Raw genomic sequence first — 113,405 nt, 5'->3', positions numbered from 1 at the left:
AAGTTGGTAAATCAGCGAGGTTGCGATCCCCGCCGATGGGTGACAGGCTGCCCGCCGGGTTCGTTCGATTGCGAAAGGCTGTTGCCCATGCGGATGCGAGTTTTTGCCGCCCTTTTCCCCTTGATCCTCGCTTCGTGCGGCGGCGGCGGAGGGGGCGGAGGCGGCAGCACGCCGCCACCCGCCAGCAACTCTCCGCCCAGCTTCACCTCGGCACAGACTGCAAGCATCGTCGAAAACACCACCAGCGCCTATCAGGCCACCGCAAGCGATCCCGACGGCGATGCGCTGACATTCAGCATCGACGGCGGCGCCGATGCGGGGGTTTTCTCGATTACGTCCGCGGGTGCACTCCGGTTCAACACCGCGCCGAACTATTCCGCGCCGACCGATGCCGATCGCAACAATGTCTACAACGTCCAACTCCGCGTCAGCGACGGCCGCGCGAGTGCGACGCTGACGGTCAACATCACCGTGACCAACAGCGCCGACGGAATCTCGGTCGGGCGCGTGGCGCCCGTCGGATCGACCAGCTTCAGCCGGCCCGTCTATCTTGCGCCGATCCCCGGCGACAGCAACAACGTCTATGTCGTGGAGAATGGTGGCGGGGTCTATCGGTTCAATCCGACGACCGGCAGCAGCACGCGCGTTCTCAACATCACCGATCTTTCGTCGGGCGGCGAACGCGGACTGCTGGGGCTCGCCGTCAATCCAAACAATGTGAACCAGTTGATGGTCGTCGCCACCGGGCCCGACGGCTCGGTGCAGGTCCGCCGCTACACGCTGGGCACCGCGTCGCCTGAGACGACCTATATAACCGCTCTATCGGTTCCGCACGCCGACTCCTCCAATCACAATGGCGGCTGGATCGGCTATGGTCCCGATGGCAACATCTATGTCGCTATTGGCGACGGCGCCACGGGCGGCGACCCCGCGCAGGACACGAATTCGCGCCTCGGCAAGATACTGCGGCTCGCGGTCGATCCGGCGAACGCCAATCGCTTCGTTCCGGCGCCGGGCAATCCCTATATTTCCGGTGGCGGAGACCCCTATGTCTTCGCACGCGGCCTCCGCAATCCGTTCCGGGCGTCCTTCCAGGGATCGACCTTGGTGATCGGCGACGTGGGGGAGAGCAATATGGAAGAAATCAGCATGTTGCCAATCGGTACGCCGGGACTCAATTTCGGCTGGCCCTTCATGGAGGGAACACGCGTCAACCGTGGCACGCCGCCCTCAGGTCTCACGCCACCGGTCGCAGAATATGCGCCCGCCCTCGGCCGCAGCGTGATCGGCGGCTATGTCTATCGCGGACCGATCGCATCGCTGCGCGGACAATATGTCTTTGGCGACTTCATCTCGGCCAATGTGTGGACGCTGCCGTTCGCCGACTTCGCGCAAGGACAGACATTGCCATCGTCGCGTTTCGCCAACCGCAACGACGACTTCAGGCCCGATGTCGACACGCTCCGGCAACTCGCGTCTTTCGGAGAGGACAGCGCGGGCAACCTCTATATCGTCAGCGTGTCGGGCAACATCTTCATGGTGCGTCCGCGAAACTGACGTCGCGGAGCGACTGTCCGGCTGAACGCTTGCCGCGAACGGAAAGGCACGGCACAAGGGCGCCTCCATAGGAGGCCTCCCCATGAAATCATTGCCCTTTGCCGCTATCGTCGCCCTTCAACTCGCGCTGATCCCGGCAGCGCAAGCAAAGCTGTCGAAGGCCGAAAGCGGCATGGCGAAAACGGTCGACGCCGAACAGGCGCGCTCGCTGGCCCTGCTCGAAAAGCTCGTCAACCAGAACAGCGGCTCGCAGAATCTGGAAGGCGTCGAAAAGGTCGGAGCGATGATGCGCGCCGAACTCGAGCCGCTAGGCTTCAAGGTCGAATGGAAACCGATGCGCGATACCGGCCGCGCCGGCCACCTGATCGCGACGCATACAGGCAAGCCCGATGCCAAGCGCCTGCTCCTCATCGCGCATCTCGACACGGTGTTCGAACCCGACTCGCCGTTCCAGAAGTTCACACGCAAGGGCGATATGGGCGAAGGACCCGGCGCGGGCGACGACAAGGGCGGCATGGTCGTGATCGTCGCGGCCCTACGCGCGATGAAGGCCGCCGGCACGCTCAAGGACGCGAATATCGAAATCCACATGACCGGCGACGAAGAGGATTCGGGCAGCCCGATCGAAAAGGCGCGCGCCGACCTGATCGATGCAGGCAAGCGCAGCGACGTTGCGCTCGATTTCGAAGGGCTCGTCCGCGACAATGGCGCGGACATGGGGTCCGTCGCACGGCGCTCGTCGGATAGCTGGACCGTCACCGCCACGGGCAAGAGCGCGCACAGCTCCGGCATTTTCAGCGCCGCGGCGGGCGACGGCGCAATCTATGAGCTGACGCGGATCGTCTACCGTTTCCGCACCGAACTCCCCGAACCGAACCTCACCTTCAACGTCGGGCTGATCGCGGGCGGGCAGCAGGCCGAACTCGACGCGGGCGGCATACGCGCGACGGTGAACGGCAAGACAAACATCATCGCGCCGATCGCAATCGCGCGCGGCGACCTCCGCGCGCTGTCGCCCGAACAAATCGAACGGGTGAAAGCGAAGATGGCCGCGATCGTCGCCGAGCATGCGCCGGGTACCGACGCCAAGCTGAGCTTCGATCCGGGCGGCTATCCGTCGATGGCGCCGACCGATGGAAACCGTGCGCTGCTCGCAAAACTCAATGGCGTGAACCGCGACCTCGGCCTTGCCGAAATGGCGCCGCTCGATCCGCTGAAGCGCGGCGCGGGCGATATCAGCTTCGTCGCCGCCGACGTCGACGGGCTCGCGGGACTCGGGCCGTACAGTACCGGCGACCATGCGCCGGGCGAAGCGGTCGATATCCCCAGCATCAGCCGGCAGGCGACGCGCGCTGCCATCCTGATGTCACGCCTTTCTGCTGAAAAGCGCTAAACTGCCGTCTTTCACAGTTGGCCGCGCTTGATTCATCAGGCACAGTGATTAGGTAGCAATCCGAGACGGAATTGACCGCCGATGGGAGAAGAATGATGAGCACCGAAACGCATCTCAAGCAAAATTACATCGGCGGCCGCTGGGTCGACAGCAAGGGCGGCAAGCTCCACGACGTCATCAACCCCGCGACCGAAGAAGCGGCCTCGACCGTCGTGCTCGGCACTCCGGCCGACGTCGACGATGCTGTCGCCGCCGCAAAGGAAGCCTTCAAGAGCTTCTCGCAGACGACGCGCGAAGAGCGTCTCGACCTGCTGAACCGCATTGTCGAAGAGTATAAGAAGCGCGCGCCCGACCTCGCAAAGTCGATGGCATCCGAAATGGGCGCCCCGGTCAGCTTCGCGGGCACCGCGCAGGTCGGCGCCGGCATCGGCGGCTTCATCGGCACGATCGCCGCGCTGAAAGACTTCAGCTTCACCGAAAAATATGCCGCGGGCATGATCGCCTATGAACCGATCGGCGTCGTCGGCATGATCACGCCATGGAACTGGCCGCTCAACCAGATTGCGCTGAAGGTCGCCCCCGCGCTCGCCGCTGGCAACACGATGGTGCTCAAGCCGTCGGAAGAATGCCCCGGCAACGCGGTCATCTTCGCCGAAATCCTCGACGCCGCGGGCGTGCCGCCGGGCGTCTTCAACCTCGTGCAGGGCGACGGCCCGACGGTCGGCAACGCGATCAGCGCGCACCCCGGCATCGAAATGGTGAGCTTCACCGGATCGACCCGCGCCGGCATCCTCGTCGCCAAGGCGGCGGCCGACACCGTTAAGCGCGTCCATCAGGAACTCGGTGGCAAGTCGCCGAACATCGTCCTGCCCGACGCCGATTTTGCCGCTGTGTTGCCGCCGACGGTCCAGGGCGTCCTGGTCAACACCGGTCAGAGCTGCATCGCCCCGACGCGCATTCTCGTCCAGAAGGACCGCGAAGCCGAAGCCGTTGGCGTGATCAAGGCAATGTTCGACGGCACCTCGGTCGGCGATCCGCAGGCCGAGGGTGGCCACATCGGCCCCGTCGTCAACAAGGCGCAGTTCGACAAGATCCAGGGCCTGATCCAGTCAGCGATCGACGAAGGCGCGACGCTCGAAACCGGTGGCACAGGCCTGCCCTCGAACGTCAACCGCGGCTATTATATCAAGCCGACGGTCTTCTCGGGCGTCACGCGCGACATGCGCATCGCCAATGAGGAAATCTTTGGCCCCGTCGCGACGATCATGGCCTATGGCGACCTCGACGAAGCCGTCGATATCGCCAACGACACCGAATATGGCCTGTCAGCGGTCATCTCGGGCGATCCCGCGAAGGCGGCCGGCCTGGCGCCGAAGCTGCGCGCCGGCATGGTCGCGGTCAACGCATGGGGCCCCGGTCCGGGCGCGGCATTCGGCGGTTACAAGGCGTCGGGCAACGGCCGTGAAGGCGGCGTGTTCGGCCTCAAGGACTTCATGGAAGTGAAGTCGATCAGCGGCATTCCCGCCTGATCTCAATATCCTCCCTGCGGCGCAGCCGTGGGGAGGATCAAGCCCCCTCCTCTGAAGAGGAGGGGTTTTGCGTTGGGGGAAGAGCGGCTATGCGCGGGTCCATCATGACGACCCGCTCACCGCTCGCCCCCGAATCTTTTCCCGCCCTCCCCGACATCGCCGGGGTTACGCGCCGCGTCGCGCGCGCGCAGTACAAGAATTGGGACCGCTGCGACCTCACCTATGTCGAGCTTGCGCCCGGCACCGCAGTCGCGGGCGTATTCACGCGCAACGTCTGCTGCTCGTCGGAAGTCGAGCTCGGCCGCGAACAGGTCAAGGGCGGCAAAGGCCGTGCGCTGATCGTCAACGCTGGCAATAGCAATGCCTTCACCGGTTATCGCGGCCGCGAGGCGGTCGAGCAGATCATGGCTCAGGTCGCCGGGCATCTCGGCTGCGACGCAAACGAAGTCTTTGTAAGCTCGACCGGCGTGATCGGCGTACCGTTGCCCAAGGACAAGGCGCGCGCCGGCGTCGAGGCCGCACTGACCGCCGCCGTCTGCTCGTGGGAAGCCGTCGCCGAAACCATCGGCACCACCGACACCTTTGCCAAGGGATCGGGCGCCAGCGCAATTGTCGGCGGCACGACCGTGCAGGTTGCTGGCGTGGTCAAGGGATCGGGCATGATCGCCCCCGACATGGCGACGATGCTCGGCTATATCTTTACCGACGCCGCAGTTGCGCCTGCACTGTTGCAGGAGATGCTGAGCGAGGCGACCGGGGGCAGCTTCAACAGCATCACCGTCGACAGCGACACCTCGACCAGCGACACGGTGCTGCTGTTTGCGACGGGACAGGCCGGCAATGCGCCGCTCAATACCCGCGACGATCCGGGCGCCGATGCGCTTTACGCCGCGATCCGCGCCGTCGCACTCGACCTCGCGCATCAGGTCGTGCGCGACGGCGAAGGCGCATCGAAGTTCATCGAAATACAGGTGACGGGCGCCACCACCGACGACAGCGCCAAGCGCGTTGCGCTCGCCATCGCCAACTCACCGCTGGTCAAGACTGCGATCGCGGGCGAGGATGCCAACTGGGGCCGCGTCGTGATGGCGGTGGGCAAGGCGGGCGAACCCGCCGACCGCGACAAGCTTGCGATCCGCTTCGGCGATCATTGGGTCGCAAAGGACGGCCTGCCGGTCGACGGCTATGACGAGGCGCCGGTGGCCGCGCATCTGAAAAGCCAGGACATCCGCGTCGGCGCAGATCTCGGTCTCGGCGAAGGCCGCGCGACCGTTTGGACCTGCGACCTGACGCACGGCTACATCAGCATCAACGCCGACTATCGGAGCTGAGCCGATGCTCACCATCTGGGGCCGCCTCAACTCGCACAATGTCAAAAAGGTCGCATGGTTCGCCGTCGAACTCGGCCTGCCCTTCGAACGCCACGACGTCGGCGGACAGTTCGGAATGGATGCCGCCTATCTGGCGAAGAACCCCAACGCACTGATCCCGACGATCGAGGACGACGGCGTCATCCTGTGGGAATCGAACGCGATCCTGCGCTATCTCGCCGCAAAACATGGCGGCGAGCGATTTTGGGCTGCCGACCCGGCGGCCCGCGCAGTCGCCGACAAATGGATGGACTGGCAGATCGATTATGCCGAAGGGCAGCGCGACGCGTTCGTGAATCTGGTTCGCAAGACAGCCGAACAGCGCGATCCGGCGGCGATTGCCGCGTCAGCCGAACGTTGTGCCAAGCGAATGACTGTCCTCGACGCCGCGCTGGGACAGTGGCCCTGGCTTTCGGGCGCGGATTTCGGCATCGGCGATATCCCGATGGGCGTTTACGTCCATACTTGGCTCTCGCTCGAAATCGAGCGGCCCGCACTCCCTCATCTCGAGGCGTGGTACGCGCGGCTCAGATCACGGCCAGGCTATGCCGAACAGGTCATGATTCCGCTGACCTGAAAACAAAAAGGCCCCGGTTTTCGCCGGGGCCCTTGCATCAGTTACAGCGCGCCTTCGAGCCAGCCCTTGAGCGCGCTCTTCGGTGCCGCACCGACCTTGGTGTCGGCGATCTCGCCATTTTTGAACAGGATCATCGTCGGAATGCCGCGCACGCCATATTTGGCGGGGGCGTTCGGATGATCGTCGATGTTCAGCTTTGCGATCACGACCTTTTCGCCCAGTTCGTCGGCGATTTCCTCGAGCGACGGGCCGATCATCTTGCACGGGCCGCACCATTCGGCCCAGAAATCGACGAGCACGGGGGTGTCGCTGTCGAGGACGTCTGCCTGGAAGCTGTCGTCGCTGATTGCCTTGGTACCCATATGTTGGACTCCTGAAATATCGTTGCCCCCAAACTAGGGCGTCGGTGCGTCCGGCTCAAGGGCTGAGCCCGGCAAATTCGCCTTGGTTGCCGTCAAGCCCGGCTTGTGTGCATCGAGCAACGCGTCGTCCAGCCGGATCAGCCGGGCAGCCGCCGTATAGAGCAACGCCGCCTCGACTCGCCGGCCCGGAAAAATGGCGGCAAGCGCATCGCGATACGCGGCCATCTGGCGAAGATAGGCGGGCTGAACGTCGGCAGCGCTCGCCGGCACATGTCGCCCCGTCTTGTAATCGACCACCGTCACGGTCCCATCGGCGACGAGCAGCCGGTCGACGATGCCGGCGACGACGACGCCGTCCACCACCGCCGACAGGGGCACTTCGGCGAGCGAATCAGGTCCGAACAGCCCCGCATGCGCGGGATCGTCCAGAACGCCCAATACCTCGTCCACCATTGCCCCCCGCGCGCTGTCGTCCAGCGCCGCCGCCTGCATCTTGAGCCAATGTTCCGCCGCGATACGTCGACGCGCGGGCGCCACCGGCGGCAACCGTTCGAACAGTGCATGAAGCAGCAGGCCACGCTCGACTGCAACCGACCGTTCGCCGCCCTGCGGCGGCGATGCGACATCGTCCTCGCCCAGCGCGGACGGCGCAAGCGGGCGCGGCGGGCGTGCCTCTTCTGGGGCGGGCTTCGTCGCCCAATCGGGGATAACCACTCCAGGCGTCCCGGCAACCGGCTTGTCCCGCCGCCGCGCCCACGCCTTTTCATTCACGGCATGGACGCGCTTTTGCCCCCAGCGCGGTCCGGCATCCTGCCAATCGCACCCCATGCCTTCCATTACCCGGTCGACCGCCGCATGCCAGCACAGTTCGGGCAGCGAACGATCCTCCTTCTTCGTGACGCCGGTAACTATGAGCAATTCCTCGGCCCGCGTCATCGCGACATAGAGCAGCCGCCAATGTTCCTCGATCTCGGCGCGCGCCTTGGCATCATGGGCGGCGGCGATCGCGCCGTATCGTTCGTCGCGCCCCATGCCGAACACGGGCAGCCTGTCCCAGCCTTCGAACGACAGGTCGAACCCGCGCTGGCGCTGCTCCGGGTCGTCGGTTGCATCGGCAAGGATGACGATCGGCGCCTGCAACCCCTTCGACCCGTGCACGGTCATCACGCGCACGACATCGCTGCGGGCTTCAGTCTGGCGCTTGATATCGACACGACTCGCCTCGACGTCGCTCAGAAAGGCGAGCAGCGAGGGGATATGCAATCGCTCGAACGCAAGCGCCTGGTTCAGCAATTCGTCGATCGGATCGCGCGCCTCGCGCCCCAGCCGCGCATAAAGCCTCCGACGCCCCTGCATCGGTCCCGACAGCACGTGATCGAGGAAACGATAGGGCGTCGTGAAATCGGCCATGCCGAGCAATCCGCGCAGCGCCGTCATCGTCGAGGCGGGCACTTCGGCTTCGCGCGCGCGAAGCTGCTCCCACAAGGCGCGCTTGCCGCGGCCGTGGGCAAAGCCGAACAGATCATCCTGCGACCAGCCGATCAACGGCGACACCAGCAGCGCAGCAAGATTGAGATCGTCGAGCGGCTGGATCGCAAAACGCATCGCCGACAACAGGTCCTGCACGCCAAGCGGCTGCGTCAGCGCAAAGCGGTCGACCCCCGCGACGGGCACGCCAAGCGACTGCAACCGTGCAACTATCCGTGCCGCCAGGTCGCGGCGCCGACGGACGAGGATCAAAATATCGCCGGGCGCGACGCTGCGCCCGTCCTTGCCATGCTCGATCCAGCCCTGGACCTCGTCGGCAAGCGCTCGCGATAACCTGAGGCTCGCGGGATCGTTCGCGGGGGCGAGCGGATCGCCGCCGCCCTCCTCGGGCATATCCTCGTCCGCGCCTTCTTCGCTCTCGCCCTCGGCCGCTATCGCCTTGCCCACGGGCAGCGGCTGCCACAATTCCACACGTCCTGGATGCGCGCTGCGGAACGGCAGATGCGGCGGTTCATCGCTCGCGAGCCCCATCAGCCCGGTCCCGCCGCCCGCGACCCATTCGTCGACGACATCGAGCACCGCTGGGCTTGAACGATAATTTGTGACCAGGTCGACCTCAGCGAAGGGCTGACCACCGTCAGCCGCCCATTCGCCGAAGCGGATGCGTGCCGCCTCGAACGCGGCGGGCTCAGTTCCCTGAAAACCGAAGATCGCCTGCTTTCGGTCACCGACGGTGAACATCGTGCGGACGCGCCCGTCCTTTGCGCCCTCGCCCGCGAAAAACTCGTCAGCCAGCGCAGCGACGATCGCCCACTGCCGCGTATTCGTATCCTGTGCCTCGTCGACCAATATATGGTCGGTGCGCTGGTCGAGCTTGAAGCGTACCCATTCGCCGAACTGGCCGAGCCGCAGCAGCGACCCGGCGATCGCAATTAGATCGTCGAAATCGGCGAGCCCGCCCTCGCGCTTCGCCAGTGCATAGGCCTCGGCAAAGCGGCTCCCCAGATCCCACGCCGCAGCCAGTTCGTCGGCAACCCGCATCGCGGTCGCCGAAGCAAGCAGGCTTTGCGCCGCCTCGACGACGCGCACTGCGCTATCCAGACAATCGGTCATCCGCCCCTTGTCGCCCGCGAAATCGGCGCGCAGCTCGCCCTTGCCGGTGAGGAAACAGCCAAGCAGGTCGCGGAGCGTCGCTGCACGGGCCGGCGCATCGGCGGCCAGCCAGCGCGCCATCGCGTCCGCACAGCCGAGCCCCGTCTTCGTCCCCCAATTCGCGCCGCTCGCCGCGACCATGCCGATATGCGCGTCGCTGATAGCTCCGTCCGCGATCCTCCCCGCCAGCCAGGCGTCGGGATCGCCATCGGGCAGCCGCAGCGCCGCGCGCAGATCATGTGCACGCGGCGGCAGGACGCGCGTCTGGAACGGCGCGGCAAAGGCGTGTGCGCAACGGACAAGGAACGCCATCGCGGCATCCTGCCCCATCCGCCGCGACAGCATCGCAGCCTGCCCCCGCATTGCGTCGCCGTCGGCGCCGGCCTCGGCGAGCAGCTTTCCCATCACTTGCCGCTGCAACTCCGCCGCCTCACCCTCTTCGAGCGCGCGAAAGCCCGGCATGATCTTCGCCTCGAGCGGGAAGCTCGCGAGCAGCGTCTGGCAGAAGCTGTGGATCGTCTGGACGCGGATCGCGCCCGGGGCGCTGTCGATCACGGTGGCAAAGAGTGAGCGAGCACGATCGAGGACGCCCGGTTGCTGCCAATCGGCGCCGAGCGCATTGAGGTCGACCCGCAAGTCGGCGTCGCCCATCCGTACCCACAGGGCCAGCCGCTCGTGGATGCGGTGCGCCATCTCTGCGGCGCCCGCCTTGGTGAAGGTGATGCAAAGGATCGCGTCGGGCGCGACCCCCGCTAGCATCAACCGCAGCACCCGTGCCGACAGCACCTGCGTCTTGCCCGTCCCCGCCGAAGCGCCGAGCCAGACATGCTCGCCCGGCTCGGCCGCTGCCTGTTGGCCGGGATCGAGATCGTGGAGCCGCGTCATGGCAGTTCGCCGCCCAAATCTCTGCCACGCCCGAACCATTCATCACGGCGCATCAACTGGTCGTAATCGGTAAAGCGCTTTGCATTGTCGCCCGGCGCGAACGCGCCGTCGCCGAGCAAATAGGAGGCAGTCAGTTCGGCGAACGCGTCATAGGCCCGCGCAACCGCCTCTTCGGCAGTTTTGAGCTTGCGCCGCGACCCATGCGTGGCCGCGATGCTGCCGTCGACAGCTTTGGCGCGGTCGGCCTTCAGGCTCCAATATTCGAGCGCGTTGATCGGTCCTGCGGCCACGCCGTCAACCTTGCCCATTTCGGCGAGCAGCCCGAGCAGACCCAATTGATTATCGAGCCCACCCGCCGCCGCGCTGCCGCTCGGCGCCGCCCCTGTCTTGTAATCGACGATGGCAAGACTGCCGTCGGACAGCCGGTCGATGCGATCGGCCTTGCCTGACAGGCGAATGCCGTCGAGTTCGTGCATGCCGCTAGCCTCTGTCGCGATCGGCTCGCGCCCCTCGATGCGGGCTTCCCACACGCGCCCTGCCGCCCAGCGCAGCGCCGGCTCGATCCGCGGGAACCAGAATGCGCGCGCGAGCGCATCGAGCGCTGGGTCGTCCAGCAGGCGGCCGAGTTCGACCTCGAGCGCGTCGGGCGTCGCCCCGGCGCGCTGCCAATCCTCCATGAACGCATGGACGCGCGTGCCGAGCCACCGCGGATCGGGGCCGGCGCGCAGCGGATCGAGCACCGACAGCCGCAGGATGCGTCCCGCGTAAAAGGCGTAAGGATCCTTCGCAAGCAGGTCGACGCCGGTGACGCTGATATGGTCGGGCCGCGCGTCGACGGGCGGCCGCGGCTCCGGCATCCGCGCTGGCGCGATTGGCCCCGCCGGCACATCGAGCGCCGCCGCCAGTGCCGTGACACTGTCGCCGCCCACACGCGCTTCGGGCAATTCGCCCGCAAGCGCCGCGAGCCGCAGCCAGAAGCGCGATGCCACCGCCGGGTCGCCGCCGCTGCGCATCGCGCGCGTCACCACCACCTTGCGCGCCGCAAAAGCGCCCGCGAAATCATGCGCTGCCGCGCCCTGCTGGCGTTCGGGCGCGGCAAGCCCCAGCATTCGCCGGATGCCCGGTGCAAGCCACGGGTCGGGGCTTTGCTGCTGCGGCCAGCGACCTTCGTCGAGCCCGCCGAGGATCATCACATCGGCGCGCTGCAACCGCGCTTCGAGCAGCCCCCAGATGAACAATCGCGGATGCCCGCCATAGGGCGGCCGCACGCTTTCTCCCGACAGGAGATCGGTCAGCATCGCTGGGAAATCGTCGGGCGCTACGAGCGCCGGTCCGTCGCCCTTCGCGAGCGCCCAGCGATCGAAGATTTCGGACAGCGCGCGGCCCGCGTGCCCTGACCACACGCCGTCGCCGGTCAACCAGCCGAGCGCCGACTGCAATGCGCCGAGCAAAACCGATGGCGGTGCGGAGGCGCCCGCTTCAAACGGCGCGAGCGCCGCTCCGAGCCCTGCGACGACATCGTCCCACCATGGTTCGATCGCCTGCGCTGCCGAATGACCGCGCGCCTTCGGATCGGCGGCGAGCGCCGCGATACGCGCCGTAACCCCGCCCCAGCCCGGCACCAGTCCGGGGCCGCGCAGCACCAGATCGAGCCGCCGCACCTGATCGAGCCAACCGAGCCTTGTATCGCCCGCACGCACGAGCGGATGGCCGAGCAGCGCGATCAGGCGCACCGGGTCGAACGCCGCGGCGAATTCGGCGAGCGCGAGCAGCAGCGCGCCTGGCGGTGTCTGTCCCAGCGGTTGCCCCGCGCTGTCGTCGACCGATATGTCCCAACGTGCGAGCGCCGCCGCGACACGCGTCGCCAGTCCCCGGTCGGGTGTCACCAACGCCGCCGTGCGCGCAGGCGTTTCGAGCGCCGCGCGCATCATCAGCGCAATTCCCTGCGCTTCCTGCCCGTCATCGCCGAACACTGCGGCAGTCACCCCGGCAATGCCCTCGCCCAGATCGCGCGCCTGCTGCCAGCGGGCGGTGTAATCGGCGGGCGCGAACAGCAGCGAGGTGAAGGACGCACGTGCATCGGGGCCGTCAAAGGGAGAGGCTGCGTCCCACGACTGCACCTCGTCCCGCGACACGCCCATGCGACCAAGCAGCAACTTCAGATGATATTGCGGATGCGTTTCAAGCGGCCGGTCGCCGGGTTTTTCGGGATCCGTTTTCACCGGCCCCAGCGCTTCCCATTCCTCGCCCGCCATGCCGATGTCGAGCCCCGGCAGCACGACCATCCCCTGTGGCAGATCCGCAACGGTGCGCAGCAGGCGCGCTATCGCAGGCGCCGCTGTCGTCACGCCCGCCGCGACGACGAAGCGTGCGGGCGGTGCCACGCGCCATCCGCGGCTCACCCGTTCAAGCAAACGGTTGCGGCGGTCGGCGCGATCGATATGGCCGGTTGTCGCGAGCAGCTTTGGCCATTGATCGACGAGCAGCGACAGCCGCCGCCACGACGCCTGCCAATGCCCCGCCAGATCGCCGAGCGCGCTTTCGATATCGGCCAGCCGCGCGGGCGCGACCTCCTCATAATGCAGTTGGTCGATCACGCGCCCCAGCCCCTCGGCAAGCTGGAAGGCGGCAGCGCCGGTGATCGGGTCTTCACCCGCCGGAACATGTTTCTCTATCAGCCCCGCAAGCATCAACCTCCGCTTCAGCGCGTCGATCGCGGGCGGGATTGCGTCGCTCTCATCGATGGGGTCGAGCGCGAGGGCAACGCTCTCATCAAGGTCGGCGTCGCCGATCACCGCGAGCCTGGGCATCAGCAGCCCCGAACCGCTCGCGCGCACGAACGCCGCCTGCACCGCGCTCCGCGCGCGATTGCTCGGCAGGATGATCAACCCGTTCGCCAGCCCGAGCGCGCCGTCGGCATATCGCGCGATCAGCCCCGCCGCGAGCGCATCCGCAAAGGCCCGTTGGACCGGAATGGAAAAGATGGTGGGTTTGGCGTCAGCCATCCGTCAGTGCGGCTTCGGTCGGCGCAATGCTCGCCGGAGTGCCGACATCGAACCATTGCCCCATATGCGACAGGCCGTAAAGCCGCCCCGCCGCAATCGCGCGGTCCCACAAGATGTTCGTCGAAAACGCTCCCTCAGGCGCGTCATCGAGCAGCCGCGGCGAGATGAGCTGGATGCCCGTATAGACGAAGGGCGCGATCCGTCCCGGCTTGCGACGCGACAGCTTGCCGTCGCCGTCCATATGGAAATCGCCGCGCCCGCCATGCCCCGTCGCGCTCGCCTGCCGGATCAGCAGCAACAGCGCGTCCATCTTGTCGCCATCCCAGTGGCGCGCGAGATGGCGGATGCTGTCCTGCGGCCCGTCGGTCCAGATATTGTCGCTGTTGACGATCAGGATCGGATCGCCGGTAAGCTGCGGCAGCGCTTTGACCATCCCGCCGCCGGTTTCCAGCAGCAGGTCGCGCTCGTCGGAAATCGCGATCGTGAACTTGCGCTTCTGCGCCGCCAGATGCGCCTCCAATGCGTCCGCCAGATAATGGACATTGACCACGACATGCTCGACACCCGCCGCCTCGATCCGGTCGAGGCTGTGGTCGATCAGCGCCTTGCCCGCAACCCGCACCAGCGGCTTTGGCCGCGTCGCGGTCAGCGGGCGCATGCGCTTGCCGATGCCCGCCGCCATCACCATCGCACTTTCGATCTTCACGCTCACAGCCAAGCCTCCGCCCGTTTCGAAGCGGGGACATTGGCGTCGAACCATTGCCGAACGGGGACAAGCGCCGGATGCGCGAGATCGCGTTCGAGCAGCCCCCACATGCGCGGCTGGAAGCTTTTATAATGCGGCTTGTTGTCGCGTTTCCACAGGCGGACAAAAACGCCGAGAATGCGCGTGTTGCGCTGCGCCGCGAGCGCCCAATAGGCACGCTCGATATCCTGCCCGGTCGCCGTCTGGTAACGCGCCAGCATTGCGGTCTCGACCGCCGGACTCACGTCGCGCCGCGCATCTTCGAGCACCGAGGCGAGGTCATAGGCGGGATGCCCAACGAGCGCGTCCTGAAAATCGAGCAGGCCATAGTGCGCGATGCCGTCCTTGCCCGGTACGAGCATGATATTTTCGGCATGATAGTCGCGCAGCACGGTTACCCTGGGCAAACCGTCCTGTTCGACCGGCGTCAGCACCTCGGCCCAGGCAGCGCGAAACGCATCGCGATCGACCTCGATATCCAGTGCCGGACAATACCAGTCGCTGAACAGCATCACCTCGTCGAGCCATTGCTCCAACCCATGTACCGGCAGTCCGTCCATCGGCGGCCGCGCATGCAGATGCACGAGCAGGTCGGTAACGCCCGCATAATAGTCAGCCTCGGTGTGCGGCGCCTCGTCGACCGTCTCACGCAGCCGCACATCGCCGAAATCGTCGATCAGCAGCAGGCCCTGCTCCAGATCGCGCGCGAGAATCGTCGGCGCGGTCAGTCCCTGTTCGCACAGAAATTCGGCAACCGCGATGAACGGGCGCGGGTCTTCATGCGGCGGCGGCGCATCCATCAGCACTGCCTGCCGCCCCTTATCGACGACACGGAAATAGCGGCGGAAGGACGCATCGCCGGCGAGCGGCAAAATCTGGGCATCGCCCCAGCCATGCGCGGCAAGAAAGGCGGGCGCGTGGGCGGGCGGAATCATGGGAGCGGCCATCTTGCTCCCCAAGCCGCAGGCACATCGGCTGTCAAGACGCGCGCGTCACCTTCACCCGAAATCCGGAGCAGCAGCGCCCCGGGCCAGCCGTCTTCGCCCAGTCGCTCGGGCCATTCGATCAGCAGCGCTCCGTCATAAAGATAATCGTCGAGGCCAAGTTCGATCAGTTCATGCGCATCCTCGATCCGGTACAAATCGACATGCGCGATGGGCAGGTCGACTTCGGGCGGCGCATAGGGTTGGACGATCGCAAAAGTCGGACTTGGCGCCTCACCGGCCAACCCCCGCTCCTTCAGCATCGCACGCGCCAGCGTCGTCTTGCCCGCGCCGAGATCGCCCGATAGCAAAATGACATCGCCGGGCCGCAACGCCGCACCGATCGCCGCGCCGATCCGCTCGGCCTCGCCCAGGTCATATTGCGTGGAGAAGTTCGTCATGCGCCGCGCGGCAGACTGATGCGCACGAGCGTGCCCTGCCCCTGCTCGCTCACCACTTCCATCGTCCCGCCATGCGCCGCAACGAGCTGCCGCGCAAGCGCGAGGCCGATGCCGCCCGTCGCGGTGCCCCCCTGTTGCCCCTTGGCGACCGCAACGGCCGTCTCGGGCATCCCGGGGCCATTGTCGGACACGATGATGTCGATCCCCCGCGCATCGCCATCGGCATGCAGCAGCACGCGTCCGCCGGATTTACGCGACGGCGCGGTAAAGCGAACCGCGTTGTCGAGCAATCCTGCGACGAGGCGCGACAGGCGCGGCGCATCGCCGTCGATCTGGCCGAGGTTTGCGGAGATGTTACCCACCAGCTCGACCTTCTCGCTATCGGCAAAGGCTTTGGCGTCGGCCAGCGCATCTTGCAGCAGCCCACGGATATCGACCGGCATACGCTCGACCGCAAGCGTCCCCGCCTCACCCTGTGCCAGGTCCAGCACATTGTCGATCTGGCGCCCGAGCACGCCGACCGAATCCATGATCGCATCGATATAGGCGCGCTGCTGGTCGCCGAGTTTGCCGGCATAGCCCGCCTGCAACATCTCGCCGAAGCCGCCGATCGAGGTCAGCGGCGTCCGCAGTTCGTAACTCATCCGCGACAGGAAAGCGGTCTTCGACTTGTCGGCCGCTTCAAGCGCCTCGTTGCGTTCGCGCAGCGCGCCTTCCATTTTCCGGCTCGCGGTGATGTCGAGCATGATGAGCAGCGCATTGCCGTCTGGCAGCGGGATCGATGCAAAATCGAAATGGCGCCCGTCGGCGAACCGGACTTCTCCGACGCGTTGCTGCCGTTCGAGCGTCGCGGCGCGGATGACCTCCTGCACGATGCTGATCTGGTTCGGTTTCGCGAGCCGGTCGGCCAGCCCGCCCATCAACGCGTCGACTCTCGGGTGCGCCGCAAGCGTCGGCTCGTCGATGCCCCAAAGGCGGCGGAACCGCTGGTTCCACAGATGCAGCCGCCCGTCGGGCGCGAACACGGCGACCGCCTCGAACAGATTGTCGAAGGTCGCAGTACGAACTCGCAGCAATGTATCGCGCGCGCCCGCAAGCTGCACCTGCTCGGTCTTGTCCTCGGCGATCAGCAGCAGGCCGCCATCGGGGGTAGGTTGCGCAACGACGTGAAGGTGCGTGCCGTCGCGCAGCAACCAATCCTCTTCGCTCGCCTCGGCCTGCGCGAACCAGTCGACATGCGCCTGGCGCCATTCGGGATAGTTGCGCACCTCGGGCGTCCGCCCGCCCTCGCGCCAGGCGTCGAGCAGCCGCGCGAACGGAAGCGCTTCCGCGACATCGTCGGCTTCCAGCGCGAACAACCGGCGGAACGGCAGATTGGCAAAGCTCAGGCCCTGATCGGGACCGAATTGCGCGACCGCCGCTGACAAACGGTCGAGCAATTCACGCTGCGTATCGACAAAGCGGCGATGCGCACCGCGTTCGGTTTCGAGTTCCTGAATGTCGATCGCATAGCCCGCAACACCGATCACGCGCCCGCCCTCGGGCGCCAGCGGCACATCGACGACGCGCATGATGCGGCGCTCGCCCTGGATCGTTACCGGGATCGTACGCATTTGCGCCGAACCCGCCACGCGCGCTTCGTCGGCGGCTTCGGCGGCGCTGATCCCCGCGACGGTCTCGCACAGCTCGATTCCGCCGTCGATCACCGCGGTCGCGCTCTTCGCTTCGACCGCGCGGACATAGGCATTATTCACCAATGCGAGATTGAGGTCGGTGTCGCGGAACCACATCGGAAAGGGCGCGGCCTCGATCAGTCCCGACAGTGCCTCGAAGGCCGCCATCGCTTCGCCGCGCTCGCGGCGTGCGTGCGCAAGCGCCTGCTGCCCATCGGTCGCATCGCTCAGCCACAGCAATACGCCGCCCGGTCCGCCGACCGCCTGCGGTGCAGCGGCCCCATGAACGATAATCGTGCGGCTGCTGCCGTCGGGCTTCAGGCTCAGCGAGAACGGCTTGGCGCCCCGTTGCGCTCCCAGGATCGCCTGGCGCAGCGCGTCGTGAGCAGCGGCATCGAGCCCGCTTCCCAATCCGCGCAGTTCATCAAAATTTCGCGGCCCACGGTCCAGCCCGAGCCAGCGTCCAAGCCGCTCGCTAGCCTCGATCCGCCAGTCGGCCCGCACAATCACGGGAAGCTGGGGTGACGCCTCGACGAGGCTCGCCAGGCGCTCGGCCTGCCCGGCGACGAATGCCGAGCGGCGCTGCATCGCGATCCCACGCACCGTAGCCCACACGCCGGCGATGAACCACAGCGCCGCGAACAGGCCGAGGGCGAACAAAAGCTCCGGGGAAAGCGATCCGCTCATCCCGCTTCAAATCCACCTTTGTCCGAATATCCCGCGCGCATGATCGCCTGCCCTAAAGACGATGGAGTCATGTTTCAATCGCATGTCATACGGATCGGCGCGCCGCATCGTCCGATGGGCGCGCCGTCCACAGTTTTCTATCGGTCGAAAGAGGGGCCAGCCCTCGTCCGATCAATAACGATAATGGTCGGGCTTGAACGGGCCTTCGACCGGCACGCCGATATAATCGGCCTGCTTCTGGCTCAGTTGGCTAAGCTTCACGCCCAGCTTTTCGAGGTGAAGCGCCGCGACCTTTTCGTCGAGATGCTTGGGCAGGACGTACACGTCATTCTTGTACTGCTCGCTACGCGTCCAAAGCTCGATCTGCGCAAGCGTCTGGTTGGTGAAGCTCGCCGACATCACGAAGCTCGGGTGGCCCGTCGCGTTGCCCAGATTGACCAGGCGGCCCTTCGACAGGATGATGATCTGCTTGCCGTCGGGGAACTCGACCAGGTCGACCTGCGGCTTCACTTCGGTCCACTTGTAATTGGCGAGCGCCGCAATCTGGATCTCGCTGTCGAAGTGGCCGATGTTGCAGACGATCGCCATATTCTTCATCGCCGCCATATGTTCGGCAGTGATGACGTCGGCGTTGCCGGTCGCGGTGACGAAAATGTCCGAACGCTTGACCGCTTCGTCCATCGTCACGACCTCGAAACCTTCCATCGCCGCCTGCAGCGCGCAGATCGGATCGATTTCGGTGACGAGGACGCGGGCACCGCCGTTACGCAGCGACTGCGCCGAGCCCTTGCCGACGTCGCCGAAGCCCGCGACGGTCGCAACCTTGCCCGCGAGCATCACGTCGGTGCCGCGGCGGATCGCGTCGACCAGCGATTCCTTGCAACCATAAAGATTGTCGAACTTCGACTTGGTGACGCTGTCATTGACGTTGATCGCGGGGAAAGGCAGCTCGCCCTTCTTCGCAATGTGGTACAGGCGGTGGACACCGGTCGTCGTTTCTTCCGACACGCCCTTGATCGCCTTGACCGTCTTGGTCAGATAGCCGGGGTGCGCGGCAACGAACGCCTTCAGCGCGCGCTGCATCTCGATCTCTTCTTCATTCTCGGGCGCCGGCATGGTTTCGCCGGCTTCGAGCTTCGCACCCCACAGCGCGAACATCGTGGCGTCGCCGCCGTCGTCGAGGATCAGGTTGCAGGTCGTGCCGTCTTCCACACCCCAGTCAAAGATGCGGCCGACATAGTCCCAATAATCGGCAAGGCTTTCGCCCTTAACCGCGAACACCGGCACGCCCGACGCGGCGATCGCGGCGGCGGCATGGTCCTGGGTCGAGAAGATGTTGCACGTCGCCCAGCGAACTTCGGCGCCGAGCGCGGTCAGCGTCTCGATCAGCACTGCGGTCTGGATCGTCATGTGCAGCGATCCGGTAATGCGCGCGCCCTTCAGCGGCTGCGCCGCGCCGAACTCGCTGCGCAGCGCCATCAGGCCCGGCATCTCGGTTTCGGCGATGTTGATTTCCTTGCGCCCGAAGTCGGCGAGACCGATGTCGGCGATCACATAATCATGGGTGTCGGCGGCGAGAGTAGCCACGGGGGATTCTCCATATTGCTATTCGACCGCAGGCGAGCGGCCACGAAATTATCGTGCGCGCCCTAGCCGAAACACCGCCGCCGATCAAATATAAACTTTTCTTTATATCGCATATGGGAACCGCCTCGACGCCCGACTGCCGACACGCGAATCGGCGCGCAAAATGCACGCACCCCCAGAAAAAAATTTTGCCGGCCGCAATTGTGACAATCCGTGCCGCCCAATTGTGACACGGAGTCGCGGAGCCCAAGATTCTGAAAATCCTGACTTATAATGCGCCTTGCGTTTAGCTTAATTCGATATTGTGACAACAGTGTTACAAACCCCCGAAAATATTGACTTTTCCTGCGCTGCGCGAGAAAATCGGTGAAAGTTTTCGGGGAGATACGAAAGATGAAAAAAATTCTGCTGCCGCTCTTTGCCCTGGCTTTCGCAAGCCCTGTCGCGGCGCAATCGATCGTCGTCGTGACCGCTGCGCAGCCCGATTCGGACGCGCTGCCGGTCGCCTTTGCCGAGTTGAAGGCAGGCGAAAACCGCGCCGCGGTCGACAAGCTTATCGGGGAAACGACGCTCGACGCGCGCGACCCGTCACGCCTCATCAATCTGGGTACCGCTTACGCTCGTCTGGGTCGCACCGTCGAAGCCGCCGCAGCCTATGACACCGCGATCGGCAGTCCGATCCGCTACGACGTCGAACTCGCGAACGGCGACTATGTCGACTCGCGCTGGGCCGCGCGCACGGCACTCGCAAACCTCAATCAGGGCAAACCGCTGCTCGCATTGGCTCGATAAAAGAAACAAGGAAGCGTCGCCCCCGCGGAGGCGGGAGCCGCGGGAGGCCTTAACGCTACACCGATAACGACCCCCGCCTTCGCGGGGGCGACGGCTAGCTGGAGCTTAGGCCTCGCCGCCTTCTGTCGTCAGCAAGCGGGCGTCCACTCCCGCTTCGGCAAACGCCGCCTGCCACCGTTCGGCGGGCGGCGTTTCGAATAGCAGGCCGTCGCTGCCCGGCGTTACGTGCCAGCCATGGCGAACGAGCTCGCTTTCGAGTTGCCCCGGCGACCATCCCGCATAGCCCAGCGCCACCAGCCAGCGCGACGGGCCACGCCCCTCGCCGATCGCGCGCAATATGTCATGCGAACTCGATACCATCCAGCGATCGCCAACCTGTACGGCCTCCTGCCCACCCCAATCGCGGCTGTGCAGCACAAAACCGCGCGACGGCTCGACGGGTCCGCCAAGGAAAACCGGCTGGTCGAGCGGAACCTCATGTTCGATTTCGAGCTGGTCGAGCACCGCGCCGACGGTCATCCCGTCGATCGGCTCGCCGATGCCGATCCCCATCGCGCCCTCTTCGTCATGGCTGATCATCGCGATCACCGAATGCTCGAAACGGGGATCGCCGATGCCCGGCAGCGCAAGCAGCAGCTGGCCGGTGAACCAGGTGGGGTCTGTGCTCATGACGTCACCATGCCTTCTTGCGGCGACATGGTCCAGCTTTTCGATCAATTCGCGCCGCGCGCTTGACTCGCCGTCCGGCACATCCAATGTCACCGCCACCAAAATCCCCTCGATGAAAGGATGCCGACCAATGACGATCCAGACCGGAGACAAGCTTCCCGACGCGACCTTCGTAAAGGTCACCGAAAGCGGCCCCGAACAAGTCACGACCGCCGATTATTTTAAGGGCCGCAAGGTCGCGCTCTTTTCGGTTCCCGGTGCCTTCACCCCGACCTGCTCCGCGAAACACCTGCCGGGCTTCGTCGACAAGGCCGATGAGCTGAAGGCCAAGGGCGTCGACGAGATCGTCTGCACCGCGGTCAACGACGCTTTTGTGATGGGCGCGTGGGGCAAGAGCGCCAGCGCGGGCGACAGCGTCACGATGCTCGCCGACGGCAATGGCGCGTTCGCCGAAGCCGTGGGCCTCACCATGGACGGCACCGCCTTCGGCATGGGCAAGCGCGGCCAGCGTTTCTCGATGATCGTCAACGACGGCGTGGTCGAACAGCTCAACGTCGAAGCGCCGGGCGAATTCAAGGTGTCGAGCGCCGACCATATGCTCGAACAGCTCTGATTTGTGGGAGGGGCGGCGCGGTCGACGCGCCGCCTTCTCCTTCTTCGACACCCGGACTTGATCCGGGGTCCCGCTTCTGCAACGTCGCTCAGCGGGACCCCAGGTCAAGCCCGGCGCGACGCAATTGGGGGAGGCCGCCCCTCTTCCCTTTTGTCATAATTTCGTGCAACAGCGTCGCGATGACAGCCAACTCATCGCAAGACAGCACCGATCCCACCGCCCTCGTTGAAGGGATCATCACCGAGCTGCAGGACCGCTTCCGCGCTTCGGTTTCCAATCTCAAATCTGCCATCGCCGCCTATGTGCACGATCGCACCCTGCCGCCGGCCGACGCCGCCGCGAAGGGTCTGTTCGACTATCCGGCGATCCGCCTGACGACAACGGGCGAGCAGCGCGAGGGCCAGAAGGGCCACAATCTCGCTTTCGGCCGCTTCGAGCGTGCAGGCGAGTTCGTCACCACCGTAACGCGCCCCGACCTGTTTGCCGACTATCTGCGCGAACAGCTCATGCTCCTCGCGCGTCACTATGACATCACGCTCGAGGTGACGCGCACGGGGCAGCAGATCCCCTTCCCCTACGTGCTCGACGCCAGCGATGGGTCGGACATGGGCGGGGTCACGCCGCTCGAATTGGCCCGCCATTTTCCGACCACGGAACTGGCCGACATCGGCGACGAGCTTGCCGACGGCCTGTTCGGACAGGACCCCGCGGCATCGCAGCCGCTCGCGCTGTTCGATGCGCTGCGCACTGACTTCAGCCTGGCGCGCCTCCGCCACTATACCGGCACTGCGCCCGAGCATTTTCAGCGCTACATTCTCTTCACCAACTACCACCGCTATGTCGACGAGTTCGTCGCCTGGGCAGGGTCGCAGGTGGGGCAGGGTCGCTATACCGCGCTCGCGGGCGCTGCGGGCCTCTATGTCGACCAACCCGGCGTCAACGCCAGCGCGCTCGTCGCCGACAGCGCCTGGCGCCGGCACCAGATGCCCGCCTATCACCTCATCGCGCCCGACGGCGGCGGCATCACGCTGGTCAACATCGGCGTCGGCCCGTCGAACGCAAAGACGATCTGCGACCATCTCGCGGTGCTCCGTCCGGAGGCCTGGCTGATGATCGGCCACTGCGGCGGCCTTCGTCCCAGCCAGCGTATCGGCGACTATGTTCTCGCCCACGCATATCTGCGCGACGACCATATCCTCGACGCGGTGCTGCCGGTTGCCATCCCGATCCCGCCGATTGCCGAAGTGCAGGTCGCGCTCGCGACCGCCGCCGAAACGGTGTCCGGCGCCACCGGCGCCGACCTCAAGAAGCGCATGCGTACCGGCACCGTCGTCACCACCGACGACCGCAACTGGGAGCTGCGCTACACCGACAGCGCGCTGCGCTTCTCACAATCGCGCGCGATCGGCATCGACATGGAATCGGCAACGATCGCCGCGCAAGGCTATCGCTTCCGTGTCCCCTACGGCACCCTGCTCTGCGTCAGTGACAAGCCGCTCCACGGCGAACTCAAGCTGCCTGGACAGGCAAACCGCTTCTACGAAGAAGCAATCGCCGCGCATCTTCAGATCGGCATCCGCGCGTGCGAGACGATGCGCGACGAAGGGGCCAAGCTCCACAGCCGCAAACTGCGCGCTTTCAACGAGCCGCCGTTCCGGTGAGCGGGGCGCCGCTGTCGCGCTCGGTCGCAGGCCGCGTCGCCATCGTCACCGGTGCGGCGAGCGGCATGGGCCGCGCGACCGCGCTGCTGCTGGCGAGCGAAGGCGCGAAGGTCGCAGTGACGGATCTCGACCTCGCCGCATGCGAGGCCGTCGCCGCCGAAGCCGGCCCGAACGCCAAGGCCTTCGCACTGGACGTCGCCGAAGGCGAGGCGATCAAGGCGACCGTCGCCGCCATCGCCGCGCATTTTGGTGGCATCGACATCCTCATCAACAACGCCGGCGTCTCCAGCTTCGCCCCGCTTGACGCGGAGGATGACTATGAGGCGATCTGGCACCGCGCCCTCGCGGTGATGCTGACCGCGCATCAGCGCATGGTCCGCTCCGCGCTGCCATTCCTCCGCAAAAGCGACGCTGCGCGCATCGTCAACATTGCCTCGACCGAAGGCCTGGGTGCAACGCCGGGCGACACACCATATGTCGCGGCAAAGTCGGGTGTCGTCGGCCTCACCCGCGGCCTCGCGGTCGATCTTGGCAAGGACGGGATCACGGTCAACTGCATCTGCCCCGGCCCGATCCGCACCGGCATGACCGACAAGGTCCCGGAAGAAGACAAGGCCGTTTTCGCAAGACGCCGCACCGCGCTCCGCCGCTATGGCGAACCTGAAGAAGTAGCGCATATGACACTCAGCCTCGTGCTGCCCGCCGCAAGCTATATCACCGGCGCGGTAATCCCCGTCGACGGCGGGCTGATGGCGCGGAACGCCTGAGGGACTGCTTTGGGGTGGCGAGCGGACATCCCGTCCCCCACTTCCGTCATCCCGGGCTTGACCCGGGATCCCGCTTTTTGACGCATTCACTGGCTTCAGCCTCAAGCGGGACCCCGGATCAAGTCCGGGGTGACGAGGATGTGGAGGGCAGCAACTGGTCGATTGCGCCTCATCCGCAAGATGGCCTATGGCCACCGGCGGTGAACGAAAAGGGAAAACAATGGCCGCGTCATTTTCAGCAGACGAGCGACGCGAGCATCTTGCTTATTGCGTCCAACTGTTTGGCGGGACCACCGCATTCTCGCGGCGCCTTGGCATAGACGAGCGGGCCATCCGCCGTTTTATCAATGGCGAGCGGCCCCTTGGTGACGGGCTTTTGGAAGACACCGCAAAGGCATTGCGCCTGCTCATCGATGAAGCAACCGCGGCCGAAGCACAGATCGCTGCCACGTTGCGCTTTCCGCCGGCCGATCCATCATAGCTGAAATCGGGCGTTTCCTGCTATTCAGTCGCCCACTCGCGTCATCTCGGGCTTGACCCGGGATCCAGCTTTTTTTCGCTCACTGACCCTGGCATCAAGCGGGACCCCGGGTCAAGCCCGGGTGACGATATGAAAAGGCCCGCAACCAGTCGTTACCCGCCGTTGCTACGAATCCACTTTTCAACAACCGGCGCAATCTCCTCGCGCCATTTGCGGCCGTTGAAGATGCCGTAATGGCCGACGCTCTTCGCCATCAGATATTTCTTCTTTTCGGCCGGTAGCGCCTTGGCGATGGTCAGCGCCGCCTTGGTCTGGCCGATCCCCGAAATATCGTCGCGCTCGCCCTCGATCGCCAGGATCGCGATATCCTCGATCGCGCCGACGTCGACCGGCTGACCGCGATGCGTCATCTCGCCCTTCGGCAACAGGTGGCGCTGGAACACGATGTCGACCGTCTGCAGATAGAATTCGGACGTCATGTCGCACACGGCGCGATACTCGTCGTAGAATTCCTTGGTCTTGTCCGCGCTCTCGCCGTCGCCGTCGACCAGATGTTTGAACATCTCCCAATGGCTCATCATATGATTGCCAAGGTTCATCGACATAAAGCCCGCAAGCTGCAGGAAGCCCGGATAGACGCGGCGGCCCGCGCCCGCATACCAGGCGGGCACGGTCGCGATCACATTTTCCTGGAACCAGGCATAGGGCCGCGTCGTCGCATGCTCGTTGACCGCGGTCGGTGCCTTGCGCGTGTCGATCGGCCCGCCCATCATCGTCAACGTCTTCGGCCGGCACTTATTCTTGTTCGCCGCCATGATCGCCGCGGCGGCAAGGCTCGGCACCGACGGCTGGCATACCGCCAGGACATGCGCGCCGGGGCCGATATGTTCCAGCCAGGAAATGAGATAATCGACATAGTCGTCGAGGTCGAACTTGCCGGCTTCCAGCGGCACGTTGCGCGCGTCGCGCCAGTCGGTGATCCACACGTCATGGCCCGGCAGCATGCGTTCGACCGTGCCGCGCAGCAGCGTCGCATAATGGCCCGACATCGGCGCGACGATCAGCAGCTTGGGCGCGTCCTTGGTGCCCTTATGCTTGAAATGCTTGAGCTGGCCGAACGGCTTGCGCGCCTCGATCGCTTCGGCGACGCGCACCGTCTCGCCATCGACGACGGTCTCATACAGTTCGAACCCGGGCTTGCCGCGCGGCGCCGCGGCATGCGCGAACACTTCGAGCGCCGAGGCGAACATCGGGCTGCCGCTGAAATAGCCGAGCGGATTCGCCGGATGCTGCATCGCCTGCGCGCCCGCCGTCGCGAGCGCACTCGCCCCGGCAAGCCAATTCTTCTGCATGTCAAACGCGTGATACAGCATATTCAGATCGTTCCTTGCGTAGCCCGGCGGCGCTCTTCGGCGCCTGCTCATTGATTAGCAGTCTAGGGGCTCGATCTCATTGTGCAATGCATCAAAATCATTGCGGGACGTTCCGAATGCGAATATTCGGTGCAAAGCGGCGCATGATGCGCCGATGGAGTGAATATGTCTGAGATTGCGGGCAACCGCTAACATCCCGGCGAAAACGGGATGTGCGCTGCGTGCCGACCCCCGGTCGGTGCGCTGTTGTTGCATGCAAAATCCGGACATATCCCATGAATATCTCGAAAGCGGAGCAGCGTATGCTCCATGTGCTGGCGCAGGGTGGCATGATCCGCCATCGCCGCGACGAAAGCGGCCATATCATCGAGGCGCTCTGCTTCACCCGCGACGGGCATGTGCTCGCCAATACCGGCCTGTCGCTGTTCAGCCGCTTGCGGCGGCGCGGCTTCATCGGCTCGCAGGGCGGCGCACCGTACCGCATCACACAGGCGGGGCTTCGCGCCGTGCGCGCGCAGCTTGATAACCGCTGACAAAGGGGGAGCGCGGCGCCGGTCGCCGCGCTCCCTTGCTGCGCTCCCTTAGCGCTCCCATGCAGCGCTGCTTCAAACCGCTTGAAGCAGGGGCGCATTCTGCGTCGTTGAGCCCGGTCCCCGGCGCTGCTAGGGCCGATGCGATGGCCAGCCAACCCGACCTGCCCGCTGCAAAAGCGACCGCCGAACCCCGCCGCAAACTCGGCAGCCTGCGCATGGTGTGGCACTATGCCAGCAACTATCCGCTCCAACTGGTCATCGCGGCGATCGCGCTCGGGATTGCGGCGCTCGCGACGCTCGCCATTCCCTATCAATTCAAGGCAATGATCGACAGCGGCTTCATCGCCGGCGGCGGCGATGTCGCGCCGCATTTCCGGCTCTTCTATGCCATTTGCGTCGCCCTCGCCCTCGCCACCGCGCTCCGTTTCTATTTCGTGAGCTGGCTCGGCGAACGCACCGTCGCCGACATCCGCCAGGCCGTGCAGCAGAACCTGCTGCGCCTTGCGCCCGGCTTCTTCGAGGAAAACCGCCCGTCCGAAATCGCCTCGCGCATGACGTCGGATACCGCGATCATCGAACAGGTCGTCGGCACCACCGTCTCGGTCGCCTTGCGCAACACGGTGATGGGCATCGGCGGCATCATCTATCTGTTCAGCCTGTCGCCGAAACTCACCGCGGGCATTTTGCTCGGAATTCCGGTCATCATCCTGCCGATCGTCCTTCTCGGCCGCCGGCTCCAGAATGTCTCGCGGACCAGTCAGGACCGCGTCGCCGACATCGGTGCGACGACCGCCGAGCAGATGGGGGCGATGAAGATCGTCCAGGCTTTCGGACAGGAAGCGCGAGAGGCCGACCGCTTCTCGGTGGCGGTGGAGGCGAATTTCGCGACCGCGAAGCGCCGCATCCGCCTCCGCGCGATCATCACCGCGACGGTGATCGGCCTCTTGTTCGGCGCGATCACCACCTTGCTCTGGTACGGTGCCGAGGGCGTCGCCGCCGGCACGATCACCGGCGGCACGATCGCCGCCTTCGTCCTCACGGGCGGTCTCGTCGCGGGTGCGTTCGGCGCGCTCACCGAAGTCTATGGCGACCTGCTTCGCGCCGCGGGCGCTGCCGAGCGATTGAGCGAATTGCTCAACGCCGAGGCGAGCATCGCCCCGCCCGCGAACCCCAGCCGCTTCCCCGAACCGCCTGTCGGCACGCTCGAATTCGCGAATGTCGAATTCCACTATCCGACCCGGCCCGACGCCCCTGCCCTCCATGATTTCAGCCTCGCGATCCGCCCGCGTGAGACGGTTGCGATCGTGGGCCCCTCGGGCGCCGGAAAGTCGACGCTCTTCCAGCTCGCCGAGCGTTTCTACGATCCGCAGCGCGGCCAGATCCTGCTCGACGGCGTCCCGCTCGTCGACGCCGACCCCGCCGATATCCGCGCCCGCATCGCGATGGTGCCGCAGGAAACGGTCATCTTCGCCGCCTCGGCGCGCGACAATCTGCGTTACGGCAATTGGGCCGCGAGCGAAGACGACCTCTGGGATGCCGCGCGTGCCGCCAATGCTGAGGATTTTCTGCGCAAGCTTCCGCAAGGTCTCGACACCTTCATGGGCGAAGGCGGCGCCCGCCTCTCGGGCGGCCAGCGCCAGCGCGTCGCGATCGCGCGCGCGCTCCTCCGCCGCGCGCCGCTCCTTCTCCTCGACGAAGCGACCTCGGCACTCGACGCCGAATCCGAAAAGCTCGTGCAGGATGCGCTCGAAACGCTGATGGCGGACCGCACGACGATCGTGATCGCGCACCGTCTCGCCACCGTGCGCGCCGCCGACCGCATCATCGTGATGGATGACGGCCGTATCGTCGAAGAGGGCAAGCACGACGAACTCGTCGCCGCCGACGGCCTCTACGCGCGCCTTGCCCGGCTCCAGTTCCAGGACAATCTCGCCGCCGCCTGACACAGATTCGATCGATCGAAGGAAATGACGATGCTCTACGACCTGACCGTACCGGCGTTCCAGAATGGCCTCAGGGCCTTGTCGGGCGAGCTGTCCAAGGCAAGCACCTGGAGCGCCGACAACGCTATCGGCGAATTGCAGTTCGCGGTCGCGCGTCTCGCCCCCGACATGTTCCCGCTCGCCTCGCAGGTGCGCTTCACCTGTACCCAGGCGCTGCAACCGCTCAGTCGGCTCGGCGGGATCGCGATCCCGGAATTTCCGGACGACGCGCCCGACTTCGCCGGCATGCAGGATCAGATCGCCGCGACGCTCGCCATTCTCGATGCCGTCGACCGCACCGCGCTCGGACAGGATGCCGACCGGCCGGTCAGCTTCGACCTGCCGAACGGCATGACCTTCGACATGACCGCGTTTGAATATGTCCGCGACTGGGCGGCGCCCCAATTCGCTTTCCACCGCGTCGCCGCCTACGCCGTCCTGCGCCACATGGGGGTGCCGCTCGGCAAGGCCGATTATGTCGGCTATATGATGCGTTATCTGAGGCCCGGGACGGCACCCACCGTTTGATAGGCGACCCGATACACTTGATGCCTGTGGCGGCTAGGGTCGGGATTTGCTTATTGCACGATCGAGGTTTGAAGCGATTTTGTTCGGTGCGAGGAAGCAAGGCGCAGGAATATGTCGATATTTCCAGACTTGCCCACGACGCAATGGACAAAATCGGTCAAATCCCGAAGGGACGCCGAAATGACTTCGATCTCTGGCCCGCGCGGCCCCCTCGACGCCGCCTGCGGCGTCGAGGGGGACAGGCTTACGGGCAGCGATGCTACCCGCCGCCGCCACCCGAACCCGATATCTTCGCCATTTCGACGCCTCGATCGTGCAATAAGCAGGGCCTGACCCTGGTAAGGGCTGGTCGCGCCGACGGGCGCGATGAGCGTGGCAAGGCGATGAAAAGGACAGAAGTCCCGGATCGGCCCCTAAGCGGGCTAGGTTGGGCTGAAATACCGCCTTCCTGAGTAGTCATCCCGGCGAAGGCCGGGATGACGAAAAGGGTTGGGATCGGTGCTTCAGATCAGTCCCGCATAATTTTGGATGCCCGGAAAGGCGAGCTTGGCCCCCCCATTGCGCCGGATTGCCCCGATGGCTTCATCGACACGCAGGTATCGCGCCCGCGCCTCAGGTTCGAGCATGATCGCAGCCGGTTCCGGCCGGTCTGCGGCTTCTTTGACCAGCATCCCCAACTGCGCCAGATCGACCGCCTCGTCATTCCAGCGGATCACGTCGGCCGTGTCGATCGTCACGCGATTTTCGTCGAGTATCTGCGTATGCGGCGGAGCCTCTCCCGGCAGCGTGACGTCGACACTGTGCGTCGGTGGCGGGATGGTGATGATGAACATCACCAGCATCACCAGCATCACGTCGATCAGCGGCGTTGTGTTGATATCGGGATCCCCATTGGGGTCGGCGCGAAAAATGCTTCGATGGAACATGCTGCGGCGTTTGCGCATCGTCTCTCTCCCGCTCGGGGGACATGCTCCGCGATGACGAGCGCCTGCCCCGCATCCTGGGCCCAAGATCACCTCGCGCCCATGTGTGACGGTATATCATAAAATTGAACTGGCAAGAAGAAACTGGAATTGACGCCGAACAATAGTCCCCAAGCAAAGCGCGCATAAAGAAAGGGCGGCACCTTTCGGTACCGCCCTTCTTTTTCGTTCCGTCCCTGTCGGGAGCGGAAACCGGTCTTACATGCCCGAGTTCGGACCGTAAGTGATTTCCACGCGACGGTTCTGGTCGTTGCGGACGCCATCGGCGGTTGCAACGGCCGGACGGGTTTCGCCGAACGCCTGCGCGCTGATCGAGCCATCCGAGATACCGCGAGCGGTGAGATAGCTGCGAACCGCGGTGTTGCGGCGTTCCGACAGGCCGACGTTGTACTTGGCCGAACCCGAACGGTCAGCGTGACCGGCGAGCATGACCTGCGTACCCGTGCAACCACGGTTGTAGGCGCTGATCGCGTTGTCGAGCGTCGAAGCCGCTTCCGGCGTGATGTTCGACTGATCCCAGTCGAAGTACACGATGTACGGTCCCGGTGCGCATTCCACGACCGGCGGCGGCGGCGGAGGCGGCGGGGGCGGCGGGGGCGGCGGCGGCGGCGGCGGCGGAGCCGGTTCCACCGGAGCCGGAGCACCACCGAAGTTGAACGTCAGCGTGCCGAGAAGCGAGTGCGAACGGAAGCGCGTCGAAACGTCGCGGCCGAGCTGGTCAACCAGACCAACCTTGTCGGCGTTGAAGAAGCGATACTTCAGGCCAACGTCGATGCTGTCGGTCAGCGGAGCGCGGACGCCCGCAATCGCCTGCCAGGCAAAGCCCGTGTCCGAATCGTCAAGGAAGTTACCGGCGAAAACCGGCTCGACCGAAACGCGAGCAACACCGGCACCACCGCCGACAAAGCCCTGAAGGCCGTCGTCGTCACCGAAGTCGAGCAGGCCGTTGACCATGAAGCTCAGGACGTTCGTGTCGCCGGCCAGATCGGCCGTGCCCGTGAAAGGCACTCCGGTGCCGCCCGCGGTCTGCGGAATACCGGGAGCCGTGAAACGACCCGACTTGATGTCGGCTTCGCGATAGCCGACTTCGACTTCCGCACGGAAACCGCCGAAGTCATAACCGACGGTGCCTTCGACATCATAGCCAGCGCGATGATCGAGCGAACCTGCGTTGTTGGCAGTACCAATATCGAGATCCAGGTCCTCGATGAGCATTGCGCCAGCACCAACACCAACATACCAGGAGTTGTCGCGCGCCAGAACGGGCGACGCCAGGGTGGTGGAGGCCAACGCCAGAGCGACGGCAAGCTTCCTCATAGTAATTCCCCTTTCAAATTGAGATATACGTCTCGGCAGACGTCCTACCCGCCGCTTTGGTTCCGTGCAAGCTAACAAATCGTCAATATGTTGCCAAAAAGTCGCACTGACGATGCCAATTAGCACAAATTCAGCCTGAAATCAGAAGACCCTGCGCGGCGAGGTGAAGGATCAATGTAGAGATCGCCCTACGCGCTTCGGCATCGATTGTCACGCCGCCGGATGGCGTTCCCATCGTCCCAGGCGGAGCCCACGCGCCGCCATCGAAACGAAGCATCACGCCATCGGCAAGGCGCGTCGCCCGCATCCCTTCGCGGGGCGGCGCAAATCGCCATCCGCCGCCCGTGTAGATCGCGATCGCATCTTCCTGACCCGTCCAGGCGCCGGCCGGATCCGTCCCGACGATCCAGCATTGCCCTTCGGCGGGATTCGCGGGTGGCGCGTCAACCGGCCCCGCCTCGACGGCTGCATGAAGCAGGGCGTCGATCAGGGTCAGCGCCTCGTTGTGCGTTACCTCTTTTTGCGCCTGCGCCACCGCAAGTAACGGTAACGCGAGGCGCGGCGTAGCCGGCATGGCGGTCATGGCATTATCCTTTCAGGTCAACGGCAAAGACAAAGGGGGCGACAGCGCGAAGTCCCCCGCCTGCCGAATCTCGATCATGTGGCGCGGGGGCACCGCCGCCAGTTCGGCGGCATCGATAGCCCAGGCCGACGTCGCACTTTCCCACGGCCCGATCCCCGGAACGGGCGGTGACAATGTGATGCGCCACGCCTCGCGGCTTTCGCCGAGCGGCAGGTCGATATGGTCGCGCCAGCCCGTGTCGACGCGGCTGCGCCGAACCCAGCTGATCGTCACGCCGCCGATGCCATCCGGGCGGACCTGACCGTGCACTGGGGCCAGCGGCCGCAGCGCCCGGCCGGCGGCCGGCACGCCAACCTCGGTCAGCCTGGCCCCGCCACGCGGAGCCCATTGGAAGATCGCCGCGCCGCTCTCCGCCAATTCTGCGAGCGGCTCGGGCAACGCCAATAGCGCGGGGTCGTCGAGCAGGACGAAGAAAGTTCCGGCCGGATGGGCTGCATCGCATTCGGTCCCCGCGCGCCCGCGCAGCAATCGCGACAAACGCCAACGTCCCGCCCCCACGACATCGGCGACGCCAAACTGCAACAGTTCGCCGCCCATCATCGCCCGGTTCGCCCCGCCCAGCAGCGCGGCGTCGGTGACGGATTCAAGCGTCATCGCCGGGTTTGCCAGTCGCACTTCGATGCTGTTCGAAAGATCGAACAGCGCACCGCTTCCCGGCCCCAACGGCTCGGCAAGTTCGCCCAGCCCTCTCGCGGGGCGCACCATCCCAATCGGGATCGGCTCGGCGCCCGCCCAGGGGACGATCCAGCAATCGGCGCCCCGCCAGCCGTCGTTGCTGCCGGCACCGGCGATCGACAACCGCGGCGCCGATGCCGCCGGGCTCCCGATGTTGGGAAGCTCGAACAGGCGGACCGTGCCGACGGCATCGGGCCAGTCGGGCGCCCCCACCCCAATTCCCGGCTCCGCCGAAAGGTCGGCCACGGGAAGCGGCGCATGACGCTTCAGTTCCAGCAGGATTTCGCTCGCGCGAACCGTCCGGCCTGCCAGCCGCCAGCGGCTGCCATCGTCCATCGCGACGACATGCCCGACCGTCAGCGCCAGCGCCGCAAGGTCGGCGCGGTACAGCAGCGTCTCGAGCCCGTCGGCCGCGGCGGCGGCAAGCCGCTGCGCCAGCGCCCGTGCGGAAGTCGCGGGCAGCACCGCCGGCAAATCGATCCGCTCCTCGCGAAGAGCGCCGCCCGCGACCCGGCTCGTCTGCTGGCCGAGCTGGTAATCGCGCTCGGGCTCATAGTGCCGCAGCCTTATCGTCCCGGGCAGCGATGACAGCGGCGCACGGCGATGCTCGATCCGGTCGCCCGGCGCATCGCTCCGCCCGCGCTCGCGAAAATCGGCGAGCGCCAGCGGCTCGCCCGCCGATGTCGGCGGCGTCAGCTTCCACCCATCGGGTCCGCTCATCAACCGCACCCCGTCGACCTCGACCAGCGGTGCCAGCGCATCGCGCAACCGGTCCCCCGATGCGGCATAGCCCGCAAAGCGCCATTCGCCGGCGCAGCGCGCGCTTCCTGCGGACAATATGTTACCGACCAGCCCGGCATCGACGCCGCCTTCGTCGGCCTCGACCTCAAAGGTCAGCGACGGGATGCGGTTGCCGAACGCGCCCAGTTCCAGCTCATCGAACACCACATAGGCGCAGCCGCGAAATGCGCTCGCCGACGCGATGCCCAGCGCCGAAGCGATCAGCGGATCGGCCGCCTGATCCTCGCTTCCGTCGTACCAGCGAAACTTGCAACGCTCCTTGAATGTCCCGCTCGACCCGCGCAGCAGATTGCCGTCGGCCCATATGCGCCCGATACCCCGGATCGACCGCGACGACAGCGCGACCGCCATCGACACGGCATAGCTATATTCGGTCGTCGACGCCCGCCCCTTGCCCCCGCCGTGTTTGCTGCGCCGCTCGATCAGGTCGGTCGCCCAGATCACGCTGCCCGCGACCCGCATCGTCCCGAAAAGCTGCGGGATTTGCTGGCCATAGGTCGACGCCTGAATCTTCAGGTCGGCCAGTCGCGGCCCTTCGCGTCCCTTGGGTTTGAAAATCTGCGCATCGATCTGCTGGCCCACCGCCGCGCCGATCGCGGCACCCATCGGACCTCCGACCATTCCGCCGACCACCGTCAACACCAACGTCGCCATCAACCTGCTCCCGACAATCGCCACCGCGCCGCATCGCGCAATTCCAGCATTGGCGTCTCGACCACACGCCGCAGCCCGGCATGGGCATGCACCAGCCGATCGCGCCCCATGATGCCCAGATGAAACTGCCCCGCCGGATAGGCGATCAGCGCCACATCGCCCTCCCGCCCTTCGCCCCCAACCGGCACGAAATGCGCGCGGACCAGCCCCGCCTCGACCTGAGCCCGCGACCAGCCGCGCAGCGGATAGCCGCGCGGCCGTTCCAGCACGCACCCCACCGCCGCATGGGCCGCCCACACCAGCCCCACGCAATCCAGCCCCGTCGCCGGGTCACACCCCTGTGGCCGAAACGCCACGCCGACCATGTCTCGCGCCGCCGCAAAGGCGCGCGGCCCGACATCATCCACCGGGATAGCGCGTCAGCAGGTCATTGCCCGGCAGATGCGCCTCGCCGCGGAAATTGACCGCGTTCGCAAAGCGGCCCCGGCACGTCGCAAGCTGCTTGTCGCATCCTTCGGTCAGCCGCACGCGCACCGGCTCCGCGACCGCGAAGGGAGGCGCCTCGGCCAGATGCAGCACCGCCGCCTCGACCGCGATCACAGGGCTGGCCAGTCCGCAATTGGCGCCCTCCATCCATATCAGCTCACCGAACGCCATTCCGGGCGCCGCGCCATCGAGCGTCGCCGTCCGCCCGTCGACCGCCACGACGCGCCGCGCGTGCGTCAGCGGCGCCAGATCGACCCGGCACGCCCGGTCGCCAAGCATCGCGCGGCACGATGGCGAGGTGGCGGGGCACACCGGCCGGTCGAGCAACCGCGTCACGCCCTGCAGCTCGGCAGCAAAGGCCGGCCCGCGCCGCTCGATTGCCCCAAGCGATCCACGCGCGACCATGACCGGCGCCACCTCGGCCGATGTCCAGTCGGTAACGAACAGCTCCAGCTCCGCCCCATCCCACCGCCCGGCGTCCAGATCGCGCGCGGCAATGGCGTCGCTCGTAACCGCGCCCTCCAGGTCCATCGTCGCGACATCCAGGCTGTCGCTCGTCTCCAGCGCCGAAGGCTTCATCCCCGGCGCCGCGCGGTACATCGTCCCGCCGACCATCAGGTCACGGTCGTGCGAGGTCAGCCCGACGACCACCCCGTCGCGCCGCGCCAGCCGCCAGCACCACGCCAGCGTCACCAGCTCCTCGCGCAACCAACCCGGCGCCGCGCTCATCCTTTCTGGCATCGCCTCCGGCATCACCATGGCGCCCGCACCTCGACCAGCGGCACGCTCGCTATCTCACCCGCCAGAAAGGTCGCGCGGCTCGCCTCCAGCCGATCCTCGGCAAACCGGACCGGCACGTCGAACAGAAAGCCCGCGCGCACCGCGACCCCGAACGGCGGCGCATGATCGAGCATGATCTCGCCATCATCGGTCATCAGAAACGCCGCCGTCTCGATCCCGTCGACCGACACGCGCACGCTGCCCTCGACCGGCAAGCTTATGCTGCGCACCTGCGCGGCATCGCCATCACCATAGCGTTTCACCAGCGCGAACTGCCGCCGCGCGCCGTCGCCGACCCCCAGCATCTGGTCGACCGCCGTCGGCAGGCCGCCGTCCTCCGCCGACCTGTCATCGAACGGATCGCGAAAGCGGAACGCGCGCGCCGCCCCCCGGCGCGCGCGAAAGAATGCGGCCAGCGCCCGCACATCGGCCTCGGACCGCACCCCCGGCCCCGCGTCGTAACGCATCCGCGCTTCGGCCCATTCACTCGCGCGCTGCTCGTGCCCCGACGGAGCGCTCACGATCTGCGTCGAAAATTCGGTCAGCGCCATCGCCTCGCGCCCGATCGCGATCGGAAAATCCACTGCATCGAAAGCCTGCACGTCATCCTCCCCATCGAATGTGACGAACCCGTCGCGCGCCACCTGCGGCAACGCCCACATGAACGCCCGCGCGACCCCGGCGCGCCGCGCGCCATCGGCCGCCTTCGCGATCGCCGCCCATTGCGCGCGATCCGCCGCCGCCAGCACAAAGCCCGAAAAATAATGCTGCTCATGGGCCGGGTAGCCGAGCCGCAGCACCATCGCCGCGCGCGCACTTGCCGTCTCGGCCCCGCGCCCCTCGGTCACCCAATCATAATCCTCGAGCTGCAGCACGTCGAAGGCGGGCGCCGCCCATCCCAGCGGCACATTGACTCGCCGCACCGCCGGTGCCGCCGGGTCGAGCACGGTCGGCAGATAGACGAGCAGATGGCTCGTCAGCCCCGCCGCTCCTGCCTCGTCGCGCGCCGCCGCGACCAGCGCCGCGGTCGATCCCGCAAGCAACGCCCCCAACGCATCCAGCATCGCGAGTTCAGCCGCGCCCTGCACTCCGCGCACGTCGGCAATCGGCACGCTCGCCGCCCCCAGCGCCGCCGTCGTCGCGGCATCATAGGCGCAGATGCGCCCGCCGGCGGCGATCCACCACCATGGCTCACCGACCTGGAATTTCACGGGCAGCCCCGCCGCCGCCGCGATCCCCACAAACGCCCGCGCGACCAGTTGCAGATATCCCATCGCGGCCGCATTCGCCGGCGACAACAGGGTCGATGGCGGCTCCCATCCGGTCAGCGCGGGCGAACCGTCGCGCGCGCGCTGCTTCCATGCCTCCCAACAATAGGCATCGAACAATTCGTAAGAGAGCGACCAGATCACCCCCAGTCCCGCGTCGCGGCACGCCGCCGCAAACCCCCTATGCCACGCCGCACAGGGTGCATTGATCGCACCCCCCGCCAGGCTCGCGTAAAAGCCGCCGCTCGCGGCTTCCAGCCGCATATAATGGCTCATCCCGACATAATGGACGACATCGCCGCGATACCCCAATTGCACCATCTGCCGCACCAGCCGCGCCGGGGTCAGATGATAGCTGTCGTCATAGCCGCCGGCGATGCCCAGCCCCCCGTTGCCCGGGTCCAATTCGGGCATCACGACATCGCCGATCGCAAGCACCGACCCCGATCCGGAACAGACGATCCCGCTCATTTCGGCCCAGCCCGCGGCCGGCGCCCCCAACACGCCCTCGCCGCCATCATAGGTCGGCGGCACCAGCGAGATGAACATCCGGTCGATGTCGCCCGCCCACACCGGGTCGGCCTCCCCCGGCAGCATGAAACCGCCGTCGAGCGTATCGAAGTCGAGGCTGACGACCGCATCCTCGGCCGTCCCCTCGGCATAATTCCACAGCCGCACATACCAGGTACGCGCCGCGCCGCCCGCATCGCGGCCCTCGATCGTCAACGTCGGCCCGTGCAGCGCATCGAGCGGTTTCACCCCGCCCGACCGCCACCGGAATTTAAGCTGCGTATGCCGGAAATCGCGGCGGGTCTCATAAGCGACCAGTGGATGATCCCAGCGGTCCTCGCTCTCCCAGATCAGCCCCGCCAGATCCTGTTTCCGATAAAACACCGCCTCGACCCGCAGCGCGCCCGGCGCATCGCTCGTCACGCTCGCCATCATCGGCCGTGCGAAATCGACCGTCCAGAACCGCGGATCGAACCGCTTCAGCCAGCCTTTCCGATGATGCGGTTCGGCGGCCGCTATCAATGCCCAACCCATCGCAACAGCCTTTCGGTTTTCAACATAAACCCGCTCCTTCAGGGGAGGGGCAGCGAGACTTGGGAGCTTGTTCCCTAGTCGTCGGACGCCACCGCGCGCCGCACCGCGCGCGCCAACTGCCGCCCGGTTTGCGCCAGTCGCTGCGGCTCGCTCCCCGCCTCGCCCCGCACATTGACCGTGATCGCAATATTCTTCGCTCCAGCGCCGGCGGGTTCGATCCGCCCACTCGCGGTCGGTACGAACAGCTCGGGACCGCGCTCGCCGACGCGATAGGCGCGTCCGCCGCTCACCGGCCCGCCGGTCGCCCGTCCCGGCGCCCCGAACAGCGCCGTCGCGATCGAGGTGCCGAGCGAGAGCAAGCTCCCGCCGCTCCCGCCCGATTCCCCGCCGCCCATCGCCGTGCCGATGCCGTTCGAAATCGCCGCGCGCGCGATGTCGGCCATCACCGACAGCGCCAGCCGCTTCAGATCCTCGAACCCCATCTTGCCGCTGACGATCGCGCGCGACAGCGCCCGCTCGATCGCGCGCGCGCCGGCGTCGGCGCCCGAACCCAGCGAGCCTTCCAACTCGCCGCGCAGCGCCGCGATATCGCGCCGGAATGCCCCCGTGTCGGCGCGCACCGCGACCAGCATTTCATCGACCTCGTCACCCATCGGGAAACCTCTCCATCATCGCCGCCAGCGCCGCACCGTCAAAAGGCGCCTCGGCCTCTTCTCCGACCCAGCCCGTCAGCACCGCGCGCACATCGGCCGGCGTCGCCGCCCAGAATTCATCGGGCCGCCACCCCGCCACACGCGCCATCAGTCCCGCCAAAACAACTGCGCCAGGGCCAAAGCCCATCGAACTTTCGTGCCGGAAGATCATCTTGCCGCCTCCCCATCAAAAGGGTTCGCGCGGAGACGCGGAGACGCGGAGAAGAATAAAAAGCGGCAAAGCCGCCTTCGCCCCGATCCATCGAACTTGGCGCATCATCGCGGCACAGGACCAACCGTTCGGCCGCAAACTCTCCGCGTCTCCGCGTCTCCGCGCGAACCAATAGATCCCCGCCTCAAAGCCCACCGTCACCGTCCCTGCAAAATCTGCCCCAGCAGCACGCGCAGCGCCGGGGTCACCGCCGCCAGCCCCTGCGCCACGACCGCCTCGCCCACCGCATCGCGCGTCAGCGTTTCGGGCCGGTCGTGCACGCAATGCCAGAACAGCGCGGTCAGCTCGCCCAGCCCCAGCCGCGCATCGGCCGCGCGTTCGACCAGTGCGAACAGCGGCCCGAGTTCAGCCTCCGCCGCAACCAGCGCGGCAAAACTCGGGCGCAGCACATGCACCCGGCCCCCGATCCGCAATTCCGCTTCGCCGCGCAGGATATTTGCGCCGCTCACAGGCTGCGCACCGCGCCGCTCGATTCCAGGTTCAGCGTGTAATTGCGCTCACCATTATAATCGCCGGCATAATCGAGCCGCGTGACCAGGAAACGCCCGCGCATCCGTTCGCCACTTTCAAAGCTCAGCTCATATTCGTCGATGACGCCCGACAAGGCGTGGCCGCGCAGCCGCACCTCGGCATCGGACCCGGTAAAAATGCCGGCTGCGCTTACCGAAACCGATCGCACCCCGGCGCCCGACAACAACTCGCGCCAGCCGCCCGAATCCTTTGTCGTGACGTTCACGGCCTCGCCGTTCACCGACATCTGCGTCGTGCGTAGCCCCGCCACCGTGCGGTACGTTGGCGACGCTTCGCCGTCGCCGATCTTGAGCAGAAAATCACTCCCATTTTCAATCGCCATCGTCTAATCTCCTCCGGGAAAAAACACTGCTAACGGGGAGTCGCAGGATGCTGATCACCACATTGCTTTTGGTCGCCATGGCGCAGTCGCCTTCGGCCGCCGTCGACACGACGCGCGCCGCTTTCACGAAATGCCTGCGCGCCGACATGAAGAAGGCGCTTGAGGCCAAGGTCGAAGAATCCGAATTTGAAATGTCGGTGAAATCGAACTGCGCGACCGAGCGCGACGCCTTCCGCAAGGCGGTGATCGCGCTGGGCCGGTCGGGCGGCGATTCCGAAAAGGTCGCGTCCGAGGATGCCGACATGCAGATCGACGATTATCACGCCAATTTCACCGACAAGTTCAAAGACTATAAGTCCACGAACACGATGCCGGGCGAATAAGGGGCGGACCCGCTCGCTACGCCGCCAGGCAGCGACACCGCACAACCACTTCGTGGCGCCAGCCGCCGTCGCGCGCAAAGGCAAAGCGCGTGCGGATCGTCCGTGCGCCAACCACCGACCAGGTGCCGGCCGCGCCGCGCAGGACCGTGACGACGGCCTCGATGCGCGCCGCGGCGGCTGCTCCGATTCCGTCGATCGCGCCGCCGACGCCGACCAGTGTCAGCGTCAGGCGGATTTCCCGCCCCGCCCGGTCCTTGGTCCCCCAATCGGCGCCATCCGCGGTGCCGACCGTGACATAGGGTGCGCTGACCCGGGGCGGCGTGCCGTCGAATATCCCGTGCACCATCGTCGCCAGGGCGTCGTCGCGCGCCAGCAGCTCGATCGCCCGCGCGCGCACTGCGCCTTCCGCGCTGATCATCGCCCGCCTCCCAGCGACAGTCGCCGCCACGGCTGCCATAGCGCCGCGATGGCAGCCGGCGGGGCCGCACCCGCACCGTCGCGCTCCTCGTGCAGATGCTGCGTCATGCGGACGATGCCGTGCCGGATCGCTTCGGGAATCCCGTCCGCCCCCTCGGCGATTCCGGCGCGATAGGCGACGCGCACCCTTTTCGCTTCGCCGGGCGCCACGATCGCCAGCCGGGCGCGACCGTCGGGCATGATCGTCACGCGATAATCGTCTGCCTCCAGCACCATCTCGTCACGTCCGTCCGCCAGCAACCACACGGCGTCGACCGCGACGACGGGCCGCACGCGCAGTTGCACCGGTGCACCGGCGACCGGCCATATATCCTCTGCTGCGCGAACGATCAGCCGGGCGCCGATAAAGGCTTCGCAAATATTGGTCGCGGCATCGATCAACCGCTCGATCACCGCATCGTCGGCGGCCGCGCCCATTCGCAGCCAGCTCCGCGCTTCCTCCAGGCTCACGGGGGCCTTCCCCGGAAACAGGCTCTCCGCCATCGCCGCTCCTCCACCGCTCTTGCGGTTCCTGTGTTCGGTATAAATTGGCGCCCGGCCCGGCCCCGAAAGGGAAAGGGCCGGGGCCGGACGCCCATCGCGCGCCAGCTTAGCTGACCGCGAACTTCATCAGCTTGATCGCCTGTGAATCGACGATCGCACCGCCGACCCTTTTGGTTGCATAGAAATGCACGAACGGCTTGTTGCTGAACGGATCGCGCAGGATGCGCGTCTCGCCGCGGTCGGCGATCAGATAGCCGGCGCGGAAATTGCCGAACGCGATCGACAGGCTGCCTGCACCGATGTCGGGCATATCCTCGGCCTCGACCACCGGATAACCCAGCAACGTCGCCGCCTGCCCCTCGACCAGCCCCGGCTGCCAGATAAACGCGCCGTCGGTCGTCTTGAACTTGCGGATGCGGGCAAGTGTGTCGCTGTTCATCACCCAGCACGCACCCTGGCGGTACGGCGCCTTCAGCGCGTGGACCAGTTCGACCAGCTTGTCCTGCGGGTTCGACGCCGGAAATGCCCCCGCCGTCCCCGTCGCCAGATGTTGCAACGTCCCGAACGCCCGCCGATTGTCAGGTTCGTTCGTCGTCATATAGGTCAGAAAGCCCTTCGGCTGGTTCGCCCCGGTGCCGTTGACGAAGGCGGTGCCTTCCGCGACCGCGAACTCGCTCGCCAATTGCTCGGCCAGCCAGTCCTCGACGTTGAACATCGCGTCGTCGAGCATCGCCTGGCTCGCCGCAGGATTGGCATAAAGTTCGCCCGACGGCGGTGCAATCTCGGCAAAGCTGCGCGCCGCCGTCTTGGGCCGCGCATCGGTTTCGCCGACCCAGCCAGCGGCCATCGATCCGGTCGCGACCAGCTTGCGATATCCGCTCGTCCCCGTCTGCACGACCGTCGCGATCGACCGGATCGGCGACAGCGCCTTCAGCGTTGCCGCGATCGAGCCATCGATCTCGCGCGGCACCGCATAACCGCCCTCGCCGCCGGTCGCCCCCGACAGGCTCTTCATCTCCACGCCCGCATCGATGCCGCGCCGCAGATATCGCTCGACAAAGGCATCGCGCGCCGGATCGGCCGCCTTCGCCCCGTCGAGCGGCAACCGCGACGCCGCCACCGCCTGGCGCTCGACCTGCGCCTTCAGCGCCGCGACCGACGCCTTCAGCTCGTCGACCGCCTCCGCCGCCAGCACCGCATCGAACGCTCCATCGAGGGCGTCCGCCTTCACTTCCATACCGTCCATATTCGTCACTCCTTCACCACCTGAATCACCCGCGCCAGCGGCTGCATCGGCGCCGCCACCAGGCTCACCTCCGCCAGATCGAGCGCCACCAGCTCGCGCGGCACCGCCCCGCGCGCCGCCGTCACCCGATATCCAAAGCTGAGCCCCGTCAGCGTGCCCCGCTCGACCAGCCGCGCCGCGGCCGGATGCGTCACCCGCGCCACGACGCGCAGCCCGCGCGCATCCTCCGCCAACATCTCGATCGAACCGACCACCGCCCCCGGCCGATGCTGCCACAGCAAGGGCACCGCCCGCCGCGCGCGCAAACTCTCGGCAAACGCGCCCGCCCGCACGATATCCCCACCGCGGTCGACCCGATCGAACACCGACGCATAGCCGGCGAACCGAACCGAAAAAGACTCACGCGGAGCCGCCCTCATTTCAGCAGCCCCGGCAGCCCCAGCTTCATCGCCAGCCCGACGACCAGCAGCGCCAGCATCCCGCGGACCGCCCAGTCGACGACCGCCGCCCACACGCTCTTCTTCGCATCGCGCCACGCGCCGAGCAGTTGCCGCAAATCGCTCACATCATCGCGCGCCGCCTCGTCCGCCAGCCCCAGCCGCGCCAGCGCCCGCCGCGCGCCCAGCTCGCTCGCTTCCTCCACGACCGCGCGCAGCAAAGCCGCATCGGGCGCACTCGTCCCAGCCAGCGCGATCAACCGCGCCAGCGCCTCTTCCTCATCCATGTTCAGATCTCCTCTTCGTCACCCCGGGCTTGACCCGGGGTCGCGCTTTGCGGGCGTCGCTGAACGGGACCCCGGATCAAGTCCGGGGTGCCGTTGATGTCAGCTCACCCCCAACAGCGCCTTCTTCTCGTCCGCCGTCAGCCAGTCCGCCGCCGACACTTCGCGCCACAGCGCCATCCGGTCCTCGGCCATCGCCGGCACCCGATCCAGATCGACGCGCAGCTCCGCACCCGCGAACCAGCCCGACAGGCCCTCCGCGATCGCCCCCAAAATCTTCGCGCAGAGCGGCAGCACCGTCAGCCGCCACAGCGCGCGATTGGCCTCGCGATAATTGGCGTAGGTCGCATCGCCCGGCAGCCCGAGCAGCATCGGCGGCACCCCGAACGCCATCGCAATCTCGCGCGCGCTCGACTCTTTCAGCGCCAGGAAATCCATCTCCGCTGGCGACAGCGACAGCGCCTGCCACTTGAGCCCACCCTCCAGCAGCAGCGGCCGCCCCGCATTCGCCCCGCCCGCGAAACTCTCCGCCAGTTCCTCGCGCAACCGGTCGACCTGCTCGGCCGATAAGGGCATCCCCTTGTCGCCCGGGTCATGCACCAACGCCCCCGACGGCCGCGCCGCATTGTCCAGCAGCGCCGCGTTCCACTTCGCCGCGGCATTATGCGCGGCGATCGCGCCAGACGCGGCGCCCAGACACCCCGCGCCATAATGATCGTCCAACGGATGCAGCGCCTTCACATGCACGACCGCGGTCCGCCCCGCGCCGTCTTCGGCGGGCAACACGGCCGCAGAGCCGCCCGCCGTTTGGCCGCCCACCTTGTAACGATAGGCCACCGGCCACCCGCGTGCGTCGGCTTCGACCGTCACCCGGTCGGGCCGCAGCGCAAACAGCTCCGCCGGCGCCCCGGCGCCATCGGTCAGGATCTGCACATAGCCATTGCCATGCAGCAGCAACTGCGACGCCAGCGTCTCGACCAGCCCCTGCCCGCCCGCCGTCGCCGCAACCAGGGCCCCAAGCGCCGGATCGCTCGCCACCACCGGCGCCGACCCCGCCGCCTCGGCCACCAGCCGCACCGCCCGCTGCACGATAGCATTGCCCAGATACCCCTCCCGCACCTGCGCCTCGAACGACAACGGCGCGGGCGCCGTCCACATCCCATAGACACGCGACAAAGCGGGCCGCGCAGGCCCCTGCGCAGCCTTACGGCCAAACCAGTTCATGATGTTCTCCGCAAAAAAGAACGGCCAGCAGACGCTGGCCGGAGACATACTCGCTATGACGCCAAATTCAGTCGGCCAACGTTGGAGTGTCTTCGTGCGCCATCTCGGCGAAGCTTACCAATATGGCACCAAGCCTGATTTCATCGTCCCCGATATGGGCACGAACCTTAATCGCACAGTCTCGCTCTATTACTAGGCTCTGCATCCGCACCGGAAAAAACAGTTCAAAAAATGGAACTGAATTTGCGTCACTAAATGGAGAAGGAGGAGGAGCCACAAGCGCTTCGAGTTCTACCTGCGCCTCAAATAGTGCCTCGTCACTGTCCGAACGCGATATACGGAGGGTGATCGCAAGCGATTCTGTCGGCGGCTCAATACGCAAGCTGACGGCCGCGCACAATTGGGGAAGAGTCACCGGCGCAGCAGCAGAAATGACCAAGGCATTTCGATAAACGCCAACATATGTAAGCTTCCCGCCAAGCTCCTCACGAATATCATCGCAAAAGACCACATGACCGGTCGGCAAGCGAGGATTGATGATCATGCGACAGCCATTGCGGACTCTGCAGCTCGCGTCCCGATAGCAAGCGGCACCGCATTCGGTTCGCGAAGGGTCGAAAGAGCGCCCGGTTTTACGAGCGGAGCATTCAGCCCCGCTTCTCGTTCGGGTTTCACCAGCTGGAAATCGATTTCCCGGCCCATCGACCATGCAAGTTCGGCGACCCGGCCCAAAGTTATGTCCTGTCGTCCATTCAACTCGCGACTGATGACCGACCGATGTACACCGATGGCTTTAGCAACCGCCGATTGATTGATGCCAGAGGCCGCCTGTTCTTCCACCAGCGCCCGCTGCAACGCGCGCCGAACTTTCGAAATGAAACGACCAGCGGCACGCTTGCTAGGGCTGATAGCTATCTGAAACGACGTCATTTGGATCATCTCCAGCAACAAATTTCGGCTCATCTAAATCGAGCCGCTCTCTAAATCTCACCGCCTGATCGCGGTAGCCGCGATACAGGCTCATCTGCTTAACCCGCAATGTGGTGTCGCAATCACACACAATGAAGCAGTCCTTTTGCGCAAACCATCCAAATATGCGCAAATCTGCGGTTTTCAGTTCCCACACACCATCGCCAACGGGTCGCACGGCTTTGAAGCGTTGTCCTATCGCTAGCGGTTCTCCGACACAAAACTCGTAAACCAGCGCATCGAGTTGTTGGGCTGGATCTTCTTCAATATTCCAATTCGACGCAGTGTCCGGAAGCTCCTTTTCCATCCAGTCCCGAGCGCGCGGAAGGAGGAAGATGCGTCTGACTTCCAATTCTCGCGGGCCTAAGCCGGGGTCGAGTCTGTACAACGCGCCGGACAGCATCAATTCTAAAACCGTTGCCATTTAAGTCAACACATGTTGCTTAGCGATTAACATCGGTCATTTGTATTCGTTCTGTTCCCCAAGTCAATCAAACCACCCGCACCCCCGGCTCCCGTCCCGTCTTCATCCCGTCCAGCAAAGCCGCCAGCGCCCAAACGCACGCATCGGCCCGATCGGGCGACCGCCCGGGCCCCGCATAGCCGCCGCCCACCTGCAGCCCGCAAAGCTGATCCTCCAGCGCCGCGAACGAGCCCGCATGGATCACCCGCCCGCGCTCGTAAGCGAGCGCGACCGGCTCCGCCCGTCGCGCCTTTCCGACGCTCGCACGGACCGGCACCACCGGCAGCGTGCAATCGGCCTGGCGCAGCGTATTCTCCACCATATCGCCGCCCATATTGCTCTCGGCGACGATCCGGTCCGCGCCCCAGCGCGCCGCCGCGCTCGCCACCGCCTGCGCCCATACGCCCGGCGGCGGATTTTCGATGCTCGCATCCTCGACCACCGCCAGCCGGTGGTCGCGAAGCAAAACCGCGACGACGATCCCGCACGCATCGCCCGTGCTGGTCGCCGGCGGATCGACCCCGATGATCACGCGCACCGGCTTGCCGATGTCATCGGCACCGACCCGGCACCGCTCGACCAGCCCGCGCGTCCACAGCGCGCCCTCGACATCCTCAAGCATCTCGCCATCCAACTCCTGCCGCCCCAGCCGCGTGCCGCCATATTGTGCAATCATATGCGTCACGAAATTTGGCGGCAGGTGTGGGTTTTCCGCCGTCCGTCCCAGGCTCGTGATACATCCCGGCACGGCCGCGACCTTCATCATCATTGGCACTGGACGCGGTGTCGTCGTGACCAGCACGCGCGGCTTTTCGCCCAGCCGCATCCCAAGCATCAAATTGTCCCATGCCGCCTCGCCGCCCTTCTTCCATTTCGCCAATTCATCGCACCAGGCGAGATTATGTTCGGGACCGCGCAGATTTTCGGGCGCACCGGCCGAATATAATGTCGCGACCGCACCGCTGTCGAAATGCAGCTCGCGCAGCCGATATCGCCATTGAGGAGCTTCGTCGGCGCGCGCCACCGCCAGCAATCCGCTCGGCCCCTCGATCATCACGCGCATGCCGTCATTTTCGTTCGCCGCGACCAGCGCGATGCGGGCGCCCGGCATGCGCCGCGCCATTTCGCTGATCCATTCCGAACCGGCACGCGTCTTGCCGAACCCGCGCCCCGCACGGATCAACCAGACCGGCCAGTCACCCGGCGGCTCGCGCTGCCCCGCATGCGCCCACTGATACCAACGCTCGTCCAGCTCCTGCGCATATTTGCGCGGAATTTCGCGCAGCACGCGCCCTCTGTCTTCGGGCGCCAGTGCCAAAAGCCTGTCGAGAATGGTCTCGCCTTCACAGAGCGCCAATCGCTCAAGCCAGCGCGCAAGCTGCATCATTCCTCTCCAGTCTTCGCCTTGCGCTCGCGCTGCTGCTCGATGATCGCGATGCGGCGCAGGATTTCAGTGTCGGTTTCCTCCGCAGTCGGCCGATTGCGCGCGTTCAGGCGCACCCGCTTGGCGCGGCCGCCTTCGATGCTGGCGCGATGCTTGTTCATCAGGTCGATCGCCTGCGCGACCGTCATCGCGCCGACGACTGCTATCGCTTCGGGATTGTCGTCATGCGCGACGTCGATCGTCTGGATCGCGCGTTCGACCAGCGCCATTTCCAGCCGCGCATAGCCGCTGTCGAGCGCCGCCTGCCATGCCTCGGCAAAAGACGGATCGCGGCGCCGCAGATTATAGGCAGCCGACGGTGCAAAGCCCGCCACCGCCGCCGCGCCGCGCACGTGGCAGTTTTCGGCCAGTGCCTCCAGAAACGCCTGTCTTTGAATGTCGCTTATTTCCCGCCGCGCGGACTGCGGACGATCATCATCCTCGGGCCCCTCGCGTCCGTCATCCGTCGATTCATCCATCGCCACCTCCCAAAACAAACGGGGCCAAAACTAACGGCCCAAAGCAATCGGGCCGGAACAACCTCCCGCAAACGGAAGGCCGCCGGCCCGACTCGCAATTCTTCATGATGTGGTATTTGTACCATATCAGCGTGACGATGTCAAGTGAAATAACCTATATGGTTTCTTTCAACGAAAATCCGAACATCAACGCCACGGCTCGCGCTTGTCAAAGCCCGGGCGCCCAACTATCCGTCGCGCACTCATAACCGGGGCTCCCGACCGGCGGGCTCCATCACCAAAGATTGCTTCTGCTGAGCCCTCTTCCCGCCACGTCCCCCACCAGGTCTCACGACTCTCCCTATGTCGAACAGCTCAACATCGGTGCGGGGCGCCGTACGCTCGCCATCAGCCTGGCCGTGGCGATCGCGGCGCTGCTGCTCCTCCTGCTGCTGAACTGGGGTGCCGAAGAACAGCCGGGCAAAAAGGATGATTATGTCAGCGTGGTGAGCCTGGAGGCCACCGAGGCGCCGAATGATGCGGCCGAGGCGAGCCAGCCAAAGCCGCAGAAGGCCGAGGATCGCGATTCGTCGCCGGAGCCCGAGCCGGACAAACCGCAGCCGCTGGAACAGGCCGCCCCGCTGCCGCCGCCGCCCATCGTGCCAAAGGCTGCTCCCCCGATGGCGCCGCCCGCCGAACAGCCGCCGTCACCCCCGACGCCCAAGATCGGGGCGCGGCCGCCCGACGGACGCGTTTACGGGCCGCCCAATACGGGCGGGTCGCCCGCATCGCGCGATTCCGAGCGGGTGGGAACGGCGCCCAATGGCGAGCCGCTCTATGCCGCGGCCTGGTATCGCGAGCCGAGCGATGACGAACTGCGCGGCTATCTTGCGACGGCCAGCGGGCCGGGATGGGGGCTGATCGCCTGCCGCACCGCGCCCGATTACCGCGTCGAAGATTGCGTCGGGCTCGACGAATATCCGGCTGGTTCGCAGATCGAGCGCGCGGTGCTTGCGGCCGCCTGGCAGTTCAAGGTCCGCCCGCCGCGCCTCGGCGGCCGCCAGATGGTCGGCGCCTGGGTCCGAATCCGGATCGATTACGGCATCAGGCGGCGCTGAACGGGGCGCCGCCCCGGCACCCGCCCGTCAGCCCGCGATCGGCGCCAGGCCGTCCATGATCGCAGTCAGCGCCAGCGCATTCTCGCGCTCCATCGCGCTGTGCCCGGCGTTGGTCACGACATAGGTCGCGGGCGCGCCGCCTGCATCATGCAGCGCCTCGACCAGCCGCGACGCCTGTGTCAGCGGGCATACTTCGTCGAAGCGGCCGTGGACGATATGCACCGGGATGCTCGCCAGCGTGGCGATATTGTCGAAGAAATGTCCCGCGGGCAGGAACAGCTCGTTCGCGAAATAATGCGCCTCGATCTGCGCAAAGCTCAGGGCGAAATCGGCCTCGCCGAACTTGCCCGTATCGGCGGTCTCGGGGATCATGTTCGAGATCACGCCTTCCCACAAGGACCAGGTCAGCGCCGCCTTCAACTGGCGTTCCTTCTCGGCCGCGGTCGCGGGCACCATGTCGAAGATCGCCTTGTACGACTTCATCACATCCTTGCGTTCGTCGGCGGTCAGGAGCGACAGCAGTTCGGCCCACTCCGCGGGATATTTCATATAGGCGCCGGGCTCGGTCAGCCCGTACGGGTCGGCATCCCACGTCGCGGCGTTGCCCTGGTACAGATAAAGCAGATCCTCGGGCGCGCCCAGAAAGATGCCGCGCAGGATCAGGCTTGCCGTATGCGCGGGGTGCGCGATCGCATAGGCCATCGCCAGCGTGCTGCCCCAACTCCCCCCGAACACATGCATGGGCCCCGCAATTTCCAGCTCCTCGCGCAATTTCTCGACATCGCCGATCAGGTCGGCGGTCGTGTTTTTGCTGAGCGCGACCGCCGGCCCCGCCGACGCGACGGTCGGCTCGCTCTTGCCGCACCCGCGCTGGTCGAACAGGATGACGCGATAGCGCTTCGGATCGAAGAAACGGGCCATGACCGGTGCGCATGCGCCGCCGGGTCCGCCGTGGAGGAACATCACCGGTTCGCCCGCCGGGTTGCCATATTCTTCCCAATAGATGCGGTGCGCCGGATCGCGGTCGACCTCCAGCCAGCCGAAATTCAGGCACGGCGGCTGCGGATAGACCCAGTCGTCGCCGATCTTGCTCGAAGCCTGCAACCGCGAAAAATCCATGCCCATCCGCCTTATCTGGTGACGCAGCCGCCAACCGGTCTGCGGCGTCCGACTTAGCCTCTCGAACGCCCATGTCCACTGCTCGCATTTTGACCCGCATTTTGGGTTGAAGAAGTCGCGATAGTTTGCGACCCGTTGGGCGGCTGGCCGAAAGTGGGATCGGGACAGACCGGAACAATCCAACAAGGGGCTGCTTTTCATGCACAAACTCGCATTTATCGGCGCGAGCCTTCTCGCGCTTATCCCGCAAACGAGCTTCGCGCAGGAAGAGCCGGCGCCCGCTGCAGCCGAAGCCGCCGCCCCCGCCCCCGAGACCGCCACCGCCGCCCCCATGTCCGCCTCCGCAGCCGGCAGCGCGCGCACGGCGCCCGAGCGCCGCCTCACCGGCGCCGACCTCTTCGACCTTTCGATCGCCGCCGATCCGCAGATCAGCCCCGACGGGCGCCATATCGCCTATGTCCGCCGCTCGAACGACATCATGTCCGACCGCGCGGTCAGTTCGATCTGGCTGATCGACACCGCCACGGGTGAGGAAACCCCCGTGGCGGGGCGCAGCGGCGGCGCCTTTGCGCCGCGCTGGTCGCCCGACGGCAAGCGCCTCGCCTTCGCCTCGACCGAGGGCGGCAGCGCGCAGCTCTGGGTGCGCTGGATGAACGGCGGCGAGGCCGTCCGGCTCACCGGCTTGCCGACCAGCCCGTCCAGCCTCGCCTGGTCGCCCGACGGCCGCTCGATCGCCTATACGATGCTCGTCAAGGACGACGGCCCCAGCTTCGGCGCGGCGCCGAAGAACAAGCCCGAGGGCGCGAAATGGGCCGACCCGCTAGAGGTCCATGACCTTCTTGCCTATCGCGCCGACGGCGAAGGCTATCTCGAACCCGGCTTCGAAAAGATCTTCGTCGTTCCCGCGACCGGCGGCTCGCCGCGCCAGCTTACCTTCGGCCCCTATCACGACGGCGGCCCCTTGAGCTGGTCGCGCGACGGCCGCACCATCTATTTCAGCGCGAACCGCAAGCCCGACTGGGAACGCGACCCCGTCGAAAGCGAAATCCACGCACTCGACGTCACGAGCGGCACGGTCACCGCGCTGACCGACCGCAACGGCCCCGACACCGACCCGCTCGTCTCGCCCGACGGGGGCAAGATCGCCTATCTCGGCTTCGACGACAAATTGCGCGCCTACGAAAACACACAGCTCTACATCATGAACCGCGACGGATCGGGCAAGCGCAGCCTGACCGGCAATTGGGACTATGGGATCGACGCGATCAAATGGGCCGCCGACGGCAAATCGCTCTATGCCCAATATGACGATCACGGCGAAACCAAGGTCGCGCGCATCGGCCTCGATGGTACCGTACGCACCGCCGCGACGGGCCTCTCGGGCGGCGGGCTCGACCGCCCCTATACCGGCGGCAGCTTCTCCGTGTCGGACGGCGGCGCGATCGCCTTCACCGGCGGCACCGCGACCCGGCCGGCGGAGGTTCAGCTCAATCGCGGCGGCACCGCGCGCATCCTCACCGACCTCAACCGGAGCCTACGCGAAGTGAAATCGCTCGGCGAGGTGCGCAAGATCACCGTCGCCTCCAGCCACGACGGCAAGACGATCGAGGGCTGGCTGACCCTCCCACCCGGCTATCGCGACGGCCAGCGCGTGCCGCTGATCCTCGAAATCCACGGCGGCCCCTTTTCGGCCTATGGCGGCCATTTCTCGACCGACAATCAGCTTTACGCCGCGGGCGGCTATGCCGTTCTCTCGGCGAACCCGCGCGGGTCGACCAGCTATGGCGCGGCCTTCGCGAACGAAATCGACAAGGCCTATCCGGGCAATGACTATTTCGACCTCATCAGCATCGTCGACTGCGCGATCGAACTCGGCTTCGCCGATCCGAACGCCCTCTTCGTCACCGGCGGCTCGGGCGGCGGCGTGCTCACCAGCTGGATCGTCGGCAAGACCAACCGCTTCAAGGCCGCCGTCACCCAAAAACCGGTGATCAACTGGACGACGCAGGCGCTCACCGCCGACGGTCCCGGCTTTTTCGGCCCCTATTGGCTCGGTGCCGAGCCTTGGGAAAAGCCCGAACTCTTCTGGTCGCGCTCGCCGCTCTCGCTCGTCGGCAATGTCGAAACCCCGACGCTCGTCATCGTCGGCGCCGAGGATTACCGCACTCCGGTCAGCGAATCCGAACAATATTACACCGCACTCCGCCTCCGCGGCGTGCCCAGCGCGCTGATCAAGGTTCCCGGCGCCGGCCACGGCACCATCGCCGCACGCCCCTCGCAGTCCGCGGCCAAGGCCTCGGCGATCTTGGCTTGGTTCGAAAAATACAAGAAGGGCTGGGCGCGGCCCGCGGGCGACGCGGCAACGAAATAGCCCGCCCGTCCCGCGGGGGGCTCGGGGGTTGGAAGCTCAGATTTCATCGCCAAAGCCCCTCCTCTTCAGGGGAGGGGCTATGTTGGCGCTACGGCAGCGTCCGGTCGTTACCCGAACTTCGTCATCCCGGGCTCGACCCGGCATCCCGCTTTTCGAAACACCCACCGGCTTCGAAATCAAGCGGGACCCCGGATCAAGTCCGGGGTGACGATATGGAGAGGTCTGCAACCGGTCGCTTTGAGCTCCGCCCTTTCTCCGTTCGTGTCGAGCGAAGTCGAGACACCCATCGACGAAACGCCCAGCCCGATGGGCATCTCGACTTCGCTCGATGCGGACGGTTTAGATTGGGTGGAGTATCCACTCCCAGTCGTTTCCCGTCATTCCATCCAGATTAGCGGTAAACGGCCGATAGGGGGCGCTAAGCGGGCATTCAGCCACCCACTTCCGTCATCCCGGGCTCGACCCGGGATCCCGCTTTCCTTGCGCATCGACCGGCTTCGACTTCAAGTGGGGCCCCGGATCAAGTCCGGGGTGACGAGGGATAGAGAGGCCCGCTAACGGTCGAAATCCGCCACACAACGACCCCAAAAGCCCAAAACCACATCCATCGCAAAATTATATCAACTCGATTCCAATATCTTATAATTATATCGCATACGATTTAATCGCAACCGCTTGACCTCAGCCACCGACTCGCTTAATTACATCGCATCCGATCTAAACGGATACGATCATAACCCCCGAAAGGAACCTGAAATGGCTGACAAAATCATCTTCACCGGCACCACCCACGTCAAAGGCGGCCCCGACGGCTATGCCCGCAGCACGAACGACATTCTCGACCTTGCGCTGCCCCAGCCGCACCCCGCCGCCGAAAATCTCTTCGCCGCCGCCTGGTCGGCCTGCTTCATCGGCGCGCTCGAACTCTCCGCCGGACAGCGCAAGATCAAGCTGCCCGCAAGCCCCGAAGCCGACACCACGATCGAAGTTCTGATGAACGATGGCGGCTTCTTCCTCCGCGCCCGCCTCGACATCGCGGTCCCCGGCATCGACCCCGTCACCGCCCGCGAACTGATCGACAATGCGCACAAGATCTGCCCCTATTCGAAGGCGGTCGAAGGCAATATCGACATCGAACTCAACCTCGTCTGATGTCTCTCCGGGCGGTGCTGCCCTCCCCCCTGGCAGGCACCGCCCGGTTGACACCCGCGAATTCCGATTTCATCGTATGCGCTTGAATTATCGGACGTTCGCCAAGGAATCCCAATGACCCAGTCGCCACCCACCGAACGGCCCAAACTCGGGGAATTCCTCTGCTTCGCGGTCTATTCGGCGAACCTCGCCTTCGGCCGCGCCTATCGCCCGATCCTCGAAAAACTCGGCCTCACCTATACCCAATATGTCGCGCTCGTCGCCCTGTGGGAACAGGACGATCAGACCGTCGGCGAGCTTGGCGATAAGATGTTTCTCGAATCGAACACGCTCACCCCCATTCTCAAGAAGCTCGAACAATCGGGCTTTATCGAGCGCCGCCGCGACCCCGCCGACGAGCGTCAGGTTCGCATCCGGCTGACCGCCAAGGGCAGCGAGCTGCGCAGCCACGAGATCGGCAATGAATTGTTCGACGCGACCGGGCTCGGCGACAGCTTCTTCGACGTCCAGAAATCGGTCGCCAAGCTGCGCGACAATCTGATGCGCTCGCTGGACGACTGACCGCCCGCTCAAGCGGCGTCGTGGAAAATGACGCCCAGCGTGTGCCGCCGGCCCGACCGGATTTCGCTGACCCCATGGCGCATCGCGACGCGATAGTCGCCGCGCGCGCCCTTTACCGGGCGCGCATTCACCGCGAACACCACCGCATCGCCTTTCGCCAGCGGCACCACGGCGGCCCGCGATTGCATCCGCGGCCTTTGCTCGGTCAGCACGAATTCGCCGCCGTCGAAATCCGCTCCCGGGGCCGACAGCAGCGCCGCGACCTGCAACGGAAAGACATGCTCGCCATACAGGTCCTGATGCAGGCAATTATAATCGCCCGCGCCATATTGCAGCAGCAAAGGCGTCGGCCGACGCTGCCCCGCATCATGGCACCGCGCCAGAAATTCCGTGTGCGCGGCGGGAAAGCGCACCGCCATCCCCATCCGCTCGTGCCAGCGGTTCGCGATCGGCGCCAGGTGCGGATATAATCCGTCCCGCAAATCCGCGACGAGCGGCGGCAGGGGATAAGCGAAGTAGCGATATTCCCCGCGCCCGAACCCATGCCGCGCCATATGGACATGGCTGCGAAACCCAGCCTCGCGGCCATAGAGCGCGGCACTCTCGTCGCATTCGGCATCGCTCAATATGCGCGGCAACACCGCCCAGCCCTCGCGGTCGAGCGCCGCCGCGACATTCGTCCAGTCCAGCGTGCAGAGGCGCGCCGCGATAGTCTTTTCGATCGTTTCGGTCATGACCCCGCCATGCCACGGCCGGCACGGCCGCACGCCCCGTTTCTTGCTGTCAAACCGCCGCGCGCGCGCAACCGGGAACCGCAAGCTTGCCATATCGAAGCGAGATTGTTACCTCTCCCGTCCATTCCAACGCGAAGAAAGGAGGGCGTAAATGAAATATTCGTTCGCAGCATGCCCTCCCGGAAGGTTTCGATCCTTCGAGCGCTTCGACCACTAGGTCCTGAAGCCTCCGTGATCCGGGTCCCCGACCCGATCGCTCCCTGACTTAACGCTTTGGAGACGGCGCCCCGCGCGCCGGTTCATGATATGACATCGACGCCTCAAAAGGGCCGCGCGGATTCGATCCGCCGCGTCCTCGACTTTACCTTTCGCCACTGGGCCGGGCAGCGCGGACGCGCGGCCTTCATCGCCCTGTTCATCACCGCCGCGACGCTCACGGAGGTTTTCGTGCCGCTGTTTGCGGGACGCCTGATCGACGCGCTCGCGGCGGGCCGGAGCGACGGCGCCTTCGCGCTGTTCGCGGCAATGGCGGCGCTCGGCCTCGCGATGGTGCTGCTCCGCCACGTCGCCTGGGCCGGCATCGTCCCCTTCACCCTGCGCATGATGCGGGGCGTGACGCAGGACAGCTTTCACCGCGTCCAGCGCTTTTCGACCGACTGGCACGCCAATGCCTTTGCCGGTTCGACCGTGCGCAAGATCACGCGCGGCATGTGGGCGTTCGACACGCTCAACGACGTCCTGCTGCTGCAGTTGCTGCCTTCGGTCGTCGTGCTCGTCGGCACGATGCTCCTCCTTGGCTGGCACTGGCCGCTGCTCGGGCTTGTCATGGGCGTCGGCGCCGCTGCCTATGTCGCGATGACCGTCGTGCTTGCCACACGCTGGGCGTCGCCCGCCGCGACCTTGTCGAACGCATGGGATACAAAGCTTGGCGGCCTCCTCTCGGACGCGATCGGGTCGAACGCCGTCGTCAAGGCGTTCGGTGCCGAAGACCGCGAGGAAGCGCGCGTCGAAACGCTGCTCGCCAAATGGGCAAAGCGGACGCGGCGCACCTGGATGCGCTATACCTGGTCGGGCAGCGCGCAGATCCTTCTCCTCTGGGTCGTGCGCAGCGCGATCACCGGCGCGGCATTATGGCTGTGGTGGCACGGCGCCGCCACGCCGGGCGATGTCGCCTATGTGCTGACCAGCTATTTCGTCGTCCACGGCTATCTCGTCGATATCGGCTTTCACATCCACCATCTGCAGCGTTCGGTGAACGAGATGGAGGAACTCGTCGACCTTCACGACCAGCCGCTGGGGATCGAGGACCGGGCGGATGCGCAGCCGATCCGGATCGATGCCGGCGAGGTGCGTTTCGACGACGTGACGTTCCGCTATGGCGGGCACGATACGCCGCTCTACGAGCATCTCGACGTCCTGATCCGCGGCGGCGAACGGGTCGGCCTTGTCGGCCACTCGGGGTCGGGCAAGACCAGCTTCGTCAAACTTATCCAGCGCCTCTATGACGTCGGCGAGGGCCGGGTGACGATCGACGGGCAGGATGTGTCGCACGCGACGCAGCAATCGCTGCGCGCGCAGATCGCGATCGTGCAGCAGGAACCGATCCTGTTCCACCGCAGCCTGGCCGACAATATCGCCTATGCCCGCCCCGACGCGACCCGCGCCGAGGTCGAGGCGGCGGCGCGGCTCGCCAATGCGCATGATTTCATCGCGCGCCTGCCGCGCGGCTATGCGACGCTCGTCGGCGAACGCGGGGTCAAGTTGTCGGGCGGCGAACGGCAGCGCGTGGCGCTCGCGCGCGCGTTCCTTGCCGATGCGCCGATCCTGATCCTCGACGAGGCGACGTCGAGCCTCGATTCGGAAAGCGAGGCGCTGATCCAGCAGGCGATGGACCGGCTGATGAAGGGCCGCACCGCGATCGTCATCGCGCACCGTTTGTCGACGGTGCGGACGCTCGACCGGATTCTGGTCTTCGATCAGGGCCGCGTCATCGAGGACGGCGACCATGAAACGCTGCTCGCCAATACAGGGGGGCAGTATCGCCGGCTGTTCGACCGCCAGTCGGGCAACATCGTCGACGAGGCGGACGCGCTCATCGACGGCTAGAAACGATGATCCGGGGCGCCTTCCTTTTCGGCGCCCCGGCACATCGGCTTCGCAGCCATCCCCACCGGCCAGCTCAGCTCATAGGTGACGAGGAAGCCGTCATGATCCGACAATTGCGGCCCGCTCGCGCCGCCGTCGAACAAGGCTTCGACGCGGATCGGCCGCACTGTCAGCTCCGCGCCGTCGGCGAAGAATTGCAGGTCCTGCGTGTCCATCCACGGCGCGTCGCCGTCCCACGACATCTTCACCTCGCACGCCGACGCCGGATCGATGCAGACTTCGTGGACCAGCGTCAGCGGGTGATATTCTGAAAACTCCGCCCAGCGATCTTCCGAATGGCGCATGTTGAAATCGCCGCCAAAGATCAGCGGCACCGCCATATCCTGCGTCCGCGCGATGAATTCCGACGCCGCGATCGCCTGCCGCGCATGCGCCTCGCCGTCGCGCGCCTCCGACACCCCCGACGCGCCGCGCGAATTCATGTGCGTGTTATAGATGTCGATCGGCGCGGGGACGCCCGGCATCGCGATTCGCGCCAGCATCACCCCCTTGTTCGACAGGCAGTCGAGCCCCGCGCAGGCGCGCCGGCCATAGGCGTCGAGCGCCGTCTCCACGATCGGATAGCGCGACGCGATCGCCAGCCCGCCGCCGACCAGCTTGATGCCCAGCTCGCCCTTCAGCGGCTTTGCCTTGCCCGCCATCTTGCCCTGATCGGCGATATAGGGCCTGGTCGTCCGCCGCGGCCCCGGCGCGATCGCCGGATACCCGCTTGCTTCGACCGCGCGCTTCGCCGCGCCGCTGAACATCTCCTGGAACAGGATGACGTCGGGGCCCCTGCCCGCCTCGCGCATCGCCGCCAGCCGCTCGCCGATCTGCTTCAGCTCCGCCGACCGCCCCTTGCGCGCCGGCCAGCCCAGCCCTTCCAGATTATAGGTCAGCACCGACAGCGTCGCGCTTGCCGATTGCCCGTCCTTCGCGACCGTCACCGACGCAGCGGGCGCCGCGTCGCACGCCATCACGCGCAGCGGCGGCTTCGGCCCACACGCCGCAAGCGCGAGCGCGCCTGCCGCGACAAAAGGCCGCCGGAAAAACGAAGCGCGAAGAACAGCAGTCATCACCCGCCCCTAACGCACGCGGCTGCCCTCGTCACCGCCCGGGCGGTTCACAATGCGCTCCGCCGTGCTAGGGCAGGCCATCCAGTCAGCAGCGGAACCGATTCATCATGACCCTACGCCACGTCGCCGCCCTCCTCCCCTTCCTCCTCGCCGCGCCCGCCGCGGCGCAGTCCGGCATCGACGCCGCGAACCTCACCCAAACCGTCCGCACCCTCGCCTCCGACCAGTTTCAGGGCCGCGCGCCCGGCACGATCGGCGAGGAGCGCACGATCGGCTATCTGATCGGTCGGTTGCAGGCGCTGGGGCTCGAACCCGCGGGTACCGGCGGCGGCTGGACCCAGCCCGTCCCCCTGCTCCACACCCGCCTCGGCACCCCGACGACGCTCGGCTTCGACCGCAAGGGCACGGCAACGCCGCTCACCTTCGGCACCGACATCTATCTCTCGACGCTGCAGCCGAAGGATCAGGCGGTGATCGCGAACGCCCCGCTCGTCTTCGTCGGCTATGGCGTCGCCGCGCCCGAACGCGGCTGGGACGATTTCAAGGGTCAGGATTTGAAGGGCAAGGTCGCGGTCTTCCTGATCAACGACCCCGATTTCGTCGCGACCAAGGGCGAGGATAGCTTCGGCAAGTTCGGCGGCCGGACGATGACCTATTATGGCCGCTGGACCTATAAGTTCGAAGAGGCCGCGCGCCGCGGCGCGATCGGCGCGCTGATCGTCCACGACACCGACGGCGTCGGCTATGGCTGGAACGTCGTCAAAGCACCGGGCGGCGAAAATTACGGCCTCGTCATGCCGCCCGAAAAGGTGACCAGCCTCGCGCTCCAGGGCTGGATTTCGGGCGAGACCGCGACCAGCCTGTTCGCAAACGCCGGACAGGATCTGGCAAAGCTGCGCACCGCCGCGCGCCGCAAGGATTTCAAGCCCGTCGACCTCGGCACCGGCTTCAACGCCGCGATCCCGGTGACGCAGGAAGTCGTGCAAAGCCAGAATGTCCTCGCCAAGATCCCCGGCGCCAAACGCCCCGACGAGGTCGTCATCTATGGCGCGCATTGGGATGCCTATGGCGAAGGGGCGCCCGACGAAAAGGGCCGCATCTATCGCGCCGGCGCCAATGACGACGCGCTCGGCGTCGCCGGCCTGTTCGAAATCGCGCGCAATTTCAAAGCCGCTCCCGCCCCCGACCGCACGATCGCCTTCGCCTTCTGGACCGCCGAGGAACGCGGGCTGCTCGGTTCGGAGGCCTATGCCCAAAACCCGATCTTCCCGGCGGAAAAAACCGTCGCCAACTTCGGTCTCGACATCCTCCAGACCGCCGGCAAGGCAAAGGACGTCGTCCTCGTCGGCAAGGGACAGGGCACGCTGGAGGACGATCTCGCGCGCGTCGCCGCCACGCAAGGCCGCACCGTCAGCGTCGAAAGCCTCCCCGAACGCGGCCTCTTTTACCGCGCCGACCATTTCAGCCTCGCCAAGCGCGGCGTCCCCGTCCTTCTGATGATGGGCATCGCGGGCGCCTCCGACCTTGTCGAGGGCGGCAAGCCCGCCGGGCAGGCATGGGTCGATGCCTATACCGGCAAATGCTATCATCAGGCGTGCGACGCGTGGGACGAAAGCTGGAACTTGGACGGCGCGGTGCAGGACATCTCGATCTTCTATACGATCGGCGACGAACTCGCCCGCTCGGCCAAATGGCCGGGCTGGAAGGACGGCAGCGAATTCAAGGCCGTTCGCGACAAGAGCGCGGCATCGCGGAAATAAGCGGGCGGCGGTGACGGCTGACGGCCGGACGTGGACCTCCTCATATCGTCACCCTCGAACGCGACGCGCGGCTCGTTCGACTTGACCCGGGGTCCCGCTGATGCCGAAGCCGGCGATTGCGGCAAAGAAGCGGAATCCCGGGTCAAGCCCGGGATGACGAAGTCCGGAAACGACCGGTTGCTGCCTTATCTATCTTCGTCACCCCGGACCTGATCCGGGGTCCCACTTGATGCCGAAGCCGGTAGATGCCGAAGAAAAGCGGGATCCCGGATCAGGTCCGGGATGACGAGGGTGGGGGGTCGAGCGGCCCTTCCCCACCCCCAAACCAGCCCTCTACGCAGCACAAAGACAATCACACGCTGAAATAATATTGCGCCCGGCCCGTCGCTGCGCAACAAGCCCGTCATTCGATAGGAGATCCCGATGCGCTTTGCCGTTGCCCTGATGCTGCTCCCCGTCCTGCCCCTCGCGCCGATGACCGCGCCTGCCTTCGCACAGGCTGCACCGCAAGCCGGGGCGCAGGACCAGGTCCTGCTCCAGTTCCTCGATCAGGCGTTCGAAGAGCGGCTGGGCCTCAGCCCCGAATCGCAGACCCAGCTCGGGCTCAAGACCAACTACGACAAGCTCGATGATTACACCGACGCCGCATCGGTGCGCGAACAGGACCTCATGGAGCGCCAGCTCAAGGACATGCGCGCGCGCTTCAAGCCCGACCAGCTCGGCGAGAGTGCGCGCGTTAGCTACCGCTTGTTCGAATATGAAGTTGAACGCGGCCGCGAATCGCTCCGCTTTCGCAAGCTGCGCTTTCCCGTGTCGACCAACGGCAGCCCGGCGGGCGCGATCCCCGTCCTGCTGATCAACAATCACAAGGTCGACAGCGTGCAGGATGCCGAGGCCTATATCGCCCGCCTGCGCGACACCGATCGCGTGATGCGCGAAGTCGCGGCGACGATGCGCGAGCAGGCCGCGGCGGGCATCATCCCCAACAAGGTCAATTTCGCCCCCGCGCGGGCCGATGCGCTCAAGGTGATCACGGGGGCGCCCTTCGGCGCCGGCGCCGATTCGACGCTGATGGCCGACTTCCGCAAAAAGGTCGACGCACTGGACGCGCCCGCCGCGACCAAGGCCAAGCTGATCGCCGAAGCAGGCGCCGCGCTCACCGGCCCGTTCAAGCATGGCTATGATACGCTGGTCGCCGCGATCGACGCGATCGAGCCCCAATCGAAGGGCAATTTCGGCGCGTGGAACCTCCCCGACGGCGCCGCTTATTACGCCGACCGGCTGAAAAGCTCGACCACCACCAGCCTTACCGCCGACCAGATTCACGACCTCGGCCTCGCCCAGGTCGCGGCGATCCGCGGCGAGATGGAGGCGATCAAGCGCGAGGTCGGCTTTACCGGTACGCTCGAACAATTTTTCGACCACATCCGCACCGATCCGCAATTCAAATATCCGAACACCGAGGCGGGGCGCGAAACCTATCTCGCCGACGCGCGCGCGGTGATCGCATCGGTCATGGATGTCGCACCACGCTATTTCCGCGTGCTGCCCAAGGCCGCGCTGGAAGTGCGCGCGGTCGAGAAATGGCGCGAGGGGACGGCGTCGACCGCTTTTTACAACCCGCCCTCGGCCGACGGCACGCGTCCCGGCATCTATTACGTCAACCTCGTCGACATGAACCAGACGCAAAAGGTTCAGGTCGCCGGCATCGCCGCGCACGAAGGCGCGCCGGGCCATCATTTCCAGATCGCGCGCCAACAGGAACTCACGGGCATCCCGAAGTTCCGCAAATTCGGCGGCTATGGCGCCTATATGGAGGGCTGGGGACTTTATTCGGAACGGCTCGCGAACGAGATGGGGGTCTACAAGACCCCCTATGACCGCTTCGGCATGCTGTCGCTGCAGGTGTGGCGCGCGATCCGCCTGGTGCTCGACACCGGCATCCATTCGAAACGTTGGACGCGCGAACAGGCGATCGCCTATTTCAAGGCGAACAGTTCGGTGTCGGACACCGACATCGCGCGCGAAGTCGACCGCTATTTCAACTGGCCGGGTCAGGCGACGAGTTACATGGTCGGCCAGCTCAAGATCGCCGAACTCCGCAAACGCGCCGAAACGGAACTCGGCCCACGTTTCGACATCCGCGACTTCCACGAAGCGGTGCTGAGCGAAGGCGCACTACCGCTCGACATTCTCGAAGAACAGGTGACGCGCTATATCGCGGCAAAGAAGAAGTAACCCCGCGCCACCGACGGCCGGTTTGGGGTGGGAAGCTGCCATTGACGGGCTAGGTGTAAGAGGTAGTTTGAGGAGATGCCCACGAAGTCTCTCTATCTGTTCGGCTATGAGTCTCCAGCCGAGTTTCGGTCAAACGCTGACGCGGGCACCGATTTTGAATCTAGCACTGGCGTTTGGATTTCCGGGGCGGGTGAAGAACAGGCGCTCCAGTGGGGAAGAACCGTCGCCGAGCATTTCGTCGCGTGGCTGTTCGAGCATTCAGGCAACGAGCCTTACTCGTGGGAAGCGGCGCAATTCGCTGATTGGATCGAGACAAATCCTTCCATCCAAAAAGCGGCAACGAGCTTTCCAATTGTTGCTATCGGCGAGCTGCCGGATTTCGCGCAGCTCTTACGGCAGGCCTAAACGTCCGCAATCGGTCGTTTCCTGCCATTCGATCCAGATTGGCGGCAAATGACCGATATGGGGTGGTGAGCGGACATCCCACTTCCGTCATCCCGGGCTCGACCCGGGATCCCGCTTATTGAAGGCACTGGCACGCTTCACGAAATAGCGGGACCCCGGATCAAGTCGAACGAGCCACGTGTCGCGTTCGAGGGTGACGATATTGGGAAGTCGGCAACCGCTCGAAACCCACCTTGCCCCGCTCCTCACGCGCGCTTAATCCACGCCCATGACCGGCGAGAAAATCTTCATCAGCGCGAACGATCTGCTCGCCGACTCCTTCCGGCTCGGCATGCAGGTGCTGGACAGCGGCTTCCAGCCGACGCACCTCGTCGGCATCTGGCGCGGCGGCGCGCCGGTCGGGATCGCGGTGCAGGAATTGCTCGACTATCACGGCCGGCATTGCGACCATATCGCGATCCGCACCTCTTCCTATCACGGCATCGACAAACAGGATGCGCACGTCAAAGTCTTCGCTTTGGGCTATCTGATCGACACGCTGAACCCCGAGGACCGGCTGCTGATCATCGACGATGTGTTCGACAGCGGTCGCAGCATCCGTGCCTTCATCGCCGAACTGAAGGCGCGCTGTCGCAACAATATGCCGCGCGACATCCGCATCGCGACCGTCTGGTACAAACCCGGCCGCAACGTCACCGACCTTCGCCCCGACTTCTTCGTCCACGAAACCGATCAATGGCTGATCTTCCCGCACGAGGTCGACGGGCTGACGGTCGACGAAATCCGCCGGCACAAGCCCGAGGCCGCCATCATCCTGCGCGAAGAGGACACGCCCGATGCCTGATGGTTTTGCGTCGGCGGCAGAACGCGCCGCCTTCATCGCCGGCCTGCCCAAGGCCGAACTCCACCTCCATATCGAAGGCTCGCTCGAACCCGAACTGATGTTCGACCTGGCGCAGCGCAACGCCGTCGCCATCCCCTTCGCGTCGGTCGAGGATGTGCGCGCCGCCTATGCCTTCTCGAACCTCCAGGATTTCCTCGACATCTATTATCAGGGGATGGGCGTCCTTCGGACCGAGCAGGATTTTTATGACCTGACCGCGGCCTATCTCGCGCGCGCTCACGCCGATGCCGTCCGCCACGTCGAAATCTTCTTTGACCCGCAGGGGCATACGACACGCGGCGTCGCCTTTGAAACCGTCATTGCGGGCATCACCCGCGCGCTCGGCGATGCGGCGGCAAGCCATGGCATGACGTCGAAACTCATCATGTGCTTCCTCCGCCATCTCAGCGAGGCCGAAGCCGAAAAGACGCTCGACGAAGCGCTGCCCTTTCTCGAACGCATCGACGGCGTCGGGCTCGATTCGTCGGAGGTCGGCCACCCGCCCGCCAAGTTCGAACGCGTCTTCGCGCGCGCCCGCGGCCTCGGCCTCAAACTCGTCGCGCATGCGGGCGAGGAGGGCCCGCCCGCCTATGTTCATGAGGCGCTCGACCTGCTCAGGGTCGACCGCATCGACCATGGCAACCGCAGCCTCGAAGACCCCGCGCTCGTCGCGCGCCTCGCGGCAGAGGGCATGACGCTTACCGTCTGCCCGCTCTCGAACCTGAAGCTTTGCGTGGTGGACGACATCGCCGGCCATCCGTTGGGGACCATGCTCGCCGCCGGGCTCCGCGCGACCGTGAACAGTGACGATCCCAGCTATTTCGGCGGCTATGTGAACGCCAATTACCAGGCGGTCGCCGACGCGCTCGACCTGTCGAAGGACGACCTCCTGACGCTCGCGCGCAACAGCTTCACCGGATCGTTCCTGAGCGATGTCGACAAGGCCAAGAACCTGGCCGCAATCGACGCCTACGCCTGAGCCGACTCAGGAAGCAGAGACGACGGATAACGACCGGTTGTTGCCGTAAAATCCTCCCCGCTTGCGGGGAGGGGGACCGCCGAAGGCGGTGGAGGGGGCTCGCGGCTTTCGGCGAGGCTGCGCAGTTGCGCTCCCCCCCTCCGTCAGCGCTTCGCGCTGCCACCTCCCCACAAGTGGGGAGGATTTCATCGTCCGCTCCCCACGCCAAAGCCGCTATTCAAGGCCGGCTTCCAGCCGAGCCCCCTCGGCTCAAGCCGCGATCAGCACGCCGTGATAGGCGCGGTCCTCGAACGCGCGGCCCGCGCCCATCGCGACGCAGATCAGCGCATCGTCGGCGACCACGACAGGAAGCCCCGTCGCGCGCGCGATCGCCTCGTCCATCCGGCGCAGCAGCGCGCCGCCACCGGTCAGCGTAATGCCTTCGTCGATGATGTCGGCCGACAGTTCGGGCGGCGTCTGTTCAAGCGCCGCGCGCACCGCGCTCACGATCTGTCCGACCGGCTCGGCAAGCGCTTCGGCGATCTCGGCTTCGGTCACCTGCACCTCGGCCGGGCGCCCCGTGACCAGATCGCGGCCCTTGACGCCCATGGTCATTCCGTCGCCCACCGGGGGCGTCGCGCAGCCGATCGTCAGCTTGACGCGCTCGGCGGTCATCTCGCCGACCATCAGATTGTGCCTGCGGCGGATCGACGACGAAATCATCTCGTCCATCTTGTCGCCGCCGACGCGCACCGAATTGCTGTATGCGATACCGCTCAGCGACAGCACCGCGACCTCGGTCGTGCCGCCGCCGATATCGACGACCATGGCCCCTCTCGGTTCGGTGACGTGCAGCCCGGCGCCGATCGCGGCGGCTAGCGATTCCTCGATCAGTTGCACCGATACCGCGCCGGCATTGCTCGCCGCATCGCGGATCGCGCGGCGTTCGACCATCGTCGAGCCCGACGGCACGCAGATCACGACATGGGTGCGCTGCATGAAACGGCTCGTGCCGCCCTGCGCCTTGTCCATGAAATGCTTCAGCATCTGTTCGGCGACGTCGATGTCCGCGATCACGCCATCGCGCAGCGGCCGGATCGCCTGGATGTTGTCGGGCGTCTTGCCCATCATCGGCTTCGCTTCGTTGCCGACGACCTTCACACGCCTCACGCCGTCACGCGTTTCCAGCGCAACGACCGACGGTTCGTTAAGGACAATGCCCCGATCCCGAACATAAACCACCGTATTCACTGTACCCAGGTCGATGGCCATGTTGTGCGCGGCCGACGCAAACCGATTAAAAAACTTCATATACGGGGCAAATGCCTTCGGGAATGAACGGAAGAATCAGGCGTGCTGGGCCTTTGTCGCCTTCAACGCTTGTCACATATCGACTGCGCTGCACGCGCACCCGCGTCAACGAAAGCCGCCGCCAATACTGCCAGAGCGGTGGTTTCTCAGGCCCGGCCGTGCGACCGGTTCAAAATTCGGGACCGATCGAGCCCGGAACGATGAACTTCAGGCCCTGCAACCGAACGACATCATCGCCCGCACAAACCGGCGCAGCGATCAATCGCATCCACCGCCGCGGCGCCCGCGCTGGTTTGATTTCGACGTCGAGCGTGAAGCCGCGGCGATGCCTGATCGCATAGGCGCGCAGCTTCTCCATCGCCGCGCGCGATCCCTCGGTGTAGAGCGCGACGGCCTCGTGGCGCGCCACTGCCACCCCGCGCGGAATGCCGAATATGTCATAGACCTCGTCCGACCAGCTCAGCCGGTCATCGTCGGTCAGATCGCATTCCCACTGGCCCAGCCGGGCAGGCCGAACCGGCGCCACGACATCGTCCAGATCGGGAACCGGGTCTAGCATCTCGTTCCCATGCAACTGACCGAGCTCGAAAAAGCGATCACGCTCATACAGCGGCCAGCTGTGATGTACGGGCAAGGGATAAGTTTGCTTCAACGCGCCGGTCTTCCATCAGGTCCCGCCAAGGATAGGCGCGCGGCGCTTAACAACTCATGATGTCGATTGACAGTCCTTCCACGTTCTACCGTCCGCGCGCCAGCGCGATGCCCGCCAGATTTTGCGTCCGCTTGATGTGACGCACGATCGGCAGCGGCCCTGCACCGACAAGGGCTTGAAACGCAGCCAAGTGATCCGCCGCTTCGCCCCGCGCCCGCACGGCGCCGGTCGCCTGCTCCACCACCGCCACCGCATCGCCGAGCAGAACGAAGTCCGTCAGTTCCAGATCGCGTGCCAGCCGCAGTGCCGCGATCAGCGCCAGCCACTCGGCATCCATGCTGCTGCCGATCCCGGCATCGCGCACGACCACGGCCGCGCCGCCCGTCACGACGGCGGTTTCCATCCGCCCCGGATTGGGCCGACATCCACCATCGAAATAGATTTTGATCCGGCGCGCCATCATCCCCTTCCCTTAGCTGGTCAGAACTTTCCGCGCACCGAAAAGGAAAAGATCGGGCCGATCAGCCGATCGCGTTCTTCGACGAAGCTGACTGGGCTTTCCCCACGGACGCCGGTATAGGCCGTCCGATCGCGCTTCGAACGGGCATTCGCAATGTTGCGGATCGACGCCCGCACGGTCAGGCCCATTACATCCTTATGCTCGACAAAGACCGAGGCCCAGACCGGCCCTTCCCAGACCTTATCGACCTGGGTGCGCCGATAGTTGGGCTGATAGTGCGAATATTCGACATCGCCGCCCCACGCCCAGTCGCTGGCCGGAATATCGTGGCGCAGGCCCAGGCTGATCACCGTGTCGGTGAAGCCGTTCCATTGCCTTTTTTCGCCGGTGAAGGGGTCGCGAAGCGAACTCTTCTGCAGCAGCATCCGGGGTTCGAGCCGCATTCCCTTGATCCCGGCGGGATCGAGGTTGATCGTCGCGGTCCAGTCGATCGCGCCCGCCTTGGCCTTCGCAATATTGCCGACCGCTTCGCCATTGGCGCCGATCGGGATCACATCGACGCGGTCCTCGACGTCGCGATAGATCAGGATGACCTTGGTCGAGCCCCAGGCGCCAAACTTCTTGTTGATCTCGGCCTCATAGGTCCAGTCCTGCTGCGGCCGCAGGTCGTTGTTGCTCTCATTCTGGTTGCCGTCGTTCAAGAAGGCACGCGCGAGGAAATCATAGAAGCTGAGTTGTAGCACGCGGCGCCGCAGCTTCACCGATACATCGAAATCGGGCGATGGCGTCCAGGCGAGCGAGATCGACCCCTTTGGCCGGAAAAAGCTGCGCGTCAGCCCGTTCATCCCGGTCTGGGTGATCGTCGAATGCTCGGCCCCCGCAATGATCTGGAAATTCAGCTTGTCGGTCAGCTTGCGCCCAAAGCTTAGCAAACCTTCATAGCGATCCTCGCTGACCCCGCCGGTGCCGCCCTCAAACGGCTGGTCGACCCATGCCCCTGACGGATCGAGAACCGCGATCGACGCAACATTGTCGAGCGTGTTGAACGCCGCCTCGCCCGACAATTGCCAGTCGCCGCCGAACATCTTCCACTGATATTCACCGCGCCCGATCGTCTCGCCCAGATCGCCGGTCTGTGCAAAGCGGTCGCCGGTGGCGACACCGCCTTCGGGCGTCGTGACGATTTCCTGCCGGTAAGGCTCGTGACTGAAGCGGCGGAGGCCGATCAGTTTCAGCTTTCCGGGGCCGAAACCGAACTGGTAATCGCCGCTGACCTCGTAATTCCAGCTATCGGCATTTTCATACACCGTGCGAAGGCGATCGGGCAGGCCGGGGCCCGTGCGCAGGCCGTCCTCATAATAGCGGTCATATTTGCGCTGATAATGGCCGCCAAGGTTGGCGACGGTGTCGCCCGCCGGGTCCCAGGTAATCCGCCCCGACAGCTTCGGCGTGTCGTAATGCGTGTTCCAGATATCCTTGCGCCGTTCGGTGATATTGCCCGCGCCATCATAGATCAGCGTTGGCCCGCCCGCGCCGCTACGCGCCGAATCATCATTGTTCAGCGCAACCTCATATTCGACCGCCCCGGTGCGGCCGCGCACCGACACGTCGGCGCGAGTGAACAGCGGGTCGGTGTAATGCGCGCGGAACTCGGGTTTCCAAGAAAATTGCCCGGAAAAGGCGTCGGCGCGATAGACGATATTGGCGACCTGCCCCGACAGCCCGGGAATGTTGAGCGTTGCGCCATCGACAATCTCGATCCGCTCGACATTGCCTGCGGGGATACGCGACAACTGGGTATACATGTCGTCGCCCTTGTTCGACGGCCGCTCGCCGTTGAACAGGACATTGCCCGTCGCCTGCCCCAGTCCGCGCAGATTTTCGTTGTCACGAATCTGGAAGCTCGGGACCTGGATCAACATGTCATATGCATTGTTGGGCGCGTAGCGTGCGAAGTCAGCGGGGGCATAGACCTGCCGCGCCGCATTGCTGATGCCCCCGGCGGGCGCTTCGGTCGCCGCAGGCGGCGGCGTGTCGCCGGTCGGGGCCGCGACCTCCTGCGCCAGCGCGGGGGCAGAAATCGCGGCCGCGACCGCGATCAGGCTGGTCCATCGCTTCACTTGGAAATTCCCCCCGCCGCGCGGTTCATTGCCTGCGCATATTCACCCGTCACGCCCATCGCTTTCATGCCGACCACGTCGTCGGCGCTCAGTTTCCGGTATCCCGCCGCGGCAAGCCCACGCACATAGGCGCCGTCGACGCCCAGCGCCTTGCACGCGATCGCATCCTCGACATCGGTTAGCACCAGTGCCTCGGACTTCAGGTCGCGAACATATTCGGGCCGTACGTCGAGCGCCGCGGCCGCGATCAGGTCGTCGGCATCTTTCGGTCCCACGCCCTCGTTCGCCAGCCCGTCGGCAAGTTCGATCGTCGCATCGACGAGCAGCATCGCGAGCAGGGTCGACCGCCGATCGGGCGCCAGTCCGCGTTTGCCGAGCGCGCGCTCGAAAGCGGGGTCGGAGGTAAAGCGGCATTCGCCCTTCCCCGCGAACGCGCGGGTCAGTGTGCCAGTGCAGGTCAGCGTCCCTGCATCATGCGTCACGGTAAAGCTGACCGGTCCCGGCGTGGTCCGGCCGAGCGCCGCTTCCGCAGCGGCGAAATAGGGACGCGAGCCGTCGAGTGTCTGGTCGCTGCTCGACTGTTTGTGCTGGATGCGAACGCGCGGCGCGCCCTTCTTTCCGCTTGTGGGCTCGGCGATCCAGCTGACGTCGCTGAGCACCAGCGGGTCGGCGGCGGCAGTCGGCGCCGAACAGGCGAGGATCGACAGCAGCGTGGCGCTGCCGGCAAATAACAGAGCTTTCATTTGGTGCACTCCTCCCTCCGTGCGCCAGGCGAGCGTCATCGCTCGCCGCCGCAGCAGCAATTTTGAATCAGGTTTCGATTAATCGTCGGTCGCTACGGACGAATGTCCGGGCGTCAGTCGCGGACGGGCGGCTCGGGCGGTTCCGGTGCTGCCGGGAATTCGACCCGCGCGGTCCGGCCGTCGGCGCGCCGCGCTTCGATCACGCCGCGCTCCATATCGACCACGGCGACATTCCCGTTGCGCACCGCCTTGGCAACCGGTCGCGGCGCGGCGGCAGGACGCGGTTTCACGGGCCGGAATCCGCTCGTCGCACGCAGCTCGATCGCGTCGTCCGCGTCGCGCATTCTCACGCCCGACTTCTGCATGTCGGTCACGAAGTCGCAGTCGACCCCCATCGCCTTCAGCGCGATCAGATCGTCCACGCCGATATCAGGGAAATGCGATTTCATGTCGCGCGCAAAGGCCGCATTGACGCCGACATGCCGCGCGCCGACCAGCTCGTCGAAATCAGCGCCGGGAATAACCTCGCGCATCTGCCGGATATAAGCGGGATCGATCCCGCTCGCCTTTGCTGAAATGATGTCGTCGGCGTCCATCGATCCGCCGCTCTCGCGTATCTTTTCGATATATTCAGGAGTCACCCCGACCGCACGCATGCTCACCAGTTGTTCGGCGCTCAGCGTCTTCGCCGTCGCGGCGGCGGTGGCCGCATCCTCGGTCGCTAAGGCCTTCGCAGCTGATGCGGACCGCGATGTCACAGTCGTCGTCTCCTTGGCCGTCGAGGCGACGACGGAGTGGACGTCCGCCGTCGCCGCGGGCCTTGCGGTTGCCGAGAAGGCCGCCAGCGGCGCGGTCACGCCCGCCAGCACCACCAGGCTCATCAATATCCAGCTCGCGCTCGCCGGGCCGCGCTTCAAGCTGCCGTCGAGCACGCGGGTGATGCGACGCTTCAGGCTGTCCTTGCCCGGTGCGACACCATGCGCGGCGAGCAGCGCGCCCTGATTGTCGTGGCGCGCTGCGCCGACCAGCAGGGTCGCATAATCGGGCCCGTTGATGTCGGCCATCAACACCGCATCGTCGGCGGCTTCCTCGCGAAGCTGATGGCTCTCACGCGCCAGCATCCACACCAGAGGATTGAACCAGAAGACTGCACAGGCGACGCGCGCACCGAGCAATTTCGCCCAGTCCAGCCGCGCGACATGCGCCAGTTCATGCGCGATGATCGCCTCGGCCTCGCCTGAGGCCGCCACCGCCTTCGGGCTCAGCACGATGGTCGGGCGCAGCACGCCCCAGCTGATCGGCGAGCGCAATTCCTTGCTGACCAAAAGCGCGGTGCCATGCTTGAACCCCATGCGCCGCTGCGCCTCCGCCAGCGCCGACAGCCACGAGCCCTCGACCAATATCTCCGCACGTCCGCGCATCGCGAACAGCCGCACGACGGCCAGCGTCATCATTCCAGACAGCAGTGCGAGCGGGATAAGATAGAGAAAGGGGGCAAGGTCGCTCCACGGAAAGGCTATCGGCGTCGAGCCGACACTGTCCGCGACGACGGGGACCGACGTCGCGGCAGGTGTCGGGTCGATCGCCGCCCCCTTCGTGGTTGCGGTTTGCACCACTGGCGCGGCGGCCTCGAAGGACCAACTCGCGGGCAGCGGCGTCCATTGCGGCAGCAACAGGATCGCGGCGGGCAGTGCGAGCAATGCCGCGAGCCCCGCATGCGCGATCATCGATCGCTCGCCGGCAGAACGCCAACGCGCTAGGCGCAACAGACCAAGCGTCAGCCCCGCGACGACGACGGATTTCCAGGCCAAGCCCAGCAACATGGCGGTGGTCAGCATCACCCTCTCCCTTCGCGCGCTTTGGCGATCATCTGTTCAAGCTCGTCGAGTTCGCTATTGCTCATCTCGTCCTGCATACCCAGCAGCGCGGCCGCGGCGCTCGTTGCCGATCCGTTGAAGAAGACACGCACGACCTGGCTCAGCGCCGACTTGCGCGCAGTCTTGTCCGACACGCTCGGCGCATAGACGAAACCGCGCTCCGACTGCTCCCGGGCAACAAAGCCCTTGGTCTCGAGCCGCTTCAGCATCGCGCGGATCGCCGAACCCGACAGCTCGTCGGCCAGCGCCTCGCCAATCTCGGTCACGGTCGACGCCCCGCGCTCATAGAGAATGTCGACTATTTCGCGTTCCCGCGGGGGCAAACTGGACAACATACGACTCACCTCATGCGCTACATTTGTAGCGTGCTACATTTGTAGCGCATGCTTGGCAAGGGGTTTTATTCGGGTAACACAGGAGAGCTGCGTGAGGGGTTGGGGTGCGCGGGGGCACCTATGTTCAGTCACGCAACTTCCGTCATCCCGGGCTTGACCCGGGATCCCGCTTTTCTTCCGCATCGACTGGCTTGGTCTTAAAGCGGGACCACGCATCAAGTCGGGGGTGACGGGGATTGAGGGGTCAGCAGTGGGTCGAAATGCAGCCACACCACAACCCCGATTGCGCCGAACCGCCAAGCCCCCTACATTCCCCTCTCAATCAACCGGAGACTTTCGCCATGGACCGCAACCTGACCGCAACGCAGCCCCGCCTTGCCGCCAGGAAAGTTCATGTTCATGCCCCCCTTCTCTCCGTCCATTACGATCTCCAATCTCAGCTGGTCTACGCCTGACGGCCGCGCCGTCCTTTCGGACCTCGACCTTAATTTCCAGCCCGAACGCACCGGCATCGTTGGGCGCAACGGTGTCGGCAAATCGACGCTGCTGCGCCTGCTGACAGGCGAGCTCGCGCCCGCATCGGGCAGTATCGCAATCGACGGCAGCATCGCGATGCTCCGCCAGACCGTGCAGGTCGCCGCGCATGAAAGCATCGCCGACCTGTTCGGCGCGCGGAGCGCCCTTGCGTTGCTTCGCAAGGCCGAAGCGGGCGAGGCGACCGTCGAAGAGATCGGGGACGCCGACTGGACGCTGGAAGCGCGGATTGACGAGGCGCTGGCAGGCGCCGGCCTGCCCCTTCCCGCCGACACCCTGCTCGCCCAGCTTTCGGGCGGTCAGCGCACGCGCGCCGCGCTCGCTGGCGCGATGTTCGCCGCGCCCGACTTCCTGTTGCTCGATGAGCCCACCAACAATCTCGACCGCGAGGGCCGCGAAGCTGTGCGCGACCTCCTGGCCCGCTGGCGCGGCGGCGCGATCGTCGTCAGCCATGACCGCGAGCTGCTCGAGGAATTGGATGCGATCGTCGAGCTGACCAGCCTCGGCAGTGCGCGTTACGGCGGCGGATGGAGCGCCTATCGCGCGCGCAAAGACATCGAGCAGGCAGCGGTCGAGGCCGAACTCGCGGGCGCCGAAAAACGCGTCGACGCGGCACAGCGGCAGGCGCAGGCGGCAACCGAAAAACAGGACCGCCGCGACTCGCGGGGGCGCGCAAAGGCGGCACGCGGCGACATGCCGAAAATCCTGATCGGCGGACTCAAGCGCCGCGCCGAGGAAACCCGCGCCGCGGGGAACCGCCTCGCCGAGCGCCAGCATGGCGAAGCCGAAGAGCAGCTATCCGCCGCGCGCGCGAAAATCGAGATCGTCGACCCGCTATCGGTGGGCCTGCCCTCCACGGGTCTAGCGGCGTCGCGAACGGTGCTTGCGCTCGACCATGTGACCGCTGGCTATACCGAAAACCTACCCGTTATCGCGGACCTGTCGCTCGCCATCACCGGCCCCGAACGCGTCGCCATCATCGGCCCCAACGGGTCGGGCAAGTCGACACTGCTCGCACTGATCGCAGGCGCGCTCGCCCCATGGTCCGGGCAAGTGCGGGTGGGCGTTCCATTCGCGCTGTTTGACCAGCGCGTCAGCCTGCTCGATCCCGCGCTGTCGATTGCCGACAATTTTCTTCGTCTCAACCCAGGCACGACGAACAACCAATGCCGCGCCGCGCTCGCGCGCTTCCGTTTCCGCGCCGATGCCGCCGATCGCATCGTCGGCACGCTCAGCGGCGGCCAGATGCTCCGCGCCGGTCTTGCCTGCGTGCTCGGCGCCCCGCAGCCGCCGCAACTGCTGATCCTCGACGAGCCGGGCAATCATCTCGACATCGAGTCGCTCAACGCCGTCGAAACCGGTCTTGCCGCTTTTGACGGGGCGCTGCTCGTCGTCAGTCACGACACGGCATTTCTGGAAGCGATCGGGATCGAACGGACCGTCGAATTGACCGGCCGACCGAAAAACGAAGTTTAGCCAGCGCTCACCCTGCTTTTGCGTCGGCACGCCATCTTTCGGCGCCGCCGCTAACTTTCTTTTAACCAGCCGACCCCAACAACCGCATATGGCCATTTCCGGATATTTTCTTCCATCGGCGCCAGGCGCCGACCGACGTTACGACGATCGCCGGAAACTCAGCCTTCTCGCCCGGGGTTCGCACCATGACGGCTCCGGCATCGAGGTTCAAATTCACAATATCTCTGGAACCGGGCTGCTGTTCGAAAGCGACGTCAAGCTGGCGGCCGGCGACCGGATCGAAATCGAGCTTCCGCACGCCGGCGACATCACCGCGGTCGTCATCTGGGCGAGCGGGCGGCATTTCGGATGCCAGTTCGAAGGTCCGGTATCACCCGCGACGCTCAGCGCCGTGGAGCTCAAAAGCGCCGTCGACCCGGAGCCCCTCATCAAGGAGGAGGAGGAGGAGGCCGAACCCGCGATCGACGAAGCGTTCGGCGATCGCCTGCAACGGCTGCGCACCGAAGCCGGGCTCAATCAGGCCGAGGTTGCCGAACAGATGGGCGTCAGCGCTCCGTCGGTTTCGAGCTGGGAAACCGGTCGGTCGCGCCCCAAGCAGGGACGCATGGCGAAACTCGCCGGCATATTGGGCGTCCCGGCGACCGACCTGGTGGACGAGACGACGCCCGAGGACGCGCAGGAGCTGATCGAACGGAGCCGCGAAGAAATCGCGCACGCCATGGGGGTCAGCGTCGATCGGGTCCGGATCTTCGTCGAATATTAGGGTCTGACCCTGCGGCTTTTACGCCGCCAGCACACGCGCGATCAGTTTTTCTTCCTTTGCAATCCACGGTGCCATGCTGGGCCGCGACAATATGGCCTCGCTCCACGCCGCGATCCGGGGATGGACGGCTGCATCGATGCATGCACCGCAATGGCGGAAATTCATGAGCGGAGAGGCAGCCGCTATGTCGGCGAGCGTCAGCCGGTCGCCGACGAGGAACCCCGACGCCGGAATCGCGCTTTCAAGATAGGCGAGCAGCTTCGGCAATTCCTCGCCCTCGGCCTGCGCCGCGGCGGCAAGATCGCCTTCGCGTCCCAGAAATTTCGGTGCCACGATGCGGTTGAAGAACATCTTGCCGCTGCATGCCGCGAACACCGTGTCGCCGAATTCCTCCCACCATATCACGCGGCCGCGTTCCTGCGGGTCGGTGGGGATCAGCGCAGGCTCGGGATATTTTGCCTCGATATATTGGATGATCGCGCTCGAATCGGCGAGGAGGAAGCCGTCGTCGTCCATCGCCGGCATTTTCCCCAGCGGCGACGCGGCACGAAACCCCGGGTCGGGATCGCCGATGCCGACGCCCTTCAGCTCGAACTCGATCCTCTTTTCGCCGAGATAGCCCAGCAATTTGCGCACGAACGGCGACACCACCGAACCGTAAATGATCATCCCGTTTCTCCCGTCCATAACCTGCATCATAGGCAATGAGTTTTTACTTGCAACCGGCCTCGCGATGCGGCCGGAACGGAATGAAATTAACTTGCTATCAGTCCCTCCGCGTGAAACATCAGGCCTTGGAGGGGGACGCTGCTGCGGCGGCCACAGGCGGGATATCTTCAATGCGCCCTTCCACATGGGCAGATCGGCTGCTGGCGCTGCTGGTCCGGTTCGTCGGGCTGGTCATTCTGTTTGCGACCATCGTCGCGGCCAGTGCCAGCTTCCTCTATAATCAGGCCGAAGAAGCCGACCAGGCCGAACGCGTCGCGGCGCAGTTCAACATGCGGCTGCGCGACCATGTCGCGATCCTCGAAGGCGTGCGCGCGCTCTATCAGTCCGACGCCGCCGCCAGCGGCCCCGGCATCCGCGCCTATCTCGGCGCGCTTCAACCGCAGGTCCATTCGCCCGGCATGGAAGGAATCGGTATCGCGGCCGCAATGCGTGCCGGAGCGCCAGCCGAACTCGAAGCGCGACTCAAGGAAAATTACGGCGAGGACATCAAGGTGTGGGGCGAGACTGGCCAGCCGGTCGGCTTCGCCGTCGTGCTCGTGGAGCCCTATACACCCCGCCGCCACGTCGCACTCGGTTTCGACATGTATAGCGAACCCGTGCGCCGCGAAGCGATGCGCCGCGCCTGGCAGACCGGTCGCCCCGCCGCGAGCGGCATCGTCCATCTCGCGCAGGAACGCGCCGCAAAGGTCAAGCAGCCGGGATTTCTCATCTATCTTCCCGTCTATGCTCGGGGAATGGCCAGCGACACCGCGGCGGGCTTGACCGCGACGGCGCCAGGCGTCCGGCCGATCGAAGCTTTCATCTATGCCCCCTTCCGCATCAATGACATGATGAAGGCCATACTCGGGCCGCAGCTCGGCCAGATCAACGGGCTCGAAATTCGCGCCGGCGCCGGCCCGTCGGCACCGATCGTGTTCCGGCACGGCAAGATGGGCTGGGACGCGCAGGAACAGATGCTGCGCATCGCCGATCGCCAGTGGACGATGCGTATCTCATATGGTCGCCTGCTCGAACGGCTCGGCCGACCGCTTGGCATCTTTCTGTTCGGTCTCGCGCTGGCGTTACTCGCGACGCAGCTCCATCGCGTCCAGCAGCGCCGCGTCGGTGAGGCACAGGCGCTTGCAGAGGAAAAGGCGCGGCACGCCGAGGATCGCGAACTGATGATCGGCGAGATGGCGCACCGGATGAAGAACGCCTTCGCACGCATCGGTGCGCTCGCGCGCATAACGCTCCGCGAATCTGCTACGCTCGAGGAGTTTGAGGCGCGGTTCGATGGCCGCATGCGCGCGCTCTCCGACGCCAAGCAGATGCTCGTCACCGGCGCGGTGGACAGCGTCGATCTGGGGCGGATCGTCCACCGCGAACTCGAACTCGCGGGCGTCTCGGCCGAACAACTTGCCGCCATCGCAGGGCCCGAGGTCCGTCTCGACGACGAAGGCGCACAGGCGCTGTCGCTCGCGATCCACGAATTCGTCACCAACAGCATCAAATATGGCGCGCTCGCGGGCAAGGGCCGCCTCACCGTCGGCTGGCACCGCGACGATGGACATATCGAACTCGACTGGGTCGAAGCCGACCTTGCCGAAACGCCGCATATCGAAAGCGAAAGCTTCGGCACGCGGTTCATCCGCACACTCATCGAGCGGCAGCTCAAGGGCAGCTGGGAACGCACCGCGGTTGACAACCGCCTCGCCATCGTCATTCGATGGCCGGACAATGGCATCCCCAACTGACAAGCGCTGGCACATCTGGATCGATCGCGGCGGCACCTTCACGGACGTCGTCGCGCGCCGCCCCGACGGCACGGTCGTCACCACCAAATATTTGAGCGAGGACCCGGCGCGCCCGGGCGACGCCGCGGTCAATGCGATCCGCGATCTCACCGGCGCCAGCGCCGGCGCGCTTCCTCCGCTCGCCATCCGCATGGGCTCGACGGTGGCAACCAACGCGCTCCTCGAACGCAAGGGCGAGGCGACCCTGCTCGCGATCACGTCGGGCTTCGGTGACGCGCTGACGATCGGCTATCAGGACCGCCCCGAACTGTTCGCGAGGCGGCTCGATCGCACGCCCCCGCCCCACGCGGCGGTGGCCGAGATCGCCGAGCGCATCGGCCCCGATGGCGATGTCCTGATTCGGCTCGACGAGGAGCAGGCCCGCTCGGCGCTGCAAGCCGCCCGCGGCAAGGGCCTCACCAGTATCGCGATCGTGCTGATGCACGGTTACCGATACCCCGAGCACGAGCAGCGCCTCGCAGCCATCGCATCCGAGCTCGGCTTCACCCAGATTTCGACGAGCCACGACGTCAGCGCCCTCATCAAGCTCGTCGGGCGCGGCGACACGACGCTCGCCGACGCCTATCTCTCGCCCGTGCTACGCCACTATGTCGATCAATTCGTGGCGCAATTGGGGGACGGCGTCGCTCCCCAGTTCATGAAGAGCTCGGGCGGCCTCGCCTCTGCCGCCGCTTTCCACGGCCGCGACGCAATCCTCTCCGGCCCCGCCGGCGGCATCGTCGGCATGGTCGGCAGCGCGGCGCCGCTCGGCAAGGACCGCCTGATCGGCTTCGACATGGGCGGGACTTCGACCGACGTCAGCCATTATGCCGGCCACCTCGAACGCGATAACGAGACCATCGTCGCGGGCACGCGCATCCGCGCGCCGATGCTACGCATCCACACAGTCGCGGCGGGCGGCGGCTCGATCTGCCGCTGGGACGGCACGCGCCTGCTCGTCGGCCCCGAAAGCGCCGGTGCGAACCCCGGCCCCGCTGCCTATGGCCGCGGCGGCCCGCTCACAGTCACCGACTGCAATGTCCTGCTCGGCAAGATACAGCCCGAACATTTCCCCAAACTCTTCGGACCGAACGGCGATCAGCCGTTGGACCGCGCCGTCGTGGTGGAAAAATTCGCCGCCATGGCGGCCGATGTCGGAGGCATCACGCCCGAAGCCCTTGCCGAGGGCTTGCTCGCCATCGCGGTGCAGCAGATGGCGAACGCGATCAAACGCATCACCATCGCGCGGGGCCACGACGTGACACAAGGCTACAGCCTCGTCGGCTTTGGCGGCGCGGCGGGACAGCATGTCTGCCTCGTCGCCGACGCGCTCGGCATCGACGAAATATTGCTCCACCCGCTCGCGGGGGTGCTCTCGGCCTATGGCATGGGCCTCGCCAAACCCTCGTCGATCCGCGAACGCACGCTGGCGCTGAAGCTCGACGAGCATTGCGCGGCCACGCTGGCTGCCACCGAAAGCGAGCTGGCGGAACAAGCCCGCGCCGACCTTGCGCCCGGCGCAGCAACGACGCGCGAAACCCTGCTCTTCGTCCGCCTGGCCGACAGCGATAATGCGATCGAACTTCCGCTAGCCTCGCCCGCCGAGGTCAGGCAAGCCTTCGCCGCCGCCTTCCGCCAGCGCTTCGGCTATGCGCCGCACGACAATCTGGTGGTCGACCGGATCCGTGTCGAATTGACCGAGGCGGGCGACGCCCCCGCGACACTCCCGCCGGCCACGCCACCGACCGAGACCGCGCCCGAGATGATTACCTCCTGGCTCGCCGGCGCCCCGCATGAAGTCCCGCTGCACCAGCGCGCTGCGCTCGCCCCCGGCCGCGCCCTCGCCGGACCCGCGATCATCATCGACACGCTCTCGACCACGATCGTCGAACCGGGCTGGCGTGCCGAGGTCCAGAGAGAAGGCACCTTACTCCTCACCCGCACCCGAGGCGCCGAAACCCACGCCGTCACCGCCGACGACCTGATTAGCCCCGATCTGATCCGCCTCGAAATCTTCAACAGCCTGTTCATGGCGATTGCCGAGGAAATGGGCGGCGCTCTCCAGCACAGCGCCTCGTCGATCAACATCCGCGAGCGGCTCGATTTTTCCTGCGCGATCTTCGACGGCGAAGGCCGCCTCGTTGCCAACGCACCGCACATGCCGGTGCATCTCGGTTCGATGGGCGAAAGCGTCCGCACCATCCTTCGACAGCGGACCAGCGACGGCCGCGGCATTCGCAGGGGCGACGCTTACGCCCTCAACGCCCCTTATGATGGCGGCACCCACCTGCCCGACATCACTGTCATCATGCCGGTATTCGTCGCCAAAGAAAATGGCGGGGATGATGCACCCAGCTTCTTCGTCGCCGCGCGCGGCCATCACGCCGATCTCGGCGGCATCGCCCCCGGCTCGATGCCACCCAACAGCCGCAGCATCGACGACGAAGGTATCCTCTTCGACAACAAGCTGATCGTCGACGACGGCAACTTCCTCGACGCCGAAGTCCACGCACACCTGATCACGGGCGATTACCCCGCCCGCAACCCGGCGCTCAATATCGCCGACCTCAAGGCGCAGGTCGCGGCCTGCCAGCGCGGCACAAGCGCCCTTGCCGACCTCTCGGCCCGGCACGGCGCCGCGACCGTCGCCGCCTATATGGCGCACGGCCAGCGACAGGCCGAAGCGGCGGTGCGCCAACTCATTGCAGGCCTCGGCGACGGCCGGTTCACCTATGCGATGGACAATGGCGCCGAGGTTGCAGTTGCGGTGACGGTCGACCGCGAAGCGCGCCACGTCACGATCGACTTCACCGGGTCGTCGGCAACGCTACCCGACAATTTCAACGCGCCCACACCCGTCGTCCGCGCTGCAGTGCTTTATGTCCTCCGCACCATGCTCGACGACCCGATCCCGATGAACGAAGGCTGCCTTGCCCCGGTCACGCTGATCGTCCCCGATAATTCGATGTTGTCTCCCCGCTATCCCGCCGCGGTCGTCGCGGGCAATGTGGAGACCAGCCAGGTCATCACCGATACGCTCTTCGCCGCGTTCGGCGCGATGGCCCCCGCGCAGGGGACGATGAACAATTTCACCTTCGGCAACGAAGCGTACCAATATTACGAGACCATCGCCGGGGGCTCGGGCGCCGGGCCCGGCTTCGACGGTACCAGCGTCATCCAGACGCATATGACCAACAGCCGCATGACCGACCCCGAAGTCATGGAAACGCGCTTCCCGGTCATCGTCGAGCAATTTGCGATCCGCCAAGGTTCGGGCGGCGCGGGTCAATGGCACGGCGGCGACGGCGCCACCCGCAGTATCCGCTTCCGCGAGCCGATGGCCGCAAATATCCTTGCGAACCGCCGTCAGATCGCACCGAAAGGTCTCGCAGGCGGCGCCGACGCCGCCCCCGGCCGCAACTGGGTCGAGCGCGCCGACGGCCGGGTCGAAATGCTCGCCGCCACCGGCAGCGCAGAGCTTGCCGCGGGCGATGCCTTCGTGATCGAAACGCCGGGCGGCGGCGGTTATGGGAACCCTAGGGAGAGATAATTTGGCGACAGCACGGTCTACCCCACGCGGGGATGACGGAGTGAAGGGATATCGATCATGCTCGTCCTGATCGGCATCCTCATCATCATCGCGGGCTTTCTGCTCCGCTTCAATCCGCTGCTCGTAATCATGGCCTCGGCGCTCGCGACCGGGCTTGCCGCGGGGCTCGACATAAGTGCGATCATCGCCGCCTTCGGCAAGGCGTTCAACGACACACGCTATGTCTCGATCGTCTGGATCGTCCTGCCCGTCATCGGCCTCCTCGAAGCTTACGGCCTTCAGCAACACGCCCGCACGCTCATCGGCCGCATGAAGGGCGCGACGCTCGGCCGCCTGCTCACATCCTATCTCTTGCTGCGTCAGGCGATGGCGGCGGTCGGCCTGACCTCGGTCGCAGGCCATCCGCAGACCGTCCGGCCGCTCGTCGCGCCGATGGCCGAAGCCGCCGCCGAGGCAAAGAACGATGCGCTGACCGACGATCAGCGCGAAGAGGTTAAGGCCTTCTCCGCCGCCACCGACAATATCGGGCTCTTTTTCGGCGAGGATATCTTCCTCGCGATCGGATCGATCCTGCTGATGAAGGGCGTGCTCGAAGGCTATGGCTATCAGATCGAACCTTTGCACTTCTCGCTCTGGGCCATCCCGACCGCGATTGCCGCCTTCCTGATCCACGGCTTCCGCCTTCGCCGCCTCGAACGGCGCATGGCGAAGAAGGAGGCCAGCGCATGATCACGCTCGGCTTCGTCTATGTCCTCGCGGGACTGACCTTCGCACTATTTGCGATCCTCGGCCTTCAGGACCGCAGCAACCCCAAGCGTTTCGGCAACGCCGCCTTCTGGGGCCTGCTTGCCCTGTCGATGCTAGCGGGCGACCGGCTCGGCGACTTCGGCAACGGCCTTTTGGTCCTTGCGCTCGTCGCGATCGCCGGCACCGGGCAGATCGGCCGCGCGCCGGACGGCGACGTCCCCGCCGACGTCCAGACCGAACGCGCCGCAAAACACGGCCCCTTCCTGCTCCTGGTCGCGCTGATCATCCCCGCGGTCGCTCTCGCAGGCACGTTCCTCTTCAAATGGGTCCCCGGTCTTGCCGACCCCAAACAGGCGACACTGATCTCGCTCGCGATCGGCGTTCTCATCGCGCTCGCCGTCGGCATGGCGCGGCTCAAACCGCCTCCCCTGCTCCCGCTTCAGCAGGGACGCCGTCTGCTCGACGCGGTCGGCTGGGCCGCGATCCTGCCGCAGATGCTCGCCAGCCTAGGTGCGGTTTTCGCGCTCGCGGGCGTCGGCGAGGTGGTCGGCGACCTCATCGGCACCACAATCCCCGAAGGCAGCCTGTTCGGCGCGACGCTCGCCTTCGGGCTCGGCATGGCGCTCTTCACGATGGTGATGGGCAATGCCTTCGCCGCCTTCCCCGTCATGCTCGCCGCGGTCGGCATGCCCTTGCTCATCAAGCAATATGGCGGCGACCCAGCGGTCGTCGCGGCGATCGGTATGCTAGCGGGCTTCTGCGGCACGCTGATGACCCCGATGGCCGCCAACTTCAATCTCGTCCCCGCCGCGCTGCTCGAACTCAAAAACCCCTATGGCGTGATCAAGGCGCAAATCGGAACGGCACTCCCATTGCTGGCCGTGAACATCGTCTTCATCTGGCTATTTGCCTTTTAATCATCATTGCGAGGAGCGAAGCGACGCGGCAATCCAGAGCATGCGTAAACCGCTCTGAATTGTTTCCCCCGGCTTTCGCCGGGGTCGCAATGATGACCACAGGATATGGAATGACCATTCTCACCCCCGACCACGCCGCCCGCTTCGCCAACGCGACCCTCGCGCATCTCGGCCGCGAATATCCGTACAAGATGGACCTTGTGCTGAACGGCCCTGAGGATGCGAGGCCGCCGCGCGAGCACCACCCGATCTTTCATGGCAGCTTTGACTGGCATAGCTGCGTCCATGGCTGGTGGCAGATACTTCGCCTCGCGCGCCGCTTCCCCGATCTGCCGATCTCCGCCGATATCCGCGCCCGCGCCGACGAAATGCTCGTGCCTGGGAAGGTGGCCGGTGAACTCGCCTATCTCGAACGCCCCTATGCTGCGGGCTTCGAGCGCCCCTATGGCTGGGCTTGGCTGCTCGCACTCCACGCCGAGACCGAGCGTCACGACGCCCCTTGGGCCACCGCGCTCGAACCGCTTGCCGCCGCCTTTGCCGCGCGCTTCCACGCGTTCCTCCCCAAGCTCACCTATCCGCTGCGCGTCGGCACCCATTTCAACATCAGCTTTGCGCTCCTTCTCGCGCGCCACTGGGCCGAAACCCGCGATCCCGCGCTGGTCACCCTCATCGACGCCCGCGCGCGCGGCTGGTTCGCCGATGATCGCGACTGTCAGGCATGGGAACCCGGCGGTGACGAATTCCTCTCCTCCGCGCTCACCGAAGCGCATCTGATGGCCGTTGTCCTATGCGAAGATTTCACGCCATGGTTCGACGCCTTCCTCCCTCGCGCCACCGCCGAGCAGCCCGCGACGCTTTTCATGCCCGCCACCGTCTCCGACCGCAGCGACGGCAAGATCGCGCATCTCGACGGCCTCAATCTCAGCCGCGCGTGGAGCTGGCGCGCGATCGCCGCCGGGCTCGGCGCCGACCATCCCGTCAGCCCCGTCGCCGAAGCCGCGGCGCAGCGCCACCTCGCCGCCGCGCTCCCGCATGTCACCGGCGACTATATGGGCGAACATTGGCTCGCGAGCTTTGCTTTGCTGGCGCTCGACGGCCTCGCCGATTGACAAGCCCCGCCCTCGCGGCGAAGGACGGCGCAAAGGGATGAAGGACTGCCAATGAAGACGCTGCGCCCGACCTCGTTCGACGTCGCCGAACGCGCCGGGGTTTCCCAATCGACGGTGTCACGCGCTCTCCGCAACAGCCCGGGCGTCAATGCCGAGACACGCGCGCGCGTCTCGGCCGCGGCGCGCGAGCTGGGTTATGTCGTCGACCGTCACGCCTCGTCGCTGCGGCTCAAGAGCAGCGAGACGATCGCGCTCGTTACCATCTGCCGCCCCGGCGAGGACCGCAGCGCGATCAATCCATTCTATTTCGCGCTTCTGGGCAGCATCGCGGCCGCCACCTCGGCGCGCGGGTTCAACCTGCTCGTTTCCTTTCAGGAAAATGCCGACAATTTCCGCGCCGATTTCGTCGCCTCGGGGCTCGCCGACGCGATGATCGTCATCGGCACGACCAGCAACCGAGAAGCGTGGAAATATTTCGCCGAGGCGCAGGCCTCCGGCCTCGACTTCGTCTGCTGGGGCAGCCCGGGCAGTCCCTTCCACTGGATGCGCAGCGAAAACGACATCGGCGGCCAACTCGCCGCCGAACATTTCGTACGCGACGGCCGCCGCCACATCGCCTTCGTCGGGCCGCAGCAATCGCCGCAGCGCCAGTTCGACGAACGCCGCGACGGCTTTACCGCCGCGCTTGGCACGCACGGCCTCACCCCCATCGTCGCCGAGCCGCCGGCCGCCGCCGACCGCCACGCGCAGGGCGTAGCCGCGGTGCAGGCGCTGCTGGAGGCGCACCCCGAAACCGACGCGATCTTCGCCGCGTCCGACATGCTCGCGCTCGGCGTGCTGCAGGGGCTCAAGGATGCGGGGCGCCGCGTTCCGCAGGATGTCGCGCTGATCGGCTTCGACGGCATCCGCGCCGGTACGCTCGCCGACCCCGCGCTCACCACGCTGGAGCCCGACCTCGATGCCGCGGGCGAGGCGCTCGTCGCGATGGCGCTCGAGGACGACGAGCATACGCGCAGCGGCACGCGCATCCCCGTCCATCTCGTCGTGCGCGGCACCGCCTGAGCCCTGTCCGCACCGGGTTACCGTGACTTAACTCCCCGAAAAGTAACGCTTCGTTATCCGTGTCTCTGCTACCCATCGGGGCGGGGGCAGAAAGCGGTAGTGTGAACGGACAATTTTTCATCTCGCTGCTCAACCCGGGCATCGGCTTCCTGTTCGCCACCGCCTTTTTCCTGCTGTGGCTCAACCGCCGCGAGCGCTACGTCGCTTATGCCGCCGCCGCCTATACGGCTTCGGCCCTCGCCTTCCTGATCCAGGACGTCGGCCCGGTGTTGCCGATGGAACTGCAGCGCCTACCCGCGAATGTCGGCTTCCTCGCGACCGGCATGCTCTTCGCCGCCGCGATCATCAAACGCTACGACCTCCCCGTCCCCTGGCGCGCGATGGGCATCACCGCGGCCGTCTCCACCACCATCTTCGTCTGGTTCCTTCTCGGCCGACCGAGCATCGCCGCGCGCATCCTGACGATCAGCACCGGCGCGGGTATCATCGCGACCATGGTCGTCATCGCGCTCTGGCCGGTCGAAAAGCGCCACCTGATCGACCGCGTGCTGTTCTGGGTCGCCGCCTTTTCGGCGCTCAACCTCATCGTCCGACCCGTCGTCCTGCTTTCGCTACGCGGCGGTTTCGACAATTATGTCGGCTTCCAGCAGTCAATCTATTGGACCACCGTCCAGTTCACGCAGGCGATGGTGTCGATCGTCGCGGCGATCAGCCTGATGGTCGCGGTTGCGATCGACCAGATCGCCGAGCTGCGCCGTCAGGCCGACTATGACAATCTTTCGGGCCTGCTCAACCGCCGCGGGTTCGAGGCGCAGGCCGAAACCGCGCTTCGTCGCTGCCAGGACGAAGCGCGCCCCGTCGCGCTGCTCGTCGCGGACCTCGATCATTTCAAGCGCATCAACGACAATCACGGTCACGCGGTCGGTGACGCGATCATCGCCGCTTTCGGCGCGCATGTCCGGCTGATCGGCCCCGCAGCTATGGTCGCGGGCCGCATCGGCGGAGAGGAGTTCGCGCTGCTCGTCCCCGGCGCGGGGATCGAGTCGGCGCGCCAGCTCGCCGAAGCGGTGCGCACCGGCCTTCAGGCCGCCTGCGCCGACCGCATCCCCGCCAGCCTCTGCCCGACCGCGAGCTTCGGCATCGCAGTCGGGACGCCCGGCGGTGGCACCAACCTCGCCGCACTGATGCACGAGGCCGATCAGGCGCTCTACGAAGCCAAGCGCACCGGCCGCAACCGCGTGCGCTCCTATACGCCGAAGCCCGTGCGCCTTACCGCGAATGGCGGCTGAGCCGCCGCGCTATTTCGCGCGCCGCACCGCCACCACCTTGATCTCGACGACCGCGGTCGGTTCGTACAGTCGCGACACGCCGATCGCGGTCCACGCCGGAAAGGGCGCCTTGACATAATTGTTCTTCACCGCCGCAAAGCCGTCGATATGCGCGGCAAGGTCGGTGTGAAAGGTCGTGATGTCGACGACATCGTCCCAGCTCGCGCCCGCGCGCGCCAGCGTCGCGGCGATATGTTTGAAAGCGCGCTCATACCCAGGCGCCAGATCGCTCTCGCCCTTCGCTGGCGCCGCGACCACCCCCGACAGATAGATGGTGTCGCCGGCGATCACCGCATCGGCATAGCCCACCGCCTCCTGAAACGCGCGCGCTTCCGCATTTTCGGGCATCAGCACCGATCCCGCCTCGCGCGCGCCCGCCGACCCGGCGCACAGCCCCGCCACCAGCGCCATTCCCACCATCCTTGGCATCGCCCCTCGCATGATCCGCATCCCCCGTCTCGATCCAACCACGCCCGCGAACCTGACAGCGGACGGTCGCGAAGGCCAGCCCTTCGTCACCGGCCACGAACCGGCCCCCTACAGACCGACCATGATTTTCTTCGCTTATCAGGCCATTAATCCTCTTCCGCAGGAAAAGCCGCAGTCCCGCCAAGCTATTCCCCGCGCGGGACCATGAACGGAACAGAGACAAGGGAACAGAAACATGCGGACCCGACGACCATCGAACCTCCTCTGCGACGAACGCGGCGCGACCGCGATCAAATATGGGCTGATCGCCGCGCTGATCTCGCTCGCGTGCATCATCGCCTTCCAGATGCTCGGGCTCAGTCTCGAATCTATCTTCACGACGATCGACGAGGCGCTGAACCGATAATCCTACATCATATAAAGAATTCTTTATATGTCTGTTGACAATCACTGAGCGGCCTCTATCCTGAAAGCTGTCGAGGTTCTTCGCGTCGTCATGCGCCGCGAAGCTAAGACGGGAAGCCGGTGCGCCTCGCAAAGGGGCAATTCCGGCGCTGCCCCCGCAACTGTAAGCGGCGAGCGGCGGTCGTTACGTGTCACTGGTTCGGCAAGGAACCGGGAAGGCCAGACCGCAGCATTGACCCGCGAGCCAGGAGACCTGCCTCGTCAGATAACGTCCTCCGGCGGGGTGTCCGGTCAGGCCGCATGCATGGCTGCGCCCGACCTTGCTTCGCGGGCGTGGAATCCTGTGCGTTCGCGTCTGCCCGGCGCCTTGCTCCTTGCAAGGTGCTTGAAGAATGACTGTCAGCGTCGCCACTCTCGGCTTCCCCCGCATCGGCCTCCGCCGTGAACTCAAATTCGCGCTCGAAAGCTATTGGGCCGGGAAATCCTCCCTCACCGACCTGCAAACCGCCGCCGCGGGGCTGCGCGCGCTCCACTGGACGCGGCAAAAAGCGCTCGGCGCCGACATCCTGCCCTCGAACGACTTCTCGCTCTATGACCATGTGCTCGATACCTCGGCGCTCGTGGGTGCTATCCCTCCGCGCTACGACTGGGCAGCCGACACCGTCGACCCTGACCTCTATTTCGCGATGGCGCGCGGCGCGCAGAACGCCTGCTGCGGCGGCGATACGACCGCGATGGAAATGACCAAATGGTTCGACACCAACTATCATTTCCTCGTCCCCGAACTCACCGCCGGCCAGACCTTCCGCATCGCCTCGACCAAGATCTTTGACGAGTTTGCGGAAGCCAAGGCGCTCGGCCATGCGACGCGCCCCGTCCTGCTCGGCCCCGTCAGCTATCTGATGCTCGCCAAGGGCAAGGCGGTCGAGCCGCTCGCCCTGCTGCCCCAGCTCCTCGACACCTATGCAGAGATTCTCGCTCGCCTCGCCGCGCTTGGTGCCGACTGGGTCCAGATCGATGAGCCCTGCCTCGTCCTCGACCTGACGGGCGACCAGCGCACCGCCTTCGAGCGCGCCTACGCCCGGCTCGCGACGCGCGGGCCCAAGCTGATGCTCACCACTTACTTCGGCGGCCTCGGCGACAATCTCGATCTCGTCGCGGACCTTCCCGTCCACGGCCTGCACCTCGATCTCGTCCGCGCGCCGGATCAGCTCGCCCCCGCGCTGGCGAAGCTCCAGCCGCATGTCCTCCTCTCGCTCGGCGTCATCGACGGCCGCAACATCTGGCGCGCCAACCTCCCCGACCTCTATTGGCGCCTCAAGGAACTTGCGGCCAGGCGCGACGTCATCCTCGCGCCCTCATGCTCGCTCCTCCACGTCCCCGTCGACCTCGCGCTCGAAACCGGCCTCGATCCCGAAATCGCCCAGTGGCTGGCGTTCGCCGCGCAGAAGGTGGAGGAACTCGCCGCGCTGGCCAAGGCGCTGAACGAAGGCGAGGACGCAAGCTTCGCCGCCTTCTCCGCCTCGCGCATCGCCGCGGTCGCACGCCGGACCTCGCCCAAGATCCACGACGCGCAGGTGGCGCAGCGCCTCGCCGCCCTCGACGCCGGCGCCACCCACCGGACCTCCCCCTTCGCCGTCCGCCGCGAAGCGCAGCAGGTCCGGCTGAACCTCCCCGCCTACCCCACCACGACGATCGGCAGCTTCCCGCAGACCGCAGAGGTCCGCAAGGCGCGCGCCGCGCACGTCAAGGGCGATATCGACGACGCCGCTTACGCCCAATATCTCCGCGTCGAAACGCGCGCCGCGGTGAAATGGCAGGAGGAGGTCGGCCTCGACGTCCTCGTCCACGGCGAGTTCGAGCGTAACGACATGGTGCAATATTTCGGCGAGCAGCTCGCGGGCTTCGCCTTCACCCGCGCCGGCTGGGTGCAAAGCTATGGCTCGCGCTGCGTCCGCCCACCGATCCTCTATGGCGACGTCTCGCGCCCGCGGGCGATGACCGTCGACTGGTGGCGCTTTGCGCAGGACCAGACCGACTTGCCGATGAAGGGCATGCTCACAGGCCCCGTCACCATCCTGAACTGGTCCTTCGTCCGCGACGATCAGCCGCGCGCGACAAGCTGCCGCCAGATCGCGCTCGCGATCCGCGACGAGGTACAGGACCTCGAGGCTGCCGGCGCCGCGATCATCCAGATCGACGAGGCGGCGCTGCGCGAAGGCCTCCCCCTCCGTCGCAGCGAATGGCAGCATTACCTCGACTGGGCGGTCGAAAGCTTCCGCATCGCATCGTCCGGCGTGCGCGACGACACGCAGATTCACACGCATATGTGCTATTCGGAGTTCAACGACATCATCCGCGCGATCGGCGCGATGGACGCCGACGTCATCTCGATCGAGACCGCACGCTCACAGATGGAGTTGCTCGACGCCTTCGCCTCCTACGCCTATCCCAACGAGGTCGGCCCCGGCGTCTATGACATCCACAGCCCCCGCATCCCGGCGGAGCGCGAGATGACCGATCTGCTCACGCTCGCCGCCAAGCACGTCCCGCCCGCGCAGATTTGGGTGAACCCCGACTGCGGGCTCAAGACGCGCAAGTGGGACGAGGTGCGCCCCGCGCTGGTCGCGATGGTCGCCGCGGCCAAATCGATGCGCGCCCGCGCGCTGGTGAAGGAGGCCTATCTTGCCAAGTGATGCCGCGCATCAGGCCATGCCAGCGGGCCAGCCCGCCGTCCGCGTCACTGCCATGCCCGCCAACGCCAATGTCTATGGCGACATTTTCGGTGGCTGGCTGATGGCCCAGATGGACCTTGCCGCCTCGTCGGTCGCGTCGCTCCACGCGCGCGGCCGCGCGGTGACGATCTCGGTGGAGGGCATGTCCTTCCACCGTCCCGTCTTCGTTGGGGACGAGGTTTCGGTCTTTGGCCGCCTTGTAAAAGTCGGCCGCACCTCGATGCATGTCGAGGTCGAAGCCTGGGCTCGCGACCGCCATGCCGAGGAGGCGCACAAGGTCACGCAAGCGGTCTTCATCTTCGTCGCGGTCGGCCCGGACCGCCGACCAAGGGCGGTGCGGGCGCTATCCGGCTAAGCCCCCCTTCCTCGTCACCCCGGGCTTGATCCGGGGTGACGAGCGTAGAAACGCGGCGGTTTTCCTTTGCGTCTTCGCGCCTTCGCGTGAGCCAAATCTTCCCCCCACCCCCTTGCATTTCCCCACCCTCGGCGTAAGGCGGCGCGGACATAAACCTGCGCGTGCGACTCCGCTTAGCTCCGCTCTCCCGAACGGGCATCGGCCGTCATTCCCCGCCGCGCCAACATGGGGACTGCAATCCTATGACCACCACCGGCCACGACACGCTGGGAACCCGTTCGACGCTCGACGTCGGCGGAAAAAGCTATGCTTATTATTCGCTCGACAAGGCTGCGGCCAAGCTCGGCGACGTTTCGCGCCTGCCCTTCTCGATGAAGGTACTGCTCGAAAACCTCCTCCGCTTCGAGGATGGCGGGTTCACCGTGTCAAAGGATGACGTGCAGGCGCTGGTCGACTGGCAAAAGGACCCGCATTCGAACCGCGAGATCCAGTATCGCCCCGCGCGCGTGCTGCTTCAGGATTTCACCGGCGTTCCCTGCGTCGTCGATCTTGCCGCGATGCGCGATGCGATCGCAAAGCTTGGCGGCGACACGACCAAGATCAACCCGCTCGTCCCCGTCCACCTTGTCATCGACCACTCGGTCATGGTCGACGAATTCGGTCATCCCAAGGCGTTCGAACAGAATGTCGAGATCGAATATTATCGCAACGGTGAACGCTATGACTTCCTGAAATGGGGCTCGAAGTCGCTCGACAATTTCAAGGCGGTGCCCCCGGGCACTGGCATTTGCCACCAGGTCAATCTGGAGCATATCGCGCAGGCGGTGTGGTCGAGCCAGGACGCCGACGGCACGACGGTCGCTTATCCCGACACCTGCGTCGGCACCGACAGCCATACGACGATGATCAACGGCCTCGGCGTGCTCGGCTGGGGCGTCGGCGGGATCGAGGCTGAGGCCGCGATGCTTGGCCAGCCCGTGTCGATGCTCATCCCCGAAGTCGTCGGCTTCAAATTCACCGGCAAGCTCAAGGAAGGCGTCACCGCGACCGACCTCGTGCTCACTGCGACGCAGATGCTGCGGGCCAAGGGCGTCGTCGGCCGTTTCGTCGAATATTTCGGCCCCGGCCTCGCGTCGCTGTCGCTCGCCGACCGCGCGACGCTCGCTAATATGGCGCCCGAATATGGCGCGACGTGCGGCTTCTTCGGCGTCGACGACAAGACGCTCGACTATATGCGCCTGACCGGCCGCAGCGACGAGAATATCGCGCTGGTCGAAGCCTATGCCAAGGCACAGGGCCTGTGGATCGTCGAGGGTGCCGCGGACCCCGTGTTCACCGACACGCTCGAACTCGACCTTGCCACCGTCGTGCCGTCGCTTGCCGGTCCGAAGCGTCCGCAGGACCGCGTTTCGCTTCCCGACGTCGACGATGTGTTCAACGCCGACATGGCGAACACCTATAAAAAGGCGCAGACGCGCGTTCCGGTCGAGGGCAAGGATTTCGACATTGGCGACGGCGACGTCACCATCGCCGCGATCACGAGTTGCACCAACACCTCGAACCCCGGCGTGCTGGTCGCCGCGGGTCTGGTCGCGAAGAAAGCCGACGCGCTTGGGCTGAAGCCCAAGCCGTGGGTCAAAACCTCGCTCGCCCCGGGGTCGCAGGTCGTCACCGACTATCTGGTCAAGGCCGGGCTGCAGAAGCATCTCGACAATATCGGCTTCAACCTCGTCGGCTATGGCTGCACGACATGCATCGGCAACTCGGGGCCGCTGGCTGAACCGATTTCAAAGGCGATCAACGAAAATGGCCTCGTCGCCGCGGCGGTGATTTCGGGCAACCGCAACTTCGAAGGCCGCGTGTCGCCCGACGTTCGCGCGAACTTCCTCGCCTCGCCGCCGCTCGTCGTCGCTTACGCGCTCAAGGGCACGGTGATCGAGGATTTCACCACCACCCCGATCGGGCAGGACCAGTCGGGTAACGACGTATTCCTCGCCGACATCTGGCCGACCAATCTGGAAGTTGCCGAGGCGGTGGCGGGCGCGGTCGACCGCGACATGTTCGAGGCGCGCTATGCCCATGTCTACAAGGGCGACGAGCATTGGCAGAAGATCGAGGTCGAGGGTTCGGACACATATCAGTGGCGCGCGGGCTCGACCTATGTCGCCAACCCGCCGTATTTCGAGGGCATGACGATGACCCCGGCGCCGGTGTCGGATATCGTGAACGCCAAGCCGCTTGCGATCCTCGGCGACAGCATCACGACCGACCACATCAGCCCTGCCGGCAGCATCAAGGCGGACTCGCCGGCCGGAAAATGGCTTATGGAACATCAGGTTAGCAAGGCCGACTTCAACAGCTACGGCGCCCGCCGCGGCCACCACGACGTTATGATGCGCGGCACCTTCGCCAACATCCGCATCAAAAACGAAATGGTCCCCGGCATCGAGGGCGGCATGTCGCGCTACGGTTCGGAGGTCATGCCGATCTACGACGCCGCGATGCGTCACAAGGCCGACGGCACCCCGCTCGTCGTTATCGCGGGCAAGGAATATGGCACCGGCTCGTCGCGCGACTGGGCGGCAAAGGGCACCAACCTGCTCGGCGTCCGCACCGTGATCGTCGAAAGCTTCGAGCGTATCCACCGTTCGAACCTCGTCGGCATGGGCGTGCTGCCGCTGCAGTTCCTCGAAGGCCAGAGCCGCGAGACGCTGGGCCTGACCGGCGACGACCAGTTCACCATCACCGGCGTCGCGGACCTGAAGCCGCGCCAGACGGTCACGGTGAACGTCACCCGCCCCGATGGGTCGACGTTCAGCTTCGATACGCTCTGCCGCATCGATACGGCGAATGAGGTCGAATATTATATGAACGGCGGCATCCTGCACTATGTGCTGCGCAAGCTCGCGGCCTGATGATACACGGGGGCGATGAGCGGACTTCTTCTCTTCGCCCTCGGCTTTCTCTGCGGCGCCGGCCTCGTACTGGCGCTGCGGCGTGACAGCGGCGCGCGCGACCTGACGGGTCCGCCGCCGCGGGCGCCCTCCCCGCCCCGCAGCGTGCAAATCGACGCGGCACCGGTGACCGTACAGGTCCATACCGAAGTCCATAGCGACGACCAGATTCTCGAAATGATCCGCCGCGGCCGCAAGATCGAAGCGATCAAGCGGATGCGCGACCTGACGGGAATGCGGCTTTCCGAAGCCAAGGATGCCGTCGAGGCTATCGAACGGACATTGCGCTAAGCGCGCTCTTACTGACAAAGGAAAACGCGATGGGTCCGCTCGAAATCCTGATCGAGGTCATCGGCTGGACCGCTGCCGTAATCATCCTCGCTGCCTATGTCCTGCTGTCGATCGGCAGGCTCGATGGCCGCAGCTATCTCTATCAGTGGATGAACGTGGTGGGCGCGGGCGGATTCATCATCAATTCGGGGTATAACGGCGCGATCCCGTCGGCCGTCCTCAACGTCATCTGGGCCGGCATGGGGATATTCACCTTATGGGCCGTGTGGCGCGGCCGGCGGGCGGCGCGCGCCATCACTCCCTAGGGCTTGGCCGCCGCGTTCCACGCCGCGACCTTCGCACGCGTGTCGGACAGCATCTTGTCGATCGCTCGACGGTCCTGAACGACCCCGCGCATCACCACCGCATCGATCGCGCGCGTTGCTGCAATATCCTCAAGCGGATTCGCGCGAAGCAGGACCAGATCGGCCGCCATACCGGGTTTCACCGCGCCATAGCGATCAAGCTGACCGAACCACGCGGGTCCCGCGCGCGTTGCCGAGACCAGCGCCTGCGCGGGGGTCAACCCCTTTTTCTGGAACAGTTCGACCTCGTCATGCAGGCCAAAGCCCGGGTAATTGAAGCTGTTGAGGAAACCCGCGTCGGTCCCGGCGATGATCGGCACGCCGGCTTTGGCGAGCATCGGCAGGATCGTCGCTACGTCCTCGATCTGCTTGTGCCGCGCCGCGATCGCCGCGGCGTCGGCCTTTGCCGCGCGCTCGATCCGCCAGTCATAGGTCTTGCGCAGCTTCGGCCCGATATAGGCGAGGCCCGCATCCTTCGAATGATCTTCGCGATCGAGATTGGCGATGATGCGGCTGCCGTTGAGCGTCGGCGTCACAAAAACGCCCTTCGCGGCGAAATGGCGATAGGCCGCCATCGCGGTTTCGCGATCGAACCCCGCATCGAGCCGACGGTTCGCCTCGGCGCGGTCGATGCGCTTCGCGGCGAAATCGGCGGCAATCGCGGCTTCGTCCTTCGCGCCCGCATTATAGGCATAGTCGAGATGTTCGATCGAGCTGATCCCGGCATCGACCGCCTGCTCCGTAGTCAGCGCCATCGGGATATGGCCCGAAGTCCTGAGCCCGAGCGCCTTCGCCCGCCCCAGCGCATAGAGAAACAACTCGGGTTTCAGCGTGCTGTCGGTGATCTTGACGAAATCGACCTTGTCGCGCGTTTTCAGACGCTCGAGCGCTGCATCGACATCGGCCTCGCTTCCGACTTCGATCGTTCCTTTCCATATCGGTGCGATCCCCTCGATCTTCGCGCCCGAGGTCAAGAGCCGCGGACCGAAAAGGCTACCGCTCGCAATTTCGCTGCGCCATGCAAGCACCTGTTCGGGCAAATCCCCCGAACAGTCGCGGATCGTCGTGATTCCGTTCGCGACATAGAGCGGCAGCAGCGCCTTATTCTCTTCGATCAGTTCGGGGCCGCCGCCGAAATGCACATGCATGTCCCACAATCCCGGGATCAGGTAGCGCCCCTTGCCTTCGACCGTGCGCCCGGCGCGCCATCCTTTGGCGATCGCGGCGTCGTCGCCCACCGCGACAATATCGTTACCCTTCAGTACCACCGCTTGCCCAGCCACGGGCTTCGCCGCTTCGACGTCGATGATCGTGACGTGGCGGATGATGACATCGCCCTGCGTCGGGGCGGCAAAGGCGGGGGACGTCAAGGCAAGCAACGACGACGCAAGGGCAGTGACTAATTGTTTCATGGGCGACCTTTCCAGACTCGGGAAATGCCTTAGCCCCGTCGCGGTCGATACAACAAGGGGAGGATGGTGGGCGCTGACGGGCTCGAACCGCCGACCCTCTCGGTGTAAACGAGATGCTCTACCAACTGAGCTAAGCGCCCCCGAATGTCGCCATATGCGGGAGGTGCGCCCCTGCCATAAGCCGCGCCCGCTGGCAAGCGCGACCTCACGCGATCAGAGCCAGCCGATCCGTTTGAAACGAAGATAGAGCATCAGGCAGATGCCGCCCATGGTGCCAACGATCAGCGGGTAGCCGAAGGCCCATCGAAGTTCGGGCATATGATCGAAATTCATGCCATAGATGCCGGCAATCGCGGTCGGCACCGCCAGGATCGCCGCCCAAGCCGCCAGTTGGCGCGTGATCACGCCCTGACGCTGTTGTTCGAGCATGCCGTTGGTTTCGATCACCGATGCAGCGATATCGCGCAGCCCGGCGAGCCGATATTCCGCGCGCTGCACATGGTCCCATATGTCGCGATAAAATGGGCGCACGACGGGGTCGATATTCGGCAGCTCATCATCGGTCGCAAGGCGCCCCGCGACCTCCTTCATCATCCCGACGAGACGCTGGAAGCGGATAATCTCGTGCCGTTGCTTGTAAAGGTGACGAATTTCGGCGGCATCGAGCGGCGTATCCATGACGCTGTCCTCGACCCCCAGCATCCGCTCCTCGATCGCATCGACCACCGGGAAATAACCGTCGACGATGAAATCGAGCACGGCATAAAGGACGTAATCGGGTCCATGCGCGAGCTTTGCCGACAAGCTTTCGAGTCTTGCGCGCACGTCCGTGTGCGTACGCGCCGACCCGTGGCGGACGCTAACGAAGAAATGCGGGCCGATGAAAAAAGCCGTTTCGCCGGGTTGGATCGTATCGCCATCAAGATTGGCGGTACGCGTGATCAGGAACAACTGGTCGCCATAGGCTTCGACCTTCGGCAATTGATTCGCCTTCAGCGCATCCTCGACCGCCAGCGGGTGGAGGCCGAAACGCTTTGCTATGCCCGCAAGCTCTTCCGGTGTCGGCTCGTAGAGGCCGAGCCAGAAGAAATCACCCGGATCGCAATCTTCGGGAATCGCTTCGTCCGGACCCAGTTCCCGAACAAGCTTTCCATCATGATAAACGCGGGCGGCCATGATCGGCATAGACAGAAACTCCGTTGAATGGCGCTTACATAGTGCGGCCAATCGCGAAGGGAAATGCGCCCCGCGTCGCGGCTAGATATCCCGGCTGTCATACGCCCACTGCAGCAATGCCTGCCGCTGTTTCGGCCGGCAAAAGGGATCGCCCGGCTCGCAATGTTTGCGCACTTGCGCGGCGTGACGCCGGAACGCGCGCCACCGCGCAATCTGGCGGTGGTCCTCGCCCGGCATCCGTCGCCCCGAATAATAGCGGCAATACCATTGGAACCAGCCGCGCGGGTCGTCGGGGTGGATCCACCCTTTCTGCACCCAGACTTGCAAGGGAACACTCGCCCTTATGCCGAAATAGTTGAGCGTGCAGTCGGCCCTTTCGGGCGCAAGCTTCGCGTTTTTGAACCAGCTTGCCGGAAATTCGGCGGTGCAGTCGGTCATATATTTGCCGCAGAATACCCCGAGTTCCAACATCTCGGCAGGCGTGAGTTCGGGTTCGAAATCGGGATCGAACGCCTTTCCCATCGGGGCGGTCCGCGTATAGCGATACCCCTGCTGCATCCGGTCAGTCACGACCACTTCGACGGCATTCTTCATGACCGGAATCATGCCGCGCCAATCGGTATGAACCAAGCCTATTCTTCGAGCGCCTCAAAATATCGGGCCAGCGCATCATAGGCGCCTTCGGCTAGGGCGATGAAGATACGGCGGCCATCTTGCGGATCGTCCCCGCGCACGAACAGGCCGGCGTCGGTCATCGTCTTGATCCAGCGCAGCGCAGTCGTCGCGGGAACCGCAGCGGCGATGCACAGGCTCGACACCGAGACCGGCTGGCGTTCGAGCCGCGCGGCATAGAGGTCGAGCAACATGTCCCACGCCGGATCGGCGAACAGGTCGGCGGGGAAATATTGTTCGCGCATCCGCCGCTGGCGCAGCATCCGTCGCACCGCTTTGGCACGCTGCCGGTCGAGCGTGCGCTCTTCGGGAACGAAGCTGCGCGGCATCGCAGTAAAGTCGCGCGACGGCGTGCGGACCTGTTCCGGATAGTCGGAAAGATCTTCGGTCCGCGAAATATAGCCCGTCGGCGTACCGGGAAGACCGCCCCTATGTCCGGCGAGGTCGCCGAGCAAACGAGAGATGCGCGCGACTTCTTCTTGCAGCCGATCGATCCGCTCCATCGCATCGTCTCGTGCGACATCGTGGAACACGCCGTCCCGCGCGCGCCGCGCCGTCGCCAACGCGACGAGCCGGTCGGTTGGATCGGCGTCGACCAGAAACTGTGCGTTGAGCGACGCGGGAATGACTGCCATGATCCGGTCGAGATCCGGAAGCTCGGTTTCGAAAACCAGGTTGCACCCCTGCGCTTCCGCCGCCGCGCATATGTCAGCCAGCGTTTCGCGTTCGACCGCGTCCGCCCGCGACACCCAGACAATGTCGAGCGTGGCGGTTTTCCGAATATAATTTGCCGCCAAAGGAGCCGATATTGTTTTCGCCAAGCGTACATCTGCAAGCGAAGTCAGATCGGGACAATCGCCCGGTAACCCCACGAACAAAAGTGGCGACGCAACAGCTTCAGGGAGCGACCCACGGAGCGCTTCGGGAGGCTCGTCATGCTCCGCGCCGAAACCGTTCGGCGGAAATGCCGATGTTTCCAATGGCTGCAGGTCTATCATGCTGTCGTCCCCCCTTTCCATAACTCCACCTTGGCGTAAGCATGCCGTCATTTCGGCGATATTCACTTTTCTATTCGCTCCCGTTTGCCGCCAATCCGGACCCAAGCTTGTTCTCGGCATGAGTGGGCGTGCATCGGTCGTCGGGTAATCTGTCCATTCTGGACATGGTTTGTTCTCATCGTCAATACTTAAATCATCCTTGCAAAGCCCCCTTCATCGAGTCAGGCGACACCTATGGTTTCAGGCTCCTCTTCGCTCGCACATCTGCGTTGGCGGCGGCGCTTTCGGTCGCTGCTCGCGCTGCTGCTGCTCGCCGGACTCGCCTTTGCCGCATGGCTGGCGTCGCCGGCCCCGATTGCGACGGTGCCGCTTGTCCATGTGATCGACGGGGACAGCTTGACGGTGCGGCAGGATAACGCGCCGCTGACGATCCGCCTGACCGGTATCGACGCGGTCGAATATCGGCAGGATTGCTCGCGCGCCGCGGAACGCTGGGCATGCGGGCGCGAAGCACGTACCGCGCTTGAAAAACTGGCTGGCCCCGGACCGCTCCATTGCGAATTCGCCGCAAAGGATCGTTACGGCCGCACCCTTGCCGTGTGCCGCTCCGCACCCTTCCCCGACGGGATTGACCTTGGCGCCGAAATGACCCGGCTCGGTTGGGCGGTGGCGACTAGCGACGCCTATATGGTGGAAGAAGCCGAAGCGCAGGCGAAACGGCGCGGCATCTGGCAGGGCGACTTTATCCGTCCCGATAACTGGCGCGCGGCCCACGAACGCACCACCGCCGCTCTCATGTCGCCCGATCCCTAGAAATGGGCCGCTATGCCTCGCGCCCGTTTCGGGCTAGGGCGAGCACATGAACAGCCTGTTTCCCGTCATGATCGGCGGCGCGATCGGCGCCGGCGCCCGTCATATGGTCGGGCAGGCGATGCTCGCGCGGCTCGGCCCCGGCTTCCCGTGGTGGACGTTGTCCATCAATATCGCCGGCAGCCTCCTTATGGGCCTGCTCGTCGGCGCGCTCGCGCGTAGCAGCGATGGCGGCGAAACCGCGCGTCTGTTCGTTGGGGTCGGAATTCTCGGCGGCTTCACCACATTCTCCTCCTTCAGCATGGAATTCTGGATGCTTTTCGAACGCGGTCAAAATGCTCAGGCGGCCGCCTATGTCCTCGCGTCGGTAATCGGCGCGATCTGCGCCTGCGGTCTCGGCCTCTTCATCGTGCGGCAGGTACCGGCATGAGCGAACCCAAGGGAAAGTTCGACGGCGCCACCATCGCCGAGGAGGATGACGGCATTCGCCTCGACCGCTGGTTCAAGCGCCACCGCGAGGGCACGCCACACGCGCTGCTCGCGCGATGGGCGCGGTCGGGCCAACTGACGCTCGACGGCAAGAAGGCCGACGTGTCGGACCGGATTGCGACCGGGCAAAAACTCGTCATGCCGACGCCGCCGGTGGAGGCCGAGGCGCGTCCGGCGCGTAAAGGGCGTCCGCTGACCGACGCCGATATCGATCTGGCGACGGGGATGATGATCCACCGGGACGACAGCGCGATCGTGCTGAACAAGCTGCCCGGCCTTGCAACGCAGGGTGGAACCAAGACCGAGCAGCATGTCGACGGCTTGCTCGACGCGCTGAAATTCGACGGTCCGACGCGGCCCAAACTCGTCCACCGGCTCGACAAGGATACGTCCGGCGCGCTGCTGATCGCGCGCACGCCGCGCGCCGCCGCCTATTTCGCCAAAAGCTTTTCGAACCGCAGCGCGAAAAAGACCTATTGGGCACTGATCGTCGGCGTCCCCGATATTCAGCAGGGCGAAATCGACCTGCCGCTCGCCAAGCAGCCGGGATCGGGCGGCGAGAAGATGCACGTCCACGACAGCGGCCTCGCCGCAAAGACGCGCTATCGCGTCATCGAACGCGCGGGAAACAGTGCGGCATGGGTCGAGCTGCAGCCACTCACCGGGCGCACGCACCAGCTTCGCGTCCATATGGCAGCAATCGGTCACCCGATCGTCGGTGACGGCAAATATGGCGGCAAGGGCGCGTTCCTGACCGGGACGATCAGCCGCAAGATGCATCTGCACAGCCGGCGCCTGCGCATCGACCATCCCGATGGCGGCGCGATCGATATCAGCGCGGATGTGCCCGAGCATTTCGCCGCGAGCCTCGACGCGCTCGGCTTCGACCTTTTGCTCGGCCAGATCGGGATCGACGATATCGCCAAGGGACCGCCACCGAAGGCGGCGGCAAAAGCCGCTGCCAAGGCGCATAGCAAACAGATCCGCAAGGCCAGGCGCGGCGAACGACGCGGACGCACGGCGGACAGCAAGCCGACCGATTTCGTCGGCAAGCCGAAGCCCAAGGCGAAAGCGAAACCGGGCAAGCCCGGCAAGCCGGCGCCTGGGAAACCCGTGGGCAAAAAGCCGAGCGCGAAGAAGCATCCGGCGCGCCCGCCCAAAGCCGGCTGATGCATCCGAATTCCGCCTTCCGCCCGCGGCAGGACGACCTTGCCGAATTGCTTGTGCGCGAGATCGGTTTTGCCGCCATCTTCGCGAACACGCCCGACGGCCCGCGCGTGGCGCACACGCCCGTGGTGCTCAGCGACGACCGGACGACGCTGCAATTCCATCTCGCGCGCGGCAATGCGCTGACGCGGCATCTCGACGGAGCAAATGCGCTTGCCGTCGTACAGGGGCCCGACGCCTATGTTAGTGCGAGCTGGTACGCAGAGGCCGATCAGGTCCCGACGTGGAACTACGTCGCGATCGAGATGGAAGGCATGGCGCGCAAGCTCGACGATAGCGCGCTGGTCGCCCTGCTCGATACATTGTCCGCCCAGCACGAAGCGCGCGTCGGAGCAAACCCGCCATGGACGCGCGCCAAGATGAACCCTGCGCTGTTCAGCAAGATGACCGGTGCCATCACCGGATTCGAGATGCGGATCGCCGCCTGGCGCCCGACGATAAAGCTGTCACAGAACAAATCCGCCGACGAACGCGCGCGCGTGATTGAGGGCGTGGAGGCGACCGGTCATGGCGCGCTCGCGCAGTTGATGCGCCATCTTGGCGGCGATAGGGAGGGTGCATGAGCCAAGCTGACGACGCACTCGCAAAGAAACGCTTCTTTGCCCTTTCGATCATGCGCCTGATGGGCGCCGCCTTTGTCGCGATCGGTTTTATCCTGATCAGCGGCGGGTTTTCGCTCGCGGGGCAGCCGACCGACCGCTGGATTGGCGTCGCGATCGTGCTCGTCGGCGCGTTCGATTTCGCTGTGATGCCGCTGCTCCTCGCGCGCCGCTGGCGGTCGCCCAAAAACCCGTGAAGCGCTTCTGGAAAGAGGTTGCGGTCGTCGCGGACGACGGCGGCTGGGGCATCGCGCTCGATGGCCGGCCAGTGCGTACGCCGCAGCGCGCGCCGCTGGCCGTCGCGAGTATCGCGCTTGCCGAAGCGGTCGCCGCCGAATGGCGCGACGTCAGTGAGACGATCGATCCGGCCGCCATGCCGATGACGGGCTTGACCAACGCCGCGATCGATCTGGCGACGCCCGACCTTATGGCCTTCGCGGCACCGGTCGCCGCTTATGCCGAGAGCGATCTCTTCTGCTATCGTGACGCGCGCGACGCGGCGTTGCAGGCCGAACAGGCCGCGGCGTGGAACCCGCTGCTCGCCTGGGCCGAGGCACGCTATGCGATTGAATTCACGCTGACGCAGGGCGTGCTGCCGGTCGACCAGCCTGATGCGACGATCACGGTCCTGCAAGATGCGGTGCTGGCGCAGGACGCGTGGCGGATCACCGCACTCACGCCACTGGTGACGATCGGTGGGTCGCTTGTCGCCGGACTCGCGCTGCTCGAAAACGCGCTCGACGCGGACGCCTTGTGGGAGGCGGTCAGCCTCGACGACCTCTATCAGGAACGCCGCTGGGGCGCCGATAGCGAGGCGCAGAAAGCGCGCGCGGCGCACAAACGCGACTGGGACAATGCCGCGCGGTTTTTGACGCTGCTTTAGTCGGCGAAATTCGGCTTCCGCTTCTGCATCCCGGCCATCACCGCTTCCATCTGGTTCGGGGTGCGGATCACCTTCACCTGCTCGTCGCTTTCGGCCTGCAATATTTCGGCATCGGTTGCGTCGGCCAGCATGTTGCAAAGCCGCTTGGCCCCGCGGATCGCATGCGGGTTCTTGTCGGCAATCACTTCGGCCAGTTCCATCGCTTTCGCCAGCGGGTCGTCCGACACATGCGTGGCGAAACCGAGCAGCTTCGCTTCCGACCCGTTGAATTCGCGATTGGTATAGATCAGCTCGCGCAGCACATCGTCGGCGACTTGCGTGCGCCAAAGCGCCATGCCGGCGACATCGGGAACCAGGCCCCAGCGCATTTCCATGATCGCAATGCGCGTATCGGGATGAACGATGCGAATGTCGGCGGCGGCCATGATTTGGCTTCCCGCACCAAAAGCGACGCCGTGAACCGCCGCGATCACCGGTACCGGGATTTCGCGCCAGCCCCACGCGGCATATTGGGCGTTGTTCGCAATGCCGCGCGTGCGGTCGGACAGGCTGCCCCCTGCGCTGCTGGCGCCCGGATCGCGATCATTGCTGAGGCTCGACAGGTCGAGCCCGGCGCAGAAGGCGCGGCCTTCGCCCGACAACACGACAACGCGCAGCCCCGCGGTTGCTTTGAGCCGATCGATCGCTTCGGCCAGCGCTTCCCACATCGCGGGGTCGAGCGCATTCATCTTGTCGGCGCGGATCAGGCGGACGTCGGCGATCCCGCCATCGAGCATGGTGATCGAAATACGGTCTTTCACGGAAAAGTCCTTTTCAGCGTTTCAATGCGGCCTCGACGAGCGGGAGCTGGTCGTTGCCGAAATACATATCGTCCTTGTCGACGAAGATCGTGGGCGAACCATAGCCACCGCGCGCGATGACTTCATCGGTATTCGTGCGCAACCGGACCTTCACCGGATCGCTGCCGGCCGCAGCGGCCAGCGCGGCGCCATCGAGCCCCTCGGCATCCGCGACGGCGGCGAGAACCGCAGGGTCGTCGAGATTTTCCTGCCGGTCGAAATAGCTCGCGAAGGCTCCGCGCGCGAAGCGGACAAGCGCGGCCTGATCTTCCTCGAGCGCGCAGCAGAAACGCATTGCGGCGATGCTCTTCGCCGGGTGCCATTGCGACGGAAAATTCATGGGCACGCCCGCCAGCCGCGCCCAGTCCTTCAATATCTTCCAACTGTGCGTCAGCCGCCGGTTGTCGGCCTGCTCACGCGCCGCATAGACGGCCGGGTTCACCGCGTTGAACACGCCGCCGACAAGGATCGGTCGATAGATCGCCGTCGCGCCGGTTCGCTCAAGCACGCCCGGCAGATTGTGGAACGCGAGGCAGGTCCAGGGCGAGGAGAGGTCGAAGAAGAATTCGACGCGCGCGGTCACGGGATCAGGCCTCCGCCTTCGCTTTCTCCCAATATTGGTCGCGGAGCAGCCGCTTGTAGAGCTTGCCGGTGTCGTGACGCGGCAGAGCTTCGAGGAAGTCGATGCGGCGCGGAATCTTGACGCCCGACAGTTTCTCGCGCGCAAAAGCGATCAGTTCGTCGCGAAACGCTTCGGTCGCGTCGGCCATGTCGGCGGGCTGGATGACCGCAATCACTTCCTCGCCCATTTCGTCGTGTGGGCCGCCAACCACCGCGACGTCGGCAACCTTCGGGTGCGTGACGAGATGATTCTCGATCTCCTGCGGATAGATGTTCACTCCGCCTGAGATGATCATGAAGCTTTTGCGATCGGTGAGGTAAAGGAAGCCTTCTTCATCCACCTTGCCCACATCGCCGAGGGTCGACCAGCCCTTCGAATTGCGGCTCGATGCCGTCTTCTCGCTATCACCGTGATATTCGAAGACATTTTCGCTTTCAAAAAACACTGCGCCTTCTTCGTTCGGCCCAAGCTCAGTTTCACTATCCTCGCCCATGATGTGGATCGCGCCGAGGATCGGGCGGCCAACGCTGCCCTTGTGCGTCAGCCAGTCGGTGCTGGAGATGAAGGTCATGCCATTGCCTTCGGACCCCGCATAATATTCGAAAAGAACCGGCCCCCACCAATCGATCATCGCCTGCTTGACCGGCACCGGGCAGGGCGCCGCGGCGTGGATCGCGACTTTGAGCGAAGAAGTGTCGTAGCGCGTGCGAACATCGCCCGGCAGTTTAAGCATCCGCACGAAATGCGTCGGGACCCACTGGCTCGAATTCACGCGGTATTTTTCGATGTGGGCGAGCGCGGCTTCGGGGTCGAATTTCTTCATCAGCACAACGGTACCGCCCAGGCGATGGACGGTCATCGACCAGCGCAGCGGTGCGGCGTGATAAAGCGGCGCGGGCGACAGATAGACGCTGTCGGCGTTGATCTGGAACACCGCCGACGCAAGCATGACGAGGCTGTTGACCGCATCGATCGCCGGATCCTCGGGCAATGGCACACGCACGCCCTTGGGACGGCCAGTCGTGCCCGACGAATAGAGCATGTCGACCCCGGCCCGTTCGTCGACGACCGGCGTCGCGGGCATCGCCGCAACCGCATTTTCCCAGCTCTCATAGCCCGCGATGTCACCGCCCATCGCGAAACGCCTGATCCCGGTCGTGAGCTGCTGCGCCGCGCCGGCGAGGCTCGCCGAGACGACGAGAATCTTCGCTCCCGAATTTTCGAGAATATAGTCGGTCTCGTCCTGCGTCAGCCGCGACGAGATGCAGACATAACGCAGCCCCGCGCGCTGCGCGCCCCAGGTAAGCCCATAATAATGCGGCGTGTTGTCGAGCATGAAGGCGACGACATCCTCATGCCTCAACCCGTGCGCGCGAAAGAGGTGCGCGGCGCGATTCGACGCGGCGTCGAGTTCGCCATAGCTGATCGCCTCTCCCGTCTCGGCAACGATGATTGCGGGCTTGTCGGGGTTGTTACGCGCATGAACTGAGGGGTGCATCGGCTATCATCTCCGGGAATCGTTCGTATCTTTATGTCGAAGATGAGTAGCAACCTGAAACTTTTGGTCAAGCAAGCTGGAGCTTATGACAGGGGCTGCGATCAAGAAGCGGCAAATCCGGGCGGAGGATCAGTCAAATTCGCATCGTCGACGCAAGCCCATCGGCCCGCCGGCATTGCACCGCCTTTCGGCTGTGCTAGTCCATGGGCATGACCAGTATCGAAATGCTCGAAGGCGACTTCGCTACCCTGCCCGACCTTGTCCGCACCCATGCCGCGGAGCGTCCCGATGCCGTAGCGGCTGCCGACGCCGTGCGGCGGCTGAGCTGGTCCGAACTGGATCAATTGACCGACCGAATCGCCGCGCGGTTGCAGCAGGACGGATTCGCCAAGGGCGACCGTACCGCGATTGCCGGACTCAATAGCGTCGAGCAAATGGCGGTTATCCTTGGCACGCTGCGCGCCGGCGGGGTCGCGGGGCTCGTCACCAACAGCGCGACGGGCGAACAGATGGCCGCGATGATCGCCGACACCGGTGCGCGCCACCTGTTTCTCGACAGCGCGGCAAAAGCGAGCCTCGAAGGCCATGTCATCGCCGCAAGCGACCTGATCGCGATGGACGGCAGCGAAGCCGGAACGCCGCTCGATGCCTGGCTGTCGCTGGCGGGCGCAAAGCCGGCGCCGGTCGAGATTCTGCCCGGGGACGGGTTCAACATCATCTATTCCTCGGGCACCACCGGGACACCCAAAGGCATCGTCCACAGCCATGCGATGCGCTGGCAGCATATCATCCGCGGCGCGCCCGCCTATGGCCCCAATGCGGTGACGATCCTGTCGACCCCGCTCTATTCGAATACGACGATGGCAAGCTTCATGCCCACCGTCGGGTCGGGCGGACAGGTCGTCCTGATGAAGAAATTCGACGCGCACGGCTTTCTCGAACTCGCGGCACGCGAACGCGCGACCAACACGATGCTGGTGCCGGTGCAGTATCGCCGCATCATGGCGCTCGAGGATTTCGGCGACTTCGACCTGTCCAGCTTCGTCGTCAAATATTGCACCTCGGCGCCCTTCCCCGCGGCGCTGAAGGCCGATGTGCTACAACGTTGGCCGGGCGGGCTGGTCGAAATTTACGGAATGACCGAGGGCGGCGCAGCGTTCATCCTCGAGGCGCATCAATTCCCCGACAAGCTCCATACCGTCGGCAAGCCCGCGCCGGGCCATATCGCGAAGGTAATCGACGAGGACGGCAACGAACTGCCGCAGGGATCGGTCGGCGAAGTCGTCGGACGCAGCCCTGCGATGATGACCGGATACAATAACCGCCCCGACGCGACGAAGGCGATGCACTGGTACGATGCCGAAGGAAATCTCTTCTATCGCCACGGCGATATCGGCCGCATCGACGAGGACGGCTTCCTGACTCTGATGGACCGCGCGAAGGACATGATCATCTCGGGCGGTTTCAACATTTTCCCGAGCGACCTCGAAGCCATATTGATCGCCGACGACCGCGTCGTCGAGGCGGCAGTGGTCGGCATGCCGAGTGAGGAATGGGGGGAGACTCCCGTCGCCTTCGTCGTGCTGAAAGCCGGCGTCGATGCCGAGAGTGTACGCGCCGACTGCAACGCCAGGGTCGGCAAGACGCAGCGGCTGAGCGCGATCGTGCAAGTCGAGGAACTGCCGCGCAGCCCGATCGGCAAGGTACTGAAGCGCGAATTGCGCGACGCACACGCCCGATAGCATCGAAGAGTCACTTTCGGCCGGTTGCGAAGACCGGCGCGACGACGTAAGAGAATATCAGCATCAAGAGTTGGGTCGACGCCCAACGCCAACCTGCCAATCCGGGCAAGGTGGCGCTCCGCAAGGAGGATGTGGCCGAGCCGGCAACCAAACGGATCAAGCCATGCAGCGTCGAACCGTAAAAAGGAACGACGTTTCGTGCCGATAAAGATACCCGATCAACTCCCCGCTCGACATATCCTCGAGGCCGAAGGCGTCATGGTCATGCGCGAAGTCGACGCGGGGCGCCAGGACGTCAGGCCGTTGCGGATCGCCCTGCTGAACCTGATGCCGGACAAGATCAGCACCGAAACGCAGCTTGCTCGCCTGCTCGGAGCGACGCCGCTCCAGATCGAATTGACGCTTGTGCGGATCACCGACCACGTCGCGCGCAATACGTCAGCCGACCATATGGCGGCTTTTTATCGGCCATGGCGCGATGTCCGTACCGAGAAGTTCGATGGCTTCATCATCACCGGGGCGCCGGTCGAGCGACTTCCTTATGAGGAGGTCAGATACTGGTCCGAACTGCGCGCAATTCTCGACTGGACACAGACGCATGTCCACCGTTGCTTCACGATCTGCTGGGCAGCACAGGCCGCCCTTTTTCATTTCCACGGCGTTCCGAAACGCGATCTGTCCAGCAAGGCATTCGGTATATTCCCGCATGCGAATCTTGCGCCGGCCTCGCCATATCTCCGGGGCTTTTCAGACCGGTTCGACGTTCCCGTGTCGCGCTGGACAGACGTTTGCCCGACCGCACTGGCGGAGGCGGACGGGCTGCAGGTCCTGGCTGGCAACGAGGAAGCCGGCGCGGGTCTTGTCTACGATCGGGCCCACCGGACCCTGCATATGTTCAATCACCTTGAATATGACACCGGCACGTTGGCGGCAGAATATTACCGCGACGGCCGGGCCCAGCTACCAAGGGGCTATTTTCCTGACGACGATCCGGCGAGCGCGCCGGAGAACCGCTGGCGCAGCCACGCGCATTTATTGTTCGCGAACTGGATCAACGAAATCTATCAGACCACGCCGTTCGATGTCGCAGCAATCGGTGAGCATGACGCTTTGGTCGCGGCCTGATGACTTAAAGCGACCGGTTGCGGCCCTCTCCATATCGTCACCCCGGACTTGATCCGGGGTCCCGCTTGATGCGGTGGCCGGTCGATGCGCAAGAAAAGCGGGATCCCGGGTCAAGCCCGGGATGACGAGAGCGAAGAAACGACCGGAAACTAACGCGGGTAATGAGTTCCCCGGCGAAGGCCGGGGTTCAGGGCGGCAATCCGCATAACTCGGCTTTCTAAAGCCCTGGGCCCCGGCCTTCGCCGGGGTACAACCTAGTAGCAAACGTCCGCTCACCACCCCAAAACAGACATCGCCTTCAAATAGGCCTTTCCTACATTATCCGGCCGTGCCAGCCTTCATCCGGCTCTTTCATTCGGTGAACAAAAAAAGCAGTGGCTGCCTGGCTTACGGGTACGACCACGATCGGACGTGCCGCGCACATCCAGCGCGCCGCGACTTGCAAATCGGGGCGCTCAAAGGGCTGAACTTCCCTGAACTTTGAAATATTGCGCGGCCCTTGCGCCGATCCGATCCGGATTCAGCCAGGCGATGTCCAAAGAGGGCAACGACAGCTCTCGCCCCCTAAAAGGACCCTCACGCGCTAACACCAATTTCAATCAGGCCAAGCCCGCCGCCGCTATCGCCGCCAACGCATTCGCGAGCCGCGCGTCGCCTTCGCCCTCGACCCAGGTCCATTTGAGTTTGCGCCGGTCGAGTTCGCCGATCGCAAGCTCCATGAACTGTACGCGCGCGAGTTCGCTGCCGAACAGCCGCGTTCCGTCCTCCTGCCAAGGCAGATCCATCGCGGGGACGAGATAGAGGTCGGCGACATCGTTCCAAAGGTCGATTTCGGGCAGGCGGCGACCGAGCAGCATGATCGCCCACGCCTGCGTCATCAACGGGTCGGTGTCCGACACCAGCCAGTCGGGGGCCTGTGCAAGCGCCTCGCGGGTGGCCGCAATATGCCCGTCGAAGATCGCGAGCAAATCGACCTCGTCGAGATCGGTGCCGTTCGCCTCGGCATAGGTGCGGCCATATTCGGGAACGACGAGCCCGCCGAGATGCAGGGCAAGGCGCGGAGCGAGAGTCGATTTGCCCGTACTTTCTGCGCCGTGGAGGCAAATATGGCGCGTCATATCGCCACCCTGCCCGTCGCCGCGGCGCGGCGCCACTGGACAAAGCCGTCGATCGACAGGCCGAGCAGCACCACATAGACCGCGCTGGTCGCGTAAAGTCCCCGCCAGGCGAACAGCGGCACGGCGATCAGATCGACGAGGATCCAGAGGAACCAGCTTTCGACACGGCGCCGCGCGAGCAGCCATTGCGCGGTGATGCTAAGCATCGCGATCGCCCCGTCGATCCATGGCGCGACCGCGTCGGTATAGCGATCCATCGTGAAGCTCCAGCCAGCCCAGGCGGCGATGGTCGCAAGCGCCCAACCCCAACGCGCGCCTTCGGCCATCCAGCGCACCGGCACGCCGCTATCGTCGCGCGCGCGCATCCACGCCGCCCAGCCATAGAGGTTGAGCGCGAAGAAAAAGCCCTGGAGCAGCATGTCGCTGTAGAGCTTCGCCTCGAAGAAGACGAAGGCATAGAGTGTCACCGCGACGAGAGCGAAGGGATAGTTCCACACGCTGCGCAACGCGACGAGCGCGACATTGGTGAGCACGAACGCCGCCGCGATCCATTCGAGATAGCTCATGCCGCGCCCTCATGGCCCGGCTCCATATGTCTGGGCCGCGTCCACAGTCCCTCGCGGCTGATCCGCCGCTGCGGTGGTCTTCGGACCACCGACCAGCCAGCGCGCGCGATCCAGCCGAGTTTGGCGAAGAGGCTTGATGCCGCGCGGTGGTCCCACGCATGATCGCCACGCGCACGCACTTCGCGGGCGATATCGCCATAGATGCCCGCCGCCGCGAGCACCGCCCAGCGGCTGCGCGGGCCAAGCTTGCGCGCGCCCCAGCGCGCCGACGCCTCATATTCCTCGGCCATTTCGGACAGCCATTTCGCCATCACCGACAAACGCCCGCGAAAGGCGGGGTGCATATGCTGTCCCGGCGGAATGTCGAGTTCCACCATCCATTCGACCGGCAGGTAACAGCGGTCGGCCGCGGCATCCTCCGCCACGTCGCGCGCGATATTGGCGAGCTGGAACGCGATGCCGAGGTCCGAGGCACGGTCGAGCGTCGTTTCGTCGGCGGGGTCGATGCCCATCACAAGCGCCATCGCCACCCCGACCGCCCCCGCGACATGATAGCTGTAGCGCAGAAGATCCTGCTCGCTGCGCGGGCGCCAGTCCTTTGCATCGAGTTCGAAGCCCGCAACGATATCGTCGATGACCGCACGCGGGATCGCGACCTCGGTAAGCAGGAAACCGAGCGCGTCGAACGCCATGTCGCCCGTCGGCTCGCCCGCGAACGCCTTGTCGGTCTGCGCCCGAATATAGGCGACCGCGGCCAGCGGATCATGCCCGGGCGTCATCGTGCCCCCATGATCCTGCCCGTCGATCAGGTCGTCGGCGGCGCGGCACCAGGCGTAGAGAAGCCAGACACGCTCACGCGTCTGTCGGTCAAAGAGCTGGCTGGCCAGCGCGAAGCTTTTCGATCCGCGCGCGATGCTGTCGTGCGCGAAACCGTGGAGGGCATGTGCATCATAGGCCCCCTCCGCAATCATCAGAGATTTTCGGCCTTCATCGCAAAAATCGTCTTGTGCGGTTCATAGGAAGCCATTTTGTCGAGCAGCTCGTCGAGCCCGGCGTCGACGATCATGATCCCGGCGTGCGCCGGCCGGATAAAGCCGACCTCGACCATCTTGCGGTTGAAGGCGATCAGTTCATTGTAAAAGCCCGCCGCGTTGAGCAGCCCGACGGGTTTGGCATGATAGCCAAGCTGCGCCCAGCTGATCGCTTCCCACAGCTCGTCCATCGTACCGACGCCGCCGGGAATGGTAAGAAAACCGTCCGACAGGTCTGTGAACATCTTCTTGCGTTCGTGCATGCCCGAGACGACGTGCAGCTCGGTGCAGCCGCGATGCGCGACCTCGGCCCCGACAAGCGCATCGGGGATGATCCCGATCACCTCACCGCCAGCCTCGAGCGCGCTGTCGGCCACCGCGCCCATCAACCCAAGGCGGCCGCCGCCATAGACGACGCCGATCCCGCGCTGCGCCAGCGTGCGACCGACATGGCGCGCGGTTTCGATATAGATCGGATCTTCGGGGGTCGCGGACCCGCAATAGACGGCAAGACGTTTCATGATTCTTCCAACATCAGATTGGCGGTCGCCTTGGCACTGCCGACGACGCCGGGGATTCCCGCGCCCGGATGCGTCCCCGCGCCGACGAAGTAAAGATTGGAAATCGTGTCATCGCGGTTGTGCGCGCGGAAATATGCGCTTTGCCGCAGCAGCGGCTCAAGGCTGAAGGCGCTGCCGAGATGCGCCGACAGGTCGCGGCCGAAATCGGCCGGGGTGTAATGGAAGCGCGTGACGAGGTTTGCGCGAAGGCCGGGCGCAACACGGCGTTCGACCTCTTCAAGGATCGCGTCGGCAAAGCGCTCACCATATTCGCCGTCCCAGTCGGCCTTTGCCTTCCCCAGATGCGCGACCGGAGCGAGCGCGTAGAAGGTCGAATGTCCCGCAGGCGCCATGCCCGGATCGGTGATGCTGGGATGGTGAAGGTAGAGCGAGAAGTCGTCGGGCACGACGCCGCCATAGATATCGTCCAGCAATCCCTTGTAGCGCGGGCCGAACAGGATGCTGTGGTGAGCGATATCGGGATAATCGCCCTTCACGCCGAAATGGACAACGAAGAGTGAGGGCGACCAGCGTTTGCGCGCGAGGCTTTTCGCAACCTTCAGCCCGCGCGGGTGGTCGAGCAGATCCCTGTAACTGTGCATGAGATCGCCGTTGCAAGCGATCATATCGGAATCGGCGCGCCAGCCGCTTTGCGTCGTCACGCCGGTGACGCGCCCGCCCGTAGTCTCGATCCTCGCCACCGGATCGCCGAGGCGCAAGACACCCCCCAGCCGCTCGAACAGCCGCACCATGCCGCCGACCAGCGTATTGGTACCGCCGCGCGCGAACCAGACGCCGCCGTCCTTCTCGATTGTGTGGATCAGCGCATAGATCGCACTGGTCGTCATCGGATTGCCGCCCACCAGCAGCGTGTGGAACGACAGCGCCTGCCGCAGCCTTTCGTCCCGCACATAGGAGGACACGACGCCATAGACACTGCGCCACGCCTGATATTTCATCAGCGCGGGTGCGGCTTTGATCATCGAAGCAAAGTCGAGGAAGGCGACCGCGCCGAGCTTCACATAGCCCTGCTCGTACACGCCCTTCGAATATTCGAGAAAACGATCGTAGCCGGCAACATCGGCTGGATGGAGCTTCGCGATTTCGGCGCGCAGCGCGGCCTCGTCGTTCGAATAGTCGAAGGTTGTCCCGTCAGGCCAGTTGAGCCGGTAGAAAGGCATGACGGGGACGAGGGTGACGTCGGCGGCCATATCCTGCCCGCTCAGCGCCCAGAGTTCCTGAAGACATGGCGGATCGGTGATCACTGTCGGACCAGCGTCGAAAGTAAAGCCGTCACGGACCCAATGGTAAGCGCGTCCGCCCGGCTTGTCGCGGGCCTCGACGACCGTCGTGTCCACGCCCGCCGATTGCAGCCGGATTGCGAGGGCGAGCCCGCCGAATCCTGCGCCGACAACAATCGCGCGGCGGCTCATTTCCAGTCGCGCTTCGCCAGGGCGGAAATCGCGCGGCCGATCGGCACTGGAGGTTTGCCCGACAGGATGCGTAGCTTGTTTGCGGTTGTCGATCGCCCCGCATAGAAGCGCGCGATCAACCCCGGCGACAGACGGTAGAAACGCTCGAAGATGCGGTAGCGCGTGGCGGGCTCCGAAGCGCGGAAGAGCATTGCGCCAAGCATGCGATAGAAGCGCTGGCGGCGCCAGGACCTCGCGGCGCGGTCGCGAAGGATGACGGGAAGGTCCGCGCGATCGACGAGGCCGGGCAACAACGATGCGGTGCGCACGGCATCGGGAAGCGAATAGCCGGTAGTCGCATGGAAGGTGCCCGCGCGCACGCCGATGCGCGCGGTGCGGTCGGAGGTGGGCCATAGTCGATCGAAATCGCCGGCGATCACGACGGGTAGTACGCCGCTTTCCTCGCGCGTCGTCGCGGCCACCTCCCAGCCCTGCAACGCCGCATAGGCCGCGATCCGCTCGCGAACGAGGACAGGGTCAAGGTCAGCGTCGTCGCTGTAATAGGTGTCCTCGACGAAAACCGTCTCGGTATCGAAGGGAAGCAGATAAACGAAGCGATAGCCGTCCAACTGCTCGACGGTCGCGTCCATCACCACCGGATGCTCGACGCCGTGCCCCCCCTTCACCGTCAGCGCCTGCCCGACGAATTTCTGCCAGCCGCTTGTCAGTGTCGGAAATTTCGTCACGCCGCGCGCGTCGATGACATGCTTCGCCGACAGTCGCCCACCGCGCGACAGCAGCAAATGGTCGGGCGCGACATGCTTGGCCCTGTCGGCGATGATGTGCCCCGCGGGCAAAGCCGCCATGACGGCATCGGCAAGCGCTTCGCCGGTAATGCTCTTGTATCCCATGGCCAGCGTACGGGCGTGCGACGGGAAGCGGACATCGTAGCGCGACCAGTGATGGCGGACGAGCGGCGCGACCAGCCATCGGTCCCGCTTTGCGATATCGCTGTCGAAAAAGGACCAGACATGATTGCCGCCAATCGGCCCCGGTTCGACCAGCCTTATATCGAGGTCGGGCCGCTTTGCGGCGAGCGCGAGCGCCGCGAGCCCGCCGGCAAGCCCGCCGCCGACGATCGCGATGTCGCATTTATCGTTGCTCTGCCCCACCATTTCCCTGCCTTAGCCACGCAAGTGCGCGGGCGCAAAGCCATTGCAACGCGGCGGGGAGCGGCTAGCCTTGCGCGATGACCGGCTGGCCGATCCTTTTCTCCGCACTGGCGATGACCGCGATCGTCGGTGTGCGCTATCTCCTCACCAGTGGCGCTTTCGCCTTTGCAACGCGACTGAAGCATCCCGGCCTCTATCGCGGGCTGGAACCGCAGATGCGCCGCGAGATCAGCTGGAGCCTTTTGAGCACTGCGATTTACGGGATTCCCGCAGGTATCGTTGCATGGGGGTGGCAGGCGCATGGCTGGACGCGCATCTATACCGAAGTCGGTGCCTTTCCGCTTTGGTATCTGCCGCTTAGCCTCGTTGCCTATCTGCTGATCCACGACACATGGTTTTACTGGACGCACCGCTGGATGCATCGGCCGCGGCTGTTCCGCATCGCGCACAGCGTCCATCACCACAGCCGACCGCCGACCGCCTGGGCCGCGATGAGTTTTCATCCGCTGGAGGCGATTACAGGCGCGCTCGTCATCCCCGCACTCGTTTTTCTGATCCCGATCCATGTTGCAATGCTCGGGCTGGTCCTGGCGATCATGACAATCATGGGTGTCGGCAATCATATGGGGTGGGAAATGTTCCCGCGCGCGCTCGTCCATGGACCCGCGGGGCGATGGCTGATAACCGCAACGCATCATGAGCAGCATCATGCCGCTTACCGAGGGAATTATGGGCTCTATTTCCGCTTCTGGGACAAGGCTTGCGGCACGGATCTTGGGCTTGGCCGCTTTGACGCTGCTGACCGCCGCCGCGAGCGCCCCGCCGCCAACGGTTGAGGTCAGCGTCACCGGGTTGCGCAGCACGAAGG

At 65.3% G+C, this 113,405-nt stretch carries 107 protein-coding genes, 1 tRNA gene and 2 riboswitches (1 of these 110 cut by a window edge); of the genes, 50 read left to right on the top strand and 58 right to left on the bottom strand.

Going from position 1 to position 113,405, the window contains the following annotated elements; all coding sequences use genetic code 11:
* Positions 1-120: 120 nt before the first annotated feature.
* From SC1_RS01300 to SC1_RS01280, 5 genes are all read left to right on the top strand, one after another.
* Entirely contained in the window at positions 121-1,557 is a 1,437-nt protein-coding gene (locus SC1_RS01300) for a PQQ-dependent sugar dehydrogenase (RefSeq protein ID WP_238586528.1), read from the top strand.
* An 82-nt stretch (positions 1,558-1,639) separates the two neighbouring features.
* Complete coding sequence (locus tag SC1_RS01295) at positions 1,640-2,950, top strand: M20/M25/M40 family metallo-hydrolase (RefSeq protein WP_062176540.1); 1,311 nt, start codon at positions 1,640-1,642, stop codon at positions 2,948-2,950.
* A gap of 95 nt (positions 2,951-3,045) precedes the next feature.
* Positions 3,046-4,479: an aldehyde dehydrogenase family protein gene (locus tag SC1_RS01290; protein ID WP_062183323.1), complete on the top strand. Its 1,434-nt coding sequence runs from the start codon at positions 3,046-3,048 to the stop codon at positions 4,477-4,479.
* 104 nt (positions 4,480-4,583) lie between these two features.
* Positions 4,584-5,810: a bifunctional glutamate N-acetyltransferase/amino-acid acetyltransferase ArgJ gene (argJ, locus tag SC1_RS01285; protein ID WP_062176527.1), complete on the top strand. Its 1,227-nt coding sequence runs from the start codon at positions 4,584-4,586 to the stop codon at positions 5,808-5,810.
* A 4-nt stretch (positions 5,811-5,814) separates the two neighbouring features.
* Positions 5,815-6,426, top strand: a complete 612-nt coding sequence (locus SC1_RS01280) for a glutathione S-transferase family protein (protein ID WP_062176524.1) — start codon at positions 5,815-5,817, stop codon at positions 6,424-6,426.
* A 41-nt stretch (positions 6,427-6,467) separates the two neighbouring features.
* Here SC1_RS01280 and trxA read toward each other — a convergent pair whose 3' ends face one another.
* The 8 genes from trxA to ahcY form a co-directional block, all read right to left on the bottom strand.
* Positions 6,468-6,788, bottom strand: coding sequence for a thioredoxin TrxA (gene trxA / locus SC1_RS01275; protein WP_062176521.1), 321 nt, complete (start codon positions 6,786-6,788; stop codon positions 6,468-6,470).
* Between the two features lie 33 nt (positions 6,789-6,821).
* A complete protein-coding gene (addA, locus tag SC1_RS01270; RefSeq protein WP_062176518.1) occupies positions 6,822-10,313 on the bottom strand; it encodes a double-strand break repair helicase AddA in 3,492 nt (1,163 codons plus the stop codon).
* On the bottom strand, positions 10,310-13,318 hold the full coding sequence (addB, locus tag SC1_RS01265; RefSeq protein WP_062176514.1) for a double-strand break repair protein AddB: 3,009 nt from the start codon (positions 13,316-13,318) through the stop codon (positions 10,310-10,312). Before addB ends, addA begins: the two co-directional genes overlap by 4 nt.
* Entirely contained in the window at positions 13,311-14,030 is a 720-nt protein-coding gene (locus SC1_RS01260) for a nucleotidyltransferase family protein (protein WP_238586527.1), read from the bottom strand. Before SC1_RS01260 ends, addB begins: the two co-directional genes overlap by 8 nt.
* A complete protein-coding gene (locus SC1_RS01255) occupies positions 14,027-14,998 on the bottom strand; it encodes an aminoglycoside phosphotransferase family protein (protein WP_062176507.1) in 972 nt (323 codons plus the stop codon). The genes SC1_RS01260 and SC1_RS01255 overlap by 4 nt, the downstream gene beginning before the upstream one ends.
* A complete protein-coding gene (tsaE, locus tag SC1_RS01250) occupies positions 14,995-15,447 on the bottom strand; it encodes a tRNA (adenosine(37)-N6)-threonylcarbamoyltransferase complex ATPase subunit type 1 TsaE (protein WP_062176504.1) in 453 nt (150 codons plus the stop codon). Before tsaE ends, SC1_RS01255 begins: the two co-directional genes overlap by 4 nt.
* Positions 15,444-17,807, bottom strand: a complete 2,364-nt coding sequence (locus tag SC1_RS01245) for a PAS domain-containing sensor histidine kinase (protein WP_062176501.1) — start codon at positions 17,805-17,807, stop codon at positions 15,444-15,446. Before SC1_RS01245 ends, tsaE begins: the two co-directional genes overlap by 4 nt.
* A 171-nt stretch (positions 17,808-17,978) precedes the next feature.
* Positions 17,979-19,394, bottom strand: a complete 1,416-nt coding sequence (ahcY, locus tag SC1_RS01240) for an adenosylhomocysteinase (RefSeq protein ID WP_062176498.1) — start codon at positions 19,392-19,394, stop codon at positions 17,979-17,981.
* Positions 19,395-19,787: 393 nt separating this feature from the next.
* On the opposite strand from ahcY, the gene SC1_RS01235 reads away from it, so the two are divergent.
* A complete protein-coding gene (locus SC1_RS01235) occupies positions 19,788-20,186 on the top strand; it encodes a hypothetical protein (protein WP_062176495.1) in 399 nt (132 codons plus the stop codon).
* Positions 20,187-20,291: 105 nt separating this feature from the next.
* Here SC1_RS01235 and SC1_RS01230 read toward each other — a convergent pair whose 3' ends face one another.
* Positions 20,292-20,855 (bottom strand): YqgE/AlgH family protein, encoded by a 564-nt coding sequence (locus SC1_RS01230; protein ID WP_062183320.1) that lies wholly within the window; start codon positions 20,853-20,855, stop codon positions 20,292-20,294.
* 130 nt (positions 20,856-20,985) lie between these two features.
* Here SC1_RS01230 and SC1_RS01225 point away from each other — a divergent pair, with 130 nt between their 5' ends.
* From SC1_RS01225 to SC1_RS01210, 4 genes are all read left to right on the top strand, one after another.
* Positions 20,986-21,468, top strand: a complete 483-nt coding sequence (locus SC1_RS01225; protein ID WP_062176492.1) for a peroxiredoxin — start codon at positions 20,986-20,988, stop codon at positions 21,466-21,468.
* Between the two features lie 179 nt (positions 21,469-21,647).
* Positions 21,648-23,129, top strand: a complete 1,482-nt coding sequence (locus SC1_RS01220) for an AMP nucleosidase (protein WP_062176489.1) — start codon at positions 21,648-21,650, stop codon at positions 23,127-23,129.
* Positions 23,126-23,896, top strand: coding sequence for an SDR family NAD(P)-dependent oxidoreductase (locus SC1_RS01215; RefSeq protein ID WP_062176486.1), 771 nt, complete (start codon positions 23,126-23,128; stop codon positions 23,894-23,896). The genes SC1_RS01220 and SC1_RS01215 overlap by 4 nt, the downstream gene beginning before the upstream one ends.
* A 220-nt stretch (positions 23,897-24,116) precedes the next feature.
* Positions 24,117-24,377 (top strand): hypothetical protein, encoded by a 261-nt coding sequence (locus tag SC1_RS01210; protein WP_062176483.1) that lies wholly within the window; start codon positions 24,117-24,119, stop codon positions 24,375-24,377.
* A 152-nt stretch (positions 24,378-24,529) separates the two neighbouring features.
* On the opposite strand, the gene SC1_RS01205 is transcribed toward SC1_RS01210, so the two are convergent.
* Positions 24,530-25,750 (bottom strand): polyhydroxyalkanoate depolymerase, encoded by a 1,221-nt coding sequence (locus tag SC1_RS01205; protein WP_062176480.1) that lies wholly within the window; start codon positions 25,748-25,750, stop codon positions 24,530-24,532.
* 275 nt (positions 25,751-26,025) lie between these two features.
* Here SC1_RS01205 and SC1_RS01200 point away from each other — a divergent pair, with 275 nt between their 5' ends.
* From SC1_RS01200 to SC1_RS01190, 3 genes are all read left to right on the top strand, one after another.
* Positions 26,026-26,283 carry a YjhX family toxin gene (locus SC1_RS01200; protein ID WP_062176477.1) on the top strand — a complete coding sequence of 86 codons (258 nt, stop codon included), beginning with the start codon at positions 26,026-26,028 and terminating at the stop codon, positions 26,281-26,283.
* Positions 26,284-26,426: 143 nt separating this feature from the next.
* Positions 26,427-28,226, top strand: coding sequence for an ABC transporter transmembrane domain-containing protein (locus tag SC1_RS01195; RefSeq protein WP_062176474.1), 1,800 nt, complete (start codon positions 26,427-26,429; stop codon positions 28,224-28,226).
* A gap of 24 nt (positions 28,227-28,250) precedes the next feature.
* Positions 28,251-28,793 carry a DUF1993 family protein gene (locus SC1_RS01190; protein ID WP_238586526.1) on the top strand — a complete coding sequence of 181 codons (543 nt, stop codon included), beginning with the start codon at positions 28,251-28,253 and terminating at the stop codon, positions 28,791-28,793.
* Positions 28,794-29,296: 503 nt separating this feature from the next.
* Here the strand turns inward: SC1_RS01190 and SC1_RS01185 are convergent.
* The 11 genes from SC1_RS01185 to SC1_RS01135 form a co-directional block, all read right to left on the bottom strand.
* On the bottom strand, positions 29,297-29,737 hold the full coding sequence (locus SC1_RS01185) for a biopolymer transporter ExbD (RefSeq protein ID WP_062176468.1): 441 nt from the start codon (positions 29,735-29,737) through the stop codon (positions 29,297-29,299).
* A gap of 237 nt (positions 29,738-29,974) precedes the next feature.
* Positions 29,975-31,093 (bottom strand): OmpA family protein, encoded by a 1,119-nt coding sequence (locus SC1_RS01180; RefSeq protein WP_062176463.1) that lies wholly within the window; start codon positions 31,091-31,093, stop codon positions 29,975-29,977.
* A 130-nt stretch (positions 31,094-31,223) separates the two neighbouring features.
* A complete protein-coding gene (locus tag SC1_RS01175; RefSeq protein ID WP_062176460.1) occupies positions 31,224-31,676 on the bottom strand; it encodes a DUF2793 domain-containing protein in 453 nt (150 codons plus the stop codon).
* A 12-nt stretch (positions 31,677-31,688) separates the two neighbouring features.
* Positions 31,689-33,866 (bottom strand): phage tail protein, encoded by a 2,178-nt coding sequence (locus SC1_RS01170; protein ID WP_062176458.1) that lies wholly within the window; start codon positions 33,864-33,866, stop codon positions 31,689-31,691.
* On the bottom strand, positions 33,866-34,273 hold the full coding sequence (locus SC1_RS01165) for a C40 family peptidase (protein WP_238586525.1): 408 nt from the start codon (positions 34,271-34,273) through the stop codon (positions 33,866-33,868). Before SC1_RS01165 ends, SC1_RS01170 begins: the two co-directional genes overlap by 1 nt.
* Positions 34,266-35,081, bottom strand: a complete 816-nt coding sequence (locus tag SC1_RS01160) for a DUF2163 domain-containing protein (protein WP_062183313.1) — start codon at positions 35,079-35,081, stop codon at positions 34,266-34,268. The genes SC1_RS01165 and SC1_RS01160 overlap by 8 nt, the downstream gene beginning before the upstream one ends.
* Before the next feature lie 23 nt (positions 35,082-35,104).
* Positions 35,105-37,444, bottom strand: coding sequence for a DUF2460 domain-containing protein (locus tag SC1_RS01155; protein ID WP_062176456.1), 2,340 nt, complete (start codon positions 37,442-37,444; stop codon positions 35,105-35,107).
* Between the two features lie 74 nt (positions 37,445-37,518).
* Positions 37,519-38,097, bottom strand: coding sequence for a tail tape measure protein (locus SC1_RS01150; RefSeq protein WP_062176455.1), 579 nt, complete (start codon positions 38,095-38,097; stop codon positions 37,519-37,521).
* Positions 38,090-38,308, bottom strand: coding sequence for a phage tail assembly chaperone (locus SC1_RS01145; protein WP_238586524.1), 219 nt, complete (start codon positions 38,306-38,308; stop codon positions 38,090-38,092). Before SC1_RS01145 ends, SC1_RS01150 begins: the two co-directional genes overlap by 8 nt.
* A 197-nt stretch (positions 38,309-38,505) precedes the next feature.
* A complete protein-coding gene (locus SC1_RS01140) occupies positions 38,506-38,817 on the bottom strand; it encodes a gene transfer agent family protein (RefSeq protein ID WP_062176450.1) in 312 nt (103 codons plus the stop codon).
* Positions 38,814-39,221, bottom strand: coding sequence for a phage major tail protein, TP901-1 family (locus SC1_RS01135; protein ID WP_062176447.1), 408 nt, complete (start codon positions 39,219-39,221; stop codon positions 38,814-38,816). Before SC1_RS01135 ends, SC1_RS01140 begins: the two co-directional genes overlap by 4 nt.
* Positions 39,222-39,268: 47 nt before the next feature.
* On the opposite strand from SC1_RS01135, the gene SC1_RS01130 reads away from it, so the two are divergent.
* Entirely contained in the window at positions 39,269-39,604 is a 336-nt protein-coding gene (locus SC1_RS01130; RefSeq protein ID WP_062176444.1) for a hypothetical protein, read from the top strand.
* Between the two features lie 16 nt (positions 39,605-39,620).
* On the opposite strand, the gene SC1_RS01125 is transcribed toward SC1_RS01130, so the two are convergent.
* The 11 genes from SC1_RS01125 to SC1_RS01075 form a co-directional block, all read right to left on the bottom strand.
* The gene (locus SC1_RS01125) at positions 39,621-40,022 is read right to left on the bottom strand and encodes a DUF3168 domain-containing protein (RefSeq protein WP_062176441.1); all 402 of its coding nucleotides are present in this window, start codon (positions 40,020-40,022) and stop codon (positions 39,621-39,623) included.
* Positions 40,019-40,564 (bottom strand): phage head-tail connector protein, encoded by a 546-nt coding sequence (locus tag SC1_RS01120; protein ID WP_062176437.1) that lies wholly within the window; start codon positions 40,562-40,564, stop codon positions 40,019-40,021. Before SC1_RS01120 ends, SC1_RS01125 begins: the two co-directional genes overlap by 4 nt.
* A 106-nt stretch (positions 40,565-40,670) precedes the next feature.
* Positions 40,671-41,810 carry a phage major capsid protein gene (locus SC1_RS01115; RefSeq protein WP_062176434.1) on the bottom strand — a complete coding sequence of 380 codons (1,140 nt, stop codon included), beginning with the start codon at positions 41,808-41,810 and terminating at the stop codon, positions 40,671-40,673.
* A gap of 5 nt (positions 41,811-41,815) precedes the next feature.
* The gene (locus SC1_RS01110) at positions 41,816-42,229 is read right to left on the bottom strand and encodes an HK97 family phage prohead protease (protein WP_062176431.1); all 414 of its coding nucleotides are present in this window, start codon (positions 42,227-42,229) and stop codon (positions 41,816-41,818) included.
* The gene (locus SC1_RS01105) at positions 42,226-42,534 is read right to left on the bottom strand and encodes a DUF6127 family protein (protein ID WP_062176428.1); all 309 of its coding nucleotides are present in this window, start codon (positions 42,532-42,534) and stop codon (positions 42,226-42,228) included. The genes SC1_RS01110 and SC1_RS01105 overlap by 4 nt, the downstream gene beginning before the upstream one ends.
* A 99-nt stretch (positions 42,535-42,633) precedes the next feature.
* Positions 42,634-43,755, bottom strand: a complete 1,122-nt coding sequence (locus SC1_RS01100) for a phage portal protein (protein WP_062183310.1) — start codon at positions 43,753-43,755, stop codon at positions 42,634-42,636.
* Between the two features lie 67 nt (positions 43,756-43,822).
* The gene (locus tag SC1_RS01095; RefSeq protein WP_062176425.1) at positions 43,823-44,299 is read right to left on the bottom strand and encodes a hypothetical protein; all 477 of its coding nucleotides are present in this window, start codon (positions 44,297-44,299) and stop codon (positions 43,823-43,825) included.
* Positions 44,296-44,685, bottom strand: a complete 390-nt coding sequence (locus SC1_RS21730) for a helix-turn-helix domain-containing protein (RefSeq protein ID WP_193749075.1) — start codon at positions 44,683-44,685, stop codon at positions 44,296-44,298. The genes SC1_RS01095 and SC1_RS21730 overlap by 4 nt, the downstream gene beginning before the upstream one ends.
* The gene (locus tag SC1_RS01085) at positions 44,654-45,148 is read right to left on the bottom strand and encodes a hypothetical protein (RefSeq protein ID WP_062176419.1); all 495 of its coding nucleotides are present in this window, start codon (positions 45,146-45,148) and stop codon (positions 44,654-44,656) included. Before SC1_RS01085 ends, SC1_RS21730 begins: the two co-directional genes overlap by 32 nt.
* 67 nt (positions 45,149-45,215) lie before the next feature.
* Entirely contained in the window at positions 45,216-46,571 is a 1,356-nt protein-coding gene (locus SC1_RS01080) for a DNA-packaging protein (protein WP_062183307.1), read from the bottom strand.
* A complete protein-coding gene (locus tag SC1_RS01075; RefSeq protein ID WP_152682256.1) occupies positions 46,571-47,089 on the bottom strand; it encodes a hypothetical protein in 519 nt (172 codons plus the stop codon). Before SC1_RS01075 ends, SC1_RS01080 begins: the two co-directional genes overlap by 1 nt.
* A gap of 284 nt (positions 47,090-47,373) precedes the next feature.
* Here SC1_RS01075 and SC1_RS21725 point away from each other — a divergent pair, with 284 nt between their 5' ends.
* Complete coding sequence (locus SC1_RS21725) at positions 47,374-48,186, top strand: hypothetical protein (RefSeq protein ID WP_238586523.1); 813 nt, start codon at positions 47,374-47,376, stop codon at positions 48,184-48,186.
* A gap of 27 nt (positions 48,187-48,213) precedes the next feature.
* On the opposite strand, the gene pip is transcribed toward SC1_RS21725, so the two are convergent.
* Complete coding sequence (pip, locus tag SC1_RS01065; RefSeq protein ID WP_062183301.1) at positions 48,214-49,305, bottom strand: prolyl aminopeptidase; 1,092 nt, start codon at positions 49,303-49,305, stop codon at positions 48,214-48,216.
* A 199-nt stretch (positions 49,306-49,504) separates the two neighbouring features.
* On the opposite strand from pip, the gene SC1_RS01060 reads away from it, so the two are divergent.
* The 3 genes from SC1_RS01060 (at position 49,505) to SC1_RS01050 (ending at position 53,389) form a co-directional block, all read left to right on the top strand.
* Positions 49,505-51,676 (top strand): S9 family peptidase, encoded by a 2,172-nt coding sequence (locus SC1_RS01060; protein ID WP_062176412.1) that lies wholly within the window; start codon positions 49,505-49,507, stop codon positions 51,674-51,676.
* A 756-nt stretch (positions 51,677-52,432) separates the two neighbouring features.
* Positions 52,433-52,828: an Ohr family peroxiredoxin gene (locus SC1_RS01055; RefSeq protein WP_062176409.1), complete on the top strand. Its 396-nt coding sequence runs from the start codon at positions 52,433-52,435 to the stop codon at positions 52,826-52,828.
* 114 nt (positions 52,829-52,942) lie between these two features.
* Positions 52,943-53,389: a MarR family winged helix-turn-helix transcriptional regulator gene (locus tag SC1_RS01050; RefSeq protein ID WP_062176406.1), complete on the top strand. Its 447-nt coding sequence runs from the start codon at positions 52,943-52,945 to the stop codon at positions 53,387-53,389.
* 8 nt (positions 53,390-53,397) lie between these two features.
* Here the strand turns inward: SC1_RS01050 and SC1_RS01045 are convergent, their stop codons facing one another.
* Positions 53,398-54,123: a 2OG-Fe(II) oxygenase gene (locus SC1_RS01045; protein WP_062183298.1), complete on the bottom strand. Its 726-nt coding sequence runs from the start codon at positions 54,121-54,123 to the stop codon at positions 53,398-53,400.
* Between the two features lie 306 nt (positions 54,124-54,429).
* On the opposite strand from SC1_RS01045, the gene SC1_RS01040 reads away from it, so the two are divergent.
* Positions 54,430-56,229 (top strand): ABC transporter ATP-binding protein, encoded by a 1,800-nt coding sequence (locus SC1_RS01040; RefSeq protein WP_062183295.1) that lies wholly within the window; start codon positions 54,430-54,432, stop codon positions 56,227-56,229.
* Here the strand turns inward: SC1_RS01040 and SC1_RS01035 are convergent.
* On the bottom strand, positions 56,226-57,344 hold the full coding sequence (locus tag SC1_RS01035; protein WP_083435612.1) for an endonuclease/exonuclease/phosphatase family protein: 1,119 nt from the start codon (positions 57,342-57,344) through the stop codon (positions 56,226-56,228). The two genes, SC1_RS01040 and SC1_RS01035, sit on opposite strands and share 4 nt — an antisense overlap.
* Positions 57,345-57,451: 107 nt before the next feature.
* On the opposite strand from SC1_RS01035, the gene SC1_RS01030 reads away from it, so the two are divergent.
* From SC1_RS01030 to SC1_RS01010, 5 genes are all read left to right on the top strand, one after another.
* A complete protein-coding gene (locus tag SC1_RS01030) occupies positions 57,452-59,104 on the top strand; it encodes a M20/M25/M40 family metallo-hydrolase (RefSeq protein WP_062176403.1) in 1,653 nt (550 codons plus the stop codon).
* Between the two features lie 423 nt (positions 59,105-59,527).
* Complete coding sequence (locus SC1_RS01025) at positions 59,528-61,342, top strand: DUF885 family protein (protein WP_152682255.1); 1,815 nt, start codon at positions 59,528-59,530, stop codon at positions 61,340-61,342.
* A gap of 75 nt (positions 61,343-61,417) precedes the next feature.
* Positions 61,418-61,747: a hypothetical protein gene (locus tag SC1_RS01020; protein ID WP_062176397.1), complete on the top strand. Its 330-nt coding sequence runs from the start codon at positions 61,418-61,420 to the stop codon at positions 61,745-61,747.
* A gap of 268 nt (positions 61,748-62,015) precedes the next feature.
* Positions 62,016-62,591: a phosphoribosyltransferase gene (locus SC1_RS01015; protein WP_062176394.1), complete on the top strand. Its 576-nt coding sequence runs from the start codon at positions 62,016-62,018 to the stop codon at positions 62,589-62,591.
* A complete protein-coding gene (locus SC1_RS01010; protein WP_062176392.1) occupies positions 62,584-63,609 on the top strand; it encodes an adenosine deaminase in 1,026 nt (341 codons plus the stop codon). Before SC1_RS01015 ends, SC1_RS01010 begins: the two co-directional genes overlap by 8 nt.
* A gap of 249 nt (positions 63,610-63,858) precedes the next feature.
* Here SC1_RS01010 and SC1_RS01005 read toward each other — a convergent pair whose 3' ends face one another.
* The 7 genes from SC1_RS01005 to SC1_RS00975 all read right to left on the bottom strand — a co-directional run bounded on the left by SC1_RS01005 (position 63,859) and on the right by SC1_RS00975 (position 71,086).
* A complete protein-coding gene (locus tag SC1_RS01005; RefSeq protein WP_062176389.1) occupies positions 63,859-64,899 on the bottom strand; it encodes a rod shape-determining protein in 1,041 nt (346 codons plus the stop codon).
* Positions 64,900-65,068: 169 nt separating this feature from the next.
* Positions 65,069-65,551 carry a hypothetical protein gene (locus SC1_RS01000; protein ID WP_062176386.1) on the bottom strand — a complete coding sequence of 161 codons (483 nt, stop codon included), beginning with the start codon at positions 65,549-65,551 and terminating at the stop codon, positions 65,069-65,071.
* Positions 65,552-65,636: 85 nt separating this feature from the next.
* Positions 65,637-66,011, bottom strand: coding sequence for a reverse transcriptase-like protein (locus SC1_RS00995; RefSeq protein ID WP_062183292.1), 375 nt, complete (start codon positions 66,009-66,011; stop codon positions 65,637-65,639).
* 20 nt (positions 66,012-66,031) lie between these two features.
* Positions 66,032-68,131 (bottom strand): TonB-dependent siderophore receptor, encoded by a 2,100-nt coding sequence (locus SC1_RS00990; protein ID WP_062176383.1) that lies wholly within the window; start codon positions 68,129-68,131, stop codon positions 66,032-66,034.
* On the bottom strand, positions 68,128-68,874 hold the full coding sequence (locus SC1_RS00985; protein WP_152682254.1) for a hypothetical protein: 747 nt from the start codon (positions 68,872-68,874) through the stop codon (positions 68,128-68,130). Before SC1_RS00985 ends, SC1_RS00990 begins: the two co-directional genes overlap by 4 nt.
* A 113-nt stretch (positions 68,875-68,987) precedes the next feature.
* Positions 68,988-70,712 carry a M56 family metallopeptidase gene (locus SC1_RS00980; protein WP_062176376.1) on the bottom strand — a complete coding sequence of 575 codons (1,725 nt, stop codon included), beginning with the start codon at positions 70,710-70,712 and terminating at the stop codon, positions 68,988-68,990.
* Positions 70,712-71,086 (bottom strand): BlaI/MecI/CopY family transcriptional regulator, encoded by a 375-nt coding sequence (locus SC1_RS00975; protein ID WP_037516670.1) that lies wholly within the window; start codon positions 71,084-71,086, stop codon positions 70,712-70,714. Before SC1_RS00975 ends, SC1_RS00980 begins: the two co-directional genes overlap by 1 nt.
* Before the next feature lie 393 nt (positions 71,087-71,479).
* Here SC1_RS00975 and SC1_RS00970 point away from each other — a divergent pair, with 393 nt between their 5' ends.
* Both SC1_RS00970 and SC1_RS00965 read left to right on the top strand, forming a co-directional pair.
* Complete coding sequence (locus SC1_RS00970) at positions 71,480-73,096, top strand: ABC-F family ATP-binding cassette domain-containing protein (RefSeq protein WP_238586521.1); 1,617 nt, start codon at positions 71,480-71,482, stop codon at positions 73,094-73,096.
* 88 nt (positions 73,097-73,184) lie between these two features.
* A complete protein-coding gene (locus SC1_RS00965) occupies positions 73,185-73,859 on the top strand; it encodes a helix-turn-helix domain-containing protein (RefSeq protein WP_062176373.1) in 675 nt (224 codons plus the stop codon).
* Between the two features lie 18 nt (positions 73,860-73,877).
* Here SC1_RS00965 and SC1_RS00960 read toward each other — a convergent pair whose 3' ends face one another.
* Positions 73,878-74,528 carry a glutathione S-transferase family protein gene (locus tag SC1_RS00960; protein WP_062176370.1) on the bottom strand — a complete coding sequence of 217 codons (651 nt, stop codon included), beginning with the start codon at positions 74,526-74,528 and terminating at the stop codon, positions 73,878-73,880.
* A 170-nt stretch (positions 74,529-74,698) separates the two neighbouring features.
* Between SC1_RS00960 and SC1_RS00955 the strand changes: the two genes are divergently transcribed.
* From SC1_RS00955 to SC1_RS00925, 7 genes are all read left to right on the top strand, one after another.
* Entirely contained in the window at positions 74,699-76,321 is a 1,623-nt protein-coding gene (locus SC1_RS00955) for a CHASE domain-containing protein (protein WP_062176367.1), read from the top strand.
* The gene (locus tag SC1_RS00950) at positions 76,305-79,910 is read left to right on the top strand and encodes a hydantoinase B/oxoprolinase family protein (protein ID WP_062176364.1); all 3,606 of its coding nucleotides are present in this window, start codon (positions 76,305-76,307) and stop codon (positions 79,908-79,910) included. The genes SC1_RS00955 and SC1_RS00950 overlap by 17 nt, the downstream gene beginning before the upstream one ends.
* A 57-nt stretch (positions 79,911-79,967) precedes the next feature.
* Positions 79,968-80,639 carry a DUF969 domain-containing protein gene (locus SC1_RS00945; protein WP_062176361.1) on the top strand — a complete coding sequence of 224 codons (672 nt, stop codon included), beginning with the start codon at positions 79,968-79,970 and terminating at the stop codon, positions 80,637-80,639.
* Positions 80,636-81,574 (top strand): DUF979 domain-containing protein, encoded by a 939-nt coding sequence (locus SC1_RS00940; RefSeq protein WP_062176358.1) that lies wholly within the window; start codon positions 80,636-80,638, stop codon positions 81,572-81,574. The genes SC1_RS00945 and SC1_RS00940 overlap by 4 nt, the downstream gene beginning before the upstream one ends.
* A gap of 110 nt (positions 81,575-81,684) precedes the next feature.
* The gene (locus SC1_RS00935; protein WP_062176356.1) at positions 81,685-82,683 is read left to right on the top strand and encodes a DUF2891 domain-containing protein; all 999 of its coding nucleotides are present in this window, start codon (positions 81,685-81,687) and stop codon (positions 82,681-82,683) included.
* Positions 82,684-82,734: 51 nt separating this feature from the next.
* Positions 82,735-83,745: a LacI family DNA-binding transcriptional regulator gene (locus SC1_RS00930; protein ID WP_062176353.1), complete on the top strand. Its 1,011-nt coding sequence runs from the start codon at positions 82,735-82,737 to the stop codon at positions 83,743-83,745.
* A 101-nt stretch (positions 83,746-83,846) separates the two neighbouring features.
* On the top strand, positions 83,847-85,034 hold the full coding sequence (locus SC1_RS00925; protein ID WP_062176350.1) for a GGDEF domain-containing protein: 1,188 nt from the start codon (positions 83,847-83,849) through the stop codon (positions 85,032-85,034).
* A gap of 9 nt (positions 85,035-85,043) precedes the next feature.
* On the opposite strand, the gene SC1_RS00920 is transcribed toward SC1_RS00925, so the two are convergent.
* Positions 85,044-85,484 carry a RidA family protein gene (locus SC1_RS00920; RefSeq protein WP_062176347.1) on the bottom strand — a complete coding sequence of 147 codons (441 nt, stop codon included), beginning with the start codon at positions 85,482-85,484 and terminating at the stop codon, positions 85,044-85,046.
* 28 nt (positions 85,485-85,512) lie between these two features.
* Here SC1_RS00920 and SC1_RS21720 point away from each other — a divergent pair, with 28 nt between their 5' ends.
* The 7 genes from SC1_RS21720 to SC1_RS00895 all read left to right on the top strand — a co-directional run bounded on the left by SC1_RS21720 (position 85,513) and on the right by SC1_RS00895 (position 92,547).
* Positions 85,513-85,710 (top strand): hypothetical protein, encoded by a 198-nt coding sequence (locus SC1_RS21720; protein ID WP_152682253.1) that lies wholly within the window; start codon positions 85,513-85,515, stop codon positions 85,708-85,710.
* 27 nt (positions 85,711-85,737) lie between these two features.
* Positions 85,738-85,908: a Flp family type IVb pilin gene (locus SC1_RS21430; RefSeq protein WP_083435610.1), complete on the top strand. Its 171-nt coding sequence runs from the start codon at positions 85,738-85,740 to the stop codon at positions 85,906-85,908.
* A 56-nt stretch (positions 85,909-85,964) separates the two neighbouring features.
* Positions 85,965-86,183: riboswitch (cobalamin riboswitch) on the top strand.
* Between the two features lie 116 nt (positions 86,184-86,299).
* The gene (gene metE / locus SC1_RS00915; protein ID WP_062176344.1) at positions 86,300-88,603 is read left to right on the top strand and encodes a 5-methyltetrahydropteroyltriglutamate--homocysteine S-methyltransferase; all 2,304 of its coding nucleotides are present in this window, start codon (positions 86,300-86,302) and stop codon (positions 88,601-88,603) included.
* 16 nt (positions 88,604-88,619) lie between these two features.
* Positions 88,620-88,997, top strand: coding sequence for an acyl-CoA thioesterase (locus SC1_RS00910; RefSeq protein ID WP_062176341.1), 378 nt, complete (start codon positions 88,620-88,622; stop codon positions 88,995-88,997).
* 242 nt (positions 88,998-89,239) lie between these two features.
* Positions 89,240-91,912: an aconitate hydratase AcnA gene (gene acnA, locus SC1_RS00905; protein WP_062176338.1), complete on the top strand. Its 2,673-nt coding sequence runs from the start codon at positions 89,240-89,242 to the stop codon at positions 91,910-91,912.
* 15 nt (positions 91,913-91,927) lie between these two features.
* Positions 91,928-92,242, top strand: coding sequence for a ribosomal protein L7/L12 (locus tag SC1_RS22330; protein ID WP_062176335.1), 315 nt, complete (start codon positions 91,928-91,930; stop codon positions 92,240-92,242).
* A 29-nt stretch (positions 92,243-92,271) separates the two neighbouring features.
* Positions 92,272-92,547: a hypothetical protein gene (locus SC1_RS00895; RefSeq protein ID WP_062176332.1), complete on the top strand. Its 276-nt coding sequence runs from the start codon at positions 92,272-92,274 to the stop codon at positions 92,545-92,547.
* Here SC1_RS00895 and SC1_RS00890 read toward each other — a convergent pair.
* The 5 genes from SC1_RS00890 to SC1_RS00870 form a co-directional block, all read right to left on the bottom strand.
* On the bottom strand, positions 92,544-93,998 hold the full coding sequence (locus SC1_RS00890) for an amidohydrolase family protein (protein ID WP_062176328.1): 1,455 nt from the start codon (positions 93,996-93,998) through the stop codon (positions 92,544-92,546). The two genes, SC1_RS00895 and SC1_RS00890, sit on opposite strands and share 4 nt — an antisense overlap.
* 64 nt (positions 93,999-94,062) lie before the next feature.
* Positions 94,063-94,138 (bottom strand) — tRNA-Val (locus tag SC1_RS00885).
* Between the two features lie 73 nt (positions 94,139-94,211).
* Entirely contained in the window at positions 94,212-95,183 is a 972-nt protein-coding gene (locus SC1_RS00880; protein ID WP_062176325.1) for a magnesium and cobalt transport protein CorA, read from the bottom strand.
* 72 nt (positions 95,184-95,255) lie between these two features.
* Positions 95,256-95,768: a hypothetical protein gene (locus SC1_RS00875; protein ID WP_202966771.1), complete on the bottom strand. Its 513-nt coding sequence runs from the start codon at positions 95,766-95,768 to the stop codon at positions 95,256-95,258.
* A 38-nt stretch (positions 95,769-95,806) separates the two neighbouring features.
* Entirely contained in the window at positions 95,807-96,595 is a 789-nt protein-coding gene (locus tag SC1_RS00870; RefSeq protein ID WP_193749074.1) for a MarR family transcriptional regulator, read from the bottom strand.
* A gap of 483 nt (positions 96,596-97,078) precedes the next feature.
* On the opposite strand from SC1_RS00870, the gene SC1_RS00865 reads away from it, so the two are divergent.
* The 6 genes from SC1_RS00865 to SC1_RS00840 are packed head-to-tail and all read left to right on the top strand — an operon-like array spanning position 97,079 to position 100,852.
* Positions 97,079-97,657, top strand: coding sequence for a thermonuclease family protein (locus SC1_RS00865; protein ID WP_062176323.1), 579 nt, complete (start codon positions 97,079-97,081; stop codon positions 97,655-97,657).
* Between the two features lie 46 nt (positions 97,658-97,703).
* Entirely contained in the window at positions 97,704-98,084 is a 381-nt protein-coding gene (crcB, locus tag SC1_RS00860; protein ID WP_062176320.1) for a fluoride efflux transporter CrcB, read from the top strand.
* The gene (locus SC1_RS00855; protein ID WP_062176316.1) at positions 98,081-99,313 is read left to right on the top strand and encodes an RluA family pseudouridine synthase; all 1,233 of its coding nucleotides are present in this window, start codon (positions 98,081-98,083) and stop codon (positions 99,311-99,313) included. Before crcB ends, SC1_RS00855 begins: the two co-directional genes overlap by 4 nt.
* Positions 99,313-99,933 carry an FMN-binding negative transcriptional regulator gene (locus SC1_RS00850; protein ID WP_062176313.1) on the top strand — a complete coding sequence of 207 codons (621 nt, stop codon included), beginning with the start codon at positions 99,313-99,315 and terminating at the stop codon, positions 99,931-99,933. The genes SC1_RS00855 and SC1_RS00850 overlap by 1 nt, the downstream gene beginning before the upstream one ends.
* Positions 99,930-100,166, top strand: a complete 237-nt coding sequence (locus tag SC1_RS00845; RefSeq protein WP_062176310.1) for a hypothetical protein — start codon at positions 99,930-99,932, stop codon at positions 100,164-100,166. Before SC1_RS00850 ends, SC1_RS00845 begins: the two co-directional genes overlap by 4 nt.
* Entirely contained in the window at positions 100,163-100,852 is a 690-nt protein-coding gene (locus SC1_RS00840) for an ATP12 family chaperone protein (RefSeq protein WP_062176306.1), read from the top strand. The genes SC1_RS00845 and SC1_RS00840 overlap by 4 nt, the downstream gene beginning before the upstream one ends.
* Here SC1_RS00840 and SC1_RS00835 read toward each other — a convergent pair.
* The 3 genes from SC1_RS00835 to SC1_RS00825 are packed head-to-tail and all read right to left on the bottom strand — an operon-like array spanning position 100,849 to position 103,811.
* Positions 100,849-101,652 carry a crotonase/enoyl-CoA hydratase family protein gene (locus SC1_RS00835; RefSeq protein ID WP_062176303.1) on the bottom strand — a complete coding sequence of 268 codons (804 nt, stop codon included), beginning with the start codon at positions 101,650-101,652 and terminating at the stop codon, positions 100,849-100,851. The two genes, SC1_RS00840 and SC1_RS00835, sit on opposite strands and share 4 nt — an antisense overlap.
* Positions 101,653-101,665: 13 nt before the next feature.
* The gene (locus tag SC1_RS00830; RefSeq protein WP_062176300.1) at positions 101,666-102,274 is read right to left on the bottom strand and encodes a 2-hydroxychromene-2-carboxylate isomerase; all 609 of its coding nucleotides are present in this window, start codon (positions 102,272-102,274) and stop codon (positions 101,666-101,668) included.
* A 4-nt stretch (positions 102,275-102,278) separates the two neighbouring features.
* Positions 102,279-103,811, bottom strand: a complete 1,533-nt coding sequence (locus SC1_RS00825; RefSeq protein ID WP_062176297.1) for an acyl-CoA synthetase — start codon at positions 103,809-103,811, stop codon at positions 102,279-102,281.
* 209 nt (positions 103,812-104,020) lie between these two features.
* On the opposite strand from SC1_RS00825, the gene SC1_RS00820 reads away from it, so the two are divergent.
* Both SC1_RS00820 and metA read left to right on the top strand, forming a co-directional pair.
* Positions 104,021-105,553: a class I adenylate-forming enzyme family protein gene (locus tag SC1_RS00820; protein ID WP_062183280.1), complete on the top strand. Its 1,533-nt coding sequence runs from the start codon at positions 104,021-104,023 to the stop codon at positions 105,551-105,553.
* Between the two features lie 55 nt (positions 105,554-105,608).
* Positions 105,609-105,714: riboswitch (SAM-I-IV-variant riboswitch) on the top strand.
* Between the two features lie 37 nt (positions 105,715-105,751).
* The gene (gene metA, locus SC1_RS00815; protein WP_062183278.1) at positions 105,752-106,678 is read left to right on the top strand and encodes a homoserine O-succinyltransferase; all 927 of its coding nucleotides are present in this window, start codon (positions 105,752-105,754) and stop codon (positions 106,676-106,678) included.
* Between the two features lie 599 nt (positions 106,679-107,277).
* On the opposite strand, the gene SC1_RS00810 is transcribed toward metA, so the two are convergent.
* From SC1_RS00810 to crtY, 6 genes are read right to left on the bottom strand one after another with little or no spacing between them, the layout of a single operon-like run.
* A complete protein-coding gene (locus SC1_RS00810; protein ID WP_062183276.1) occupies positions 107,278-107,796 on the bottom strand; it encodes an AAA family ATPase in 519 nt (172 codons plus the stop codon).
* On the bottom strand, positions 107,793-108,362 hold the full coding sequence (gene pnuC, locus SC1_RS00805; RefSeq protein ID WP_062176292.1) for a nicotinamide riboside transporter PnuC: 570 nt from the start codon (positions 108,360-108,362) through the stop codon (positions 107,793-107,795). Before pnuC ends, SC1_RS00810 begins: the two co-directional genes overlap by 4 nt.
* Positions 108,359-109,333, bottom strand: coding sequence for a phytoene/squalene synthase family protein (locus SC1_RS00800; protein ID WP_083435609.1), 975 nt, complete (start codon positions 109,331-109,333; stop codon positions 108,359-108,361). Before SC1_RS00800 ends, pnuC begins: the two co-directional genes overlap by 4 nt.
* Positions 109,333-109,914, bottom strand: a complete 582-nt coding sequence (locus tag SC1_RS00795; RefSeq protein WP_062176289.1) for a TIGR00730 family Rossman fold protein — start codon at positions 109,912-109,914, stop codon at positions 109,333-109,335. The genes SC1_RS00800 and SC1_RS00795 overlap by 1 nt, the downstream gene beginning before the upstream one ends.
* Positions 109,911-111,386, bottom strand: a complete 1,476-nt coding sequence (locus tag SC1_RS00790; protein ID WP_062176287.1) for a phytoene desaturase — start codon at positions 111,384-111,386, stop codon at positions 109,911-109,913. Before SC1_RS00790 ends, SC1_RS00795 begins: the two co-directional genes overlap by 4 nt.
* Complete coding sequence (crtY, locus tag SC1_RS00785) at positions 111,383-112,540, bottom strand: lycopene beta-cyclase CrtY (RefSeq protein ID WP_062176283.1); 1,158 nt, start codon at positions 112,538-112,540, stop codon at positions 111,383-111,385. Before crtY ends, SC1_RS00790 begins: the two co-directional genes overlap by 4 nt.
* Before the next feature lie 74 nt (positions 112,541-112,614).
* On the opposite strand from crtY, the gene SC1_RS00780 reads away from it, so the two are divergent.
* Both SC1_RS00780 and SC1_RS00775 read left to right on the top strand, forming a co-directional pair.
* Entirely contained in the window at positions 112,615-113,373 is a 759-nt protein-coding gene (locus SC1_RS00780) for a sterol desaturase family protein (RefSeq protein WP_062176280.1), read from the top strand.
* Positions 113,318-113,405, top strand: partial view of a DUF2141 domain-containing protein gene (locus SC1_RS00775; RefSeq protein ID WP_062176277.1) — the 5' end (the start) only. 323 nt of this gene lie beyond the right edge of the window; 88 of the gene's 411 nt are visible here — the first part of the coding sequence; its start codon is at positions 113,318-113,320; its stop codon lies off the right edge, out of view. The genes SC1_RS00780 and SC1_RS00775 overlap by 56 nt, the downstream gene beginning before the upstream one ends.

Source organism: Sphingopyxis sp. C-1, from assembly GCF_001047015.1.
Classification (GTDB): Bacteria; Pseudomonadota; Alphaproteobacteria; order Sphingomonadales; family Sphingomonadaceae; genus Sphingopyxis.
The sequence above is the reverse complement of the archived record's forward strand: the minus strand, read 5'-3'. Positions and strand labels throughout refer to the sequence as shown.

Excerpts from the sequence above, each read along its gene's own strand:
- SC1_RS01295 (WP_062176540.1), top strand. The coding sequence starts at position 1,640 with ATGAAATCATTGCCCTTTGCCGCTATCGTCGCCCTTCAACTCGCGCTG.
- SC1_RS01290 (WP_062183323.1), top strand. The coding sequence starts at position 3,046 with ATGAGCACCGAAACGCATCTCAAGCAAAATTACATCGGCGGCCGCTGG.
- argJ (WP_062176527.1), top strand. The coding sequence starts at position 4,584 with ATGACGACCCGCTCACCGCTCGCCCCCGAATCTTTTCCCGCCCTCCCC.
- SC1_RS01280 (WP_062176524.1), top strand. The coding sequence starts at position 5,815 with ATGCTCACCATCTGGGGCCGCCTCAACTCGCACAATGTCAAAAAGGTC.
- trxA (WP_062176521.1), bottom strand. The coding sequence starts at position 6,788 with ATGGGTACCAAGGCAATCAGCGACGACAGCTTCCAGGCAGACGTCCTC.
- addA (WP_062176518.1), bottom strand. The coding sequence starts at position 10,313 with ATGACGCGGCTCCACGATCTCGATCCCGGCCAACAGGCAGCGGCCGAG.
- addB (WP_062176514.1), bottom strand. The coding sequence starts at position 13,318 with ATGGCTGACGCCAAACCCACCATCTTTTCCATTCCGGTCCAACGGGCC.
- SC1_RS01255 (WP_062176507.1), bottom strand. The coding sequence starts at position 14,998 with ATGATTCCGCCCGCCCACGCGCCCGCCTTTCTTGCCGCGCATGGCTGG.
- tsaE (WP_062176504.1), bottom strand. The coding sequence starts at position 15,447 with ATGACGAACTTCTCCACGCAATATGACCTGGGCGAGGCCGAGCGGATC.
- SC1_RS01245 (WP_062176501.1), bottom strand. The coding sequence starts at position 17,807 with ATGAGCGGATCGCTTTCCCCGGAGCTTTTGTTCGCCCTCGGCCTGTTC.
- SC1_RS01235 (WP_062176495.1), top strand. The coding sequence starts at position 19,788 with ATGAAAAAAATTCTGCTGCCGCTCTTTGCCCTGGCTTTCGCAAGCCCT.
- SC1_RS01230 (WP_062183320.1), bottom strand. The coding sequence starts at position 20,855 with ATGAGCACAGACCCCACCTGGTTCACCGGCCAGCTGCTGCTTGCGCTG.
- SC1_RS01225 (WP_062176492.1), top strand. The coding sequence starts at position 20,986 with ATGACGATCCAGACCGGAGACAAGCTTCCCGACGCGACCTTCGTAAAG.
- SC1_RS01220 (WP_062176489.1), top strand. The coding sequence starts at position 21,648 with ATGACAGCCAACTCATCGCAAGACAGCACCGATCCCACCGCCCTCGTT.
- SC1_RS01210 (WP_062176483.1), top strand. The coding sequence starts at position 24,117 with ATGGCCGCGTCATTTTCAGCAGACGAGCGACGCGAGCATCTTGCTTAT.
- SC1_RS01205 (WP_062176480.1), bottom strand. The coding sequence starts at position 25,750 with ATGCTGTATCACGCGTTTGACATGCAGAAGAATTGGCTTGCCGGGGCG.
- SC1_RS01200 (WP_062176477.1), top strand. The coding sequence starts at position 26,026 with ATGAATATCTCGAAAGCGGAGCAGCGTATGCTCCATGTGCTGGCGCAG.
- SC1_RS01195 (WP_062176474.1), top strand. The coding sequence starts at position 26,427 with ATGGCCAGCCAACCCGACCTGCCCGCTGCAAAAGCGACCGCCGAACCC.
- SC1_RS01190 (WP_238586526.1), top strand. The coding sequence starts at position 28,251 with ATGACGATGCTCTACGACCTGACCGTACCGGCGTTCCAGAATGGCCTC.
- SC1_RS01185 (WP_062176468.1), bottom strand. The coding sequence starts at position 29,737 with ATGCGCAAACGCCGCAGCATGTTCCATCGAAGCATTTTTCGCGCCGAC.
- SC1_RS01180 (WP_062176463.1), bottom strand. The coding sequence starts at position 31,093 with ATGAGGAAGCTTGCCGTCGCTCTGGCGTTGGCCTCCACCACCCTGGCG.
- SC1_RS01175 (WP_062176460.1), bottom strand. The coding sequence starts at position 31,676 with ATGACCGCCATGCCGGCTACGCCGCGCCTCGCGTTACCGTTACTTGCG.
- SC1_RS01170 (WP_062176458.1), bottom strand. The coding sequence starts at position 33,866 with ATGGCGACGTTGGTGTTGACGGTGGTCGGCGGAATGGTCGGAGGTCCG.
- SC1_RS01160 (WP_062183313.1), bottom strand. The coding sequence starts at position 35,081 with ATGAGCGCGGCGCCGGGTTGGTTGCGCGAGGAGCTGGTGACGCTGGCG.
- SC1_RS01155 (WP_062176456.1), bottom strand. The coding sequence starts at position 37,444 with ATGGGTTGGGCATTGATAGCGGCCGCCGAACCGCATCATCGGAAAGGC.
- SC1_RS01150 (WP_062176455.1), bottom strand. The coding sequence starts at position 38,097 with ATGGGTGACGAGGTCGATGAAATGCTGGTCGCGGTGCGCGCCGACACG.
- SC1_RS01145 (WP_238586524.1), bottom strand. The coding sequence starts at position 38,308 with ATGATCTTCCGGCACGAAAGTTCGATGGGCTTTGGCCCTGGCGCAGTT.
- SC1_RS01135 (WP_062176447.1), bottom strand. The coding sequence starts at position 39,221 with ATGGCGATTGAAAATGGGAGTGATTTTCTGCTCAAGATCGGCGACGGC.
- SC1_RS01130 (WP_062176444.1), top strand. The coding sequence starts at position 39,269 with ATGCTGATCACCACATTGCTTTTGGTCGCCATGGCGCAGTCGCCTTCG.
- SC1_RS01125 (WP_062176441.1), bottom strand. The coding sequence starts at position 40,022 with ATGATCAGCGCGGAAGGCGCAGTGCGCGCGCGGGCGATCGAGCTGCTG.
- SC1_RS01120 (WP_062176437.1), bottom strand. The coding sequence starts at position 40,564 with ATGGCGGAGAGCCTGTTTCCGGGGAAGGCCCCCGTGAGCCTGGAGGAA.
- SC1_RS01115 (WP_062176434.1), bottom strand. The coding sequence starts at position 41,810 with ATGGACGGTATGGAAGTGAAGGCGGACGCCCTCGATGGAGCGTTCGAT.
- SC1_RS01110 (WP_062176431.1), bottom strand. The coding sequence starts at position 42,229 with ATGAGGGCGGCTCCGCGTGAGTCTTTTTCGGTTCGGTTCGCCGGCTAT.
- SC1_RS01105 (WP_062176428.1), bottom strand. The coding sequence starts at position 42,534 with ATGGATGAGGAAGAGGCGCTGGCGCGGTTGATCGCGCTGGCTGGGACG.
- SC1_RS01100 (WP_062183310.1), bottom strand. The coding sequence starts at position 43,755 with ATGAACTGGTTTGGCCGTAAGGCTGCGCAGGGGCCTGCGCGGCCCGCT.
- SC1_RS01095 (WP_062176425.1), bottom strand. The coding sequence starts at position 44,299 with ATGATCATCAATCCTCGCTTGCCGACCGGTCATGTGGTCTTTTGCGAT.
- SC1_RS21730 (WP_193749075.1), bottom strand. The coding sequence starts at position 44,685 with ATGACGTCGTTTCAGATAGCTATCAGCCCTAGCAAGCGTGCCGCTGGT.
- SC1_RS01085 (WP_062176419.1), bottom strand. The coding sequence starts at position 45,148 with ATGGCAACGGTTTTAGAATTGATGCTGTCCGGCGCGTTGTACAGACTC.
- SC1_RS01080 (WP_062183307.1), bottom strand. The coding sequence starts at position 46,571 with ATGCAGCTTGCGCGCTGGCTTGAGCGATTGGCGCTCTGTGAAGGCGAG.
- SC1_RS01075 (WP_152682256.1), bottom strand. The coding sequence starts at position 47,089 with ATGGATGAATCGACGGATGACGGACGCGAGGGGCCCGAGGATGATGAT.
- pip (WP_062183301.1), bottom strand. The coding sequence starts at position 49,305 with ATGGATTTTTCGCGGTTGCAGGCTTCGAGCAAGATCGGCGACGACTGG.
- SC1_RS01060 (WP_062176412.1), top strand. The coding sequence starts at position 49,505 with ATGCACAAACTCGCATTTATCGGCGCGAGCCTTCTCGCGCTTATCCCG.
- SC1_RS01055 (WP_062176409.1), top strand. The coding sequence starts at position 52,433 with ATGGCTGACAAAATCATCTTCACCGGCACCACCCACGTCAAAGGCGGC.
- SC1_RS01050 (WP_062176406.1), top strand. The coding sequence starts at position 52,943 with ATGACCCAGTCGCCACCCACCGAACGGCCCAAACTCGGGGAATTCCTC.
- SC1_RS01045 (WP_062183298.1), bottom strand. The coding sequence starts at position 54,123 with ATGACCGAAACGATCGAAAAGACTATCGCGGCGCGCCTCTGCACGCTG.
- SC1_RS01040 (WP_062183295.1), top strand. The coding sequence starts at position 54,430 with ATGACATCGACGCCTCAAAAGGGCCGCGCGGATTCGATCCGCCGCGTC.
- SC1_RS01035 (WP_083435612.1), bottom strand. The coding sequence starts at position 57,344 with ATGACTGCTGTTCTTCGCGCTTCGTTTTTCCGGCGGCCTTTTGTCGCG.
- SC1_RS01030 (WP_062176403.1), top strand. The coding sequence starts at position 57,452 with ATGACCCTACGCCACGTCGCCGCCCTCCTCCCCTTCCTCCTCGCCGCG.
- SC1_RS01025 (WP_152682255.1), top strand. The coding sequence starts at position 59,528 with ATGCGCTTTGCCGTTGCCCTGATGCTGCTCCCCGTCCTGCCCCTCGCG.
- SC1_RS01020 (WP_062176397.1), top strand. The coding sequence starts at position 61,418 with ATGCCCACGAAGTCTCTCTATCTGTTCGGCTATGAGTCTCCAGCCGAG.
- SC1_RS01015 (WP_062176394.1), top strand. The coding sequence starts at position 62,016 with ATGACCGGCGAGAAAATCTTCATCAGCGCGAACGATCTGCTCGCCGAC.
- SC1_RS01010 (WP_062176392.1), top strand. The coding sequence starts at position 62,584 with ATGCCTGATGGTTTTGCGTCGGCGGCAGAACGCGCCGCCTTCATCGCC.
- SC1_RS01005 (WP_062176389.1), bottom strand. The coding sequence starts at position 64,899 with ATGAAGTTTTTTAATCGGTTTGCGTCGGCCGCGCACAACATGGCCATC.
- SC1_RS00995 (WP_062183292.1), bottom strand. The coding sequence starts at position 66,011 with ATGGCGCGCCGGATCAAAATCTATTTCGATGGTGGATGTCGGCCCAAT.
- SC1_RS00985 (WP_152682254.1), bottom strand. The coding sequence starts at position 68,874 with ATGAAAGCTCTGTTATTTGCCGGCAGCGCCACGCTGCTGTCGATCCTC.
- SC1_RS00980 (WP_062176376.1), bottom strand. The coding sequence starts at position 70,712 with ATGCTGACCACCGCCATGTTGCTGGGCTTGGCCTGGAAATCCGTCGTC.
- SC1_RS00975 (WP_037516670.1), bottom strand. The coding sequence starts at position 71,086 with ATGTTGTCCAGTTTGCCCCCGCGGGAACGCGAAATAGTCGACATTCTC.
- SC1_RS00970 (WP_238586521.1), top strand. The coding sequence starts at position 71,480 with ATGTTCATGCCCCCCTTCTCTCCGTCCATTACGATCTCCAATCTCAGC.
- SC1_RS00965 (WP_062176373.1), top strand. The coding sequence starts at position 73,185 with ATGGCCATTTCCGGATATTTTCTTCCATCGGCGCCAGGCGCCGACCGA.
- SC1_RS00960 (WP_062176370.1), bottom strand. The coding sequence starts at position 74,528 with ATGATCATTTACGGTTCGGTGGTGTCGCCGTTCGTGCGCAAATTGCTG.
- SC1_RS00955 (WP_062176367.1), top strand. The coding sequence starts at position 74,699 with ATGCGCCCTTCCACATGGGCAGATCGGCTGCTGGCGCTGCTGGTCCGG.
- SC1_RS00950 (WP_062176364.1), top strand. The coding sequence starts at position 76,305 with ATGGCATCCCCAACTGACAAGCGCTGGCACATCTGGATCGATCGCGGC.
- SC1_RS00945 (WP_062176361.1), top strand. The coding sequence starts at position 79,968 with ATGCTCGTCCTGATCGGCATCCTCATCATCATCGCGGGCTTTCTGCTC.
- SC1_RS00940 (WP_062176358.1), top strand. The coding sequence starts at position 80,636 with ATGATCACGCTCGGCTTCGTCTATGTCCTCGCGGGACTGACCTTCGCA.
- SC1_RS00935 (WP_062176356.1), top strand. The coding sequence starts at position 81,685 with ATGACCATTCTCACCCCCGACCACGCCGCCCGCTTCGCCAACGCGACC.
- SC1_RS00930 (WP_062176353.1), top strand. The coding sequence starts at position 82,735 with ATGAAGACGCTGCGCCCGACCTCGTTCGACGTCGCCGAACGCGCCGGG.
- SC1_RS00920 (WP_062176347.1), bottom strand. The coding sequence starts at position 85,484 with ATGGCGCTGGTGGCGGGGCTGTGCGCCGGGTCGGCGGGCGCGCGCGAG.
- SC1_RS21720 (WP_152682253.1), top strand. The coding sequence starts at position 85,513 with ATGATCCGCATCCCCCGTCTCGATCCAACCACGCCCGCGAACCTGACA.
- SC1_RS21430 (WP_083435610.1), top strand. The coding sequence starts at position 85,738 with ATGCGGACCCGACGACCATCGAACCTCCTCTGCGACGAACGCGGCGCG.
- metE (WP_062176344.1), top strand. The coding sequence starts at position 86,300 with ATGACTGTCAGCGTCGCCACTCTCGGCTTCCCCCGCATCGGCCTCCGC.
- SC1_RS00910 (WP_062176341.1), top strand. The coding sequence starts at position 88,620 with ATGCCAGCGGGCCAGCCCGCCGTCCGCGTCACTGCCATGCCCGCCAAC.
- acnA (WP_062176338.1), top strand. The coding sequence starts at position 89,240 with ATGACCACCACCGGCCACGACACGCTGGGAACCCGTTCGACGCTCGAC.
- SC1_RS22330 (WP_062176335.1), top strand. The coding sequence starts at position 91,928 with ATGAGCGGACTTCTTCTCTTCGCCCTCGGCTTTCTCTGCGGCGCCGGC.
- SC1_RS00895 (WP_062176332.1), top strand. The coding sequence starts at position 92,272 with ATGGGTCCGCTCGAAATCCTGATCGAGGTCATCGGCTGGACCGCTGCC.
- SC1_RS00890 (WP_062176328.1), bottom strand. The coding sequence starts at position 93,998 with ATGAAACAATTAGTCACTGCCCTTGCGTCGTCGTTGCTTGCCTTGACG.
- SC1_RS00880 (WP_062176325.1), bottom strand. The coding sequence starts at position 95,183 with ATGCCGATCATGGCCGCCCGCGTTTATCATGATGGAAAGCTTGTTCGG.
- SC1_RS00875 (WP_202966771.1), bottom strand. The coding sequence starts at position 95,768 with ATGAAGAATGCCGTCGAAGTGGTCGTGACTGACCGGATGCAGCAGGGG.
- SC1_RS00865 (WP_062176323.1), top strand. The coding sequence starts at position 97,079 with ATGGTTTCAGGCTCCTCTTCGCTCGCACATCTGCGTTGGCGGCGGCGC.
- crcB (WP_062176320.1), top strand. The coding sequence starts at position 97,704 with ATGAACAGCCTGTTTCCCGTCATGATCGGCGGCGCGATCGGCGCCGGC.
- SC1_RS00855 (WP_062176316.1), top strand. The coding sequence starts at position 98,081 with ATGAGCGAACCCAAGGGAAAGTTCGACGGCGCCACCATCGCCGAGGAG.
- SC1_RS00850 (WP_062176313.1), top strand. The coding sequence starts at position 99,313 with ATGCATCCGAATTCCGCCTTCCGCCCGCGGCAGGACGACCTTGCCGAA.
- SC1_RS00845 (WP_062176310.1), top strand. The coding sequence starts at position 99,930 with ATGAGCCAAGCTGACGACGCACTCGCAAAGAAACGCTTCTTTGCCCTT.
- SC1_RS00825 (WP_062176297.1), bottom strand. The coding sequence starts at position 103,811 with ATGCACCCCTCAGTTCATGCGCGTAACAACCCCGACAAGCCCGCAATC.
- SC1_RS00820 (WP_062183280.1), top strand. The coding sequence starts at position 104,021 with ATGACCAGTATCGAAATGCTCGAAGGCGACTTCGCTACCCTGCCCGAC.
- SC1_RS00810 (WP_062183276.1), bottom strand. The coding sequence starts at position 107,796 with ATGACGCGCCATATTTGCCTCCACGGCGCAGAAAGTACGGGCAAATCG.
- pnuC (WP_062176292.1), bottom strand. The coding sequence starts at position 108,362 with ATGAGCTATCTCGAATGGATCGCGGCGGCGTTCGTGCTCACCAATGTC.
- SC1_RS00800 (WP_083435609.1), bottom strand. The coding sequence starts at position 109,333 with ATGATTGCGGAGGGGGCCTATGATGCACATGCCCTCCACGGTTTCGCG.
- SC1_RS00795 (WP_062176289.1), bottom strand. The coding sequence starts at position 109,914 with ATGAAACGTCTTGCCGTCTATTGCGGGTCCGCGACCCCCGAAGATCCG.
- SC1_RS00790 (WP_062176287.1), bottom strand. The coding sequence starts at position 111,386 with ATGAGCCGCCGCGCGATTGTTGTCGGCGCAGGATTCGGCGGGCTCGCC.
- crtY (WP_062176283.1), bottom strand. The coding sequence starts at position 112,540 with ATGGTGGGGCAGAGCAACGATAAATGCGACATCGCGATCGTCGGCGGC.
- SC1_RS00780 (WP_062176280.1), top strand. The coding sequence starts at position 112,615 with ATGACCGGCTGGCCGATCCTTTTCTCCGCACTGGCGATGACCGCGATC.